The organism is Azorhizobium oxalatiphilum, assembly GCF_014635325.1.
Lineage (GTDB): Bacteria > Pseudomonadota > Alphaproteobacteria > Rhizobiales > Xanthobacteraceae > Azorhizobium > Azorhizobium oxalatiphilum.
Map to the genome: position 1 here is coordinate 115,344 of NZ_BMCT01000008.1, position 113,030 is coordinate 228,373.

Annotated in this window: 100 protein-coding genes and 1 other RNA gene (2 of these 101 cut by a window edge); 51 read left to right on the forward strand and 50 right to left on the reverse strand. The window is 67.0% G+C overall.

Features of this window, described 5'->3' with window-relative positions; all coding sequences use genetic code 11:
• From IEW24_RS22420 to IEW24_RS22440, 5 genes are all read left to right on the forward strand, one after another.
• Positions 1-1,174: the 3' portion of a glycosyltransferase family 4 protein gene (locus IEW24_RS22420; protein WP_188582865.1), read on the forward strand. The gene continues 413 nt to the left of window position 1, outside the view; only the last 1,174 of its 1,587 coding nucleotides appear in the window; its start codon lies beyond the left edge, outside the window; the stop codon is at positions 1,172-1,174.
• Entirely contained in the window at positions 1,174-2,376 is a 1,203-nt protein-coding gene (locus tag IEW24_RS22425; protein WP_188582867.1) for a glycosyltransferase, read from the forward strand. The genes IEW24_RS22420 and IEW24_RS22425 overlap by 1 nt, the downstream gene beginning before the upstream one ends.
• Positions 2,373-3,563, forward strand: a complete 1,191-nt coding sequence (locus tag IEW24_RS22430) for a tetratricopeptide repeat protein (protein ID WP_188582868.1) — start codon at positions 2,373-2,375, stop codon at positions 3,561-3,563. The genes IEW24_RS22425 and IEW24_RS22430 overlap by 4 nt, the downstream gene beginning before the upstream one ends.
• Positions 3,564-3,685: 122 nt before the next feature.
• On the forward strand, positions 3,686-4,669 hold the full coding sequence (gene gmd / locus IEW24_RS22435) for a GDP-mannose 4,6-dehydratase (protein ID WP_188582870.1): 984 nt from the start codon (positions 3,686-3,688) through the stop codon (positions 4,667-4,669).
• Positions 4,670-4,683: 14 nt separating this feature from the next.
• Positions 4,684-5,649 carry a GDP-mannose 4,6-dehydratase gene (locus IEW24_RS22440; protein WP_188582872.1) on the forward strand — a complete coding sequence of 322 codons (966 nt, stop codon included), beginning with the start codon at positions 4,684-4,686 and terminating at the stop codon, positions 5,647-5,649.
• 138 nt (positions 5,650-5,787) lie between these two features.
• On the opposite strand, the gene IEW24_RS22445 is transcribed toward IEW24_RS22440, so the two are convergent.
• The 4 genes from IEW24_RS22445 to IEW24_RS22460 form a co-directional block, all read right to left on the reverse strand.
• Positions 5,788-6,735, reverse strand: coding sequence for a class I SAM-dependent methyltransferase (locus IEW24_RS22445; RefSeq protein WP_244644611.1), 948 nt, complete (start codon positions 6,733-6,735; stop codon positions 5,788-5,790).
• 339 nt (positions 6,736-7,074) lie between these two features.
• Entirely contained in the window at positions 7,075-7,983 is a 909-nt protein-coding gene (locus tag IEW24_RS22450) for an FkbM family methyltransferase (RefSeq protein ID WP_188582873.1), read from the reverse strand.
• Positions 7,984-8,048: 65 nt separating this feature from the next.
• Positions 8,049-8,732, reverse strand: a complete 684-nt coding sequence (locus IEW24_RS22455) for a CDP-alcohol phosphatidyltransferase family protein (protein ID WP_188582876.1) — start codon at positions 8,730-8,732, stop codon at positions 8,049-8,051.
• 132 nt (positions 8,733-8,864) lie between these two features.
• Entirely contained in the window at positions 8,865-10,283 is a 1,419-nt protein-coding gene (locus IEW24_RS22460) for a glycosyltransferase (RefSeq protein ID WP_188582878.1), read from the reverse strand.
• Positions 10,284-10,781: 498 nt separating this feature from the next.
• On the opposite strand from IEW24_RS22460, the gene IEW24_RS22465 reads away from it, so the two are divergent.
• Together IEW24_RS22465 and IEW24_RS22470 are read left to right on the forward strand one after the other, a co-directional pair.
• Positions 10,782-12,107 carry a glycosyltransferase family 4 protein gene (locus IEW24_RS22465; RefSeq protein ID WP_244644612.1) on the forward strand — a complete coding sequence of 442 codons (1,326 nt, stop codon included), beginning with the start codon at positions 10,782-10,784 and terminating at the stop codon, positions 12,105-12,107.
• 95 nt (positions 12,108-12,202) lie between these two features.
• Entirely contained in the window at positions 12,203-13,219 is a 1,017-nt protein-coding gene (locus IEW24_RS22470; protein ID WP_188582880.1) for a class I SAM-dependent methyltransferase, read from the forward strand.
• Here the strand turns inward: IEW24_RS22470 and IEW24_RS22475 are convergent.
• The 8 genes from IEW24_RS22475 to IEW24_RS22510 form a co-directional block, all read right to left on the reverse strand.
• Positions 13,200-14,258: a hypothetical protein gene (locus IEW24_RS22475; protein ID WP_188582882.1), complete on the reverse strand. Its 1,059-nt coding sequence runs from the start codon at positions 14,256-14,258 to the stop codon at positions 13,200-13,202. The genes IEW24_RS22470 and IEW24_RS22475 overlap by 20 nt on opposite strands.
• Positions 14,259-14,297: 39 nt before the next feature.
• On the reverse strand, positions 14,298-15,014 hold the full coding sequence (locus IEW24_RS22480) for an ABC transporter ATP-binding protein (protein WP_244644613.1): 717 nt from the start codon (positions 15,012-15,014) through the stop codon (positions 14,298-14,300).
• Entirely contained in the window at positions 15,011-16,255 is a 1,245-nt protein-coding gene (locus tag IEW24_RS22485; RefSeq protein ID WP_188582884.1) for a KpsE/RkpR family capsule polysaccharide export protein, read from the reverse strand. The genes IEW24_RS22480 and IEW24_RS22485 overlap by 4 nt, the downstream gene beginning before the upstream one ends.
• Complete coding sequence (locus IEW24_RS22490) at positions 16,252-17,088, reverse strand: ABC transporter permease (protein WP_188582885.1); 837 nt, start codon at positions 17,086-17,088, stop codon at positions 16,252-16,254. The genes IEW24_RS22485 and IEW24_RS22490 overlap by 4 nt, the downstream gene beginning before the upstream one ends.
• Positions 17,085-18,290: a KpsE/RkpR family capsule polysaccharide export protein gene (locus IEW24_RS22495; RefSeq protein ID WP_188582887.1), complete on the reverse strand. Its 1,206-nt coding sequence runs from the start codon at positions 18,288-18,290 to the stop codon at positions 17,085-17,087. Before IEW24_RS22495 ends, IEW24_RS22490 begins: the two co-directional genes overlap by 4 nt.
• Positions 18,291-18,459: 169 nt before the next feature.
• Complete coding sequence (locus IEW24_RS22500; protein WP_188582889.1) at positions 18,460-19,236, reverse strand: SDR family NAD(P)-dependent oxidoreductase; 777 nt, start codon at positions 19,234-19,236, stop codon at positions 18,460-18,462.
• Positions 19,233-20,597, reverse strand: coding sequence for an aminotransferase class I/II-fold pyridoxal phosphate-dependent enzyme (locus IEW24_RS22505; protein ID WP_244644614.1), 1,365 nt, complete (start codon positions 20,595-20,597; stop codon positions 19,233-19,235). The genes IEW24_RS22500 and IEW24_RS22505 overlap by 4 nt, the downstream gene beginning before the upstream one ends.
• The gene (locus IEW24_RS22510; RefSeq protein WP_188582891.1) at positions 20,594-27,919 is read right to left on the reverse strand and encodes a type I polyketide synthase; all 7,326 of its coding nucleotides are present in this window, start codon (positions 27,917-27,919) and stop codon (positions 20,594-20,596) included. Before IEW24_RS22510 ends, IEW24_RS22505 begins: the two co-directional genes overlap by 4 nt.
• A gap of 481 nt (positions 27,920-28,400) precedes the next feature.
• Between IEW24_RS22510 and IEW24_RS22515 the strand changes: the two genes are divergently transcribed.
• Entirely contained in the window at positions 28,401-29,573 is a 1,173-nt protein-coding gene (locus tag IEW24_RS22515) for a polysaccharide biosynthesis/export family protein (protein ID WP_188582892.1), read from the forward strand.
• A 70-nt stretch (positions 29,574-29,643) separates the two neighbouring features.
• Here IEW24_RS22515 and croR read toward each other — a convergent pair whose 3' ends face one another.
• Together croR and IEW24_RS22525 are read right to left on the reverse strand one after the other, a co-directional pair.
• The gene (gene croR / locus IEW24_RS22520; protein ID WP_188582894.1) at positions 29,644-30,114 is read right to left on the reverse strand and encodes a 3-hydroxybutyryl-CoA dehydratase; all 471 of its coding nucleotides are present in this window, start codon (positions 30,112-30,114) and stop codon (positions 29,644-29,646) included.
• 105 nt (positions 30,115-30,219) lie between these two features.
• Positions 30,220-30,681 carry an Lrp/AsnC ligand binding domain-containing protein gene (locus IEW24_RS22525; RefSeq protein ID WP_188582896.1) on the reverse strand — a complete coding sequence of 154 codons (462 nt, stop codon included), beginning with the start codon at positions 30,679-30,681 and terminating at the stop codon, positions 30,220-30,222.
• Between the two features lie 111 nt (positions 30,682-30,792).
• Between IEW24_RS22525 and putA the strand changes: the two genes are divergently transcribed.
• The gene (gene putA, locus IEW24_RS22530) at positions 30,793-33,918 is read left to right on the forward strand and encodes a bifunctional proline dehydrogenase/L-glutamate gamma-semialdehyde dehydrogenase PutA (RefSeq protein ID WP_188582898.1); all 3,126 of its coding nucleotides are present in this window, start codon (positions 30,793-30,795) and stop codon (positions 33,916-33,918) included.
• Between the two features lie 232 nt (positions 33,919-34,150).
• On the opposite strand, the gene IEW24_RS22535 is transcribed toward putA, so the two are convergent.
• From IEW24_RS22535 to IEW24_RS22575, 9 genes are all read right to left on the reverse strand, one after another.
• Positions 34,151-34,726: a UbiX family flavin prenyltransferase gene (locus IEW24_RS22535; RefSeq protein WP_188582900.1), complete on the reverse strand. Its 576-nt coding sequence runs from the start codon at positions 34,724-34,726 to the stop codon at positions 34,151-34,153.
• A 57-nt stretch (positions 34,727-34,783) separates the two neighbouring features.
• Positions 34,784-35,320, reverse strand: coding sequence for a TIGR02444 family protein (locus IEW24_RS22540; protein ID WP_188582902.1), 537 nt, complete (start codon positions 35,318-35,320; stop codon positions 34,784-34,786).
• On the reverse strand, positions 35,317-36,129 hold the full coding sequence (locus tag IEW24_RS22545; RefSeq protein ID WP_188582904.1) for an ABC transporter ATP-binding protein: 813 nt from the start codon (positions 36,127-36,129) through the stop codon (positions 35,317-35,319). The genes IEW24_RS22540 and IEW24_RS22545 overlap by 4 nt, the downstream gene beginning before the upstream one ends.
• On the reverse strand, positions 36,120-36,920 hold the full coding sequence (locus IEW24_RS22550) for an ABC transporter permease (RefSeq protein ID WP_188582906.1): 801 nt from the start codon (positions 36,918-36,920) through the stop codon (positions 36,120-36,122). The genes IEW24_RS22545 and IEW24_RS22550 overlap by 10 nt, the downstream gene beginning before the upstream one ends.
• A 7-nt stretch (positions 36,921-36,927) precedes the next feature.
• Positions 36,928-37,896: an ABC transporter substrate-binding protein gene (locus IEW24_RS22555; protein WP_188582908.1), complete on the reverse strand. Its 969-nt coding sequence runs from the start codon at positions 37,894-37,896 to the stop codon at positions 36,928-36,930.
• 208 nt (positions 37,897-38,104) lie between these two features.
• Positions 38,105-39,706 (reverse strand): UbiD family decarboxylase, encoded by a 1,602-nt coding sequence (locus tag IEW24_RS22560; protein WP_188582910.1) that lies wholly within the window; start codon positions 39,704-39,706, stop codon positions 38,105-38,107.
• Between the two features lie 137 nt (positions 39,707-39,843).
• Positions 39,844-40,275: a PaaI family thioesterase gene (locus IEW24_RS22565; RefSeq protein WP_188582912.1), complete on the reverse strand. Its 432-nt coding sequence runs from the start codon at positions 40,273-40,275 to the stop codon at positions 39,844-39,846.
• 87 nt (positions 40,276-40,362) lie between these two features.
• Complete coding sequence (locus IEW24_RS22570; protein WP_188582914.1) at positions 40,363-41,370, reverse strand: SDR family NAD(P)-dependent oxidoreductase; 1,008 nt, start codon at positions 41,368-41,370, stop codon at positions 40,363-40,365.
• A 192-nt stretch (positions 41,371-41,562) separates the two neighbouring features.
• Positions 41,563-42,093 (reverse strand): MarR family winged helix-turn-helix transcriptional regulator, encoded by a 531-nt coding sequence (locus tag IEW24_RS22575; RefSeq protein ID WP_188582916.1) that lies wholly within the window; start codon positions 42,091-42,093, stop codon positions 41,563-41,565.
• Between the two features lie 244 nt (positions 42,094-42,337).
• Between IEW24_RS22575 and IEW24_RS22580 the strand changes: the two genes are divergently transcribed.
• From IEW24_RS22580 to IEW24_RS22595, 4 genes are all read left to right on the forward strand, one after another.
• A complete protein-coding gene (locus IEW24_RS22580; protein WP_373870115.1) occupies positions 42,338-43,492 on the forward strand; it encodes a PLP-dependent cysteine synthase family protein in 1,155 nt (384 codons plus the stop codon).
• 149 nt (positions 43,493-43,641) lie between these two features.
• Positions 43,642-44,670: an ABC transporter substrate-binding protein gene (locus tag IEW24_RS22585; RefSeq protein ID WP_188582920.1), complete on the forward strand. Its 1,029-nt coding sequence runs from the start codon at positions 43,642-43,644 to the stop codon at positions 44,668-44,670.
• 108 nt (positions 44,671-44,778) lie between these two features.
• Entirely contained in the window at positions 44,779-45,558 is a 780-nt protein-coding gene (locus tag IEW24_RS22590; RefSeq protein ID WP_188582922.1) for an ABC transporter ATP-binding protein, read from the forward strand.
• Complete coding sequence (locus IEW24_RS22595) at positions 45,555-46,325, forward strand: ABC transporter permease (protein ID WP_188582924.1); 771 nt, start codon at positions 45,555-45,557, stop codon at positions 46,323-46,325. The genes IEW24_RS22590 and IEW24_RS22595 overlap by 4 nt, the downstream gene beginning before the upstream one ends.
• A gap of 256 nt (positions 46,326-46,581) precedes the next feature.
• Here the strand turns inward: IEW24_RS22595 and IEW24_RS22600 are convergent, their stop codons facing one another.
• The 9 genes from IEW24_RS22600 to IEW24_RS22640 form a co-directional block, all read right to left on the reverse strand.
• Positions 46,582-47,469: a Pnap_2097 family protein gene (locus IEW24_RS22600; protein ID WP_188582926.1), complete on the reverse strand. Its 888-nt coding sequence runs from the start codon at positions 47,467-47,469 to the stop codon at positions 46,582-46,584.
• 2 nt (positions 47,470-47,471) lie between these two features.
• On the reverse strand, positions 47,472-48,746 hold the full coding sequence (locus IEW24_RS22605) for an MSMEG_0569 family flavin-dependent oxidoreductase (protein WP_188582927.1): 1,275 nt from the start codon (positions 48,744-48,746) through the stop codon (positions 47,472-47,474).
• 18 nt (positions 48,747-48,764) lie between these two features.
• On the reverse strand, positions 48,765-49,052 hold the full coding sequence (locus IEW24_RS22610; RefSeq protein WP_188582929.1) for an MSMEG_0570 family nitrogen starvation response protein: 288 nt from the start codon (positions 49,050-49,052) through the stop codon (positions 48,765-48,767).
• On the reverse strand, positions 49,045-50,190 hold the full coding sequence (locus tag IEW24_RS22615; RefSeq protein WP_188582931.1) for an MSMEG_0565 family glycosyltransferase: 1,146 nt from the start codon (positions 50,188-50,190) through the stop codon (positions 49,045-49,047). The genes IEW24_RS22610 and IEW24_RS22615 overlap by 8 nt, the downstream gene beginning before the upstream one ends.
• Positions 50,187-51,161 carry a sll0787 family AIR synthase-like protein gene (locus IEW24_RS22620; RefSeq protein ID WP_188582933.1) on the reverse strand — a complete coding sequence of 325 codons (975 nt, stop codon included), beginning with the start codon at positions 51,159-51,161 and terminating at the stop codon, positions 50,187-50,189. Before IEW24_RS22620 ends, IEW24_RS22615 begins: the two co-directional genes overlap by 4 nt.
• Complete coding sequence (locus IEW24_RS22625; protein WP_373870117.1) at positions 51,161-51,700, reverse strand: MSMEG_0567/Sll0786 family nitrogen starvation N-acetyltransferase; 540 nt, start codon at positions 51,698-51,700, stop codon at positions 51,161-51,163. Before IEW24_RS22625 ends, IEW24_RS22620 begins: the two co-directional genes overlap by 1 nt.
• Positions 51,700-52,836 carry an MSMEG_0568 family radical SAM protein gene (locus IEW24_RS22630; protein WP_188582935.1) on the reverse strand — a complete coding sequence of 379 codons (1,137 nt, stop codon included), beginning with the start codon at positions 52,834-52,836 and terminating at the stop codon, positions 51,700-51,702. The genes IEW24_RS22625 and IEW24_RS22630 overlap by 1 nt, the downstream gene beginning before the upstream one ends.
• A complete protein-coding gene (locus tag IEW24_RS22635) occupies positions 52,742-53,809 on the reverse strand; it encodes a Nit6803 family nitrilase (RefSeq protein WP_188582937.1) in 1,068 nt (355 codons plus the stop codon). The genes IEW24_RS22630 and IEW24_RS22635 overlap by 95 nt, the downstream gene beginning before the upstream one ends.
• Positions 53,810-53,936: 127 nt before the next feature.
• The gene (locus IEW24_RS22640) at positions 53,937-54,419 is read right to left on the reverse strand and encodes an MSMEG_0572/Sll0783 family nitrogen starvation response protein (RefSeq protein WP_188582939.1); all 483 of its coding nucleotides are present in this window, start codon (positions 54,417-54,419) and stop codon (positions 53,937-53,939) included.
• Positions 54,420-54,775: 356 nt separating this feature from the next.
• Between IEW24_RS22640 and IEW24_RS22645 the strand changes: the two genes are divergently transcribed.
• A complete protein-coding gene (locus IEW24_RS22645; protein ID WP_188582941.1) occupies positions 54,776-56,158 on the forward strand; it encodes an aminotransferase-like domain-containing protein in 1,383 nt (460 codons plus the stop codon).
• 106 nt (positions 56,159-56,264) lie between these two features.
• The gene (locus tag IEW24_RS22650; protein WP_188582943.1) at positions 56,265-56,714 is read left to right on the forward strand and encodes a hypothetical protein; all 450 of its coding nucleotides are present in this window, start codon (positions 56,265-56,267) and stop codon (positions 56,712-56,714) included.
• A gap of 27 nt (positions 56,715-56,741) precedes the next feature.
• Here the strand turns inward: IEW24_RS22650 and IEW24_RS22655 are convergent, their stop codons facing one another.
• A complete protein-coding gene (locus tag IEW24_RS22655) occupies positions 56,742-57,239 on the reverse strand; it encodes a peptide deformylase (protein WP_188582944.1) in 498 nt (165 codons plus the stop codon).
• Between the two features lie 171 nt (positions 57,240-57,410).
• On the opposite strand from IEW24_RS22655, the gene IEW24_RS22660 reads away from it, so the two are divergent.
• The 5 genes from IEW24_RS22660 (at position 57,411) to IEW24_RS22680 (ending at position 64,359) form a co-directional block, all read left to right on the forward strand.
• Positions 57,411-58,685 (forward strand): MFS transporter, encoded by a 1,275-nt coding sequence (locus IEW24_RS22660; RefSeq protein WP_188582947.1) that lies wholly within the window; start codon positions 57,411-57,413, stop codon positions 58,683-58,685.
• Between the two features lie 170 nt (positions 58,686-58,855).
• Positions 58,856-60,394, forward strand: coding sequence for a helicase HerA domain-containing protein (locus tag IEW24_RS22665; RefSeq protein WP_188582949.1), 1,539 nt, complete (start codon positions 58,856-58,858; stop codon positions 60,392-60,394).
• A gap of 102 nt (positions 60,395-60,496) precedes the next feature.
• Complete coding sequence (locus tag IEW24_RS22670) at positions 60,497-61,609, forward strand: S-(hydroxymethyl)glutathione dehydrogenase/class III alcohol dehydrogenase (protein ID WP_188582951.1); 1,113 nt, start codon at positions 60,497-60,499, stop codon at positions 61,607-61,609.
• Positions 61,609-62,445, forward strand: coding sequence for an S-formylglutathione hydrolase (fghA, locus tag IEW24_RS22675; RefSeq protein WP_188582953.1), 837 nt, complete (start codon positions 61,609-61,611; stop codon positions 62,443-62,445). Before IEW24_RS22670 ends, fghA begins: the two co-directional genes overlap by 1 nt.
• A gap of 189 nt (positions 62,446-62,634) precedes the next feature.
• Positions 62,635-64,359 (forward strand): hypothetical protein, encoded by a 1,725-nt coding sequence (locus tag IEW24_RS22680; RefSeq protein ID WP_188582955.1) that lies wholly within the window; start codon positions 62,635-62,637, stop codon positions 64,357-64,359.
• Positions 64,360-64,405: 46 nt separating this feature from the next.
• Here IEW24_RS22680 and IEW24_RS22685 read toward each other — a convergent pair whose 3' ends face one another.
• A complete protein-coding gene (locus IEW24_RS22685) occupies positions 64,406-66,775 on the reverse strand; it encodes a Tex family protein (protein ID WP_188582957.1) in 2,370 nt (789 codons plus the stop codon).
• Positions 66,776-66,962: 187 nt separating this feature from the next.
• Here IEW24_RS22685 and murD point away from each other — a divergent pair, with 187 nt between their 5' ends.
• The 8 genes from murD (at position 66,963) to IEW24_RS22725 (ending at position 76,936) form a co-directional block, all read left to right on the forward strand.
• Positions 66,963-68,354: a UDP-N-acetylmuramoyl-L-alanine--D-glutamate ligase gene (murD, locus tag IEW24_RS22690; RefSeq protein ID WP_188582959.1), complete on the forward strand. Its 1,392-nt coding sequence runs from the start codon at positions 66,963-66,965 to the stop codon at positions 68,352-68,354.
• Between the two features lie 116 nt (positions 68,355-68,470).
• Positions 68,471-69,340, forward strand: a complete 870-nt coding sequence (locus IEW24_RS22695; protein WP_188582961.1) for a TIGR01459 family HAD-type hydrolase — start codon at positions 68,471-68,473, stop codon at positions 69,338-69,340.
• Positions 69,341-69,442: 102 nt separating this feature from the next.
• A complete protein-coding gene (locus IEW24_RS22700; protein WP_188582963.1) occupies positions 69,443-70,384 on the forward strand; it encodes a bifunctional riboflavin kinase/FAD synthetase in 942 nt (313 codons plus the stop codon).
• 201 nt (positions 70,385-70,585) lie between these two features.
• Entirely contained in the window at positions 70,586-71,794 is a 1,209-nt protein-coding gene (locus IEW24_RS22705; protein WP_188582965.1) for an aminotransferase class I/II-fold pyridoxal phosphate-dependent enzyme, read from the forward strand.
• Between the two features lie 70 nt (positions 71,795-71,864).
• Entirely contained in the window at positions 71,865-74,279 is a 2,415-nt protein-coding gene (locus IEW24_RS22710) for a DNA translocase FtsK (RefSeq protein ID WP_244644631.1), read from the forward strand.
• Between the two features lie 351 nt (positions 74,280-74,630).
• The gene (locus IEW24_RS22715; RefSeq protein WP_244644616.1) at positions 74,631-75,578 is read left to right on the forward strand and encodes a LolA family protein; all 948 of its coding nucleotides are present in this window, start codon (positions 74,631-74,633) and stop codon (positions 75,576-75,578) included.
• A gap of 46 nt (positions 75,579-75,624) precedes the next feature.
• Positions 75,625-76,020, forward strand: a complete 396-nt coding sequence (locus IEW24_RS22720; protein ID WP_188582968.1) for a GFA family protein — start codon at positions 75,625-75,627, stop codon at positions 76,018-76,020.
• Positions 76,021-76,111: 91 nt separating this feature from the next.
• Entirely contained in the window at positions 76,112-76,936 is an 825-nt protein-coding gene (locus IEW24_RS22725) for an exodeoxyribonuclease III (RefSeq protein WP_188582970.1), read from the forward strand.
• A 7-nt stretch (positions 76,937-76,943) separates the two neighbouring features.
• Here IEW24_RS22725 and IEW24_RS22730 read toward each other — a convergent pair whose 3' ends face one another.
• Genes IEW24_RS22730 through IEW24_RS22740 form a run of 3 tightly spaced genes read right to left on the reverse strand, consistent with a single transcriptional unit; the run spans position 76,944 to position 78,594 of the window.
• Positions 76,944-77,369, reverse strand: coding sequence for a DUF2267 domain-containing protein (locus IEW24_RS22730; protein WP_188583291.1), 426 nt, complete (start codon positions 77,367-77,369; stop codon positions 76,944-76,946).
• Positions 77,370-77,396: 27 nt separating this feature from the next.
• Positions 77,397-77,879, reverse strand: coding sequence for a cyclic nucleotide-binding domain-containing protein (locus IEW24_RS22735; protein ID WP_188582972.1), 483 nt, complete (start codon positions 77,877-77,879; stop codon positions 77,397-77,399).
• A gap of 28 nt (positions 77,880-77,907) precedes the next feature.
• On the reverse strand, positions 77,908-78,594 hold the full coding sequence (locus IEW24_RS22740; protein ID WP_188582994.1) for a response regulator transcription factor: 687 nt from the start codon (positions 78,592-78,594) through the stop codon (positions 77,908-77,910).
• 129 nt (positions 78,595-78,723) lie between these two features.
• Between IEW24_RS22740 and IEW24_RS22745 the strand changes: the two genes are divergently transcribed.
• The 6 genes from IEW24_RS22745 to IEW24_RS22770 all read left to right on the forward strand — a co-directional run bounded on the left by IEW24_RS22745 (position 78,724) and on the right by IEW24_RS22770 (position 84,078).
• Complete coding sequence (locus IEW24_RS22745) at positions 78,724-79,263, forward strand: L,D-transpeptidase family protein (protein ID WP_244644617.1); 540 nt, start codon at positions 78,724-78,726, stop codon at positions 79,261-79,263.
• A 199-nt stretch (positions 79,264-79,462) separates the two neighbouring features.
• On the forward strand, positions 79,463-80,260 hold the full coding sequence (locus IEW24_RS22750; protein ID WP_188582997.1) for a (Fe-S)-binding protein: 798 nt from the start codon (positions 79,463-79,465) through the stop codon (positions 80,258-80,260).
• Positions 80,257-81,684 carry a LutB/LldF family L-lactate oxidation iron-sulfur protein gene (locus IEW24_RS22755; RefSeq protein ID WP_188582999.1) on the forward strand — a complete coding sequence of 476 codons (1,428 nt, stop codon included), beginning with the start codon at positions 80,257-80,259 and terminating at the stop codon, positions 81,682-81,684. Before IEW24_RS22750 ends, IEW24_RS22755 begins: the two co-directional genes overlap by 4 nt.
• Positions 81,685-81,848: 164 nt before the next feature.
• Positions 81,849-82,529, forward strand: a complete 681-nt coding sequence (locus IEW24_RS22760) for a LutC/YkgG family protein (protein WP_188583001.1) — start codon at positions 81,849-81,851, stop codon at positions 82,527-82,529.
• A complete protein-coding gene (locus IEW24_RS22765; protein ID WP_188583003.1) occupies positions 82,526-83,161 on the forward strand; it encodes a hypothetical protein in 636 nt (211 codons plus the stop codon). The genes IEW24_RS22760 and IEW24_RS22765 overlap by 4 nt, the downstream gene beginning before the upstream one ends.
• 143 nt (positions 83,162-83,304) lie before the next feature.
• Positions 83,305-84,078, forward strand: a complete 774-nt coding sequence (locus IEW24_RS22770; RefSeq protein WP_188583005.1) for an alpha/beta hydrolase family protein — start codon at positions 83,305-83,307, stop codon at positions 84,076-84,078.
• 6 nt (positions 84,079-84,084) lie between these two features.
• Here IEW24_RS22770 and IEW24_RS22775 read toward each other — a convergent pair whose 3' ends face one another.
• From IEW24_RS22775 to IEW24_RS22785, 3 genes are all read right to left on the reverse strand, one after another.
• On the reverse strand, positions 84,085-84,390 hold the full coding sequence (locus tag IEW24_RS22775) for an AzlD family protein (protein WP_188583007.1): 306 nt from the start codon (positions 84,388-84,390) through the stop codon (positions 84,085-84,087).
• The gene (locus IEW24_RS22780; RefSeq protein ID WP_188583008.1) at positions 84,383-85,090 is read right to left on the reverse strand and encodes an AzlC family ABC transporter permease; all 708 of its coding nucleotides are present in this window, start codon (positions 85,088-85,090) and stop codon (positions 84,383-84,385) included. The genes IEW24_RS22775 and IEW24_RS22780 overlap by 8 nt, the downstream gene beginning before the upstream one ends.
• 137 nt (positions 85,091-85,227) lie before the next feature.
• Positions 85,228-86,160, reverse strand: coding sequence for a LysR family transcriptional regulator (locus IEW24_RS22785; RefSeq protein WP_188583293.1), 933 nt, complete (start codon positions 86,158-86,160; stop codon positions 85,228-85,230).
• Between the two features lie 165 nt (positions 86,161-86,325).
• Here IEW24_RS22785 and IEW24_RS22790 point away from each other — a divergent pair, with 165 nt between their 5' ends.
• From IEW24_RS22790 to IEW24_RS22820, 7 genes are all read left to right on the forward strand, one after another.
• The gene (locus tag IEW24_RS22790; protein WP_188583010.1) at positions 86,326-87,819 is read left to right on the forward strand and encodes an FAD-linked oxidase C-terminal domain-containing protein; all 1,494 of its coding nucleotides are present in this window, start codon (positions 86,326-86,328) and stop codon (positions 87,817-87,819) included.
• A 15-nt stretch (positions 87,820-87,834) separates the two neighbouring features.
• A complete protein-coding gene (gene glcE, locus IEW24_RS22795; protein WP_188583012.1) occupies positions 87,835-89,046 on the forward strand; it encodes a glycolate oxidase subunit GlcE in 1,212 nt (403 codons plus the stop codon).
• Positions 89,047-89,170: 124 nt separating this feature from the next.
• Positions 89,171-89,722, forward strand: coding sequence for an endonuclease domain-containing protein (locus tag IEW24_RS22800; RefSeq protein ID WP_244644618.1), 552 nt, complete (start codon positions 89,171-89,173; stop codon positions 89,720-89,722).
• Positions 89,722-91,047: a glycolate oxidase subunit GlcF gene (gene glcF, locus IEW24_RS22805; RefSeq protein ID WP_188583014.1), complete on the forward strand. Its 1,326-nt coding sequence runs from the start codon at positions 89,722-89,724 to the stop codon at positions 91,045-91,047. Before IEW24_RS22800 ends, glcF begins: the two co-directional genes overlap by 1 nt.
• A gap of 129 nt (positions 91,048-91,176) precedes the next feature.
• Complete coding sequence (gene thiE / locus IEW24_RS22810; RefSeq protein ID WP_188583015.1) at positions 91,177-91,818, forward strand: thiamine phosphate synthase; 642 nt, start codon at positions 91,177-91,179, stop codon at positions 91,816-91,818.
• 90 nt (positions 91,819-91,908) lie between these two features.
• On the forward strand, positions 91,909-93,507 hold the full coding sequence (aceB, locus tag IEW24_RS22815; RefSeq protein ID WP_188583017.1) for a malate synthase A: 1,599 nt from the start codon (positions 91,909-91,911) through the stop codon (positions 93,505-93,507).
• A 241-nt stretch (positions 93,508-93,748) separates the two neighbouring features.
• Positions 93,749-94,531 (forward strand): DUF2076 domain-containing protein, encoded by a 783-nt coding sequence (locus IEW24_RS22820; protein WP_188583019.1) that lies wholly within the window; start codon positions 93,749-93,751, stop codon positions 94,529-94,531.
• A 72-nt stretch (positions 94,532-94,603) separates the two neighbouring features.
• On the opposite strand, the gene pdeM is transcribed toward IEW24_RS22820, so the two are convergent.
• Positions 94,604-95,305 (reverse strand): ligase-associated DNA damage response endonuclease PdeM, encoded by a 702-nt coding sequence (gene pdeM, locus IEW24_RS22825; RefSeq protein ID WP_188583021.1) that lies wholly within the window; start codon positions 95,303-95,305, stop codon positions 94,604-94,606.
• Between the two features lie 78 nt (positions 95,306-95,383).
• Positions 95,384-96,487 (reverse strand): NADH:flavin oxidoreductase/NADH oxidase, encoded by a 1,104-nt coding sequence (locus IEW24_RS22830; protein ID WP_188583023.1) that lies wholly within the window; start codon positions 96,485-96,487, stop codon positions 95,384-95,386.
• Positions 96,488-96,670: 183 nt separating this feature from the next.
• Between IEW24_RS22830 and IEW24_RS22835 the strand changes: the two genes are divergently transcribed.
• Together IEW24_RS22835 and IEW24_RS22840 are read left to right on the forward strand one after the other, a co-directional pair.
• Positions 96,671-97,102, forward strand: coding sequence for a VOC family protein (locus IEW24_RS22835; protein ID WP_188583025.1), 432 nt, complete (start codon positions 96,671-96,673; stop codon positions 97,100-97,102).
• Between the two features lie 31 nt (positions 97,103-97,133).
• On the forward strand, positions 97,134-97,592 hold the full coding sequence (locus IEW24_RS22840; RefSeq protein WP_188583026.1) for a VOC family protein: 459 nt from the start codon (positions 97,134-97,136) through the stop codon (positions 97,590-97,592).
• Positions 97,593-97,753: 161 nt separating this feature from the next.
• On the opposite strand, the gene IEW24_RS22845 is transcribed toward IEW24_RS22840, so the two are convergent.
• The 5 genes from IEW24_RS22845 to IEW24_RS22865 form a co-directional block, all read right to left on the reverse strand.
• Positions 97,754-98,536 (reverse strand): alpha/beta hydrolase, encoded by a 783-nt coding sequence (locus IEW24_RS22845; protein ID WP_188583028.1) that lies wholly within the window; start codon positions 98,534-98,536, stop codon positions 97,754-97,756.
• Positions 98,537-98,707: 171 nt separating this feature from the next.
• An RNA gene (rnpB, locus tag IEW24_RS22850) (RNase P RNA component class A) lies at positions 98,708-99,084 on the reverse strand.
• 53 nt (positions 99,085-99,137) lie between these two features.
• Positions 99,138-99,503 carry a hypothetical protein gene (locus IEW24_RS22855; RefSeq protein WP_188583030.1) on the reverse strand — a complete coding sequence of 122 codons (366 nt, stop codon included), beginning with the start codon at positions 99,501-99,503 and terminating at the stop codon, positions 99,138-99,140.
• A 114-nt stretch (positions 99,504-99,617) separates the two neighbouring features.
• Entirely contained in the window at positions 99,618-100,460 is an 843-nt protein-coding gene (locus IEW24_RS22860; protein ID WP_188583297.1) for an N-acetylmuramoyl-L-alanine amidase, read from the reverse strand.
• 35 nt (positions 100,461-100,495) lie between these two features.
• Entirely contained in the window at positions 100,496-101,203 is a 708-nt protein-coding gene (locus IEW24_RS22865; RefSeq protein ID WP_308469034.1) for a molecular chaperone DjiA, read from the reverse strand.
• 595 nt (positions 101,204-101,798) lie between these two features.
• Between IEW24_RS22865 and IEW24_RS22870 the strand changes: the two genes are divergently transcribed.
• The 7 genes from IEW24_RS22870 to mraY all read left to right on the forward strand — a co-directional run bounded on the left by IEW24_RS22870 (position 101,799) and on the right by mraY (position 109,935).
• Positions 101,799-102,275, forward strand: coding sequence for a division/cell wall cluster transcriptional repressor MraZ (locus tag IEW24_RS22870; RefSeq protein WP_188583032.1), 477 nt, complete (start codon positions 101,799-101,801; stop codon positions 102,273-102,275).
• The gene (rsmH, locus tag IEW24_RS22875; RefSeq protein WP_188583034.1) at positions 102,272-103,309 is read left to right on the forward strand and encodes a 16S rRNA (cytosine(1402)-N(4))-methyltransferase RsmH; all 1,038 of its coding nucleotides are present in this window, start codon (positions 102,272-102,274) and stop codon (positions 103,307-103,309) included. The genes IEW24_RS22870 and rsmH overlap by 4 nt, the downstream gene beginning before the upstream one ends.
• Positions 103,310-103,312: 3 nt before the next feature.
• Positions 103,313-103,957, forward strand: a complete 645-nt coding sequence (gene ftsL, locus IEW24_RS22880) for a cell division protein FtsL (protein WP_188583036.1) — start codon at positions 103,313-103,315, stop codon at positions 103,955-103,957.
• Positions 103,958-104,160: 203 nt separating this feature from the next.
• Complete coding sequence (locus tag IEW24_RS22885) at positions 104,161-105,909, forward strand: peptidoglycan D,D-transpeptidase FtsI family protein (protein WP_188583301.1); 1,749 nt, start codon at positions 104,161-104,163, stop codon at positions 105,907-105,909.
• A 67-nt stretch (positions 105,910-105,976) separates the two neighbouring features.
• Entirely contained in the window at positions 105,977-107,446 is a 1,470-nt protein-coding gene (locus tag IEW24_RS22890; RefSeq protein ID WP_188583038.1) for a UDP-N-acetylmuramoyl-L-alanyl-D-glutamate--2,6-diaminopimelate ligase, read from the forward strand.
• A complete protein-coding gene (locus IEW24_RS22895) occupies positions 107,415-108,845 on the forward strand; it encodes a UDP-N-acetylmuramoylalanyl-D-glutamyl-2,6-diaminopimelate--D-alanyl-D-alanine ligase (protein WP_188583040.1) in 1,431 nt (476 codons plus the stop codon). Before IEW24_RS22890 ends, IEW24_RS22895 begins: the two co-directional genes overlap by 32 nt.
• 4 nt (positions 108,846-108,849) lie before the next feature.
• Positions 108,850-109,935, forward strand: a complete 1,086-nt coding sequence (gene mraY / locus IEW24_RS22900) for a phospho-N-acetylmuramoyl-pentapeptide-transferase (protein WP_188583042.1) — start codon at positions 108,850-108,852, stop codon at positions 109,933-109,935.
• A 6-nt stretch (positions 109,936-109,941) separates the two neighbouring features.
• Here mraY and IEW24_RS22905 read toward each other — a convergent pair whose 3' ends face one another.
• A complete protein-coding gene (locus IEW24_RS22905) occupies positions 109,942-110,355 on the reverse strand; it encodes an AprI/Inh family metalloprotease inhibitor (protein ID WP_188583044.1) in 414 nt (137 codons plus the stop codon).
• A 148-nt stretch (positions 110,356-110,503) separates the two neighbouring features.
• Between IEW24_RS22905 and IEW24_RS22910 the strand changes: the two genes are divergently transcribed.
• Positions 110,504-111,682 carry an amidase gene (locus IEW24_RS22910; RefSeq protein WP_188583046.1) on the forward strand — a complete coding sequence of 393 codons (1,179 nt, stop codon included), beginning with the start codon at positions 110,504-110,506 and terminating at the stop codon, positions 111,680-111,682.
• Between the two features lie 46 nt (positions 111,683-111,728).
• Here IEW24_RS22910 and IEW24_RS22915 read toward each other — a convergent pair whose 3' ends face one another.
• Together IEW24_RS22915 and IEW24_RS22920 are read right to left on the reverse strand one after the other, a co-directional pair.
• Positions 111,729-112,649 (reverse strand): polysaccharide deacetylase family protein, encoded by a 921-nt coding sequence (locus IEW24_RS22915; protein ID WP_188583048.1) that lies wholly within the window; start codon positions 112,647-112,649, stop codon positions 111,729-111,731.
• On the reverse strand, positions 112,646-113,030 hold the end of the coding sequence (locus IEW24_RS22920; protein ID WP_188583050.1) for an ABC transporter permease. The gene runs 416 nt beyond the window's last position; 385 of the gene's 801 nt are visible here — the last part of the coding sequence; its start codon lies beyond the right edge, outside the window — the gene reads right to left on this strand; it ends in the stop codon at positions 112,646-112,648. The genes IEW24_RS22915 and IEW24_RS22920 overlap by 4 nt, the downstream gene beginning before the upstream one ends.

The following is a 113,030-nucleotide window of genomic DNA, read 5'->3' on the forward strand; positions in this document are numbered from 1 at the left end:
GACCGTCACGATTGAATCGGCCACGCGGACCAGCCGGGTGGCGGGTACGGACAGGCGTCTGCAATCCGGTTTCCTCTCCGGTGCCGGCCGGGGGTGGACCGACGGTGCGGGCTTTATTCCGCTCGAGGTCTTCGCCGGTCACACGGGGGATGTCACCCTCACGATCGTTTACGAGGCGCTCAGTGGTTACGCCTTGGATCCAGGTCCCGGTGCAAATATGCTGGTGCACTTGCGCCGGCTGCGTCTCTCCGCCGAACGGCACGCACTTGTTTCCGATCTGGCGTTGCGCCTCAAAGAAGCCGGCTGCCATGCCTATATGGCCAACCATTTCACACCGTTGATCATGCCTGAAATGGTAAATGTGGCGTGGGGGTACGATATGATTCCCGTGCTGTTCCCGCACTATTTCAATCCCGACGCCCGCATTAATTTCCAGAACAACATCAAAGTCTTTTCCGCTGCGGATCGCATCTATGCGATTTCCGACTGCACCCGTGCGGACATGATCGAGCATGGGAAGCTCGAGCCCGATCAGGTGATCTCATCCGGCATATCGGTATCTCCCGGCATATCTGCGCGGAGCAGCGCCGAGGTGGACGAGGTTATCGTGCCGTTGGGCTTGCGCCGCAAAGGCTACATCATCGCTGTTGCCACGGTCGAACCGCGGAAAAATCACCTGCGACTGCTGAGAGCTTATCGGCAAATGCGGTCGCAGATGGCTGATTGTCCGGATCTCGTCATCGTCGGTAAAATGGGGTGGGGCTTTGATCGAGTCTTGTCCTACCGGCACGAGAACGGCATGGAGGATTGTGTAAAAGTACTTTCCGATCGTACGGAACATGAACTGTCCTGCCTCTATAGTGGGGCGTTGTTCAGCGCTTACGTCAGTGTTTACGAAGGTTTCGGGTTGCCGATACTGGAGTCGATGGTGTGCGGATGTCCGGTCTTGACCTCGGATCGGTCCAGTATGGTGGAAGTCGCAGGCGGCGCTGCAAGGTTGGTTGATCCCTATGACGTGCAGTCAATCGCTCTGGCTCTACAGGAGATGAGCCAGAACGCCGAACTTCGGGGCGATTTGATCGCTCTTTCCCGAGCACGGACCCATAGTTATTCATGGCAGAGATCGGCGGGAATCATCGTTGATGATCTCAGAATGCTAGCGGATCAGAGCTGATGCGCATCGCGGTATTCAGCACTTACGATATTTCACCTGCGGAGAACGGTGGAGAGACCCGTCTCGTCAACATATATTCTCGGCTCTCTCGGACCGAGGACATTCGTGTTCTGTCCTACGATATCCGGATGTCAGGCGGCTTGCGAAAGACGGCCCTGACTCCCAGCCTCCAGAATATTGTGGCGGGAATTTCGGACCGGGATCGCCGTCGTTATCAAGATAGCGCTGACAGCGTCGAGCTATATACGCATGACGTTATGTGTATTCAGACTTACGCTTTCACTGCGGAATTTCTGAATGAAGTTGATGATGCGATGAGTTGGGCCGACGTGGTGGTCCTTACTCACCCGTACATGGCTGACCTCGTGCTGCCTAAAAGAAGGCGAAATCAGCTTGTCATCTACGAAGCCCATAATGTGGATCGCCGTGTCAAGGCGGCATATTTCAAGGACGCGCGCGACCGTGTCCTGGGCAGTAGCTTCGTGGCAGAAACGGGCCGCTGCGAAGCGCGCTTGGTCCGTGAGGCGGATCTTATCCTTGTCGTCAGCGAAGACGACCTGAATGGTTTCATCAATGATTACGACGCGGACCCCGTAAAGCTCCATGTGATTCCAAACGGTGTGACGGTTGGCGCGTTTGATGCCATCCTTAAGGATGCGCGTCTTGCTTTCCGCGAGGCGGCCGGTCTTGTGGATGTCGACGTGGGCGTATTTCTGGGCAGCGCGTACGGCCCCAACATTGAAGCTTACCGCCTCGCACGGCAGTGGCTCAGCGACGGTGGCTTTTCCGGGGATATGCTCATCATCGGCCGGATCGCCGAAGCCTATAACGGGTCGTGGCCGAAAGTCGGCTTCCGGGAGCACTGGCTGGGATTCGTGACCGATGTGGCCAAACGACTCTATGTCTCCTCGGCCGATTTCGCGGTCCAGATCATGACCTCTGGCGGAGGCACAAATCTCAAGCTATTCGACTACATGGCGTCCGGTGTGCCGATCATCTCGAACTCCTTCGGAGCGCGGGGCGTGCGTGAGAATGATTGGTTCATAAAAGTTGAATCTGCCGCCGATATGAGAGACGTCCTCGCCCAGCGAGAATGGAGCCGTGAGAGCGCAAAAAAAGCAGCTGACACGGCATATCATATCGTGTCGCGGGACTTCGACTGGGATCAGATCGTGGCCAAATATCGGACCTTGCTCGGATGATGAGTAGTTTTTTCGAGCTGATCTCGTCGCGTGGCCGTAGGGCAGGGCAACTCCTTCTTGAGGCCGATCGGGCCCGAGACGCCCAACAGTGGCAGGACGCTTCGAAGGCATATGCCAAATATCTCTCCCTTCGGCCTGAGGCGTGGGCTATCCGGGTACAGTTGGGTCACGCCCTGAAGGAAAGCGGAGATTTCGAGGCCGCGGAGAATGCCTATAGCGCCGCTGCGACTGCCGCCCCTTTCAACGCCGACGTGTTGCTGCATCTGGCGCATGCGAAGCGCAGGGCCGGCCGGTGGAACGAAGCCGAGTTGTTGCTGCGCAATGCTGCGGCATCGCTGGCATCGCAGCCGGGCGGTGAAGAGCAGGCGCGTCTGAAAAGTGCTGTTGAGGCAGCGCTGGCCTCACATCACCGAGATCGGGGTGACCTGTCGCGCGATCGAGGTGATTGGGCCGACGCCGCGCGTGCATATCAGGCCCACCTGCTGGCATATCCGGAGGATCACGAAATATGGATCCAACTGGGAAATATGGCCCGCGAAGACGGCATGGTGGATCTTGCGCAGCATGCCTACGGCAGGGCGCTGGCGTTCGACGCGAGCCAGGCAGAGGCGGGTGTGCAGCTCGCCAAGATCGGGATCGGTTCCGCTCCGCGGGGTCGAACAAGGCAGGGCGTACAGCAGGAAAGCGTTGTTGGAGATGCCGGGGCGGCAGCGAGTGCGCCGCTGCCGGAGGCCGATGCGCCTCTACATATCGGTCTCGTGCCGGACGAGGTCCTCCTTACCGCCCCGCCTCTCCCGGCACCGTTGTCTTGCGAGCTGACTGAGGCCAAGGGCGATGCAGTGCTGGATCTCCTTCTGGCGGCTCAGACGGCGCGAGACCGGAGGGATTGGCCTCAGGCTTGCGCCTTGTACGAAACCTACGTCGCACGTAGTCCGGCGGACGCTAACGCCTGGGGCGAATACGCTCTGGTGCTGCTCGAGGTCGACCGCTTCAAGGATGCGTACGATGCATTGGTGCGTGCCGAGCCTGCTGGCGATCACCCCACGGCACGAGTCAGTGAGAAGGTAGGACTGCTGCGCCGTCTCGGTTATACGGCCGAAGCCGAACGTGTTGCGTTGAAATTTGCGATGCGTTACGGCCTAAGTCCTGCGCTGGCAGACCAAATGACCGGCGGCCGTCCGAAATGAGACATTTAATTTGACGCATTTGCGACCGGTGAGATGAAACTCCAGTTGGCGCTCCGCAGTAGTTGACGTCACCGTGATCTACGCTATGTCGGCACACCCGTTGGGAGCGGCTTAGAGGTAAAATGGCTAAACGCGCGTTGATTACCGGCATCACCGGACAGGATGGTGCCTATCTCTCGCAGTACCTGTTGGAGCAGGGATACGAGGTCTTTGGCGTCGTGCGCCGCTCCTCCCATTTCGGGGTGGCTGATCACCGTTTGCGCTGGCTTGGCGTCGACAAGAGCGTCCAGCTCCTCGATGGCAACCTTTCGGATCTGTCCAGCCTCATCCGGCTTATGGAGCAGGTGAAGCCGGACGAGGTCTACAACCTCGCCGCCCAGTCCTTCGTCGCCTCCTCCTGGCAGCAGCCTGTCCTCACCGCCAACATCACCGGCGTGGGTGTGACGAACGTGCTGGAAGCGGTGCGCCTCGTGGCGCCCACGGCACGCTTCTATCAGGCCTCCTCCTCGGAGATGTATGGCAAGATCCAGGAAGCGGCGCAGAGCGAGACCACGCCCTTCTACCCCCGCTCGCCCTATGCCGTGGCCAAGCTCTACGGCCACTGGATCACGGTGAACTATCGCGAGAGCTTCGGCCTCCACGCCTCGTCCGGCATCCTGTTCAACCATGAGAGCCCTCTGCGGGGGATCGAGTTCGTGACACGTAAGGTCACGGATGGCGTCGCGCGCATCAAGCTGGGCCTCGAGAAGGAACTGCGTCTCGGCAATATCGACGCCAAGCGCGACTGGGGCCATGCGAAGGACTATGTCCGCGCCATGTGGCTGATGCTCCAGCAGGACGTCGCGGACGATTATGTCGTCGCCACGGGTACCACCACGACAGTGCGCGACATGTGCCGCATCGCCTTCGCGCATGTGGGCCTTGAGATGGAGGGGCATCTGGTGATCGACCCCGCCTTCTTCCGGCCGGCCGAGGTGGACGTGCTGCTGGGCAATCCAGCCAAGGCCAAGGCCAAGCTGGGCTGGGTGCCGGAGATCTCACTGGAGACGATGATCCGTGAGATGGTGGATGCGGATCTGACGCGCCTCACCCGCCTATCAAGCTGAGCGGAGACCGGGATATGGCGCACGTGCCGACCTTGCTCCTGGCCGGGGGGAACGGGTTTGTGGGCGGGTACATGGCGCCCGCGTTGCGTGCCGCCTTTCCCGAACATCGGCTTGTGATGCTGAGCCGGGATGAAGGGCCGGCAGAAGACGGCTGGTCGCTCGAGAGGGCTGACCTGTTGGAGCCTGAAAGCGTCGAGGCGCTTGTCGAGCGGGTGCGGCCGGATATCGTTGTTCACTTGGCGGCGCAATCCTCCATCATGGAGGCGACGCGGGCGGCCGAGCTGACGTGGCGGGTTAATTTCGGCGGCACGTTTGCTCTCGCGTCGGCGGTGGCGCGGTATGCGCCGGGCGGGCTTTTTCTGTTCTCGTCGTCAGCGGAGGTCTATGGCGCCAGCTTCGTGCAGGGAACGGCGAAGGAAGACACGCCGCCACAGCCCGGCAACGCTTATGCCGCCTCCAAGCTGGCCGCCGAGCATGCATTGGCGCAGGTGCTGCCCGAAGACACCCGCCTGATCATCGCGCGTGCCTTCAATCACACGGGCCCCGGGCAGGACGAGCGCTTCGTCCTGCCGACGTTCGCGGCTCAGATTGCGCGGATTGAAGCCGGGCAGATGCCGCCTGTGGTGCGGGTGGGCGATCTTTCGGCACAGCGGGACTTCCTGCATGTAGCGGATGTTGTGCGCGCCTATATCGGCCTCTTGACCCATCCGGATCTGGCGCGCCGCACGCTGGTCAATGTGGCGTCCGGTAGCGGCCATCGCATTGGCGACCTGCTGGAGCAGCTGTGTGGATTGTCGCGCGCAGCTATCACCGTGGAGCAGGATCCGGCCAGAATGCGACCGTCGGGGGTGCCGGTGGCAATCGGTGATCCGGCGAAGCTACGGAAGATGACCGGCTGGCATCCAGAGCATGCGATCGACGGTATCCTGTCGGAGCTGCTGGACTGGTGGCGGGTCCGCGTGAGACAGCCTGGCGCCTGAAGCGGGGGGCAGGCCGGCTCCCTTTATTTTCGACTTTACTCTTCAACGCGAGATGTATTCTGACGCGTCATCTTTGCTGGCATTCCCCCGGCCTTCATCAAGCGAAGAGATCGCGTGTTGAAGACCGGGGGGCAACACTTAAACTCCTCTGCGGATGACCAGGCCAGCCGAAGTTGAGGCAAACGCACCAAGCTTTATCTTGAGGTGCGGCGAAGATAGATAGGGCGGCGTATCGACGTAGCCGTCGATCACAAGGCTATCGGGAGCTACACGAAAAGGCTCCACAGTATGCCCTCGATCCTCAAGCTCTCGAATTAGATCTTCAATATCGCGCAGACGATAAAGTACAGTTGGTCCAGATTCCAACGTGTCTACGTTTGAACTCAGATTGAATTCAGTCGTGTGGACGGCGATGCCGCCGATTTTAAGAGTTTTCTCGACGCTGTTGATGATAAAATCCATGCCGGCTCGCAAACCGCCCAAATGCTCCAAGCAGCACGACGACCAGCAAAAATCATAGTCGATAAACTCATCGGCGATCGCATTCATATCGCATTCTCGCCATTCGACGAGGCGCTCAAACTCCGGCCGACTTAGCGCGCAATTCGGCATCGCAGCCAAGCCTTGCGCGAATTCCCCGCTGCTCGTCCAACCGGCACCCTGGGCTATCGCCAAAGGCGCATCTGTGGCCGTGACCGAGGCGCCCAACGCGGCGAAGGCTGCAGGCAGAGTTTCCTGTCCGACCCCGAAAACCAGCCCCTTCTTACCCGGCTGGACTGCACCGGACGCGACAAGGTGGTGGGTAATGAAAACCCACTCCCAAATCTTCCGATGAAAACGTTCATCGACATGAATTTGCTTACAAATTTCCGAAAAGGTGCGATGAAAAAAATCACGAGACGAACAGGTGGAGTGCTCCATAAAGCCTGCGTCGGATTTGACTCTATAAATATCCGGAGATGGTATGAAAATGTTAGTGAGCCAAGGTTTTTGCTGAACGATGAAGTCCAGAATTCTCGGCTTGAGAGCTTCGAAGAGGCTGTCGAGGTTTTCCTGCGTAAGAGGCTGCCCCGCGAAATCTGTCATATTCCCCTCGCCAATGTTTCAGATGTTAGTATGTTCAGGGATGCAAGAAGGCAAAAGGACGCCATGTCATCGTGCTGGACACCCCTCTGCTTTGCATCAATCCCTGCTCTGCAGGCGGCTGTTGCGGAGTGAGTAGATATGGCTCACTGCAAGCCTTAAATCCGACGCCATGCCCAAAGCCGATTAGCTGAGCATGGAAATCACTGTGCAGTAGCCCAAACGCAGGACGGTGACTGCTCCGTCCAAGAAGGCGGATGGTCATGACGTCCTGCGCGAATGTGGCCGGTTGGCCTCCGATTGACGACAAGCCCTGTGTTCGTGGCTTGCCGTTGAGTGGGATTAGCTCTCCGTCTTTGCAAAACGGGGATTGCGCCACACCTGCGTGCCGTCGAACTGCGTCATCGCTTCAAGGCTGGCTGCGCCAGGCACAAAAGTGAAGCGTGTGGGCTTCTCATTCTCGAGAAGCCATCCGGCGCTATTGAACAGATCGAGTAAATCGCCATCGATCTTGCGCGAATGTGTGCCGACGACCACCCAGCGCGCCCGCTCGGAAAGGCGGTCTATCGCTGATCGGCAAATATCAAATTCCATGCCCTGCACGTCGATATGGATGAGATTCCATTCATCGCGTGCGAGAAGCAGGCGGTTAAGCGCAATTATTTCCACATCCAGATAGTCCGAGTGCTGACCGCCGGTATAGTCAGTTCCGTCTTCGGTTTGCGGCCTAAGCCCCCATACGTCAGCGCTATTATCGACCTTGGGCCAACGCGCCTTGCCATCTTCCGAGCCGACGGCCGCCTGCAGGAGCTGATGTTCGGCGGGATCGAAACCGTTGTCCCGATAATGATCCTGCATAGTGCGAAAATGCCCGGGATCCCCCTCGACGGCGAGCGCGAAGATATCGGTGATGCCGCGATTTCGGGCAGCGACGGCCGTGGCCACTGACCACGTGCCATAGCCTGCTCCGAGTTCCATAACCGCGAAGCGCTGGTTGGCGTTCCGCACAGCCTTGAGGGTGCCGATCCACTCGACCGCTTCCGAATGGAAGTCGGCCGGAATGGGCAAGCCGCATACGCTGTTGCCGTGCATCTGCGCTGCGGCGTTGTACACAGACGTGTTGCGCGTCCGCACGCCGATGAATTCCTTGATGAATCCGTGCTCCGGCAACTGATCAGGTACGGCGAACTCCCTGATGATATTGAGTTCTTCGTTGCTGTAACCAGGGTACATCTGGAGTTCGATGGACATTCGCGTTCCCGAAGGTTCGGAGGGGCGGTTGTATCGGCGTGTTCTATTTAAAGCGGAGTGAATTTCTATTCATTCTGCTGACGTAGAATTGCCGCTTCTTTCATTACAGAAAGCGTGAACATTATCGACAGAATGACAAACGTGCCCATGAGCACGCCATCGCACCAACTCATGGTCTGGCCGAAGAAGGTGAAGCTCGGCGTGCCGACGACCAGGATGGTCATGTTCATGACCAGTATGCCAATGCGCACCTCGGTGGGCCCGAACCCCATGACAGCCAGATGGAATTCGCGACGCACCACATTGCGCACGAACACATAGATCGATACCATATGGTATCCGGTTAGGGCAAGCAATGCCGTATCGAGGCGGGCGAACGGGGACAGGCCAATGCCGCCGGCAATCAGCAGATTGCCCACCACGTCCACATTCTGGTCGAGGAAATAGCCATAGCGGGGGCGGGCGATGTCACGCACGCGCGCCACGGTTCCATCAAGGGAATCGCCGAACCAGTGGATCAGCAGGCCGAGATTGGCGAGCCAGATGAAACTGATGGAGATGTGGCAGCCCAGATAGCCCAGCATAACCAGCAAGGCACCGAACATGCCGAAGCCGGTCAGGCGATCGGGAGTCACCCAGAGCGGCAGACGTTCGGCGATCCAGCGCAGGACACGGCGTTCCGGTTCGGCCAGGAAGCTTTCGTGAAATCGTTCGAACAGGCTCTCGGCCGGAGGGGTCACGACTGCCATGTCTCCAGTGTGTTGGGCCGGCGCGCGTCAATGCGCGCTCTCGGTCCCATGGTCGCGGGACATGCCATGCGGGCGAGACAAACCCGGATGGCTGCCGCGGGCAAGCCGTGTGCGATGCTGTTCACGGCGGTGTCAGACCGGGTCGGCCGATGAGTTTCCGGCGCGGGCAACCGCGGGAATGCCGGCATCGTCCTGGGTATCGGCCATGGGCCGCCGGGGGCGTGCCTTGATGTTGCTTGCGGCCAGTTCAGCCTGCCGCTTGGCGGAGCACTCGGACAGGAAGCGCTCGATGGCAGTGAAATAGGCCTCGCGCTCGTCCATGGCGTCCTGCATCGGCCGGGGCTGAGCCCTGGGGCGTTCGCCGTTCGTCCAGTGCCGGATGGCGGCATCCCAGGCGCGGGCATCCTGCGCGGGCAGCAGCAGGGCCTGATTGTCCACCACTTCCCGATGGGCCGGGATGTCGGACGCCATCACCGGGACGCCGAGGCGGGCGGCCTCGATCAGCGGCAGGCCGAAGCCTTCCGCGTGCGAGGGCATGAGCAGGCCGAGCGCGCCGGCAAGCAGGCGCTTCAGCGAGGGGCTCGACAGGCCGGAGACCACGTGCACCCGGCGGCGCAGGCTGGGACTGTCGTGCAACTGGCCGAGAATCTCTCCGCTGCGCCATGCGGGCGAGCCGATGATGACGAGGTGCGGCGCGTCTTCGCCCATGTCGGCGGTGAGCCCGCGCCAGACGTCCAGCAGCAGCGCATGATTCTTGCGGGGCTCGATGGCGCCGCAGATGACGAAATATTTGGTCCCCGCCAGCTCGGGATCCGGGTCACACGGCGTGTGAAACACGCGCGGCACGGGGAGCGGCTGGGCCAGCGTCATGATGTCGGTGCGGCCGAAGCGGGCGAGCGCATCGGTGACGGTGCGCTGGGCCGATTCGGTTGTGACCAGCAGGCCGGCGGCATGGCGCGCCGTGGAGGCCACCATGGTGGCATGGTGCCGGGCGGAGGAGCGCGAGACATAGTGCGGCGTGTCGAGCGGGATCACGTCGTGCAGCATGAAGACCGGCGTGACGTCGGGCCGCTTGTCGAGCCAGCGCAGGAAGAAGGGCATGGCAAGGCTGATGTGGCCGACGTTCACATAGACGGCGCGGTCCGGAACATGGGTGGCGGTGGAGCCGCCCAAGGTGAAGCCGGTGGCGCCCAGCATGGAGCCCATGCGCTTGACCCGCTGCCAATTGGAGAAGCGCGGGGGCAGGACCATGTCGGTATCGAGCGCGTTGCCGCCCTTCAGCTCCTCGACGAGGCCATGCCAGAGGGCGTCATCCTCGATGCTGCGCCGTTCCGCCCAGAGGCGCTGCAGCCGGACGAGGCCGCGCCGCACCAGATGCGGGCTGAAGACGCGCATGCCCCAGGCGGTGGGCATCACGCCCACGCAGGGTTGCGCGGTGTGGCGGAACAGGCGGGCGGCGAGGGCGAAATCCACGCGGTCGATCCCGCGCGGAGTACGGCTGAGCGGGCCGTAAAAGAGGCGCGTCACATCATACGCGATGGGAACGGTCACCTGTGAGCTCCGACACCGACACAGCGATCTTTCATGCACCCACCTTGGCTGAGCCAGGACGTCCGAGAAATAGAATTCGCTCGATCGCTCATGCGCCAGATGCACGCATGTGCCTTATTGGCAGCATCGGGGGGCAAGGGCAACCATTTCACTCCCAGTAAGGGCGAATTTCTTCTGCGTCGCTGGGGAAGCTCAGCCTGAGCGCACGCACGTACCGTTGATGAAGAATCTACATAGACTGTTATCAAAATACCCGGATAAGGCGGGCCTGACTTAAAGGCGTGTTCCGCTCGGATGGAGGCCGCAGTCCGATCAAGGCAGATCTTCTCCTTTGCAGAGGGGAAGGCCTGATCGCCGATCAGCCTGCTTCACCCTGATCGAAACAGGCTCCGCAGGCGGGAATTGCCCTTGGCCGGCGCGCAGAGTTGCCTCGCGGCCATTTTCATGGCGTCTTCCGCGTCCCTTCCCCCGCCGCGCTTTCCCCGAAGGACCCTGACCATGAACCCGGCCCGGCCGACTTCCATCATGATCGACGGCTACAATCTCGGCCTGGAGAAGGGGACGGGCGTCGCAACTTATGCGCGCAACCTGAGCTATGCGTGCCGGGATCTCGGGGCGCGGACGGAGATCCTCTACGGCGCCCCCTTCGGCCCCGGACGCTCCGATTTCCTGCGTGAGATTTCCTTCTTCGATCCGTTCCAGCCGCAGACGGCGTGGGACATCGCCCTGCGCGAGGCAGGACGTCTCGTGCCGCGTCCGTTCGGGGCGCGCGCCTTCGAGGTGCCGGTCACAGGCAGCGTCATCATCGAAAGCCAGAAATCGCGGCTGCCGTATTTCAACCGGATCTGGAACGCCACCGACCTGTTCGGCGCGGCGACGACGCAGTTCGCCATCACCAACGGCTTCATGCGCGTGCGGAACCTGCCGCCCGTGGACATCATGCACTGGACCTATCCGCTGCCGCTGACGCTGCCGGGGGCGAAGAACATCTACACGCTGCACGACCTCGTGCCGCTGCGCCTGCCCTACACTACGCTCGACCACAAGGGGCGCTACCTGCGCCTGTCGCAGAAGCTGGTGCAGCAGGCGGACCATATCGTCACAGTCTCGGAGACCTCGCGGCAGGACATCATCGACCTTCTGGGCTGCCCGCCGGAGAAGGTGACGAACACCTATCAGGCGGCGGAAATCCCGGCCAAATACCTGAATCGCTCCGAGGACGAGGTGCGGGCCGACATCGAGGGCGCATTCGGCCTGCCCTACAAGGGCTATTTCCTCTTCTTCGGCGCCATCGAGCCGAAGAAGAATGTGGGCCGGCTGATCGAGGCCTATCTGGGCACGCAGCTCGACACGCCGCTGGTGCTGCTTGGCACTTCCGCCTGGAAGTCGAAGGAGGAGCTGCGCCTCCTCAAGGACAATGCCCAGCAGTATGTGGAGCAGGTCGGCACGCGCACCTTCACCCGCGAGCGGGTGCGGCGATTGGAATATGCGCCCTTCTCCCTGCTCACCAGCGTCATCCGGGGCGCGAAGGCGACCGTGTTCCCTTCGCTCTACGAGGGCTTCGGCCTGCCGATCCTGGAGAGCATGCTGCTCGGTACCCCGGTGATCACTTCCAATCTCGGAGCCACCAAAGAGATCGCCGGGGATGCGGCGCTGCTGGTGGACCCCTATGACACGGGCAGCATCGCCCGCGCGCTGCGGGAGATCGACGACAACGAGACGCTGCGGGCAGATCTTGCCGCCCGCGGCCGGGTGCGGGCAGAGTTCTTTTCCATGGCCCGTTATGCGGAACGCATCGGTGCGCTGTATGAGGGGCTGGCGTGAGGGGAATGAAGACCTTCATAAGCCGTGCCTGGTCAGGGAAACGGGCCGCCGCAGCCAAGGGCAGCCGAGACGATTTTGGTGTTGGAGTTGGTGTGATGGACCATAATGAGTTGATGGCGCTGCTGCGGCTGACCAACGAAAGCGCGCAGCCCAACATCAATGCCCTCAGCTTCCGCCTGCGCAACCTCGATGCCATGGCGCTCAATCTCAAATTCTTCGGCTATGAGCTTGCCAAGGCGCTGGCCGCCGGCCTTCCGCATCGCCCCGATCTCGCACCGGCTCCCGTGGGCTTGAAGAGCAAGCCCTCGACCCAGGCGGACATGGAGAGCGACTGGGCCGCCTATTGGTGCGGGCAGCTCAACATCCCCGTGGTCTTCCATCGGAAGATATGGGAGTTCGCCTTCATGCTGCAGGCGCTGTGGGAGCGCGATCTGCTGAAGGAAGGCATGCGGGGCGTCGGCTTCGGGTGCGGCACCGAACCCATTCCGAGCTATCTCGCCTCGCGTGGGATCGACGTCACCGTGACCGACCTCGCCCCCGACGAGTCTGCGGGGCGCGGATGGTCGAACACCAACCAGCACACCGCCACTCTTGAGCATGCCTTCAAGAGCGATCTTGTCAGCCGTGAGCTGTTCGACCGCCATGTCCGGCTTGCCTATGTGGACATGAACGATATTCCGCCGGCCCTGCGGGACTATGATTTCTGCTGGTCCATCTGCGCGCTGGAGCACCTGGGTTCCATCGCCAAGGGGCTGGATTTCATCCAGAACTCACTGGATACGCTGAAGCCGGGCGGCGTTGCCGTTCACACCACCGAGTTCAATTTCCTGAACGATCAGGAAACCATCGACAACTGGCCCACGGTGCTGTTCCAGCGCCAGCACTTCCAGAGCATCGCGGAACGGCTGCGGATGCTCGGCCACGACGTGGCGGAGCTGGATTTCGCGATCGGCAACAAGCCGCTGGACCGCTTCATCGACGTCCCGCCGTGGGAGCACGACATGACGGACTATGTGCGGTCGAACTGGGGCGACGGCCACGTCCACCTGAAGCTGAGCATCGACGGATTTCCCAGCACCTGCTTCGGCCTGATCATTCGGAAGCGCGCCTGACGGAGGTCTCTTCGTCGGCCAGTACCACGGCGGATCTCACGTCCAGCAGTCCCTCGATGGCGCCCTCCCGCATGATGATGCGCAGCTGGATGGGCTCGCGGGGATCGCGCACGTCGAAATGCGCGGATAGCTGGAAGCGCCCCTGGACCGGGACGGCGAAATGCTCCAGGGCGATGACTTCGCCGTGGAAGATGTCGATGTCGAAATGGTTGCCCGAGAAATTCTCGCGGACCTCGATCTCCAGCGACACGGTCCATGATCCCATCGGCAGATTGAGATAGGGCCCGTAGCAGATGCAGCGGGCCGGCCCGAGCATTTCGATCGTGCCCAGCAGGATGTCGTTGGGCGGGTCGCCGGCAATGAACATTTCCTGCGGCCAGTCTATCTGCTCCAGCCTGCGCCCGGCCATGATCGGCTTGAGGCCGGCATTGACGGCGCGGATGACGTCCGCGTCCGGCCGGGACAGACCTTCGAGCGCCCGCTCGCTGGGGCGGGCATGCGGCCAGCGGGCCAGCAGCACCTCTTCGAGTGGCGAATCCAGCGTGAAGTCGCCGTCGAGATCCGCGCGCCGCATGATCGCCGCCAGCTGATGGTCGGAAATGTCCATCTGGAACTGGAGGGCGATGGCGCGGAAGAACTCGCCCAGCGTCAGCTCATATTCGCGGCGCAGGACCAGTAGATTGTCGCTGGCGATGAGGTCGCCGATGGCGATCAGGCACTGGTGGGTCAGGCGCACGGCCCAGGTCCACGCCATCCCGCGCTCGCGCACCACATATCCCGTGATGTCGTTCGGGCTTTCGAGAAAGGCGACGGACGGCGCCTGGAGCTTCATGAAGACCTCGACGAGCGCCCGTTCGGGGCAGTCGGCGAAGAAGAAGACGTGCGGTTGGCGGCGGTTGGCCCAGGCTTCCTTGAGCTGGGCCAGTTCGCCGGCCACCATGTAGTCGACCTCGCTCAGCATCTCGTCGGTGAGCTGGCGCATCAGGAAGACGCAGCACTGGGTAAAGCCCGAGGGCGGGCCGAAGGTGGTGATCAGCATGACCGGCCGGCTCCGGCAGGGCGGCCATCCGCCTGTTCGTCAGATGGTCTCATAGATGCGCAGGGCCAGTTCCAGATCCTCGAACACCCGTCCGCGTCCGTTCTTCAGCACCAGCGCCTTCTTGCAGTAATTGCGGATGATGTGCATGTCGTGGCTGACGAGGATCATGGCGCAATGGGCGCGTTTGACGAACATTTCGTCGTGGCATTTGCGCTGGAAGCGCTGGTCGCCCACCGAGATCATTTCGTCCACGAGGAAGCAGTCGAAGTCCACCGCCAGCGACAGGCCGAACATGAGACGGCTGCGCATGCCGGTCGAATAGGTCTTCACCGGCAGGCTCAGCAGCCGCCCCAGTTCCGCGAAATCATCGACGCGTGCCACGGCCTCGGTCTCGTCCACGCCATAGAGGCGCGCGATGAAGCGCACATTGTCGAGGCCGCTCATATTCACATCGAAGCCACCGGCGAACGCGATGGGCCACGACATGGACATGCCAAAGCTCATGGTGCCGTGGGTGGGATGCTCCACCCCGCCGATGATCTTCATGAGCGTGGATTTGCCGGCCCCGTTGCGGCCGAGGACGGCGATCTTCTCGCCTCTGCCGACGTCGAAGCTGATGCGATCCAGAACACGGCGCACCCCGATCGGGGTGTGATACTCCTTCACGATGCCATCGAGCCGGATGACGCCGTCCGTGATCGGCGGCACCAGGGGGGCTGGAAGCGCATGGTCGGGGCGTACCAGCACGTCCGTCACGCCTGATGTTCCATCGTATTGGAGATGATGCTGCGGGCGATCCAGTAGATGCAGAAGGCAAGAAAGGCGACGACGAGAATGCCCTGCATCCGCTTGGGCTGATCCGCCTGGTCCGGCAGGCTGGGTTCCGTGATCTTCTGCAGATAGATCCGCTGCGACTGGGCTTCCTGCCGGGCGCTTTCCAGAGAGGCCGTCGCAACCGCCATCGCACGGGCCGCGAGTTCGCGCTCGATGACCAGCAGTTCGTAGCCCTGCAACTTCGAGGCGATGGAATTCGCACCGCCCACCACATTCTTCTGCTGCTTCTGCATCTCCGCGCGATAGGCGACGATGCGTTCACGCAGCGGCGCGATGGCGGGGCTTTCCGGCGCCATGGCCATCTGCTGGGAGAGGGAGGCTTCCAGACGGGCGATCTCGGTGGTCATCCTGCCCAGGATGGCCAGAGAGGCGGTGGATTCCTTTTCCGGATCGACCACGAGCTGCGTGTTGCGATACGTGGCGAGGCGGGTTTCCACGTCGCTCAGGCGGACCTGCGCGTCCTTGACCATGGCCTCGGAGAACTTCACCGCATCCTCGTTGGAGCGCAGGTTCAGCTTATTCACGAATTGTTCGGCCGTCTGGATCAGGGCAGCGGCGAGAACCTCGGCATCCTCGGGACGATATGCGCGCGCGACCAGGGTCGAGATTCCGGTGGCGCCGTCGGTTTCAACGGAGACCAGACGCTTGTAGGCGCGGAAGAACTGGTCTTCGTTCTCCTTGCCGAAAAAGCTCGGGTAGCGGTTGAACATGTCGGCTTCGGAGCGCTGCATGATGTCCCGCAGGCCTGCGGTCTTGGCCAGCGCGGCCGCGGCGTCGCGGGAAATCATGTATTCCGAGACGGCATATGTCTCATCCGCCGCCCGCGCCATGCTCTCGCTCTGGATCATGGACGACAGGCTGGCACCGGTGCTGCGCGCGGACGAGCGCACCAGAAACTTGGCTTCGGAGAGATAGACGTCCGAGGCGATCAACCCGAAATAGACAATGGCCGAGAGCACAGGCAGCGCGAAGAGCACCGCAAACAGCCCGTAGCGACGCCAGAGCGGCTTCGCGTGCGGATCTTCCCCGACCTGCGGGCCATCCGCGGGCTGTTGGGCCTGGATGGGAACCAGCTCGATGCGACGCCGCGCCGGAAGCTGCAGCGGCTGCTGATCGGCGATCCGGGCCTCGGGGCGGGTGGTGCCGGTGGCGGTCTCGTTCATGACAGGTGCACGCGTTTTGCGGCCGCCCGTACCAGGGCGAGGCCGAGCGCCATGTTCAGCGTGCATACGATCAGCATGTATCCAATGTCGAACTGCGCGTGAACGGAGGGGCCGAAGAGCCCGCCGCGGAACATCTCGAAGGGCGCGACGAGCGGCGACCAGGCCAGAACCTTCTGGGCCTTCTCGGGCATCCAGGAGAGCATGTAGAAGGCGCCCGTCGCCGGAATGGTGATGTACATCATCGGCGGAATGAAACGGCCGACAGCCTCACTCAATTCCGCCAGGCCCGCGATACACATGCCGAAACCGAAGCCGAGCCAGGCGATGAAGAACCAGCCGCTGATCAGCAGCAGCGGATCGTGGATCGCGGGTATCACATCGGCCAGATAGAGCGGGATGTAGGCAATGAAGAACGCCGCGAGGCCACCGAGAACCTCCAGCACCACCTGTCCGCTCAGGATGTCCACCATGCGCACGTTGCGGTGAAACATGAGGCCGGCATTCTGGGCGATGGCGTGCCCCATGTGCATGACGATGTGACGCCAGGTCGTCAGCATGGTGTAGCCGGTCAGCACGAAGGGGACGAGGCCGATGCCGTGGCCATGGTCCATGCCGGCCATCGACCACATGATCATGACGGACACAGTCATGAGCAGCGGTTCGCCCATGATCCAGAAAAAGCCGAGGTTCTCGTGCCCGTAGCGCGAGAGCGCGCCGCGCAGCATGAGCGCGACCTGCACGCGGAGCTGGACTTTCAGCGCCTCCGGAAAGGAGCGCCTGCCTTCGACGGGGGGCAGCTCCGCGAAGCGCAGGGCGCGATCGAGAAGCCTCATTGGCTATGCTCCCCATAGCCGACGGTGAGGATCCAGATGACCGCGAAAATGGCGAAGCCAAAGACCAGAATGGTCATGACCGATCGAAAGCGGCGCGGTTCCGTGGATTCGTCCGGCAGGTTGGGCCTGACCACCTCTTCCACGTAAATGTGCTGGCGGCGCGCCTCCTGGCGCGCGACGTCGAGCGCATTCATGGCCGAGGTCAGGCTCTTGTCCGCGAGGTCACGGCGCAGGGCGAGCTGCTCGTAGGTGGCGATCTTGCTGGCGAGGGAATCGTCGCCGCCGGCCATCTTGGAGCGCTCCACCCGCACCCGCTCCTCCAGCGCCGCGATCTTGGCCCGCAGGCCGGGGATGGCCGGGCTGTTGGGAGAGGACGTCTGCGTTTCCTTCAGCTCCGCCTGGGCGAAGGAGAGGTCGGTGGTCAGGCTGCCGATGGTTTCGATCAGCGACAGGCTGGATTTGGACGGATCGACGATGATCTCCTTGTTGCGGAAGGAGGTGAGCGCGGCCTGTGCCTGTATTGTCGTGTCCATGGCGAGGCTCACCTCGCGCTGGGCCGATCCCATGGCATCATGCTGGGCGCGTTCGTTCATCCGGTTGACCATGCCTTCCGCCAGCGTCACCAGTGTCTTCGCCAGCAGCAGCGAATCCTCGGGGCGGAAGGTGATCACCTGTAGTTCCAGAATGCCTTTCGTGCTGTCCTCCAGCACCGAGACATGGCTGATGAAATAGTCGTAGAGCGACTCGTTGGTGTCGCGGCGCCAGAAATAGGGATAGCTGGACCACCAGTCGGCTTCGGGGCGCTGGAATATGGCCTTCACGTCGACGCCGGCGTCGATCACGCCCTGCAGCGCGTCCCGCGATTCAAGATATTGCTGGACCACGTTGGCATCATCCACGGCCTTGGCGATGCCGAAGGTGCGGAACAGCATGTCCAGCCCGGTGACGCGCTGGGTGGAGACGCTGCGGACGATGAACTTCACTTCCGACGTATAGCGCGGAGCCGCCAGCAGCCCGTAAAAGAGCGTCGCGATGATGGTCGGCGCGAGCACCAGCACCACGAACAAAATGCGGGTGAGATTCTTGCGGAAATTGAGCGCGGTGACATAGGCCTCCGCGGCGCGGCCGAGCCCCGGTGGCGGCTTGGCGCCGGACAGGAGATTGCTCACGATGGCCGGCAGGGATCGGTCAGTCACGCTCATCCTTCACCCTGTCTCCAACGCCCCGTCTTTCCGTCATCGGTTGGTGCTGCGCCAGCCTAGCAGATCGTCGCTTCGCCCGCACCCGAACGGCGGCAATGCCCGATCTCACGAGAATGCGGCAATCTTGAAGACGAAAGATTTACGTTTCGGAAACCCTGATTGCGCGCGCTCATCCGCCCACACGAAAGCGCAGGCCCTTCATGCCGAGCCGGCGGATGAAGGCCGGTACCAGCAGCGAGAGCCGCGAGCCCCAGTAGAGGGAGAAAGGGAAGCCGGAGAGGGCGCGATCCCCATCGAGCGCGCTCAATATGCGCCGGGCGGCGTCTTCGGCCGCAATCTCGCCGGGCCGGTGGCCGAGATGCCGGGCGCTCATGGCGCTGGTGACATAGCCGGGACAGGCGACGCACACGGAGATGCCCTCCTCGCGCAGCGCTTCACGCAAAGCGAGGCCGTAGGACAGAAGGCCGGCCTTGGCGGCCGAATAGGCGGGCGCGTCCGGCAGCGGCGCGAAGGCGGCCAGCGAGGAGATGAGCAGCAGGCGGCCTTCGCGCCGCGCGCGCATGCCCGGCAGCACCAGATGCAAAGCGGAGATGGTGGAGATGAGGTTGGTGTCGAGCACCCGTTCCGCCGCCTCGTAGCTCTCCACGGTTTCGCCGTCGCGCCGGCCGTCGAGAATGCCGGCATTGGCGATGAAAAGGCCGATGGGGGCGGCGCTCTCGATGCCCGCGAGCACGTCCTGCAAGGCGGTCCGGTTGCGAATGTCCACGCTGTGGGTGGTGCACGGTACGCCTGCCGCCCGGCAGCGCTCCGCCACGGCCTCCAGCCGCTCCGCATTGCGGCCGAGCAAGGCGAGGCGGTGCCCTTTTCGCGCCAGCTCTTCCGCCAGCGCCGCGCCGATGCCGCTGGAGGCGCCGGTGATGACCGTGATGCCGGTTCCGGCGGTCATTTCATCAGGTCCGCGACCTTGCCCACGGAGATGCCTTCCTCTTCCAGCCGCGCCAGTTCCTCGGCCACGGCAGTCACCGCCGTGTCGATATCCTCCGGCGTGTGTGACGCGGAGATGAAGAAGCGCAGGCGGGCGGACTTTTCCGGCACGCCGGGCGGGATGATGGGGAAGGCGTTGATGCCACGCTCCAGTAGCCGCCCCGCCAGCATCACCGTGCGCAGGCTGTCGCCGATGATGATGGGCGTTACCGCATAGCCCCAGCTCTCGCCCACATCGAGCCCGGCGGCGCGGGCCTTTTCCAGGAAGCGATGGCCGTTGGCCTTGAGCTGCGCCACCCGCTCCGGCTCGCGCTGCATGATCCGGAGCGCGGTCAGCGAGCCGATGGTGAGCGTCGCCGGCAGGCCCACGGAATAGACCATGCCGGGGGCGTGGAACTTCAGGAAGGTGACGAGGTCGGCGGAGCCGGCGATATAGCCGCCACACCCCACCAGAGTCTTGGAGAGCGTCCCCATCCAGATATCGACGCCGGACGGGTCCACGCCCTGAAGCTCGAAGATGCCGCGCCCGGTCGCGCCGAGCACGCCCAGCGAATGGGCCTCGTCCACCATCAGCCACGCACCCCAGCGGGTCTTGATCTCGATGAGCCGGGCGAGGTCCGGCCCGTCGCCATCCATGGAGAACAGGCCCTCGGTGACGATCAGGCAGCGCTCGTGCTTGTCGCGGGAGGCGGCGAGGATGGCTTCCAGCGCATCGAGGTCGTTGTGCGGGAAGATGCGGCGGCTGGCCTTGGACAGCTCGGCGCCGACCACGATGGAATTGTGGGCCAGCGCGTCATGGATCACCAGATCCTTCGGGCTGAGCAGGGCCGCGATGGTGGAGATGTTGGTGGCGTGCCCGCCCACGAACACCAGCGCGTCCTCGGTGCCATAGACTCCGGCCAGCGCCTGTTCGAACTCCTGATGGAACGGGCGCTCCCCGGCCGTGAGGCGGCTGGCGGACACCGAGGTGCCCCAGGTGCCGGCGGCATCAGCCACGGCGGCGGTGATCTCGGGATGGCCGTTGAGGCCGAGATAATCGTAGGAGGCGAAGTTCGCGACCGGCTTCTGGTCGATCACCGAGCGCGCGCCCGCCCGTGCGGTGTGCGTCTGGTAGAAGGGATTGGCGAGGCCGAGCATGTCGGCCGCCGCGCGCTGGGTCTTCAGCATGCGGAAGCCGGGCAGAGTCTCGAACGACACGTCGCGCGTCGGCGCCGCCACCGCAGTTGCGCGGGGCGCGGCGGGGGCGGCGGTCTTGCGCATGGAGGTGAGGAAGTCCGCGCGCTCGCTGCCCGTCAGCCGGCCCGCATCGGTTTTCTTGCTCACATCACCCTCGTGACTTGGTCGCGCCGGTTGGCGAGGGCATCGCCCACGGTGTCGAAATCGGCCACGTCGCCGCCGTGCATGGCAATCAGGCGGTGGTCGCCCGCATCCACGGTGGGGCCGGTGTCCGGTGTGCGCAGGGATTGCAGCAGGCGCCGGCTCAGTTCCCGCACATTGGGCACCGAGGTGATGGCCACCAGCGGCAGGGCGACGCCGAATTCGTGCTCGATGCTCATGCTGAGTTCAAGCGCCATCAGCGAGTCCATGCCCATTTCCGCGAACGGCCGGTCGAGGTCGATCTCCTGCGCGGACAGGCGCAGGATGCGGGCGATGCGCCCGGCCACCAGTTCGCCGAGGATGGCGAGGGCTTCGGTATCGCTCTTGCCCTCCAGCAGGGCGGCAAGGTCCAGCTCGGCCGCGTCCTTCGCCCCGCCATCCTCCGCGAACACCGCCGCGAAGGCGGGGGTGGCGAGGATGGGCAGGTCGCGCATGAGGCCGGTGCGCTGCCAGCGGGCGCAATAGACCACGGGCTCTGCGAGATCCGTGGCCAGCAGCCGCTCCAGCCGGGAGAGGGCGTCGGCAGCGGTCATGCCGGTCATGCCGGTGACGCGCTCCAGCTGCTCGGCGGTGGAGGTGTCGCGGGCCAGCACGCCCGCATCCGAGATGGCGCCCCAGCCGATGGCGAGCGCCGGCAGGCCCTCGGTGGCACGGCGGCGGGCGATGCCTTCCAGATAGGCGTTGGCGGCCACATAGGCGCCCTGTCCGGGATTGCCGATCAGCGCCGAGACCGAGGAGAACAGCACGAAGTGCTTCACCGGCTGGTCGCGCGTGGCGCGATCGAGATGGCGGGCACCGTCCACCTTGGGGGCGAGCACGCGCGCGAGCGCATCGGTCTCCAGCGTGCGGATGAGCCCGTCGTGGAGCACCATGGCGGTGTGGTAGACGCCGCCGATGGGGCCGTGGGTGTCCGCTACGCGGGCCACCAGCGCCGTGACCGAGGCTTCCGCGCTCACGTCCACCTGCTCCACCGCGAAGGTGATGCCGGCCGCCTTCAGTGCGTCGATGCGCGGCTGATCCGCCGCGTCCACCGCGCCGCGCCGGGAGGCGACGACGATGGTGCGCGCGCCCTTGGCCGCCAGCCACAGCGCCGTTTCAAGGCCGAAGCCGCCCGCGCCGCCGACCACGAGCTGGACGCCCTCGGGCACGAAGCCGTCTGCGGCCACGCGGGGCAGGCGGATGTCGCCGGCGGCAGGCGGGCGCACGACGATCTTGCCCACATGTGCGGCCGACTGCATGAGGCGGAAGGCTTCGCCGATGCCGTCCGCACCGAAGGTCCGGCAGGGCAAAGCGGTGTAGACGCCCTTGTCGAAGCCGGCGGCCAGATCCTTCAGGCCCTTGGCGACGAGACGCGGGTCGTGGGCCAGCAACTGGTCGAGGTCCACGCCGAAATAGGTGAGGTTGCGCCGGAAGGGGCGCAGGCCCAGCTCGGTATTGGCCACATAGTCGCGCTTGCCCAGCTCCACGAAGCGCCCGAACGGCTTCAGGCACTTGAAGCTGGCACGCATGGCCTCGCCGGAGAGGCTGTTCAGCACCACGTCCACGCCGCCATGGCTGTGGCGGATGGTGTCAGCAAAGGCGAGCGATCGCGAATCGTAGATCGCATCCGCGCCCATGAGCGAGACGAGGGCGCGCTTGTCTGCCGTGGAGACGGTGGCGATGACCTTCGCGCCCCGCGCCTTGGCGATCTGGATGGCGGCAAGGCCGACGCCGCCGGCCGCGCCATGGATGAGCACGCTCTCGCCGCGCTTGAGCTTTGCCAGCTCAACAAGGCCGTACCAGGCGGTGAGGAAGGCGACGGGGATGCTGGCCGCGCTGTCCGGCGTGGTGCCGGCGGGCAGGGGCATGAACACCCGGCGCGGCGCGGTGACATGGGTGGAGAAGGCATTCTTGGCGAAGCCCACCACCACGTCACCCACCGCAAGGTCGGTGACTTTTTCGCCCACGCGCGTCACGCGGCCCGCGCATTCGAAGCCGAACACGGCGCCGGCCATGCCGTCATCCAGCACATCGTCGTCGAGCAGGCCCATGGCCAGCATAACGTCGCGGAAATTCAGGCCGGCGGCCAGCACCTCGATTTCCACGTCGCCTTTGCCCGGCGCGGTGCGGACCTTCTTGGCCCACGCGAAATGATCGAGCGCGCCACGGCGGGGGAATTCGAGGGTGAGGGCGGCCTCCGGATCGGCGGCACCGGGCATGGCAGGCACGCCCTTGAGCACGCGCGTCACTTGCGCGCCACGCGCATCGAGCACGGTTTCGCGCTCTACGCCCGGCCCGACGAGGAGGGCGGCGAGGCGCGCGACAGCTTCGGCCTCGGGGAGGCCGGGAGCGATGTCCACGAGGTGGAGGCCGGCATCGGCCACTTCATTGAGCGCCACACGGCCGAAGCCCCACAACGCATCGGCCACGGGATCGAGCTGCGTTGTCTGCGCGCCGCGCACCACCAGCCACAGGCGGCTCTTGGGTGCGTCAGTGGGGCGGCTGTTGAGCAGAGTGGCGAGGCGCAGCACCTGCGCTTCGACACGCGGCTGATCGGCACCCGTCGTGCCATCGGCGAGCACGATCACATCCGCATCCGCCGCATCCTCGGGAGCCAGCAGGCCGGCGGCGGCGAGATGGGCGGTGAGCGGGCCGGCCAGCGGGCTCGCCGCATCGGCGACGAGGCGCACCGGGCGTGCGGCGGTGGCCGGCGGCAGAGTGGCGGGCGCGCGGGCCACGAGGCAGGCGCCGCCCTCGGCGATTTCCAGCGTGCGGATGTCGCGGCAGCCGGCGGCGGCCAGCGCCGCGCGGGTTTCGTCCGCGGAGGGCATGAGACCCACGGGGAAGGCGGGATCGGCCGAGCGGGCGAACCAGTCGGGATCGCTGCCGAGGATGAAGTCCACCACCGCATCGGGGGCGGGCTGGGCGGCCACCAGCGCACCGGTCGGCACGAGGCTGCGGGCCAGCCCGGATACCAGCGCCGCGCCCTCCTCGCCGGTCAGCCGCCATGTGGAGATGAGTGCGAGGTCGTGCGTGGCGGTCGGCGTCTGGTCGTCCAGCTTCAGGAAGCTCACGGCCAGATTGGCGGGCAGCCGCCGCTCCAGCCGCTCCAGCCGGGCGGTGTCGCGACCGGCGACGGTGAGGCGGATGCGGCCGGCCCGCACCTCCGGCAGCAGGGCCGCGATGACGGCCCGGCCGTCTGGCTCCGCCACAAGCACGCGCGGCGGCGCGTCACCCTGTTTGTGTTGGGCCGCAGCAATGGCTGCGAGAAGGGCGATGCGTGCCGGGGCGAACAAGACTCCTTCGCCGGCAAACTGTTCGAGGATTTCCGCGCGATGGGCGATGGCGGCTCCGGTGCGCAGCGTCTCGTCCATCTCCGCGATGGTGCGGGCCACCAGCAGCAGATCGGCAGCCGCCTCGGGATAGTCGGCGGCGAAGGTGCGCAGGATGCGGTCCGGCTCCGGCAGTCCGCTGTCGGCGGCGATGACGAGCGCCTCGCCATCCCGCGTGGCGAGGTCCGCCATCACCAGCTCCTCGCCCAGCAGCGCGGCGAAGGCGCGCGCCTCGGGCGCGATCCGGCCGGTGGCGGCGAGCAGGTCGAGGTCGAGACGGCCCGCTTCGTCCGCCAGTGCGATCAGCGTGCGATGGGCGGCGGCGCGCATGGCGGCGCGCAGCATCAGCCAGCCGTCGGTGGGCTCGGCCTCGGGCAGGGCACTGAGATGGGCGAGGATAGGCGCGGCAAGATCGGTTGCATCGGTGGCGGCGCCGGTGCGGGCGCGACCCAGATACAGGAAGCCGTCATCGGGATCGGTGCGTGAGAACACCACGGACTTGAGGAGGGCCTCCTCCACCTCGGCCACCACCGTGCCCTCGGCATCCTTCAGCGCGATGGAAACCTTGAGCGAATGCGCGGTGTGGCGCTCCACGCCGATGGTGGCAGCGGTGACGACCGGGTGGTCGCGGAACAGCGACATGCGTCCCAGCCGGATCGGCAGATAGGTGCGCCGGACGCCCGGCTCCATGTCGATGAGCTGGAACAGGCCATGCAGCGCGGCATCGAGGCTCGCCGGATGCAGCAGTTGCGGCCGGGTAAACGCGCCGGTGCCGGCCTCGGCCGGGGTCAGCGCCACCTCGATGGTCCTGGCATCGCGCCGGATGGACTGGGCCAGCTGGAAAGCCGGGCCGTAATGGAGGCCGCAGGCTTGCGTGCGGGCATAGATCTCCGCCGCCGTGGTGCGGATGAGCTTGCCCTTGGGCTTGGCGGTGGGGCGCGGCGCATGCGCCACCTCCACCAGCCGGCCGCGGGCGTGCAGCGTCCATTCGTCGGTGCCGAAACGCGGGCGGCTGAACAGCTCCACGTCATTGGTGGCGGCCGCATGGCGCACGGAAATCTCGCGCATGCTCTGCCTGGAGAGCACCAGCGGCTGGAAGATGTCGCAATCCTCAAGGCCCAGCGGGCCCTCGGGCTTCAGCGCGCGGCCGACCGCCAGCACCATCTCCACGATGGCGGCGGCGGGCACCACGATCTCACCATCCACCACGTGGTCGGCGAGATAGGGCACGATCTCCGCATCAAGGAAGGTGCGCCATTCCGGCACGCCTTCCGCCAGCCGCCCGCCGATGAGCGGGTGCCGGGCATCGCCGCCGAACAGGTCGAGCGCGGCGGAGGTGCCCTGGAAATGGAAGGTGCTGCGCTGCCACGGGTAGGTCGGCAGGATCAGGCTGCGGTCCACGCTTGTGGCGGGCCGGGCGGGAGCCTCTGCTCCATGGGCGCGGGCATTCGCCACCACCCAGAGCACCGGGTCGCGACGGGGATCGCGGTCGTCCGCCTCGGTGAAGCTGGCGAGCACCGCGGCGCTGCTGCCGCGCTCCTTCAGCGTGTCGGTGATGGGCGAGGTGAGGATGGGGCGCGGCCCCAGCTCGATGAACAGCGTGGCCCCGGCTTCCGATGCCGCCTCAAGGGCGCTGCGGAACAGCACGGGGGCGCGCACATTGCGCCACCAATAGGCGGTGTCGAGCGGTTCGGTCGCCGGTGCGCCGGTGACGGTGGAGACGAGCGTCGTCGTCGCCGGCCGGGGGCGGATGTCGCCCAGCGCGGTCAGGAAGGCCGGGCGGGTGTCTTCCAGCAGATGGGAGTGGAAGGGGTAGGCCATCTCCAGCGTGCGGCTGGCGATGCGCTGGCGCCGGGCCTCGCGGGTGGCGAGCTTGATCGCCTCCGTGGAGCCGGAGAGGGTGAGGGAGTTCGGGCCGTTATCGGCGGCGATCTCGATGTCGTCGCGGCCGAAGCCGGCCAGAAACTCTTCCATGCGCGTCCGGCTGGCGGCGAACACCGCCATGAGGCCGCGCCCATGGGCGGCTTCCTGGCTGGTGGCGCGGGCATGGATGATGCGCACCGCCTGCGCGAGGTCGATGGCACCGGAAGCTTCCGCCGCCGCCACTTCGCCGATGCTATGGCCGATCAGGAAATCGGGCTTCAGCCCCTCGGCCACGAGGCCGGCGGTGAGCGCCGCCTGCACGGCGAACATGAGCGGCTGGATGACGGAGGCCTGCCCGATGCGATCGGCCAGCGCCGGATCGAACATGTCCTCCTTCACGCCCCGGCCTTCGAGCGCCTTGAAGGCGGTGTCGATTTCGTCGAAGCGGGCGCGGAAGGCGGGATTGCGCAGATAGGCGGTGCGGCCCATGCCCACCACCTGCGCGCCATTGCCCGAATAGACAAAGCACACCTTGCCGTCCGCGCGCCCGGCGGCGCCGGTGGCGATGGCTTTCGAGGCGCCGGTGTCGGCCAGTTCGCGGAAGCCGGCTTGAAGCGCATCCGGCTCGTCCAGCACGGCCACCGCGCGGTGGCGCATCAGCTCGCGCCCGCCAGCGAGGGCAGCGGCGAGCCGGGCCGGGGTCACGCCGCTATTGAGCGCGTCGGCGGTGGTGCCTGCCAGGGTGCGCAGGGCCTCGGCGGTCGCGGCGGAGACGGTAATGTGGCGCGGTGCGGAGGCGGCCGTTTCAGCGGGCTGTTGATCAGCCGGCGCGCTGGCAAGGATGATGTGGGCGTTGGTGCCGCCGAAGCCGAAGGAGGAGATGCCGGCGAACAGCGTCGCGGCGTCCTTATTGAGCGGCACCGCCTCGCGGGCCGGCAGCAGGTTCAGGTCGGCGAAATCGATGAGCGGGTTCAGTTCGTCCAGATGCAGCGAGCGGGGCAGCTCGCGCGTCTCCAGCGCGTTCACCGCCTTCAGGATGCCGGCGACACCGGACGCCGGCTCCAGATGGCCGATGTTCGACTTCACCGAGCCGATGGGCAGAGGAGCGGAACGGCCGCGCCCCAGCACGGAGCCGATGGCGGTGGCTTCCACCGGATCGCCGATTCGGGTGCCGGTGCCGTGGGCCTCCACGAAGGCCACCTGATCCGGCGTGATGCCGGTCTCGCCATAGAGCCGCTCAATAAGCGCCCTCTGGCCCTCCACGCCCGGCAAGGCGATGCCCGAGGTGCGCCCATCCGAATTCACCGCGCCGGCAATGGCCAGCGCGCGGATGGAGCCGGGCAGCGCGAGGTCGCGGCGACGAAGCACGAAAGCCACCGCGCCTTCCGAGCGCACATAGCCATCGCCCGCCGCCGAGAACGGCCGGCACAGGCCGGTGGGCGAAAGCATGGAGGCGCGGGAGAAGCCGATATAGGAGGCGGGCGTCAGCAGCATGTTGACGCCGGCCACCACGGCAGTGTCGATGCGCCCCGTCTTCAGGTCGGTGAGGGCCTGCGAGAAGGCCACCAGCGAGGACGAGCAGGCGGTATCCACCGTGAAGCTCGGCCCGTGCCAGTCGAAGGCGTAGGACAGGCGGTTGGAGACGACCGACAGCGTGTTGCCGGTCATGAAATGGCTCTCGATGGCCGCCGGGTCCGAGGCCAGCAGGTTGCCGTGGTCGAGGCTGGAGGCGCCCACATAGACGCCGACCTCATGGCCGGCGAGGCTGGAGGGGGCGATGCGCGCGTCTTCCAGCGCCTCCCACACCACTTCCATCAGCAGGCGTTGCTGCGGGTCCACCTGCGCCGCCTCGCGGGGCGACATGCCGAACACGGTGGGATCGAAGTCGAACGGCGCGTCCAGATAGCCGCCCGCGAAGGAATAGCTGAAGCCGGGCTCGGTGGCGCGGGGATGCAGGAAGCGCTCGACGCTCCAGCGGCCGGTGGGGAAGGGGCGGATGGCGCAGGTGCCGTCCGTCAGCATCTGCCGGAACCGTGCTTCGTCGGGTGCGCCGGGCAGGCGGCACGCAGCTCCAACGATGGCGGTTTCGTTCACATCGGCGACGCCGTCTCCAAGAGGCCCCTTAAACCGCAATGTATCCACCCGTACTCTGGAAGTATCCGCCGCACCTGCGCGCCGGACGTTCGCCTGCTTTCAAGGCGGCACGCCCCCGGCGCGAGCATTCTGAATCGCGGCGCGGCGCAGTTTTTTCGTGCGGGCACGAGAACCGGCAGCCTATCGCGAAACAATCGCTGTGTGGACCCTGTTTAGCCGCAGCACAAGGCATGCGCGAGCGGCCGCAACGTCAGGTGTGGCGCCGCCGCGCGGGCAGCTTGGGCTGGGCAGATCCATATGCCGCAGCGTCATGTGGCTGTCCCGGGGGTTGCCTCCCGTTAACGATGCGCCGGTTTTCAGGCCTTCTGCGGGTGTGGCAATCGGGAAACATGTCTATGAGGAGTGCTAGGCTTGGGCGTTGGCAGGGTTGGTCCCCGGGGACCGCCATGCTATCTGCGAACGGAATCGGGACGGAGCTTTCATGCGGAAGGTATCGAGTTGGCCGCTGCTGCTTTCGGGCGTGGCCCTTGCGCTTTCCGGATGCGCCGAGACCCTGCCGCAGGTGGGGCCGAACGCCCGCGAGGTTGTCTCCCAGTCGGTTGAGGACAACGTCCAGCGCTACGAAGTCGTGGATATCGACAATGTGGTGCTCGATATCGCCCGCCAGCGCGCGCCCGACACCTTCTATACCAGCTTCGGCAAGTCCGGCCCTTCCCGCACCCCTGTGGTGGGCATCGGCGACACCGTCGCCGTAACCATCTGGGAAGCCGGCGCCGGCGGCCTGTTCTCGTCCGCCGTGGTGGCTGGCAGCTTCACCACCGGCTCCAAGACCGCCACCATCCCCGAGCAGGTGGTCAAGTCCTCGGGCACCATCTCCATTCCCTATGCCGGCGAAGTGCAGGCGGCGGGCCGGACCACGGGCGCGATCCAGGACGACATCGTCAAGGCGCTGACCGGCAAGGCCATCCAGCCGCAGGTGCTCGTCACCGTCAGCCGTCCGGTCAGCAACACCGTCACCGTCTCGGGCGAGGTGGTGCAGGGCGCCCGCGTGCCGCTGACCGTGAAGGGGGACCGCCTGCTGGACGTGATCGCCACCGCCGGCGGCGTCCGCGCGCCGGTGAGCGAGACCTTCGTGCAGCTCTCCCGTGGCACCCACACCGTGCGTGTGGCCATGGAGCGCGTGGTCTCCGACCCGCGCGAGAACGTCTATATGCAGCCCGGCGACGTGTTGACGCTGGTGCGCGAGCCGCAGGTGTTCCTCGCCTATGGCGCGACGGGCGCGAATGCGGAAATCCCGTTCAACGCCTCGGGCATCACGCTGGCCACCGCGCTGGTGAAGGCCGGCGGCCTGCAGGACAACCGCTCCGATCCGTCGGGCGTGTTCATCGTCCGCTACGAGCCGGAATTCATCGCCCGCAAGCTGCGTCCCGGCAGCCCGCTGGTGGTGCCGGGCGGCCTGACGCCGGTGGTCTACCGCCTGAACCTTCGCGACACGAACTCGCTGTTCGTGGCCCAGCACTTCCCGATCTTCAATCGCGACGTGGTCTATGTGACCAACGCCCCGATCACCGACATCCAGAAGGCCATGCAGATCTTCCTGATGGTCTCCTCGCCGGTGACGACGGGTGCGTCGATCTACAGCGGCGTGAGATAGTCCCCGGACATTTTGCCGGAACGCGTTACGGGAGCCAGCGGGCTCCCGTTTTCGTTTCGGCCCGGCGTTTTCAGCCGGCCGCGCCGCGGGCGAGGGGCGACTTCTCGGTCTCGCTGCGCGGCGGTACCTTCACCCAGGCTTCGCCATCCAGCACCACCTCCTCGCCCACCTTGCAGGTGCAGGCGAGGCGCGCGCGGCGACGTTCCGGGATCAGTTCGGCCACCTCCACGATCACATGCACCGTGTCGCCGATCTTGACCGGAGCGCGGAAGTTGAGGGTCTGGGAGATATAGACGGCCCCCGGCCCCGGCAGGCGGGTGCCCAGCACGGCCGAGATCAGGCTCGCCGTATAGAGGCCGTGGGCGATGCGGGTGCCGAACGGCGTGCGTGCGGCGAAATGCTCGGACAGGTGGATGGGGTTCCGGTCGCCGGTCACTTCGGCAAACCCCACCACATCGGAAGATGCGATGGTCTTCACCAGCGTCTCGCTCAGGCCGACGGTGAGATCCTCGAAACACAGAAGGCGCAACTCGGGAAACATCTTTTCTCCCTTTCCTGTTGGTGCCCCGCCGTCTTCGCGCGGCTTGGGGGCGGCATTAGGCGTCAGGATGAAGCACGCGGGAAGCCGGACTTTCGTTCCGCCTCGTCACACCGGCAGCGGCGCATCGCTCTTCACCTCCTCCATCACCGCATAGGAGCGCGTCTCGCGTACGCCGGGAAAGCCCAGCAGCACCGTGCCGAGGAAGCGCCGGTAGGCGGCCATGTCCGCGAGGCGGACCTTCAGCAGATAATCGAAGCCGCCCGCCACCATGTGGCATTCCAGAACCTCCGGCGCGGCCCGCACGGCTTTCGCGAAGCGCTCGAAGGCATCCGGCGTGGTCTTGTCGAGCTGGATCTCGATGAAGACGAGGAAGCTCAGGCCCAGCCGTTGCGGGTCGAGGCGCGCCCCGAATCCGGCCACATAGCCGTCCCGCTGAAGGCGCTTCACCCGCTCTCCGGCGGAGGTAGCGGACAGCCCGACCTGCTCTGCCAATTCCACGCCGGAAATACGCCCATCCCTTTGAAGGATCGCGAGAATACGACGGTCGGTACGGTCGAGGCTGCTCATGTTATCCGGTTCGCCGAGGGTTGCGCCGGATAATCTAAGGCCAAATGCTGAAAATGACCATCGAAGTAAGGCGGGAGAGGGATTATCGAAGGACGTTCGCCGGAGATTTCCATGCCTAGCCCCGTTTCCACCGCTTCCGCCCCGTTCCAGCCGGTGGTCCCGCTGTTCAACGCCCCCTTCGCGCCCGATGACACGGCGTTCGCCACCCAGCTTCTCGCGCAGGGCCTGCTGTCCGGCCAGGGCGAGGCGCGCATCGATGCGCTGGCCTCCCGCCTCATCGGCGCCATCCGCAAGGGCGGTGGCAAGGGCAGCAGCGTCGGCGGCATCGAAGAGGTGATGCGCGAATATTCCCTCTCCACCAAGGAGGGGCTGGCGCTGATGACGCTCGCCGAGGCGCTGCTGCGCGTGCCGGACCCGGTGACGGCCGATCGCCTGATCGAGGACAAGCTGGCACAGGGCGACTTCCTGAACCACGCCTCCAAGTCGGATGCCCTGCTGGTGAACGCGTCCTCCTGGGCGCTGGGCATCACCGCGCGGGTGATCCAGCCGGGCGAGACGCCGGAAGGCGTGCTGGGCCGCATGACCAAGCGCCTCGGCATGCCCGCCGTGCGCGCCGCCACCCGGCAGGCCATGAAGATCCTCGGCAATCACTTCGTGCTCGGCCAGACCATTCATGCCGCGCTCGACCGCGCGGAATCCTCCAGCGGCCGGGCCTATCGCTATTCCTTCGACATGCTGGGCGAAGGCGCCCGCACGGTGGCGGACGCCAAGCGCTATTTCGACAGCTATGCCGGGGCCATCGACGACATCGGCCGCCGTGGCGGCAACCGGGCGCTGCCGGATCGTCCGGGCATCTCGGTGAAGCTCTCGGCGCTGCATCCGCGCTATGACGCCACGAACCGTGACCGCGTGCTGGCGGAACTGGTGCCGCAGGTGGTGGATCTGGCCCGGCGGGCCAAGAGCTACGATCTCAACTTCACCATCGACGCGGAGGAGGCCGACCGCCTCGAACTCTCGCTCGATGTGATCGACGCCGTGCTGGCCGATCCGAGCCTTGCCGGCTGGGACGGCTTCGGCCTTGCCATCCAGGCCTATCAGAAGCGCTGCGCGCAGGTGATCGACCACATGGCGGCGCTGGCGGAGAAGCTGGACCGCCGGCTGATGCTGCGCCTCGTGAAGGGCGCCTATTGGGACACCGAGGTGAAGCGCGCGCAGGAGCGCGGCCTTGCCGACTATCCCGTCTTCACCCGCAAGGCGATGACGGACCTGAATTACATGGCCTGCGCCCGCAAGTTGCTGGCGCTGCGTCCGCGCATCTTCCCGCAGTTCGCCACCCACAACGCGCTGACCATCGCCACCATCGTCGAGCTGTCCGGCGGCACGGGCGGCTTCGAATTCCAGCGCCTGCACGGCATGGGCGAGGCGGTGCATGGCGAGCGCCTCGCAGCCAACCCCGAAGTGGGCTGCCGCACCTATGCGCCCGTGGGCGGTCATCGCGACCTGCTCGCCTATCTGGTGCGCCGCCTGCTGGAGAATGGCGCGAACTCCTCCTTCGTGTCGGTGGCGGGCGATCCCGCCGTGCCGGTCTCGGATCTCCTGCGCCGCCCGGCGACCATCATCGGTTCGCCCGATGCCGCCCGGAACAGCCACATTCCCTTGCCGCCTGATCTCTACGGCCCTGCCCGTAAGAATTCGCGCGGTGTCGAACTCGGATGCCGTGACATGCTCGCCTCCACCCTCAAGGACATCGCCGCCGGCCGCCGGGAGGTGACTGCCGCCTCCATCGTGGACGGCGCGGTGCGCACAGGCACCGCCCGCACCATGGCGAGCCCCATCGACGGCGGCGTCATCGGCAAGGTGATCGAGGCTGACGCCGCCACGGCCGATGCCGCCATCGCCACCGCCCGAAAGGGTTTTGCCGCATGGGACCAGACGCCTGCCACGCAGCGCGCCGCCATCCTTGAGAAGGCCGCCGACCTGCTGGAAGCCCGCATGGAGAGCTTCCTTGCCCTGCTTCAGGACGAGGCGGGCAAGACCATGGACGACGGCATCTCCGAAGTGCGCGAGGCCGTGGACTTCCTGCGCTATTACGCCGGCGAGGCCCGTCGCCTGTGCGGCGCGGGTGAGACGCTGCCCGGCCCCACGGGTGAGAGCAACGTGCTGCGCCTGCGCGGCCGTGGCGTGTTCGTCGCCATCTCTCCCTGGAATTTCCCGCTGGCCATCTTCCTCGGGCAAGTCTCCGCCGCGCTGGCCGCCGGCAATACGGTGGTGGCCAAGCCCGCCGAGCAGACCCCGCTCGTCGCCTTCGAGGCGGTGAAGCTGCTGCATGAGGCGGGCATTCCGGGTTCCGTGCTCCAGTTCGTCACCGGTGACGGCGCCATCGGCGCGCGCCTCGTTGAGGCCCCGAAGGTGGCCGGCGTGGTGTTCACGGGCTCGACGGAAGTGGCGCGCATCATCAACCGCACGCTCGCCGGCAAGGACGGCCCCATCGTGCCGCTGATTGCCGAGACCGGCGGCATCAACGCCATGATCGTGGACGCCACCGCTCTGCCCGAGCAGGTGTCGGACGATGTGGTGACGTCCGCCTTCCGTTCCGCCGGCCAGCGCTGCTCGGCGCTCCGCCTGCTGTTCGTGCAGGAAGACGTGGCGGACAAGATGATCGAGATGATCGTGGGCGCGGCCGATGCCCTGCGCCTCGGCGATCCGCGTGATGCGTCCGTGCATGTGGGCCCGGTGATCGACGCCGAGGCCAAGGGCAAGCTCGACGCCTATACGAAGAAGCTCTCGGCTTCCGCCCGCGTGCATTATGCCGGCGCGGCGCCGGCCACCGGCACCTATGTGGCGCCGCATGTGTTCGAGCTGAACCGCGCGGAAGACCTCCAGGAAGAGGTGTTCGGCCCCGTGCTGCATGTGGTGCGCTTCAAGGCGGGCGGCATCGACGGCGTGCTCGATGCCATCGACGGCACCGGCTATGGCCTGACGCTGGGCGTCCACACCCGCATCGACGGGCTGGTGGAGAAGGTCACGGAGCGCCTGTCGGTGGGCAATGTGTATGTGAACCGCAACATCATCGGCGCGGTGGTGGGCGTGCAGCCTTTCGGCGGCCACGGCCTCTCCGGCACCGGCCCGAAGGCGGGCGGCCCGCACTATCTGCTGCGCTTCGCCAGCGAGCAGACGGTGACGATCAACACGTCGGCCGCCGGCGGCAATGCGGCGCTGATGACGCAGGGCGAGTGAGGTTTGCCGCCGCCTGTCCCGGATCGGGACGGGCGGGGGATGTCTTGAGAACAGGGCGGGACCAATCCGCGACCGAATCGGTTCGGCGGATAGGTTCCGCCTTTGTTTTTGGGTGGCCGGTTGAGGGAGGGGGTGTCCCGTTTCGGGACAGCGTGCCCCGCTGCCGTGAACACCCGCAGACCAAACCGCGTCCGAATCGCTGTCCGCCCCCGGTTCGCGTTTTCCCCTGCGCTCAGTCGCGCACGGCCTCTCCGGTCCAGCGCTTCACGATGGGCAGGGAGATGTCGAACAGGTCGAGGGCCCGCGCAACCGTCTGGTTCACCATGTCGTCCAGCGTCTTCGGCCGGTGATAGAAGGCGGGCACCGGGGGCATGATGATCGCCCCGTTGCGGGTGGCCTGCGCCATCAGCTCGATATGGCCGGCATGGAGCGGGGTCTCGCGCAGCAGAAGCACCACGCGGCGGCGCTCCTTCAGGCACACGTCGGCGGCGCGTACGGTGAGTTCGTCATTATAGCAATTGGCGATGCCGCTCAGCGTCTTGATGGAGCAGGGGGCCACCAGCATGCCCACCGTCTGGAACGAGCCGGAGGACAGCGCGGCGCCGATGTCCTTGGGATTGTAGAGCCTGTCCGCCAGCGCCTTCACTTCGTCGGGCTTGAAGTCGGTTTCCTCGACGATGGTGCGCAGGCCCGAGGGGGTGAGGATGACGTGGGTCTCCACATCCTCCACCTCCTTGAGAAGCTGAAGGGCGCGAATGCCGTAGATGGCTCCCGAGGCGCCGGTCACGGCGATGATGAGGCGTTTCATGTCCCGTTCCATTTATGGGCGCGGGAATGGTCCGAGCCCGGATGTTCTGATGAGGCTCTAGCCTGCGGCGCGCTCCGCCGCAGCCGCGATCTGCGCCAACGCCTGTTCCTCCTCCGCGCCGAGGTCCGCGCCCGCAACGATGCGAAGGGCGGCAAGGGCGCGGGCCTGCACGTCGCCTTGCGCTGACGCGCCATTGAGCGTGGCGGCCAGCGTCCCCAGCTCGGACAGCTCGATCAGCTCGGCCTCGATCTCGATGGCCTGCACCTTGGCGCGCAAAGCGTCGGTGGTCCGGTTGGGCGCAGGCGATGGGCCGGTCTTCAGCCCCTTGCGCACCGCGCGCAGACTGCGGACCACGTCGCGATGCCAGGGCGCGACGGCCGCATGCACGCGTTCCAGATCGGCAGCAGCCAGCGTGAGCCCCCGCACCGCGCCCACATAGGCCGCGAACAGCAGCACGTTGACGTCGAGCCCCCGGCGCTCCTGCAACAGCAGGCAGGCGGCGGAGACCCCCGCCTGCCCGTAGACCCTGAGCGCGAAGGCGGGCAGCGGCTCGCGGGCCAGAGGCCCCGCCATCACGTCGTCGATCAGGCTCATGCGGGCAACGCCAGATCGGACCAGATGGACTCGGTCAGATGCACGAAGGCCGGATCGCCGCGCATGGCCCGCAGATCGCGCGGGCGGGGCAGGTCCACGCGATAGTCGGCCACGATGCGGGCCGGGCGGGCGGAGAAGACGACCACGCGATCCGCCAGGGCCACCGCCTCCTCGATGTCATGGGTGACGAAGATGATGGCGCGCCGCTCCGCCTCCCAGATGCGCAGCAGCTCGCGGCCCATGACGATCTTGGTCTGGTAATCCAGGGCTCCGAACGGCTCGTCCATGAGCATGAGCGAGGGATTATAGGCCAGCAGCCGCCCCAGCGAGGCACGCTGGCGCATGCCGCCGGAGAGCTGCTTGGGGTAGGCGTCCTCGAAGCCATCCAGCCGCAGCAGGCGGATGAGGGCGGGGATGCGCGTCTCCTGCTCGGCCTTCGACATGCCGGAGAGTTCCGCGCCGACGCGGATGTTCTGCGTGACGGTGAGCCACGGCAGCAGCGCGTCCTTCTGGAACATGAAGCCCACCTCGGGCGGCGGATCGGACACCGGGCGTCCGTCCACGCGCACCTCGCCGCCCGCCGGCTTCAGGAGCCCGCAGATGGCCCGCAGGATGGTGGACTTGCCCGAGCCGCTCGGCCCCACCACGGCGACGAACTCGCCATCCGCCACATCCAGCGAGATGCCGGACAGCACCTCCAGCGGCGGCGCATCGGGGCGGGGGAAGGCGATGCGGAGATTCTCCACCCGCACGCGCGGTTCGGGCGTGGGGGCGGGCATGGGCTTTTCCGCCAATTGGCTCATCGCCATCTGATCGCCCTCCGTTCCACGAAACCGATGAGCTGGTTGGCCAGCATGGCGAGGATCATCAGCACCACGAGGCCGGTGAAGACGCCGGTGGTGTCGAGCTGGCCGCCGGACTTTTCCACGTACCAGCCCAGCCCCCGGTTCGCGCCGATCAGCTCGCCCACCACCGCACCGATGAGCGAGAGGCCAACGCCGATGCGGAAGGAGGCCAGAATCCACGGCGTCACCGCCGGCAGCAGCACCTTGCGCGCCAGATAGAAGCGGCCCGCCCGCATGGAGCGCATCAGGTCCAGATGATCCGGGTCGATGGTGCGGATGCCCTCCATCACATTCAGCATGAAGATGAAGACCACCATGGTGAAGGCCATCATGATCTTGGACATCAGGCCGATGCCGAACCACAGGATGAACAGCGGGGCGAGCGCCACGCGCGGCAGGCCGTAGAGGCCCATCACCACCGGCTCCACCACCTTGGCGACGCGGGGCGCGCGGGCGAGCGCGATACCCAGCGGCACGCCCACCACCGCGCCCAGCAGCAGGCCGGCACCGGCCTCCTGAAGGGTGATGGAGCAGTGGGTCCACAGTTCGCCGGAGAGCGCGAGGCGCCAGATGCGCTCGGCGATCAGCGAGGGGCGGCTGCTCCAGAACGGGTTGAACAGCGTGCGCCCGGCGATCTCCCAGAGGCCGAGCAACACGAGGATGAGAGCGGCCTGTGCGGCGCTGGTGCGCCACGCGGCCGAGCCCGCCGTCCCCGAACTGAGCGCGGGGGACGAGGCGGCGGCAGTGTCGGTCATCGCGCGCTCACTTCGGCAGATAGGTGAGGGCGACGATGTCGTCGTAGGGGATCTTCTTCAGATTGGGGTCGGCGACCAGCATCATCTCAAGAAGCGTCTTGTAGCTCTCCGGGTTCATCCTGCCGTCGGGCGAGAGATAGCCTGCGGCCACGTCGGCGGTGACGCGATCCACCAGCGCGGTGTCGAAGTTCGGGAACATCTCCACCACCGCCGCGCGCAGCACGGCGCGGTCGGACTGGATCAGCTTCAGCGCCTTGGTGACGGCATTCGCCACGGCCTTGGCTTCCTGCGGATGGTCCTTCAGCCAGCTGTCAGTGACCACCAGATCCTGCGCCGCATAGGGGACCTTGCGGAAATCCTCGACGATCTTGTAGACGCCCTCGCGCGCCTGATTGGCCTGGATGTCGGGGGTGGAGAACATGCCCGCCGCCACCGCGCCGCTCTCCACCGCCGCTCGCATGGGGCCGCCGGTGCCGATGGAGATCAGCTCGAAATCCGTATCGGGATTAAGGCCGAGCTTCTTGATGGCATAGCGCAGCGTGGTGTCGGTGAGGCTGCCGGCGGAGGTGATGCCGATCTTCTGGCCCTTGAGGTCGGCGAGGCTGGCGGGTTTCGCATTGCCCTGCGCCATCAGCGCGTAGCTGTGCTGGTCGGCGAGTGCCACCAGCACCTTGCCGCCGAGGCCGCGCTCCTGAAGGCGAAGCGCATGGTCTGCGGCGCAGATGCAGATGTCGATGCTGCCGGCGGCGAGCGCCTGCACGGCGGGCGCGCCACCCTTGAAGTCGATGCGCTCCATCTTGATGCCCTCGGCGGCGAACAGGCCCTTCTGCTGCGCGACGAGGAGGGGGAGCGAGCCGGCCGAGGTCTGGGCCGCGCCGAACTTCAGCGTGGTCTGGGCGAGGGCGGCGGGGGCATGGGCAATGGCGGCGACCGCGAGGCTACCGGCGAGCAACAGGGTTTTGAAGACGTGACGCATGTTTACCCTCGTCTGGATACGTGGAAACCGGTCTGTCCTGAAGGCGTTCGGCTGCGTCGTTCTTTGACGCGTCAGCCTTGTTCTTGAAATCTTGAGGTCCTGAAAACATTTACGCGGCGCCATCGCGCACGCGGCGCGACAGCTTAAGATGATCTGCCGTGGAGCAAAAGCTGCCGCTTCCGGCACGGGCTACGCGCCCGGAGGCAGATTACGCACCCGGAGGCTTGGCCGCGAAGGCGGAGCCCTTCAGGCACATGCGGCCGCGCGGGTCCTGCCACAGACGATCGGTGGCATGCAGATGGCCCAGCGCACGGGCGATCATGGGGAAGGCGAAGTTGGAGAACTGCTCCGCCAGATCCGTATAGAAGCGCGGCGCCTCGCCGATGGTCTCGGCGATGGCGTCCGCGAGGCGCACCACCTCGTCATCGCCTGCGACGGTGCCGGCCGGGTCGGTCTTGCCCGCCTGATAGTCGGCGATCTTGGCCGTGTCCGCATAGGCATAGGCGATGCGCTCGTAGCGCTCCTTCGGAATGCCCTCGGAGATGGTGGCGTCGATGCCGACCTTGGCGGTGGTGGGCACCACGCCGGGCGGGGTAGGCGGCAGGCTCGGGTCCAGCGGCTTTCCGCGCGCGCCGGTCACGACCATGATGTCCTTGTCGCCCTGCACGCGGGTGGCGATCGCCCATTCCACGTCGGTGGGATTGAAGACGTCGATGTCGTCGTCCACCACCACCACATGCTTCAGGTCCATCACCGAGAGCGCGGCGAGCAAGGCATTCTTGCCCTCGCCTGGCTGCTTCTTGATGGAGATGACCGCATGCCAGAAGGCGCAGCCGCCGAGCGTGACGTTGATGTCCTTGACCACCACGCCGGCTGTCTTCAGCGCCTGCCGGATCGCGGTGTAGCGCGTGGGGGCGGCGAGCCAGGTGTTCTCCCACGGCATGTGCAGCGCGTAATAGACCGCATCCCTGCGCATGGAGACGGATTTCACCCGCACCAGCGGGTTCCAGTGCAGCCCGCCCATGAGGCGGGTGAACTCGCCGAAGCGGCCTTCCGGATGGACCCAGCCGGTGGGCAGGATCTCCGCCTCCAGCACGATCTCGGCATCAGCGATATAGGGCACGTCGATGGTCTTGCAGGGGGCGAGTTCCACCGGACCGCCGCGCAGGCCGCCGGCGATGGCCATCTCGTCCACGCCGAGCGGGGCGCGGAAGCCGGAGCCCATGATCTCGTAAGGGTGCGTGCCGATGGAGATGGAGATGGGGCAGGGGCGCCCGGCCTCATAGGCGCGCTGGGCGAACAGACGCATGTTGTTGGGCGTGACGATGTCGATGCCCGTGAGGTTCTTTTCCTTCACGATGAAGCGGTAGATGCCCGAGTTGAGCCCATACTCAGGATCGCGCGCGATCACCACGCCGGCGGTGATCATCGGTCCGCCGTCATAGATGGAACTCATGGGGATGGGCAGCTTGTAGAGATCCACCTCGTCGCCGCTCATGGTCACGTCATGGGTGGGCGAGGAGTTGAGCATCTTCGGCGCGATGGGACGGTCGATGGCCGCCTTCAGCTTGGCCTCGATCTCCGGATAGGCGGTGCAGCCCAGCGACATGATGGCCCGCTTCTGCGAGCGGATGATGCCGGAGACCACCGGCACGTCGTAGCCGATGACATTGTGGAAGAAGAGCGCCTTGTCGGACTGGTCCACCAGGGTGGCGATGTGGCGGATGTCCACGCTCTGGTGCAGGTCGATCAACTCGCCGGCGTCGCGCAGCCGGTTCAGAAATCCTCGGAAGCTTTCGGTATCGTGCATCCCGGTCTCCGTACGCAGTAAAACAATCAGGACATGAAAGAAGATGCGTGTCAGATCTGACCAAGTTTTCCAATGGAATTGGTCAGCAAACGGTATGATCAAAAAAAAGGCCGGCGGGGATGCCGCCGGCCTTCGTCTTACTTGGTGGAGGTGGCGTAAGTGCCGCGCCCGGAGGCGAGCAGCTTGCCGCTTTCATCCTCCACATAGGCTTCCGCCGTGGTGAAGGTGGAGCCGAGGCGGATGACCTTGCCCCGGATCCGCAGCGTGCCCTTCATGGCCGGGCGGTGATAGTCCACCCGCATGTCCACCGTGGGGAAGGGGCGCCCGAGCTTTGTGGTGGCGATGGCCCAGTCGGCCACCAGATCCACCAGCGTGGCGAGGATGCCGCCGTGGGTGTAGCCCACGTCGGGGTTCACCACGATTTCCTCGCGCCAGGGCATCTCGACCACGATCTCGCCCTCGCTGGCCTCCACCACCGACAGGTCGAGCCAGCGGTGGAAGGGGGCGCGGCGAATGCGCTCGTTCAGTTCGGCGACTGTCGCCAGCGCCGGTGTTTCCGTATCGCTCATCTTGTTGTCTCCGCGAGCTTTAAAGCCATTCCCGCAGAAGCGCTCCCCGCTTCTGCGAAAGGCATGGCGTAAAAGCAAAGGTTCAGATCAGGGGGCGAGAATGACCTTGCCGATGACCTGACGCTCCTCGATGAGGCGCAGGGCCTCGGCGGACTGCTCCAGCGGCAGGACCTTGTCGATGACCGGCTTCAGCTTGCCCTCGGCGATGTAGCCGAGCAGGGCGCTGAGATCCTCGCGGGCCCAGGAGTTGGAGCCCAGGATCTTCAGCTCGAAGGTCCAGATGAAGCGCAGGTCTTCGGTGGGATCGAAGCCGGCGGTGGCGCCGCAGGTGAGCAGCTTGCCGCCACGCTTCAGTGCGCGCAGCGACTTCACCCAGGTATCGCCGCCGGTGAAGTTGACCACCACGTCCACGCCGCCTTCGTACTTGCGACGGTGCGGCTTGCCGAAGCGGGCATAGACTTCCTTGGCGAAGTCCACCTGCGTGTAGTCGATCACCTCGTCGGCGCCGATCTCCTTGAGCTTGGCCAGCTTTTCCTCGCTGGAGCCGCAGGCGATCACATGCGCGCCGGCAAGCTTGGCCAGCAGCACCGCGCCGGTGCCCACGCCGCCCGAGGCGCCGAGCACGAGCACCTTGTCGCCGGCCTTGATCTGGCCGTTGGTGAACATCATGCGGTAAGCGGTGCCATAGGCCACCGGCAGGGCCGCCGCCTGCTCATAGGTCACACCATCGGGGATGGGGACGAGCTGGTGCGCGCGCACCCTGGCGAATTCCTGCAGGCCGCCGTCCATGGTTTCGCCCATGAGGCCGCCTTCGACGCGGTTCAGCGGGTCCACCAGCACACGGTCGCCGACCTTCACGTCGGTGACACCGGCGCCAAGCTCCACCACTTCGCCGGCCAGGTCGAGGCCCGGAACCACCGGCAGCTCGAGCTTGATGCCCGGCATGCCGCGCCGGGTGAACACGTCATGATAATTCAGAGAGCTGGCCTTCACCCGGATGACGACGTCGCCCTCACCCGCTGTGGGACGCGCCCAATCGTCCACGAGGACGAGATTCTCCGGGCCACCATGGGCCTTGATGATTGCTGCCTTCACGTTTGTCCTCCCCATCAATCGCAAGCATAGCATCGGCAGCAGTTCTGTCTGCCGAAAACGTGCCGGAGCACGTTTGCATAGCTAGCTATTGATTTCCAGTGCCTGCAAGAGGTCAGACGCGAAAAATCCTCTCCCCGGAAGGCCGGGGAGAGGGGAATGCAGCAGGGGATACCTCTGATAGTGATCCAAGGCTCAGCGCCGCTTGGCGCCGTCGGCCTCGAGCTGCTCCACCATGGCGATGAGCCAGGCGCGCAGCTGCACCTGAGCGTTCTTGTCCAGCGGCTCAAGAGCGATGCGATTCACCTCGAACGCATTGACCACGGCATCCTGCGCCAGGGTCCGGCCACGCTCGGTGAGGTGGACGGTGGCCTGCCGACCGTCGTCGACGCAGGCGCGGCGCTCGATGATCTCGTCGCGCTCCATGCGCTTGAGCGTGTTGGCCATGGTGCTCTGTTCGATCTTGACGAACTCGCAGAGATCGCGCTGGGTCGGCCCGTCGGCCCGTAGCAATTCAAGAACAATGGGAAACTGTCCAGGCAGGATGCCGTCGGCGCCATTGCGCATCTTCAGCGACTGGGCCAGAAGGCGAGCCTGCAGGTTGATGAGGTATCCGAGCGTGACCCGCTGAAGCGGGTCGGCACCGAACGCCTGATCGCCATATTGCGTACTGGACGTATGGTCGGCGGCGCTATGCTCCGACACATGGTACGACTTGGAGTCCATCTTCACAGCCCCTCCCCTGAGGCGGTTTGGATCGGCAACAATCACTCTGGTTGCACGTATGCTCCCCGCACACGCGCAAGCATTATTGCGCGGAATGTGTCGTTTGCGAAATCATTTCTCCAAAAGGCCTCGAACCGGCACAGCTTGAGGGGGATGATTTCCGCGCCGGGAGGAGGATGATTGCTCCCTGGAGCTCCGCGCAAGCGGAGCAGTAGACCGGCTTCGACGCGCCAAAAGGCAGACCATGCAAATGGATAGCGCAATCCACGACCCCCTGTCCGTCCCGGACGCCCCCGCCTGCCCGCCGTGCTCGGGCCCCGAGGGTGGAGAGCGGTTCCGGCAGCGCAGATGGGCGGATCAGGCCCTCCAGGTTCTCGATCGCGATGCCCGCCGCTCGGCGGACACCCATCTGCTACGCTTCGAGGGGCATTGTCTGGAGGGGGTGGACATATACCTCAAGGACGAGTCCACGCACCCGACGGGCAGTCTCAAGCATCGTCTGGCGCGCTCGCTTTTCCTGTTCGGCATCTGCAACGGGCAGATCCGGGAAGGCGTTCCGCTTGTCGAGGCGTCTTCGGGATCGACGGCGGTCTCCGAAGCCTATTTCGCCCGTCTGCTGGGCCTGCCCTTCTATGCGGTGATGACGCGCACCACCTCCGCCGAGAAGATCGAGGACATCGAGCGTCAGGGCGGCCTGTGCCATTTCGTTGATGACAGCGGGCAGGTCTATGCGGAAGCCGCAGCGCTCGCCGAGCGCATCGGCGGCATCTATGTGGACCAGTTCACCAATGCCGAGCGCGTCACCGACTGGCGCGGCAACAACAATATCGCCGAATCCATCTTCCAGCAGATGCAGGGCGAGCCGCGCAACATTCCGGCCTGGATCGTCATGGGGGCCGGCACGGGCGGCACGTCTGCGACCATTGGGCGCTATCTGCGCTATCGCCATTACGCCACCCGGCTGTGCGTGGCCGATACCGAGCGCTCCGTCTTCTACGATGCCTTCATGACCGGTGATCGCAGCCTGACCCGCTGCGACGGCTCGCGCATCGAGGGCATCGGCCGCCCGCGCGTGGAACCCTCCTTCGTGCCGGACGTGATCGACCACATGGTCCGGGTGCCGGACGCCGCCTCCATCGGCACCATGCGCGTGCTTTCGCGCCGGCTCGGCCGGCGGGTGGGGCCGTCCACCGGCACCGGCTTCTATGCGCTCTGCCGGCTTGCCGCCTGCATGATGGAGCGGGGCGAGGAGGGCTCGCTGGTGACGCTGCTCTGCGATCGCGGGGAGCGCTATGGCAAGACCTATTATGACGACGCCTGGGTCAAGGCGCAGGGCTTCGACATCGCGCCGTTCGAGAAGAAGGTGGAGCGCTTTCTGGATCAAGGCGGCGCCCTCTGAGCGGATTGGGCTGAGGGCGCACGTGCGATGGGCGGTTGAGGTGCAATCTGCCCATTTCGGCGGCAGCTGACCTTTCGTTGTCCTTGGCCCGTCTGCCTCTCTCATTGGCATGTGCCTTGCCTCTTGTCAGGAGACAGGAGGATTACGCCATGAGGCATACCATTCGCGGTCTGGTCGGAGCGGGTCTCATTGGGTTGGGTCTGCTCGGCGCCGCCACCTTGCCGGCGCGTGCGGACACGGACATCAAGTTCGCCCTCGACTGGAAGTTCGAGGGTCCGTCCGCCCCCTATTTCGTCGCCATCGACAAGGGCTACTACAAGGCCGAGGGCCTGAACGTGACGGTGGACACCGGCCCCGGCTCGGTGGCGGGCATCGCGCGTGTGGCTGCGGGCACCTATCCGCTCGGCTTCTTCGACATCAACTCGCTGGTGAAGTTCCGCGACCAGAATCCGGACAAGGCCGTCAAGGCCGTGCTCATGGTCTATGACACCCCGCCCTTCGCCATCGTGACGCTTTCCAAGACCGGCATTGCCAAGCCCAAGGATCTGGAAGGCAAGATCCTCGGCGCGCCGGCCCCCGATGGCGCCTTCGCCCAGTGGAAGGCGTTCGTGAAGGAGAATGCCATCGACGCCGACAAGGTGAAGATCGAGAATGTCGGCTTCCCGGTGCGCGAGCCCATGCTGGCGGAAGGCAAGGTGGACGCCATCACCGGCTTCTCCTTCTCCTCCTACTTCAACCTGCTGCAGAAGGGCGTGAAGCCGGACGACATCAAGGTGATGCTGATGTCCGACCACGGGCTCGTGCTCTATGGCAACGCCGTCATCGTGAATCCGGACTTCGCCAAGGCGCATCCCAAGGAAGTGGCCGGCTTCGTGCGCGCCACCATCAAGGGTATCATCGAGACCGCCCGCGACCCCGAGGCTGCCATCAAGTCGGTCATGAAGCGCAACGAGACCGGCGACGAGAAGATCGAACTCGCCCGCCTCAAGATGGCGCTGAAGGACAATATGATCACCGCCTGGGTGACGAAGAACGGCGTTGGCGATGTGGACATGGACCGGCTCGGCAAATCCATCGAGCAGATCGCCGTGACCTATGACTTCAAGGCCAAGCCCACGGCCGTGGACATCTTCACCAGCGAGTATCTGCCGCCCGCCGCTGAGCGGATGGTCAAGTAACTCCCCCGGCGCCCTCCCTGGGCGCTCCTTCCCCTCACGGGAAGGGGCGAGCGGGGAGGGCGCACGCGCTGCACACTTCCAAAACCCATTCTCGAAGGACGCGACGGATTGATCCGGCTGGATGACGTGACGCTGTCCTACAAGGGCAGGACCGGGGAGGTGACGGCGCTGGCCCACACCTCCATCGACGTGAAGCGCGGCGAATTCGCCGCCGTGGTCGGCCCCTCGGGCTGCGGAAAATCCACGCTGATGAAGCTCGCCACCGGCCTCATCCGCCCCACGAAAGGCGCGGTGAGTCTGGAGGGGCAGCTTGTCACAGGCCCGGTGAAGATGGCCGGCATGGCGTTCCAGCACGCCAACCTGTTGCCGTGGCGCAGCGTGCTGGACAATGTGATGCTGCCGCTTGAGATCGTGGAGCCGCATCGCAGCCGGTTCCGTCGCGAGAAGGCGGCCTATCGCACCCGCGCGCTGGACTTGCTGGGCGTGGTCGGCCTGCGCGATTTCGCCGATCGTTATCCGTGGGAGATGTCGGGCGGCATGCAGCAGCGCGCCTCGCTGTGCCGCGCGCTGATCCACGAGCCGGCGCTGCTGATGCTGGACGAGCCCTTCGCCGCCCTCGACGCCTTCACCCGCGAGGAACTCTGGGTGGTGCTGCGCGATCTTTGGCAGCGGCTGGGCTTCACCGTCATCCTCGTGACCCATGACCTGCGCGAGGCGGCTTTCCTGGCCGACACCATCCATGTGATGAGCGCGCGCCCCGGCCGCATCGTGGAAACGCGCACCGTCGATTTCCCCCGCCCTCGTCCGCTGGAGGTCTGCTACGAGCCGGCCTTCACCGATCTCGTCCATCAGTTGCGCGGCAAGATCGCGGAGGTGCGGCAGGCATGAAGATCGCAGCCGAGGACATCACGCCCGTCGCCTTCACGGTGGCCCTGTTCGTCATCTGGGAAGCGGCCTGCCGCTTCTTCCGCATCGACGCCTTCATCCTGCCGCCACCCTCGGCGGTGTTCGCGGCCGCCGCCCAATATTGGTGGCCGCTGCTGAAGAACAGTTTCGTCACGCTCTGGACCACGGTGGCGGGCTTCCTGCTGGCCGTGGTGTTCGGCATCGCATTGGGGCTGCTGGTGGGCTGGTCGCGGGCCATCTATCGTGGCCTTTATCCGGTGATGATCGGCTTCAACTCCATCCCCAAAGTGGCGGTGGTGCCCATCCTCATCATGTGGTTCGGCATCGGCGAGATCCCGGCCATCCTCACCGCCTTCCTCATTTCCTTCTTCCCCATCGTGGTGAACGTGGCCACCGGCCTTGCCACCACCGAGCCGGAGCTGGAGGACGTGCTGCGCGCACTTGGCGCCTCCAAGCTCGACATCATGCGCAAGGTGGGCATTCCCCGCACCTCGCCCTATCTGTTCGGCTCGCTGAAGGTGGCCATTACCTTAGCCTTCGTGGGGGCGGTGGTGTCGGAGACCATCGGCGCCAATGCGGGCGTGGGGCACCTGATGGTGCAGGCAGGCTCCAACTTTCAGATGCCTCTTGTCTTCGCCGGCCTGCTGGCACTCGCGATCGAGGGCATCCTCATGTACGCGGTGTTCGCGGTTCTGGAGCGCCGCATGGCCGGCTGGGCCTTCCGCGCCTCCATGAGCGCCGCAGGCTGATCTGAGCGCGGCGGGGTGAGACGCGCCGCGGGGTGAGGGCGCCCTCCGACGGGCAGGGCGCGCCGCTCCTGTTGGAGCGCCGCCCTCTCCGATTTCACCCTCTCCGCTTGCGGGGGAGGGCAGGGAGGGGGAATGGCCTGCCATTTCCGAATGCGCGGCAGCAGCGATATGCCTCCCGCCGTGCCCCTCCCCATCCCTCCCCCGCAAGCGGGAGAGGGAGCCTGTCGCGCGGGTTGAGAGGGCCGTCCCTAAGTGATCAGACGGTCAGGGACGGCATCCGCCGCCGCGTGAAAATGTCGGCGAGGCGCTCGCCACCATCCGCCCGCTCCAGCCGCAGCCAGTGGGCCATCTCCGGCCCCTCCTGACGTGTATGCAGCAGGCGGACGCGCACCCGCTCCCCCGGCTCGATATTGCCGTGATAGAGAATGTCCCGCGCCACCGTATGCGTACCCGGCGGCGGGGCGAGCAACTCCCATTCCGCCCGATCCGCAAACGCCTGGAAGGCCGCGAAATAGAGGAAATGCGCGCCGTTGAAATCCTGCGACGGACAGGGATTCAGCACCATCTCCCCCATGTCGCCGGCAGCCGTACGGGAAAATCCCATATGCGTGTCCCAGCGCCCGCTGCGCAGCGCGGCGGCGAGTGCCGAGGTCTCGCTTGTCTCGCCCGGATCATGCGGCGGCAGGCCCTGTGGTCTGACACGGGCAACGGAACGGTTCCGCCCCGCCTCCTGCCGGCGGATGAAGACCGAAACCAGCTCGACTTCCGCGATCAGATCGCCCTCCAGCCGCACCCAATGGCGGCTACAGAATTGGGTGGCGGAGATGCGGGACAAAGCGGAGCCGATCTCCAGCGTGTCGTTCTCCGCCACGCGGTCCAGCCGGGCCTCGCGCAGGCTCGCGCCGCAGAAGGCGGCATAGACGGGCGCGCCGTCGGCATCCCGGAAGTCCGGCACGGCATCGCCCGCCGCCCCCGCCAGCAGGAACCAGTGGCGATGCCCGCATTCCTTCAGCAGCCAGCTTTCCGACAGGCCACCGAAAGCCAGATGCGGCATGCCCACCGTGAGGCGCGGCGCCAGCGCCGGTGTCGGCGCGGGCGACCGTGCGCGTGCGACCGCGCGGCGGGGGAAGACGAGGATGCTCATGCTCAGCTTGCCGCCTTGAGGCCTGGCGCGGTGCCGGCGGCAAGCTCCGTGATGCGCTCCGCCACATAACGCGCATCGCGATCGATGCCGGAAAAGCGCCCCGAACCCCAGGTGTGCAGCCACGGCAGGCCGAGGAAGTAGACTCCCGGCACCTGCGTGATGCCGCGATGATGCTGCGGATGGCCCGCCCCGTTGAACACCGGCGCATCAAGCCAGCGGAAATCCGGCTGGAAGCCGATGCACCAGATGATGGAGGTGATGCCGGCCGCCTCCAGATCCAGCGTCCTCGGCTCGTCCTCCGGCTCCCACACGGGTGCATAGACGGAGGGCGGCGGGGCGTCGATCCCGGTCTCGGCGATGTGCTTGTCGATGGCGGCGTTGATGCCGTTATAGACCCGGTCGGCTTCGTTCAATGCCGCCTTGAGCGTGGGCGAGAAGGTGAGCGTGGTGCCGTCCAGCGCATCCAGCAGGCCATAGAGGCGCATGCCCTCCAGCGCGAACCTGCGCAAATCGATGTCGCGGCCGCCGTCACGGCCGGTGACGTAATGATTGGTGTTGTCGCGCACGCCCTCGCGCAGGGGATGGCGCTCCACGGGCATATCGTAATAGCCCATTTCTGCCAGCCATGTGACCACGTCCTTGCCGCGATAGAAGCGGGCGCAGCGCGGCGCATCGCCTACCGCCAGATGAACCTTGCGGCCGGCCAGATGCAGGTCTTCCGCGATCTGCGCGCCGGACTGGCCGGAGCCCACCACCAGCACCTCGCCGGCGGGCAGGCTGTCGGCGTTGCGATACTGTTCCGAATGGATCTGCCGGATGCTCTTCGGCAGGCGCTCGGCGAAGCGGGGGATGATGGGGGTGTGATAGCCCCCCGATGTGGCCACCACCTGATCGGCCGTGATCGTGCCGGTGCTGGTGATCACCTCGAAGCCGCCGCCCGCGCGCGCCTTCACCCGCTTCACGGAAACGCCCTCGTGCAGGGGGGCCCCCACCTTGTGGCGGAAAGCTTCGAGATAGGTGATGATCTCGTCCTTCCGCATGAAGCCGTCCGGCTCCGGCCCGTCATAGGGATGGCCGGGGAGCTGGCATTGCCAGTTGGGCGTCACAAGGCAGAAGTTGTCCCAGCGCTGCTTGGTCCAGGCGCCCATGGCGGTGTCCTTTTCGAGCACCACATGGTCGAGCTTTTCGGCTTTCAGATAGTGGCTGATGGACAGGCCCGCCTGTCCGCCGCCGATGACGACGACGGCATGATGGGGAATGGTGTCATCTCCGGCCATGGTCTCTCTCCTGATCTGTCATTCATCAAAGGCGTCGATGCGGACGCGTGGATCCGGGGTTTCGGCATAAAGGCCAGCTGCCGCTTCGATGCGGGCAAGCTGGCCGAGGGCGCGGGAGCAGGGCATGCCGTACTTGGCCTCGACGCGGTTCGAGGCGATCATCAGCGCCGTGCGGCTGCGGGCGAGAAAGTCCGCCAGTGCATAGGTTTCGCCGGGGGCGAAATAGTCCTTGATCACCAGCGAGGGCGAATAGCAGGCCTCAGGCCGCCCATCGGGCCAGCGGATGTGAAAGCGCATCTCAGGCATAAGCGGGCTCCTTCAGGCGCGCATAGGCGGGCAAATGGGCGGCGGCGGTGGCCTGCCAGCCGTGCGCGAGGGCGACCCTTTCGCCGCGCGCGATGAAGCGGGCGCGGGCGGCGGGGGTGAGCGTCGCCAGCAGCGCATCGGCGATGGAATGGGCGGTCAGGGGATCGCACCACGCCACATCGTCCGGTCCGAGATATTCGGTGAAGGGTGCGATGGCTGGGGCGACCACAGGAATGCCGCTCGCCATGGCCTCCAGCACCACGAGGCCGAACCCTTCCTTCAGCGAGGGGAAGGCGAGCGTGTCGGCGATGCGATAGAGCGCGGGCATGTCGTCCTGCGGCAGCGGCCCGGTGATGATGACCGCGCCGGGTGGCAGGGGGCTGGCGCGCAAGGCGTGCTGGAAGGACTGGCGGTAGGCGTCGTGATCCAGAAGCGAGGCGCCCCCGGCGATGATCAGCTGCGCATTCGGATGCAGCGCCCGGAGCTGTATGAAGGCTTCGAGGATGCGCACCGTATTCTTGCGCTGCTCGATGCCGCCCACGGCAAGCACGACCGGCCCCGCGCCGAGGCCGAGGCGCGTGCGCAAGGCGCCCTCCCGGCCATCGGGCAGCGGGGAGAAGCGTGTCGTATCCACGCCATTGCCCACTGGTGTGGCGGTGCGACCGAACGTCTCCTCCAACCGCGCCTGCCATGCGCGGCTGACCACGAACAGTTCGTCCGCCTCCGCAATGGAGCGATGCTGAAGTTCGGCGAGGCGGGGATCGGCGAAGGCGTCCATATGATGGACGGTGCGAGCGAAGCCGGAGATGAGGCCGCGTTCTTTCAGGGTGGCCAGCGCATTGCCGGAAATGCCGTCCTGCGCGTGGAAGACATCGAAGCGCCGGTGCGTGGGGTCTTCGAAATGGCGCACGTAATCGGCGATGCGGGTTTCCACGAGCGCGGTCGTGTCGCCTGCGACGGGGCGGGCTGGCACACGCAGCGTGGCGCAGCTGGCGGGGCGGAAGAAGCCCCTGCCGCTTGCATCCGGCGCATGCACCGTGACCTTATGGCCGAGGCGGGTGAGTGCCTCGCCCAGTTCCAGCGCATGGACGACGCCGCCACGCGGATTGGTGGAATGGGCCAGCAGCGCGATGCTCATGCGGCCACCTCCGGCACGGCGCAGCCGAGCAGCGGCTGGCGCGCGAAATCCCAGATGGTCTCCTGCTCATTTTTCCGCGCGATAATCACCTGGCGGTTGGCCGTTACTGTGCCGATTGCGGCAGCGGAGATGCCGCGCGCGGTGAAACGGGCGATGAGCGCCGGTGTGTCGCCGGGATCGGCGGCCAGCAGATAGCCGAAGCTCGGGAAGGTGAGCAGCCAGCGGGCGAGGTCCACGCCCCCGGGTCGGGGCACGGCGTCGGGGTCGAGCCGCAGGCCCACGCGCGAACACTCCGCCAGCATGGCGGCGGTGCCGATGACGCCGCCCTGGCTGATGTCCTTCGCCGCGCGGGAGAGGCCGGCCTCGGCGATCTCCGGCAGCAGCTCCAGATCACCGCGCAGGCGGGCGGGAGGAGCGTCGGTGGCGGCCTCCCAGTTGGAGAAGGGCTCCCGATAGCGCCCGCGCAGGTCGATGGCCGCGATCAGCGTCTGGCCGGGCTGCGCGTCGAAGCTGGTGAGCAGGCGCTTGGCGCGGCCGAGAATGGCGACGGAGAGCTGGCTCTGGGCGTGGCGGATATTGGTGTGCCCGCCCACCACGGGAATGCCGAAGGCGGCGGAGGCGGCGGCCATGCCATCGAGCACGGGCTTCGCGCCCGCTTCGCCATCGGCCCACACCGCATCCACCACCGCCATGGGGCGCCCGCCCATGGCGGCGATGTCGGAGGCGTTCACCATCACCCCGCACCAGCCGGCGAACCACGGGTCGCCCGCCACGAAGGCGTTCATAAAGCCTTCGATGGCCAGCAGCAGATAGCCGTCGCCATCGGGAATGGCTGCGCAGTCATCGCCCACCGGCACCGCGCTCGCGCCGTTGAGGCCGAGACGGGCCGCAACGACGGAAATATCCGCCTTGCCGGCAAGGCCGGCGCTGGTGCGCAGCGTCTGCGCGAGGGTGGCGAGCGCCCGTTCCATCAGGCGGCCCGCCGGGGAAAGGCGAGGAAGCCGGTCTCGGCGGCAGCGAAGGGCGGGTAATAGGCAAGGTCCGCTTCCATCAGATGATGGGGCCGGCCCACCAGCTCGATTTCCTCCAGCGTGCGCCAGCGCAGGCGGCGGAACAGCAAGGCGTTCTGGCTCTGCACATGGGCAAGGAAACGCCGGCAGCCGCGCGCATGGGCGGAGGAGACGGCCAGCCGGATGAGGGAGGCGCCCAGCGTGCCCACATGGCGATAGTCCTCCGCCACCGCGAGGCGCGAGCCCCACCACGTGCCGGGCTCGGCCTCGTGGATGCGCACCGTGCCCACCACGCCATCCGCCGCCACGCCCCACAGCGAGAGGGCGACGATGGGAATGGCATGGGTGTCGATGGCATCGCGGTCATCGCCAGCGAACAGGCCCTGCTCGCCGCAGAAAACGGTGCGGCGCAAAGCGGCGGCGCCATCGCGCTCCCACGCCTCGGTGGCGAACTTCACCTGGAATTCGGCGGCCGTGAATGGCTTGAAGGGATCGAACATCAGCCGATCCCCTTCTCGTAAGTTGAGAGGGCAGAGCAGGCGCCGCACTTGCCGCAGCCGGCCTTGATGTCGGTGGCGCGCAGGCCTGCCGCGCGCACCATCTCCGCCAACGGCTGGAGCACGGATTTCATGAAGGCGGGGTTGGGGCCGGGGTGATGCTCCAGCGGCGTGCCGGAAATGGGCACGAAGGGCACCACGAACGGATAGACGCCCCTGTTGAGCAATTGCTCGCACATGGCGAGGATGGCCTCGCGCGTGTCGCCCAGACCCGCGAGGATATAGGTGGAGACCTGGCCCTTGCCGAACACAGGCACGGCGGCCTCGAAGGCGGACATGTAGCGCGAGATCGGCACCTGCGCCTTGCCGGGCATGATGCGCGCGCGCACCTCGGGCGTCACCGCCTCCAGATGCATGCCGAGCGAATCCGCGCCGGCATCGCGCATGCGGGTGAACCAGATGTCGTCGTCCGGCGGCTCGCACTGTACCTGAATGGCGAGGTCCACGGCGGCCTTCACCGCAGCCGTGCTCTCCATCAGCACCGAGCAGCCGCGATCCTTGCCGGGCGGGGTGCCGGTGGTCATCACCATGTGAGTCACGTGGTCCAGCTCAACAGCGGCTTTCGCGACTTCCGCCAGTTGTTCCGGCGTCTTGCGGGCGATGGTGCGCCCGGCCGCCAGCGACTGGCCGATGGCGCAGAACTGGCAGGTCTTGGCGCGGCTCTGGTAGCGCACGCACTCCTGCAGGACGGTGGTGGCGAGCACGTCACGCCCGTGCAGGGTGGCGAGCTTCCAGTAGGGCACGCCCTCGGCGGTGGTCAGGTCGTAGAAGCGCGGGCGGCGGGGGAAGGAGACTTCCGCCAGCGGCAGGCCGTCGCGCAGGATGCGGGTGGCGCCGGTGGCCGTGCGCGTGATCTCGTAGGGGCTCTGCGCCGCCGGGGCGGTGTGGACGGGGACCATGATGGTCATGCCGTCCAGCGTCATGGCCTTGTGGTCGGAAGGTCCGGCGCCGCCGCGGCGGCTTTGCGCACCCGCGCCGTCGGGATCAGCGAGGCGTACTCCGTAGGACTGCAACTCGGTCATCAGCTCCGCTGTCGGCAGCGGCAGGATGGGGGCGGCGGTCGGATGGGTCTGCTTCATCGCGGGCACTCCCGAATGAGGGCTGGGGCGGAACGGAGGCCGGCCGCATGGGCACGGCGGGGCGGTCGTTGATTTCGAGGCTCAGCAGCTCGGGCCGGGCGTAATGGCCGACGCTGTCCATCATGCGCTTGCGCTTGGTGATGAGGGCCATGTCGAGATCGGCCACCAGCATCCCCTCGCCGGAGGTGAGCGGCGGCACAAGATGACTGCCCTCGGGGTTCACGATGGCGGTCATGCACCCGCCGGTGAGCGCCCTGCGCAGCTTTTCGTCCGGCGAGATGCGGGCGATCTGTTCTTCGGTGAGCCAGCCTGTGGCGTTGACCACGAAGCAGCCGCTCTCCAGCGCATGGTGGCGGATGGTCACTTCCATCTGCTCGGCGAAGATGGGGCCGACCATGGAGCCGGGGAATTGCGCGGCGTGGATTTCCTCGTGCTGCGCCATCAGGGCGTAGCGGGCGAGGGGATTGTAATGCTCCCAGCAGGCCAGCGCGCCGACGCGGCCCACTTGCGTATCCACCACCTGAAGCCCTGCGCCGTCACCCTGGCCCCAGATCATGCGCTCGTGGAAGGTGGGCGTGATCTTGCGGCGCTTGAGCTTCAGCGATCCATCGGCGTCGAAGATCAGCTGGGCATTGTAAAGCGAGCCGTGGTCGCGCTCGTTGATGCCGAGCACGATGACCATGCCGTGGCGGCGGGCGGCGGCGGCGATGGCCTCCGTCACCGGGCCGGGCACGCTGACCGCATGCTCATAAAGCCGCATGTGTTCGGCACCCGTGAGCACCGGCGGGGCGATGAAGGAGAAATAGGGATACCAGGGCAGGAAGGTCTCGGGGAAGACGATGACCTCCACGCCCTTGCCCGCTGCTTCACCGATGGCGTTGAGCACGCGCTCCAGCGTGCCCATGCCGTCGTCGAGATCGGGCGCGATCTGCACGGCGGCGGCGCGCACCATGCGCTTGTCGGGTGTCTGCATGCCTGTCCTCCGTTGATGGCGGGGTGGGAGGGGGGCGCCGAAGGCGCGTTGCGGTCCGCCTGGCCCTGCCCCCTCCCTGGCCCTCCCCCGCAAGCGGGAGAGGGGCCCTGCTGCTCGGTCTGCCCGCTCAGAGCGTCCAGGTGTCGAGGATGAAGGCGTTGTCGCGCCGGTGGAGCAGCACGAGGTCGAGCACATCAAGCGGGCTGATGGGGATGATGCCGGGGATGAGCGAGGGCTCACCATGGCCATAGAGCGCCTGCAGGGCGAAGCGGCAGGCATAGACCTTGCCGCCTTCCTCCATGAACTTGGTGATCTGGTTGTTGAAGTTCATGTGGCCGGGGAAGGCCTCGTCGCCGATCTTCGGGAAGCCGCGCTGCACGCCGAGCGTGACGCCGGGGCCGTAGAGCAGGATGGAGGTCTCGAAGCCCTTGCGCTTGAGGCGGGTGGCCTGGAGCAGGTTCACGAAGCCGATGGAGCCCTCGAAAGCCACCGTATGGAAGGTGACGAGGGCCTTTTCGCCCGGCTGGGCTTTTACGTCCTCGAACTTCTTCTCCTCATAGTCGACGAAGAAATCACCCTTCTGATGGGCGGGGGCAGTCACGGCGGGCATTGCGCTCTCCTGTTGCAGCCGCGTCCGGTTTGGGGTGCCGGGCGGTCAACAGGGGTTTTGCAATCAATGTGCCAAGATTGTCAGATGTGCATGCAGGTATTGAATCAAAATGATTGCATTCAATTTTGCATTCAATAAAATGCCGTGACGGCAGTCATGCGTGCTGCCGACCATATGAGCGAATGCCCGATCCGGCGCCGGGTGATTGCATAGAGTCTAATCAATTGACGGGGCGCCATACGCAAACGGGCGCGGTATGAGGGTCAGCGAAAACGTGACAGAGCTGACCTGCAACACTATACAGTCAATCCCGCCTTTGGGGAAAGGTTCCTTGAGGCTCAGAGACGAAGTCAGGCATGCTCGACTGGACCCCGGACCTTACCCGCAGTGACAAGCCCCGCTATCTGGCCATCGCCGATCTGATCGCCGAGGACATCAGGGTGGGGCGGCTGTCCGTGGGCGACCGGCTGCCGCCGCAGCGCAAGCTGGCGGATCGGCTCGAGATCGACTTCACCACCGTCGCCCGCGGCTATGTGGAGGCGCAGAAGCGCGGCCTCGTGGAAAGCCGGGTGGGGCAGGGCACGTTCGTGCGCGGCCTGCCGCGCGCCGAGCCGCGCTCGCGCACCACGCGGCCCGATCTCGTGGACCTGTCCATGAACCTGCCGCCGGAGCCGGATGATCCGGAACTGATCGCGCGCATGCAGGACGGTCTGGCCGAGATCAGCCGCGATCTGGTGGCGCTGCTGCGTTACCAGAGCTTCGGCGGCGCTCCGGCGGACAAGGATGCCGCCTCCGCGTGGCTTGGCCGCCGGGCGCTGGTGCCGGCGCAGGAGCGCGTGTTCGTCACCCCCGGCGCCCATGCGGCGCTGGTTGGCATATTCTCACTGCTGGCCAAGCCCGGCGACGTCATCCTGTGCGAGGCGCTCACCTATCCCGGTGCCCGTTCCATCGCTGCCCAGCTCGGCATCCAGCTGGTCGGCCTGCCCATGGATCGCGACGGCATCGACCCCGATGCGCTGGCCGATGCTGTGAAGCGCTTTGCGCCAAAGGCGCTCTATCTCAATCCCACGCTCCAGAACCCGACGACCCTCACCATTCCCGAGGCGCGCCGTGCGGCCATCGTGGCGGTGGCCCGGCGCAACGGCCTGAAGATCGTGGAAGATGATGCCTATGGCTTCATCCCGTCGCACGGCCTGCCGCCGCTGGCCGCCATGGCGCCGGATCTCACCTGGCATGTGGCGGGCCTTGCCAAGTGCATCGGTGCCGGCCTGCGCGCGGCTTATGTGATCGCGCCCGAGGCGCGGGCGGGCTGGCCGTTCGCGGCAGCGATGCGTGCGGCCAATGTCATGGCCTCGCCGCTGACGGTGGCGCTCGCCACCCGCTGGATCGAGGATGGCACCGCCGACACCATCCTGCGCTTCATCCGTGCCGAGACCGCCGCCCGGCAGGAGATGGCCGCCGCGATCCTGCCCGAGGGCAGCTTCCGGGCCGATCCCTTGAGCTTCAATCTCTGGGTGGAACTGCCCGAGCCGTGGACGCGCTCGGCCTTCGTGGGGCACATGCAGTCCACGGGCATCGGGATTGTGGCGAGCGATGCCTTCTCCACCGATGGCAACCCGCCCGAGGCCGCCCGCGTCTGCCTCGGCGGTCCGGTCAGCCGGGATAAGGTGCGCGGTGCGCTGGAATATATGGCGCACGCGCTGAGCCATTCGCCGGCGGTGGCCTCAACGGTGCTGTGAGGCCATAGCTGGCACGGGTGGTTTCTTGAGTGATCATTTTTGACAGATGCTGCATGCGAAGCCCGCCCAACTGCGCGGGCTTCGTGTTTTTGTCCGGGATGCTTCAATGCGACTGTTGCTTGCGGCTGCAGGTCTTTTGATCAGCCAGATTGCCCATGCCGACCCGATCGCGGATGCTTCGTCGCCTGCCGCTCCTGTGGGGCTCATCGACGGTTCCGCTTATGATCACAACGGCAGCACCGTGATGGTGCATCCCGAGAACGGTCTTATCATCTACCAAAGCCCCAAGCCCTCCATGGAGGACGTCGCTCCGGAAGGAACCGTCCTCTTCCGTGGGCCGGTTTTTTCCTATTCGGGCGCGATTTCGGGCACGGCGTATGCGTTCAAGAAGGGATGCGCGCCGGCTCCCTATGCGGTGAGCGGAGGCTATTCGGCTGACAACGCGACCATCACGCTTCGCGGGGCCAGCCCCGCGTGGAAGGGATGCGATGTGGTGGGCTACCGAAAGGATAGCCCGAATGCTGTTCTGCGGTTCAAGAGCATGATGAGCCCGTAGACCTGCGTATCTCTTTCGCCGCGGTGTTCATACCGCCCGCAAAAGCTTCTCGTATTTCTTCACCACCCGCTCGCGCTTGAGGCGGGAGAGGCGCTGGATCCAGAAGATGCCGTCGAGCTGGTCGATCTCATGCTGGAGGCAGACGGAGAGCAGGCCATCCGCCTCCACCTCGTGGGTGGCGCCGTCGAGCGCCTGATAGGTGACGCGTACCCGCGCGGGCCGCTCCACCTCTTCCGCGACGCCGGGCATGGAGACGCTGCCCTCCGTGTGACGGGCCAGCTCCGGCGAAGCCCAGAGCACCTGCGGGTTCACATAGAAAGCGGGTTCGCTGTCAGGCAGATCCAGCGCCACGAGGCGGATCATCAGCCCGGCGTGCGGGCCGGTGATGCCGATGCCGGGCGCGGCACGCATGGTGTCCAGAAGGTCCTGCGCCTGCCGGGCCAGCATATCGTCGAACGCCGTCACCGGGGCGGCGGGCGTGCGCAGGCGCGGGTCGGGAAAGCGCACGAGATCGAGGACGGCCATGGGGGCTCCGGTCGGAGGCGAGGGATGAGCGGCACACAAGCATGAGGCAAGCCGCCACGTCTACGCCTCGGCCTCGCCGACAACCCGCTGGCGGGTCGAAAACAGTAGTTGCGTCATCCCGTTAGGGCTCTACCTTGGCCGGGAATTTCGCGGGAGCAGGGGAACAGAAGCATGGCCGCGACGAGATACCGTTGGTTCGTCATTTTCCTGCTCTTCACCATCACCGTGGTGAACTATATCGACCGGGCGGCGATCTCCTACGCCATCACCGATATCGAGCAGACCTTCGGCCTGTCGAAGGGCGCGTCCGGCGCCATCCTCGGCGCCTTCGGCGTCGGCTATGCGGTGACGACGCTCATCGGCGGCTTCGCGGTGGATCGCTATGGCGCGCGCCTCATCCTCACCATCGCCGCCGTGCTGTGGAGCATCTCCATCGGCGCCACGGCACTGGCCGGCGGCTTTCTCTCGCTCATGTTCGCCCGCGTGCTGCTGGGCGTGTCGGAGGGGCCGAACTTTCCGGCGCTGACCGGCGCGGTGAAGCACTGGCTGGCCCCGCATGAGCGTGTCGCCGCCTTCGGCTATGCGCTGGTAGCGGTACCCATCGCGCTCGCCATCGGCGGCCCCATCGTCACGCATCTGCTGGCATGGTTCGAATGGCGCGCCACCTTCGCCATCCTGTTCCTCGCTTCCGTGGTCTGGGTGCCGCTGTGGTGGATTTTCTTCCGCAACGATCCCAGCCAGTCGCGCTTCGTCAATGAGGCGGAACTTGCCCATATCCGCACACCGGATGCGGCGCCGGCCAAGCCGACGCTGTCCAAGCGGGAGGGGCTGGGCAAGGCGCTCATCACCAATCCGACCCTGCTGGCCAATTACTGGGCCTTCTTCGTGTTCGGCTATTTCCTGTTCTTCTTCATGACCTGGCTGCCCTCGTATCTGAAGATCGAGGGCGGCGGCGTGTACGGCCTCAATCTGGAGGACGTGGGCCTGTTCACCGTTGCGCCCTGGCTTTGCGCTGCCGTCTCGCTCTGGGCCATGAGCCACTGGTCGGACTATCTGCTGAAGAAGACCGGCCGGCTGCGCGTGGCGCGGTCCTATCTGATCGCGGGCTCGCAGCTCATCGCGGCGCTGGCGGTGATCCCCGTGGCCTTCACCCACGATCTGTGGATGGGCATCTTCTGGATTTCCATCGCGGTGGCCGCGTCCATGGGGCCGAACGCCGCTTTCTATGCGGTGAATGTGGATGTGGCCCCGCAGCGGGCTGCGTCCGCTCTGGGCATCATGGATTTCGCCTTCGCGATCTCCGGCTTCCTCGCCCCGACGCTGACCGGCTGGGTGCTGGATATTCGCGGCTCCTTCACCGATGCCTTCCTGCTCATGGCCGGGCTCTCGCTGTCGTCTGTGGTTGTGGTGTTGCTGTTCCACCACCCCGACCGGCATCGCACCTGATCGTGCTGTATGCGGTTCCGCCATGCACCGGCGTCGGTTGAAACGCGGGGGCGAATCGCTATGACTGGACCCTCGCGTCTCCAGAGCCGGATCGGATTTATCCGATCCGTGAATCCGTCTCTGCAACGTTTTCCAGGAAGGACCGCTGCGGCGGGTGAGGATCAAGGCCGATGAAGGTTTCTATCGATCTTGGTCTGGCCAGTCAGGGCGCGCCGGCCCCGGTCCCCATGGACCTTGAGGAGCTTCTGGCGACCCGCCTGCTCGTGCAGGGCAATTCCGGCTCCGGCAAGTCCCACCTCCTGCGCCGCCTGCTGGAGCAGAGCGCGCCGTGGGTGCAGCAGGCGGTCATCGACCCGGAAGGCGATTTTGTCTCGCTGGCCGAGAAGTATGGCCATGTGGTCGTGGACGCCGCCCGCAACGAGGCCGACCTCCACCGGGTGGCGAGCCGCGTGCGCCAGCATCGCGTTTCCGTGGTCCTCGACATGGAGGGCCTCGACAGCGAGCAGCAGATGCGCGCCGCCGCCGCCTTCCTCGGCGGCCTGTTCGATGCCGACCGCGACCATTGGTATCCCATGCTGGTGGTGGTGGACGAGGCGCAGCTCTTCGCCCCCGCCGTCGGCGGCGAGGTGTCGGATGACACCCGCAAGGCGTCGCTGGGTGCCATGACCAATCTCATGTGCCGCGGCCGCAAGCGTGGCCTTGCCGGCATCATCGCCACCCAGCGCCTCGCCAAGCTGGCGAAGAACGTGGCGGCGGAAGCGTCCAACTTCCTCATGGGCCGCACCTTCCTCGACATCGACATGGCCCGCGCGGCCGATCTGCTGGGCATGGAACGCCGGCAGGCGGAGATGTTCCGCGATCTGCAGGCCGGCCATTTCGTCGCCCTCGGCCCGGCCGTCTCGCGCCGGCCCTTGCCGGTGAAGATCGGTTCGGTGGAGACCGGCGCCCGCTCGGTGACGCCCAAGCTGATGCCGCTGCCCGAGGCGGTGACGCCGGAAGACATGCAGGACCTCATCTTCACCGCCGCGCCGGATGAAGAGACGCGCCTGCCGCCGCCCCCGCGCCGCACGCCGGCCCCGGTGCCCACCGAGAACATCCTGTCCCAGCTCGCCCGCGCCACCCGCGAGCCGCCGCGCGAGACCGGCCCCGCCGTCCCGGCCATGAGCCCGGAGGAGCGGCAGGAGGCCATCGACAATGCGCTGAAGGAAATCCTCACCGATCCCGAGGCGGGGTTCCGCACGGCGGCGGTGCTCTATCAGGATTTCCTCGTCCGCTGCCGCATCCGCCGCATCACCGGCGAGCCGCTCAGCCTGCGGGCCTTCCGCCGCCGCCTCGCCATCGCCCATGCGGGCATCGACAGCGGCGAGCTGGAGAAGGAAGATTCGCCCTGGGGCGAGGTCATCACCATGGCCGGCCAACTGCCCGAGGACATGCAGAGCGTGTTCCTGGTGCTGGCCCGCGCTGCCCATGACGGCAAGCCTTGCCCGTCCGATGCCGGCGTCGCCCATGCCTATGGCAGCCGCTCGGCCGGCCGCGCCCGGCGCCTGCTCGCCTATATGGAAGAGCAGGGGGCGATCGTCAGTCGCACCGATGGGCGGGGCAAGCGCATCATCGCCATTCCGGGGCTGGCGTGGGAAACCGCGCCCGGCGATCCGAATGCGCCGCCGGCCTCCAATTCTCCCATTCCGCAAGGCGAAGCGGCGGAATAGTCTGCCCTCGCCCGTTATCTGTCTGACAGTCACGGCCCCCGCCGTGGACGAGCCAATTTTCTACGCCATGGCCCCGGCCGTGGCCGAGCCATGAGGTCTGCCATGAAATCGCGTGCCGCCGTCGCTTGGGAAGCCAAGAAGCCGCTGACCATCGAGACCATCGAGATCGGCGGCCCGAAGGCCGGCGAGGTGCTGGTGGAAATCATGGCCACCGGCGTCTGCCACACGGATGCCTATACGCTGGATGGTTTGGATTCCGAGGGCAAGTTCCCGGCGATCCTCGGCCATGAGGGCGCGGGCATCGTGCGCGAAGTGGGGCCGGGCGTGACCTCGCTGAAGGTCGGCGACCACGTGATCCCGCTCTACACGCCCGAGTGCCGGCAGTGCAAAACCTGCCTGTCGCAGCGCTCGAACCTGTGCACCTCGATCCGCGCCACGCAGGGCCAGGGCCTGATGCCCGACCGCACCACGCGCTTCTCGTGCGATGGCGGCGAGATCTTCCACTACATGGGCTGCTCGACCTTCTCGAACTTCACCGTGCTGCCGGAGATCGCGCTGGCGAAGGTGCGCGAGGACGCTCCCTTCGACAAGATTTGCTACATCGGCTGCGGCGTCACCACGGGCATCGGCGCCGTGGTCTACACCGGCAAGGTGTGGCCAGGCGCGAACGTGGTGGTGTTCGGCCTCGGCGGCATCGGCCTCAACGTGCTGCAGGGCGCCCGCATGGTGGGCGCGGACAAGATCATCGGCGTCGATATCAATCCGGCCCGTCAGGAGATCGCCCGCAAGTTCGGCATGACCGACTTCATCAATCCGCTGGAGGTGGGCTCCGACAAGGTGGTGCAGGCGATCCAGGATCTGACCGATGGCGGCGCCGACTTCACCTTCGACTGCACCGGCAACGTCAACGTGATGCGGCAGGCGCTGGAATCCTGCCATCGCGGCTGGGGCACCTCCATCGTCATCGGCGTGGCGCCGGCGGGCGCGGAGATCTCCACCCGTCCGTTCCAGCTCGTCACCGGCCGCAACTGGCGCGGCACCGCCTTCGGTGGCGCGCGCGGCCGCACCGACGTGCCGAAGATCGTGGACTGGTACATGGAGGGCAAGATCAACATCGATGATCTGATCACCCACACCATGCCGCTCGACGAGATCAACACCGCCTTCGACCTGATGCACGAGGGCAAGTCCATCCGCTCTGTGGTGATCTACTGATGGAAACGCTCTCCACGGCCAAATCCCACGGCGGTGTGCAGGGCGTCTACCGCCACCTGTCCGAAGCCACGAAGACGCAGATGACCTTTGCCGTCTTCGTGCCGCCGCAGGCGGAGCGCGGGCCGGTGCCCGTGCTCTGGTATCTGTCCGGCCTCACCTGCACCCATGCGAACGTCATGGAGAAGGGCGAGTACCGGGCGGCGGCTGCCGAGCACGGCGTCATGATCGTCTGCCCCGACACCTCGCCGCGCGGCCCCGACGTGCCGGACGAGCCGGACAACTGGCAGTTCGGCTGCGGTGCCGGCTTCTATGTGGATGCCACGCAGGAGCCCTATGCCGCCAACTATCAGATGGCGACCTATGTGCGGGACGAACTGCCGGCGCTGGTGGCGAAGAACTTCCGCGCCGACATGAGCCGGCAGTCCATCTTCGGTCATTCCATGGGTGGCCACGGGGCGCTTACGCTGGCGCTGAAGAACCCCGGCCGCTTCAAGAGCTGCTCGGCCTTCGCGCCCATCGTCCAGCCCTCCACGGCGGGTTGGTCGAAGCCGGCGTTCGAGAAGTATCTGGGGCCGGACGAGGCGACGTGGCGGGCCTATGACGCCACCAGCCTGATCGCGGACGGTGCCCGCTTCCCCGAATTCCTGGTGGATCAGGGCTCGGCCGATCCCTTCCTGACCACGGGCCTGCGCCCGGGTCTGCTGGAAGAGGCCTGCAAAGCGGCGGGCATCCCCCTCACGCTCACCCTGCGCGAGGGCTATGACCATTCCTACTTCTTCATCTCCAGCTACATGGCGGAGCATGTCGCCTGGCATGCAGCGCGGTTGAGGGCCTGATGCGTGCCCGGCGGCACGCCGCCGGGCCTCCGTGCCTTTCGAGCCCGAAATACCTCACGGAGACGTGATATGGAGTAAGCGGTTGATACCCGGTGCGCTTCGCGGGTCGCTCTGCGTTGCGTCATTCTCGCGTGAAAGCGCACAGGGTCTCACGGGGCGCTCGGGTAGAAGAAAAGGCGGGGATTGCGCATGGTGGGGAAACCGGAAGCCGGCGGGGAGCGAAGCACAAGCGGACAGAGCCTCATACAGCAGGCGGCACGGGATCTGGCGCTGAACGAGCGCGGCCTGCTGCGGGCTGCGGAGGTGAACCCGCTGCCCGTCGCGGTGCCCGACCTTGCACCGATCTTCCTTGTGTCCAGCTTCCGCACCTCCAGCACCTGGCTGTGGCAGAAGTTCCGGCAGGCGCCGAGCGTGGTCGCCTATTACGAGATCTTCAACGAGCATCTCGGCTATCTGAACTCCGCTTCGGCGGCGAATGTGAATTATACGAGCTGGGATGCACGCCATCCGGTCTCGGCACCCTATTTCATCGAATTCCTGCCGCTGCTGAAGGCGGAAAACGGCGTGCGTGGCTACAGCCACAGCATGGCCTTCGACAGCCTGATGCCGCGCGATGGCGTGCTGACGCAGGATGAGCGCGATTATGTGGACCTGCTGATCGGCGCCGGCCGCGCCATGGGCAAGGTGCCGCTCCTGAGCTGCACCCGCATGCTCGGCCGCGCGGCGGCGCTGAAGGCGGAATTCGGCGGCCGCAGCGTGCTCTGCGTCCGCAATCTGTTCCACCAGTGGGGCTCCTATGGCGGGCAGGCGGCGGCCGGCAATCTCTATTTCATGCAGACCGTGGACTGGACCCTCAAGGCATCGCGGCACGATCCCTTCCTGGCGCTGGTGGATGATTTCACCAGCGAGCGGACGTTCGCGCCGGACGATGCGCGCATGTTCCAGGCCTTCCTGCTGCTGCACCTTCATCTCTATGCCTGCGCCTACGAGGCCTCCGACTTCGTGCTCGACACCAGCCTGCTGGCGGCGGATGCGAACGCACGGCATGAAGCCGAGCATGTGCTCAGCCGCTGGACCGGGGCGCCCATGGACCTCTCCGATGTGAAGGAGAGTTTCGATTATGTGGCGTTGAAGGCCTCGGACCGGCGGGAGGTCTGCGATGCGATGGCGCAGTTCACCAAGATGATCCGGGCGGGCTGCGGTTCGCGGGCGGGCGCGGATTTCGTCGAGGGGCTGACGGATGCGGCGCTGGCGGAATGGGAGCGCCACGATTTCTACACCGGCCGCGCCCGTAGCGTTCACGGCAAGGCGCTGGACGCCCTGCGCGGTCAGGCGGAAGCAGCCGAGCAGGGGCGTGTCGCGGTGACGGCCGAGCGTGATGCGCAGGCGCAGGCTATCGCCCAGCTTCATAGCGAGAAGAATGATTTTGCCGTGCGGGTGCATCAACTGGCCGGGGTCTCGGCCGAGCGCGATGCGTTGGCCACCCAGCTCGCCGCCGCGCAGGCAGAGGCCGCACGCATGGAAGCACAGGTGGCGGCCGCCGCCGCCGAAGCCGAAGCGCGGGCCGCGCGGGAGGCCGAGCTGACGCAGGCCGTGGCCGCGGCCGAGGCGCAGGCGGCCGAGGCGCGCGATGCCGCAACGGCCCATCTGGGGCAGCTCGATGCGGAGCGTGCCGCTGCCGCCGCCGGGCAGGCGGCGCAGGCGCGTGAAATCGAAGAGCTACGCGCGGCGCAGGCATCCGCCGAAGCCGAAGCCCGAAGGGCGGCGGAAGCGGTGCAGGCGGATCTCACCCGCCGGATTGCCGAAGGTGCGCACGAACGGGATGCGCTCGCCGCGCAATTGCGTGAGGCGCAGGCACGGCCGACTGGTCTGATCGAAACCGCGCTGGCCGGGCTGCGCCGCCGCAAAGGCTGAACTGGACAAAGGGAACGGAGAGGGCTGTGCCCTCTCCGCTCCGGCCTCAGTTGCCCCTGCGCTTCATGGCTTCCGCCAGCGCGGCTGCGAGCGCGCCACCGGCATCACCACCGCCCGCGCCGCCCTTGCCCGGAGGCGGGGCGCGCCGGTCATTGTTCGGCTTCTGCGCGAAATTGCCCTGGGGCCGGCCGGCGGGTGCGCCCTGCGGGCGACCACCGCCGCCACCGGCGGGGCGAGCCTCGCCGCCATCCTTGCGCATGGACAAAGCGATGCGCTTCCTCTGCACATCCACCTCCACCACGCGCACCTTCACGATGTCGCCGGCTTTGACCACCTCGTGCGGGTCCTTCACGAAGCGATCCGCCAGCGCGGAGACATGCACCAGCCCGTCCTGATGCACGCCCACGTCCACGAAGGCACCGAAGGCGGCCACGTTCGTGACCGTGCCTTCCAGCAGCATGCCGGGTTTGAGATCCGAGAGCGTGTTCACGCCCTCCATGAAGGTGGCGGTCTTGAATTCCGGGCGCGGATCGCGGGCCGGCTTCTCCAGTTCCGAGAGAATGTCGCGCACGGTGGGCAGGCCGAAGCGCTCGTCCACGAAGGTGGCCGGGTTCAGGCCCTTGAGCGTGGCGCTGTCGCCCATGAGGCTGCGGATGTCGCGGCCGCAGGCGGAGATGATCTTTTTCGCCAGCCCATAAGCTTCCGGATGCACGCTGGAGGCATCCAGCGGCTCCGAGCCGCCGGTGATGCGCAGGAAGCCGGCGCACAGCTCATAGGTACGCGGGCCGAGGCGGGCGACCTTCAGCAACTCCTTGCGGTTGGCGAAGGCGCCGACCGTGTTGCGATGGGTGACGATGGCGTCCGCCAGCGACGGGCCAAGACCGGAGATGCGCGAGAGCAGGGGCGCGGAGGCGGTGTTGAGGTCCACGCCCACCGCATTCACTGCGTCTTCCACCACCGCATCGAGGCTTTTCGCGAGGCGACCCTGATCCACGTCGTGCTGATACTGGCCGACGCCGATGGATTTGGGCTCGATCTTCACCAGTTCCGCCAGCGGGTCCTGCAGGCGGCGGGCGATGGAGACGGCGCCGCGTAGCGACACGTCGAGGTCCGGCATTTCCGCCGCCGCAAGTGCGGAGGCGGAATAGACCGAGGCGCCGGCCTCGCTCACCACCACCGTGCGCGGCTTCGGGCCGGTGAGGCGGGCGATCACGTCGGCGGCCAGCTTCTCGGTCTCGCGGCTGGCGGTGCCGTTGCCGATGGCGATCAGGTCCGCCTTGTGCTTGCCGATGAGGTGGGCCAGTTCCGCGCTCGCGCCGGCCAGATCATTGCGCGGCTGGAAGGGGTAGATGGTGGAGGTTTCCAGCACCTTGCCGGTGCCGTCCACCACCGCCACCTTCACGCCGGTGCGGATGCCGGGATCGAGGCCGATGGTGTTGCGCGAGCCGGCAGGCGCGGCCAGCAGCAGGTCCTTGAGATTGCGGGCGAAGACGCGGATGGCTTCCTCTTCCGCCTTCTCGGTCATGGCGGTCATGAGGTCGATGGTCAGGTGCAGCGAGAGCTTCACCCGCCATGCCCAGCGGGCCACGTCGCGCAGGAAGGCATCGCCCGGGCCGCCGCCGGCGGGGCCGACATTGACGGAAGCGGCGATCATCCGCTCCACCGGCTTCACGGGGGAGGTGTCATCCCAGTCCACCTCGATGTCGAGGCTGAGGATTTCCTCGTTGCGCCCGCGCAGCATGGCCAGCGCGCGATGGCTGGGCACGTTGGCCCATTTCTCCCAATGGTCGAAATAGTCGCGGAACTTGGCGCCGGCCTCTTCCTTGCCCGCCACCAGCTTGGCGACGATGCGGGCATTGGCGCGCAGATGGCCGCGCAGCCGGCCCACGAGGTCGGCATTCTCGGCGAACATTTCGACAAGGATGTCGCGGGCGCCGTCGAGCGCCGTCTTCACGTCCGGCACCTCGTCCTTGAGGTAGCTCTGGGCGAGGGCGGAGGGCTCCTTGGCGCGGTCGGCGAGGATGGCATCCGCCAGCGGCCCGAGGCCGCGCTCGCGGGCGATCTCGGCCTTGGTGCGGCGCTTGGGCTTGAAGGGGAGGTACAGGTCTTCCAGCTCGGCTTTCGTGGAGGCCGCGCGCAGCTTGGCGGCCAGCTCATCGGTGAGCTTGCCCTGGCTGTCGATGGACTGGGTGACGCTGGCGCGGCGGGCTTCCAGCTCGCGCAGGTAGCCGAGCCGTTCTTCCAGCGTGCGCAGCTGGGTGTCATCGAGGCCGCCAGTCACTTCCTTGCGGTAGCGGGCGATGAAGGGAACGGTGGCGCCTTCGTCCAGCAGACCCACAGCCGCCGTGACCTGCGCGGGCTTCGCGGCGATCTCGCCGGCGATGATGTGGGCAATTGCTGCGGACATGTCGGCCATGGGGTTTCCCTGAACTTTTGGTCTCGGCGGCTGCAATGCCGCGATTCTCACCTGCCTGCCAAATGCGACCGGCGCATGGTGGGGAGAGCGTCATCCTCGCAACTCGACGGCGGCGCGCAAGAGTCTATGCTCCGGCCGCTTCGCGCCGGAAGCGGCGCGGCCTGAAATCAAGTGGATGTTCGGTCTCATGATCCCCGTCAGCACGTTCAAGGGCCGCAAGGTTGCGGTGTTCGGCCTCGGAGGCTCCGGCCTCGCCACGGCGCAGGCTCTGGTGGCGGGCGGGGCCGAGGTGGTGGCGTGGGATGACGGCGAGGCGGGACGGGCCAAGGCTGAGGCCGCCGGCATCGCCGTGCGGGATTTGCGCGCGGAAGACTGGAGCGGGTTCGCCGCGCTGGTGCTGGCGCCGGGCGTGCCGCTGACCCATCCCAAGCCCAATTGGACGGTGGAGCTTGCCAAGGCAGCGAACGTCGAGATCATCGGCGACATCGAGCTGTTCTGCCGCGAGCGCAGGGCGCACATGCCCGGCTCGGCCTTCGTCGCCATCACCGGCACCAACGGCAAGTCCACCACCACGGCGCTGATCGCCCATCTGATGAAGGTGGGCGGGCGCGATGTGCAGATGGGCGGCAATATCGGCACCGCCATCCTGTCGCTGGAGCCCCCCAAGACCGGGCGGGTGCATGTGGTGGAATGCTCCTCCTACCAGATCGACCTCGCGCCCGGCCTCGACCCGGCGGTGGGCGTGCATCTCAACATCACCCCCGACCATCTCGACCGCCACGGCACCATCGAGAACTATGCCGCCATCAAGGAGCGCCTGATCGCGGGCGTACAGCCCGGTGGCACGGCGGTGGTGGGCGTGGACGACGATTTCTCCGCCGCCATGGCCGACCGCGCCGAACAGCGCGGCCAGCATGTGATCCGCATCTCGGTGAAGCGCCCACTGGCGGACGGCATCTGGCTGGATGGCGACACGCTGGTGGTCAGCGAGGGCGCCGCCGAGGTGTTCCGCCTGTCGCTGAAGGGCATCGGCTCCCTGCGCGGCACCCACAATGCGCAGAACGCCGCCGCCGCGCTCGCCTCCGCCCATGCGCTGGGCCTCGCCTATGAGGTGATCGCGGTGGGCATGGGCAAGTTCCCCGGCCTCGCCCATCGCATGGAGCAGGTGGGCACGCGCGGCAAGGTGCTGTTCGTCAACGACAGCAAGGCCACCAATGCGGATGCCGCCGAGCGCGCGCTGGCAAGCTTCGAGCATGTGTTCTGGATCGCCGGTGGTGTGCCCAAGGCCGGTGGCATCAATCCGCTCAAGCCTTTCTTCCCGCGTGTGCGGAAGGCCTATCTGATCGGGCAGGCGGCGGCGGATTTCGCCGTCACGTTAGGCGATCAGGTACCCTATGAGATGTCGGTCACGCTGGATCAGGCCGTCGCCACCGCAGCACGGGATGCGGCGGCGGCCGGCGTGGAGCACCCGGTAGTGCTGCTGTCGCCGGCCTGCGCCAGCTTCGACCAGTATCCGAACTTCGAGGTGCGCGGAAACGCCTTCCGTGACCTCGTGACGGCGCTGCCGGAAAAACCCTGAGCCGGGTAAGTGCGCGTGCCGCGCGGGGCCGCTGCCCGCCTTTGGCCCTTGTGGCGGAAGGCGGGGCGTGGCACCTGACGGCCGATCATCACGTGCCCCCGTAACCGGAGTTGTTCATGGCCGTCGCCCCGCCGCTCTTGTCCGGCCTCTCTGAGATCGTGTCCGACTACGATCTCATCCTGTGCGACGTCTGGGGCGTGATCCATAACGGCATCTCCGCCTTTCCGGCCACCGGCGACGCGCTGACCCGCGCCCGGGACGCGGGCCTCACCGTGCTGCTGGTCTCCAACGCCCCGCGCCCCAACGCCTTCGTGGCCAAGATGCTGGACGGCATGGGCGTGCCGCGCACCGCCTATGACGGCATCGTCACCTCGGGAGACGTCACCCGCGCCGTGCTCGCCGCCCGGCCGGGCGCGCGCATCTTCCATCTCGGCCCGTCGCGGGATCTGGGCACCTATGACGGGCTGGACGTGACCGTCACCGACCTGCCGGAGGCGGACCTCGTGGTCTGCACCGGCCTGCTCAATGACGAGGTGGAGACCCCGGAAGACTATCGCGACATGCTCACCGGCATGCGCGCCCGCGACCTGCCCTTCATCTGTGCCAATCCCGACCTGGTGGTCGAGCGTGGCGACCGGCTGATCTACTGCGCCGGCGCGCTGGCGCAGCTCTATGACGAGCTGGGCGGATCGAGTGTCTATTGCGGCAAGCCGCACGCGCCGGTCTATGCGGAGGCGCTCAAGCGCCTGGAGGCCATGGGCCGCCCGGTGCCGGCGCCGAAGCGCGTGCTCGCCATCGGCGATGCGCTGCGCACCGACATCATCGGCGCGGCGGGCGCGGGCTTCGACGGCCTGTTCATCTCCAGCGGCATCCATGCGGTGGAGCTTGCCTCCGAGCATGGCGCGCCGCCCGACATGGATGCGGTGGCGAAGCTGTTCGCTGACGGTCCCTCGCCGCGCGCGGTGATGCCGCGCCTCTCCTGGTAACGTAAGGCGCGCCACCCCGTCCGGCCCGCGCCCGTGCTTGACGGGGGCGGCGGGCCGGGGCAAGTGTGACGCACCTCATCCTGTGCCGGCCCCTCACTGCCGATGTCCTCCTCTTCCTTCACGATCGTCAATGGCGTCACCGCGCTGCCGGAAGCTCTGGCGCGTCCGGTGCTGGCCATCGGCAATTTCGACGGCGTGCATCGCGGCCATCAGGCGGTGCTGGCCGCCGGCCTCGCGCTCGGCAAGGAACTGGGACGGCCGACGCTGGCGCTCACCTTCGAGCCGCACCCGCGCTCCTTCTTCCAGCCGGACGTGGCCCTGTTCCGTCTCACGCCCGAGCCGGGCAAGCTGGCGGCGCTTCGGGCGGCGGGTCTCGACGGGGCCATCGTGCTGCCGTTCGACGGCGCGCTGGCGGCGCTGACGGCGGAAGCCTTCGTGGCCGACATTCTCGTGGGCGCGTTCGGTATCGCCGGGGCGGCGGTGGGCTTCGACTTCCATTTCGGCAAGGCGCGTTCCGGCTCGCCGGAGTTTCTCAAAAGCCAGGGCGTGCAGCACGGCTTCCCCGTCCGCGTGGTCGAGGCCATGCTGGAGGCGGGCGACACCATCTCCTCCACCGCCATCCGCAAGGCGCTGGAAGCGGGGCAGGTGGGCCATGCCGCCCATATGCTCGGCCGGCCGTGGAGCCTGTCCGCCACTGTCATCCATGGCGACAAGCGCGGACGTGATCTGGGCTATCCCACCGCCAATCTGGCGCTGGCACCGGAGATCAAGCTGGCCTTCGGCATCTATGCCGTGAAGCTCACGGTGGATGGCGTCACCCATGACGCGGTGGCGAGCTATGGCCGCCGCCCTACCTTCGACAATGGCCGGGCGCTGCTGGAAGTCCATGTGTTCGACTTCTCCGGCGATCTGTACGGCAAGGAGGTGGAAGTGTCCTTCCACGGCTACCTGCGGCCGGAGCTGAAATTCGACGGCATCGAAGACCTGATCCGCCAGATGGATGCGGACAGCCGCGCCGCGCGCGCCATCCTCGCCGGCGCCTGAGGGCTGCCGGACCTTTTGTCCGCTCTATTCCCTAGATTGCTTTCCGCTTTCCTTCGACGCGCGGGAGGCGATCCAAGTTTCTGTTTTGACGCAACTCTTTCCGCAAAACCGCTTCGGGCTTCTGCGGGAATGGCTTTAACGCGTGCACGCCGGGGTTAGGCAGGCCTTAACCTTGTGTGCCGCAGTGTCTGGTCTGATCCGATGACTCACACCGTGCCGACATCCGTGCCTCCTTCCTCTGACGACCGCCGGTCGCCCTTCGTTCGCCTCGCCGACCTGCTCGCCGGGATCGCCCCCGGCCGCCCGGCGCTCAGCGCCGCCGTGGGTGAGCCGCAGCATGCCCAGCCCGATTTCGTCGGGCCGGTGCTGGCCGGTGCGCTTGCCGGCTTCGGCAAGTATCCGCGCATGGAAGGCACGCCGGAATTCCGCGCGGCGGTCGCCGGCTGGCTCGGCCGCCGCTACCAGCTCGCCCGTCCGGTGGATGCCGAGCGCGAGGTGCTGGCGCTGAACGGCTCCCGCGAGGGGTTGGTCAATGCCGCCTTCATCGCCGCCCGTCGGGTGAAGGCCCGCGCCGGCAAGCCGGTGATGCTGGTGCCCAATCCGCTTTATGCCGCCTATCGCGCGGGCGCCGAAGTGGCCGGCTGCGAGCTGGTGGCCATGCCCACGACGCTGAAGAGCGGCTGGCTCCCGGACCTCGACGCGCTGGACGACGCGCTGCTGGCGCGCACGGTGGCAGTGTTCCTCGCATCGCCCGCCAATCCGCAGGGGGCGGTGGCCTCGCGCGCCTATCTCAGCCGCCTGCTGGAGATGACGCGGGCGCACGGCGCCTATCTGTTCGCGGATGAATGCTATTCCGAGATCTATCTCGGTGACGAGAAGCCCACGGGCATCCTCGAAGTGGCGCAGGGCGACTATTCCGGCGTGCTGAGCTTCAATTCCCTGTCCAAGCGCTCGTCCTTGCCGGGCCTGCGCTGCGGCTTCGTGGCCGGTGATGCGGACTTCCTGAAGGACTTTCTGGCCTTCCGCGGCATCGCCGCGCCGCAGGTGCCCGAGCCGCTTCAGGCGGTGGCCGTGGCCGCGCTGGGCGACGAAGCGCACGTGGATGCCTCGCGCGACCTCTACAAGGCCAAGTTCGACATCGCCGACCGCATGCTGGGCAACCGCTTCGGCTATCGCAGGCCGCAGGGTGGCTTCTTCCTGTGGCTGGACGTCGCGGAACTGGGCGGCGGCGAAGCGGCTGCGCTCCGGCTCTGGAAGGAGCAGGGGCTGCGCACCGTGCCCGGCGGCTATCTGTCGTCCCGCGATGCCGACGGCACCAATCCCGGCGACCCCTATCTGCGGGTCGCCATGGTCCATGATCTCGCCACCAGCGAAGAGGTGCTGAACCGCCTCGTCGCCGGTCTGACCTGAGGAGAGCACGCTCATGCCCGCCCGTCGTCGTTCCGCATCCGCTGCGGCCGTGCGTGCGCATGGCGGGACCATGGACTTCATCCCGGAGGCCGTGCGCGCCGCCATCCGGCGCCGCTCGTCCGAAATCTGCGGCGTGGTCGTGCTGGGCGCGGCGCTGTTCGCGCTGACCGCCCTCATCACCTGGTCGGCGGGCGATCCCAGCCTGTCCAACGCCACCAACGCCAAGGTCAACAACCTGCTCGGCCGGCCCGGTGCGGTGGTGGCCGACCTGCTGATGCAGCTGTTCGGCCTCGCCTCGCTCGCCATCGTGCTGCCCATGGCGGTGTGGGGCTGGCGGCTCGTCACCCACCGGCGCCTGCGCCGCGAGCAATTGCGCGTGGCCGCGCTCACGCTGGGTGCGCTCGGCACCAGTGCCGTGCTCGGCGTCTTCCCCACCTTCGGCTCCTGGCCCATGCCCACGGGCCTCGGCGGCGTGATGGGCGATCTGGTGCCGCGCCTGCTGGTGCTGCTCACCGGCGGCTTCAATGCGTTTCTGGAATCCGTGGTGGTGGGGGCCATCGGCCTCGCCTGCGCCGTGGGCGGCCTCTATGTGGCCTGCCGCAGCACGACGGTGGAAGAGGAGCCGGTCGAGGAAGATCAGCCCTATGACGCCATGGACGAGGAGGTCGAGCGTGGCGCGCTGGTCTCGCTCGGTGCGCTGACCCACACCTTCCTGTCCTTGCGTGCCCGCCTGTTCGGCCACCGCACCCCGCGTGGAAAACCCATGGCGCGGGAGGCGTTCGAGCCGGCCCGTGGCGCCTCGGGCCGCGTTGAGCCGCGCCTCGGCGGTGGCCGGGCGGAAGCCCCGCCCATGTCCGCCCGCCGCGAAATGGACGATTACGAGGACGACGATGTGCCGGCGGAGGCCCCGCCGCCGCGCGCCAAGCCGGCCCAGAGCCGCCGCGTGGCTGTCGCCCGTCCCGGCCGTCGTGGCGTTTACCAGCATCCCGAACTGACCCTGCTTGGCGCACCGCCGCCGGCCAAGGGCCCGACCATGAGCGCCGAGGCGCTGCAGGAGACCGCCAAGCTGCTGGAAAGCACGCTGGAGGATTTCGGCGTGCGCGGCGAAATCGTGCAGGTCCGTCCCGGTCCGGTGGTCACGCTCTATGAGCTGGAGCCGGCGCCGGGCATCAAGTCGTCCCGCGTCATCGGCCTTGCCGATGATATCGCCCGCTCCATGAGCGCCATCTCGGCCCGCGTGGCCGTGGTGCCGGGCCGCAACGCCATCGGCATCGAGCTGCCCAACCAGCGGCGCGACAAGGTGCTGCTGCGCGAACTGCTGGCCACCAAGGATTTCGCCGACAGCGGCCAAAAGCTCGCCATCGGCCTCGGCAAGACCATCGGCGGCGAGCCGGTGATCGTCGATCTCGCCCGCATGCCGCATCTGCTGGTGGCGGGCACCACCGGCTCGGGCAAGTCGGTGGCCATCAACACCATGATCCTGTCGCTGCTCTACCGGCTGACCCCGGACCAGTGCCGCCTGATCATGGTGGACCCGAAGATGCTGGAACTGTCCGTCTATGACGGCATCCCGCATCTGCTCGCGCCCGTCGTCACCGATCCGAAGAAGGCGGTGGTGGCGCTGAAGTGGGCGGTCCGGGAGATGGAGGACCGCTACAAGAAGATGTCCAAGCTCGGCGTGCGCAACATCGACGGCTTCAACGCCCGTGTCGCCGACGCCAACAAGCGCGGGGAATCGCTGGCCCGCACCGTGCAGACCGGCTTCGACCACGAGACCGGCGAGGCCATCTATGAGCGCGAGGAGATGGAGCTGGGGCCGCTGCCCTACATCGTCGTCATCGTGGACGAGATGGCAGACCTCATGCTCACCGCCGGCAAGGACATCGAAGGCGCCATCCAGCGTCTTGCCCAGATGGCGCGTGCCGCCGGCATCCATCTGGTGATGGCGACGCAGCGTCCGTCCGTGGACGTGATCACCGGCACCATCAAGGCCAATTTCCCCACCCGCATCTCCTTCCAGGTCACGTCCAAGATCGACAGCCGCACCATTCTCGGCGAGATGGGCGCGGAGCAGCTGCTGGGGCAGGGCGACATGCTCTACATGGCCGGCGGCGGCCGCATCAGCCGCGTGCACGGCCCCTTCGTCTCCGACGAGGAGGTGGAGCGCGTGGTGATGCACCTGAAGGCGCAGGGCGTGCCCGATTACGTGGACGCCGTCACCGCCGACATGGACGAGGACGGCGAGGACGGCGCGGTGTTCGACAAGGGCTCCTTCGGCGAGGAGGGGGGCGACCTCTACTCGCAGGCGGTGGCCGTGGTGATGCGCGATCGCAAGTGCTCCACCTCCTACATCCAGCGCCGCCTGCAGATCGGCTACAACCGCGCCGCCACCCTCGTGGAGCGCATGGAGAAGGAAGGCGTCGTCGGCGCCCCGAACCATGCAGGCAAGCGCGAGATCCTGCTGGCGGACGAAGCGGCCGAGTGAGGCAGCATCGCTCCGTGGTCACGGCCGCGTGCGGTGCGGCAGGCGGACACAGGATCGCCATAGGGAAACGCTACAGCCGCTTGGTTCGGCTTGCATTTGCGGGCCGGACAGTGAAGCCTGCCATGCAGGGTCGCGGGGGTGTCGGCGCCGGGCAGGTCCGGCATGCGCGCCTCCTGCCGATCCTGCCTGAGCGTATCGCAACCGGATTGCCCGGCCCCGCGAGGCGTTCATGATCCAAGCACTGGAGATGGATGTGCCGGGCAGTCCGCCTGTCCGGAACCATCTCCGGAAAGCGACGTATAAGCGGGGATGCGCGAAACGCGTGATTCGCGCTGCTGCCGGAAGTCACTGATGCCCCGCCGCCTTGTTCTCTCGCTTGCCCTTCTCCTCGGCACGGCCGCCGCGCCGGGGGCGATGGCGCAGGGCATCCTGCTGCCGCCGGGCGAAGTGCCGGGCAATTCGGGCAGCACCTCGTCCGGCTCGCTCCTGTTCTCGCCGCAGCCCATGGTGCCCATGGCACCGCGCGCCGTGCAGCCCGCCCAGCAGGCGCCCGCCGCCGCGCCACAGGCGCCGGTTGCGCCCACCGCCGTTGCGCCTGCCGCAGCGCCCGCTCCTGCGGCGCCGGTGCAGGCGGCCGTGCCGCTGCCCGTCCAGCGTCCGGCTTCCGCCGACCAGCCCCGTCCGCTTGCTCCGCCGGCACAGGCGGCGGCGCCCCGTCCGCCGGCCGCTGCCCCCGCTCAGCAGGCTCAGGGCGCGGCCGGACCGGCCTCCGCGGAGACCGTGGACAAGCTCTCCGCCTACTGGAATTCGGTGCAGACGCTGGTGGGCACTTTCGTGCAGGTGGATGCGGACGGCACCCGCAAGACCGGCGATTTCTACATGCAGAAGCCGGGCCGGGTGCGGTTCGAATACAATGCGCCGGCGACCATCGAGCTTGTCTCCAACGGCCAGTCGGTGGCGGTGCGCGACCGCAAGCTGAACACGCAGGACATCACGCCCTTGTCGCAGACGCCGCTGCGTTTCCTGCTGGCCGACCGCATCGACCTTGCGAACAATCCGAACGTGAACGCGGTCTATCAGGACAATCTGTACATCTCGGTGGTGATGCAGGAGCAGGTGCCGATGATGGGCACCTACAAGCTGCTGATCCTGTTCGACGCCAAGGACATGCAACTCCGGCAGTGGATCGTGACCGATCCGCAGGGCTATGACACGTCGGTCGCGGTTTCGCGCCTCAACTATACCCAGCGCCCCGACCCGCGCCTGTTCAACATCAATTTCGAGCGGATGCTCCAGTAGGAGCAGTTGGGTTCTGCGGCCGCTGCCGCTTGTGCGGGAGGATGCCATGGGCTTTCTGGGAAGCTGCCAGTGCAAGGCCGTGCGCTACGAAGTGGACAGGCTCCACAGCGACATCATCCAGTGCCATTGCCAGACCTGCCGCAAGACGCACGCGTCCGACCACATCTCCACGGCGCGTGTCCTGCGCGAGGATTTCCGCTGGCTGAGCGGCGAGGACAAGCTCTCCGGCTATGAATCCACGCCGGGCAAGATCCGCCATTTCTGCTCGGTCTGCGGCTCCCATCTCATGGCCCACTGGCCCGACCAACCCTTCGTGATGGTGCGCGTCGGCACGCTGGATGAGGACCCCGGAGCGCGGGCCGTCCGGCATATCTGGGCCTCGCACCGCGTACCGTGGTTGGCGGATGGCGAGGACGCGCCTTATTATGAAACAGTGCCTTAGAGGCGGCCGTCCGGCAGGGTGATTCTCGCGCCCTCGGGCTGGCTGCCCGGCGCTCCCCGCCCTTTGCCCCCTCCCGTCCCCGGGTTCTGCCTTGTCCCTCACCGTCTGCACCTGGAACATCAATTCCGTCCGCATCCGCCTCGATATCGTCAAGGAGACGGTGGAACGCCTGAAACCGGATGTCCTGTGTTTGCAGGAGACCAAGTGCCAGGACGACAAGTTCCCGCTGGCCGCCATCCGCGAGATGGGCTTTCCGCACATCGCGCTCAACGGCCAGAAGGGCTGGCACGGGGTCGCCACCTTCTCCAAACGCCCGTTCGAGGCCATCGAGAAGCAGGAATTCTGCGGCAAGGGCGACGCCCGCCACATCGCGGTGACGCTGGGCGCGCAGGCCAAGCTCAAGACCCCGGTGACGATCCATAATTTCTACATCCCGGCCGGCGGCGACGAGCCAGACCCGGAGATCAATCCGAAGTTCGCCCACAAGCTCGCCTTCCTCGATGAGGCCATCGCCTGGGAGAAGCTGACCGAGGCGGGCCGGCCCGAGGGCGCGCACGCCATTCTGGTGGGCGACCTCAACATCGCGCCGCTGGAAGCCGACGTCTGGAACCACCGCCAGCTGCTCAACGTGGTCAGCCATACGCCGGTGGAGACGGACCTGCTTACCCGCTTTCAGGCGGCCGGGCCGTGGGTGGACGTGATGCGCAATTTCGTGCCGCCGTCCGAGAAACTGTTCACCTGGTGGAGCTACCGCTCGCCCGACTACACGGTGAATGACCGCGGCCGCCGCCTCGACCATGTGTGGTCGAGCCGCAGTCTCGCACCCAAGGCCAAGTCCATGACGGTGCTGAAGGAAGCCCGCTCGTGGGAGAAGCCCTCCGACCACGTGCCCGTGGCGGTGACGTTCGACATCTGAGCGGCGTTCAGGTCCGCTCCGGGTCGGTCACGTGCCAGAAGGCGAGCGCTCCCGGCGGGAGGGTTGCGAGGACCGCGTCGAATGCCGTCCGATCCACATGCCGGAGCAGGGCGGTCGCGACGTCCGTGATGGCGGTTCCGGACGCGAAATTGTGGTGCTGGCGCAGTGCACGCACCTCGTCCGTCATCGTTTCCCGGTCGGTGAAGGGCACAGGCGCGGCGGTCGTGTCCCAGTCGGCGACGAAGATCGCCCGTAACACGGGCGGCAGCACCTGGGCGAAGCGGATGGCCTCATGCACGTCGAGCCGCCGCCGGAAGGTGCGCAGTACGCCTTCCACCACCGTATAGGTCTGGTTGCGGGTCCCGAGGCCAGACGTGTCGCGCGCGTCAGCAAGGAAGCTCTCGAACGCATCCGAGGTGTGCTGAAACTCCATCGGGATCGTCACGGGAGCCTCTTCGCGTCAGCGCTTCCGGCGGGGCGGCAGAACCGGCGTCTCCAGCTTGTCGCGCACGGTGTCGAGCGACCCGAGGAGGCTCTCGACCCGCTGGGCGAAGGCCCGGCGCACCTCCAGGGCGGCGTCGGGATAGCTCTCCAGCATGCGCAGGAAGGTGGCGCGGGGAATGCGCAGCACCACGGCCGCATCCAGCGCGGCGGCAGTGGCCGGTCTTGGCCGATCGAGGATCAGGGCCGTCTCGCCGATGAGCCCCCCCGGCAGCACATCGCAGCCGGCGCGGCGCTTGCCGCCGCTTTCCGCATAGACTTCCATGCGGCCCGAAACCACCACATAGGCGCCGTCCGCCTTGTCACCCGTGCGGAACAGCAGCTCGCCGGGGGCGAGCTTGCGCTGTTCCGCGCTCACCGCCAGGACGCGCAGGGCCTCGGGTGCCAGTGCCCGGAAGGTGGGCACGCCCCGCAGCAGCGCCACATCCTGTTCGAGACTCACGCGCGGCTCCTGAGGGTGAAAGACGGGTTCACGGGACGAGCTTGTAGCCCCCGGCCTGGGTCGCGAGCAGGGTGGGGTTGGAGGGATCGGGCTCGATCTTCTGCCGCAGACGGTAAATGTGGGTTTCCAGCGTGTGGGTGGTCACGCCGGAATTGTAGCCCCACACTTCCTGCAGCAGCGTCTCGCGCGCCACCGGGCTTTTGCCGGCGCGGTAGAGATAGCGCAGGATCGCGGTTTCCTTCTCCGTCAGGCGGATCTTGGAGCCGCGCTCGGTCAGCAGCATCTTCGCGCCGGGGCGGAAGCTGTACGGGCCGATGGCGAACACCGCGTCCTCGCTGGCCTCGTGGCTGCGCATCTGGGCGCGCAGGCGGGCCAGCAGCACCGCGAAGCGGAAGGGCTTGGCGATATAATCGTTCGCCCCCGCCTCGAGGCCGAGGATGGTGTCGCTGTCCGTGTCATGCCCGGTGAGCATGATGATGGGCGCCTTGAAGCCGTTCTTGCGCATCTGGCGCACGGCATCGCGGCCGTCCATGTCGGGCAGGCCCACGTCCATGATCACGAGATCCACCGCCCCGTTCTGGGCAGCATCCATCGCCTCCTGCGCAGTGCCGGCAGGGATGGCTTCAAATTCGTCCTGGAGCGCGAGCTGCTCGATCAGCGCGTCGCGCAGCTCCGGGTCGTCCTCGACCACCAGGATCTTCCACGCATTCGCCATGAAAACCTCCGTTACCCTGGTCGTTCCTTGCGGAACTTGCGGGCACGCGAATCGCGCAAGTACATCACGCTCGGGGATTCGCGCAAATTTGCCCAGCGAAACTGGACGTGAGGGGGTATGATAGTAAAGATGACCCGGCAACTTCCTGTGGGGATCTCGAAGATCGCGGTGCGCCGCCTGCCGAACAGCCGCCATCAGGGCGTGCTGCACGTTGAAGGGCGCACCATCAGGGTGGCGCTGGGCCGTTCGGGAATCTACTTCGACAAGAGGGAAGGGGATGGTCGCACGCCGGCCGGCGTCTGGCATCCGCTGCGCGTGCTGTACCGGGCCGACCGTGTGGTGCGGCCGGTGACGCGCCTGCCCGTGGCGTCCATCCGCGAGACGGATGGCTGGTGCGACGATCGGTCCGATCGGCGCTACAATCGCCCGGTGGCCTTGCCGGTTGCGGCGTCCCATGAACGCCTGTGGCGAGATGATCGGCTGTATGACCTCCTGCTCGTGATCGACCACAACACGCGCCCCCGCGTGGCGGGGCGGGGCTCGGCGGTGTTCATCCATCTGGCGCGGCCGGGATACCGGCCCACGGAGGGATGCGTCGCGCTCAAGCCTGCCGACCTGCGCCGCCTGCTTACCCGGCTTCATCGGCACACGCGCATCATCATTTCGTGACGGGGCGAGGTGTCCACCGTGTCGCTTTTCATTAGAGAAAGTCGAATGTTATAACCCGCACGCGCCGGCAAGGAACCCTCCGAAGAAGCGGCACCCGGCGCACACGCGCGGAATTCGGCCGTCCTGCCCGGTGGTGAACTGCCCCCTCAGGCAAGCGGGCTGCATCCCGCCTGTTCTGCCCCGGGATGAGGCGCGAGTGATGGCACCAAATGAGCAGCGTCCGGTTTCCGTCGGGCTTTTCGTCACCTGCCTCGTGGACACCCAGCGTCCCAGCGTCGGCTTTGCCGCCGTGCGCCTGCTGGAGGCCGCCGGCTGCACGGTGAGCGTGCCCCGCCAGACCTGCTGCGGGCAGCCCGCCTTCAATTCCGGCGACCGCACCACCACGCGGGCGCTGGCCGAGCAGATGATCGCCGCCTTCGAGACCTTCGATTACGTGGTGGCGCCTTCCGGCTCCTGCGCCGGCATGATCAGGACCCATTATCCCGAGCTGTTCGTGGGCGAGCCGGACTGGATGCCGCGCGTGGAGCGCTTCTGCGCCAAAGTGCACGAGCTGGTGTCCTTCCTCGCCGACGTGCGCGGCGTGACCCATGTGACCGCCGCCTATGACGGCACCGTCACCTATCACGACAGCTGCTCGGGCCTGCGGGAACTGGGCATCCAGGCCCAGCCGCGCCGGCTGCTGGCGAGCGTCGAGGGCCTCACCGTGGCGGAGATGCCGGACAGCGATGTGTGCTGCGGCTTCGGCGGCACCTTCTGCGTGAAGTATCCCGACGTCTCCAACGCCATCGTGGAGAAGAAGGCCGCCAACATCCTCGCCAGCGGGGCGGATACGCTACTGGCGGGTGATCTCGGCTGCCTCATGAACATGGCCGGAAAGCTCCAGCGCGAGGGCCGCACCATCCGCGTGCGCCATGTGGCCGAGGTGCTGGCAGGCATCGGCGACACGCCGCCCATCGGCCAGCCGAAGCCGCAAAGCGTGGAGGGGAGGAAGTCGTGAGCGTCCACATCACTTCTCCCCAGTTCAAGCAGAACGCCCGCGAGGCGCTGGCCGACCAGCCGCTGCAGAAGGCGCTGGCCAAGGTGGGGCCGGGCTTCATCGGCAAGCGCGCGGCGGCGGCCGAGAAGCTGCCGGAGTTCGAGGCCCTGCGCGACAGCGCGCGGGACATCAAGAACCACACGCTGGCCCATCTCGACCTCTACATGGAGCGCTTCGAGGAGAAGGCCCGCGCCGCCGGCGGCCATGTGCATTTCGCGGTGGATGCGGCCGAGGCGCGCAACATCATTCTCGGGATCTGCCGCGATCTCGGCGCGAAGACCGTGACCAAGGGGAAGAGCATGATCTCCGAGGAGATCGGGCTCAACGACCATCTGGAGGCCAACGGCATCCAGCCGGTGGAGACGGATCTGGGCGAGTATCTGATCCAGATCCGTGGCGAGGGGCCGTCCCACATCATCGCGCCCGCCATCCACCTCAACAAGGAGCAGGTGGAAGCCGATTTCCGCCGCGTGCATGCGGACCTGCCGCCGGAGCGCAATCTCTCCGAGCCCACCGCGCTCCTGGCCGAAGCGCGCGGAAAACTGCGCGAGAAGTTTCTGGCCGCCGACGTGGGCATCACCGGCGCGAACTTCCTGGTGGCGGAGACGGGCACGTCCATCATCGTCACCAATGAGGGCAATGGCGATCTCACCCAGACCTTGCCCAAGGCACACATCGTGCTGGCCTCCATCGAGAAGCTGGTGCCGACGCTGGAGGACGTGAGCCAGCTCCTGCGCGTGCTCGCCCGTTCGGCGACGGGGCAGGAGATGAGCGTCTACACCACCTTCTCCACCGGCCCCCGCCGCGCCGAGGATCCCGACGGGCCGGGTGATTATCACGTGGTCATTCTCGACAACGGTCGTTCCGGCATGCTGGCCGGGCAGTTGCGCGAGATGCTGCGCTGCATCCGCTGCGGCGCCTGCATGAACCATTGCCCGGTCTATCATGCGGTGGGCGGGCATGCGTATGGCTGGGTCTATCCCGGCCCCATGGGATCGGTGCTCACCCCCTCCCTCATCGGCGTGGAGAAGGGGCGGAACCTGCCCAACGCCTCCACCTTCTGCGGCCGCTGCGAGGAGGTGTGCCCGGTGCGCATCCCGCTGCCGAAGCTGATGCGGCACTGGCGGGAGAAGGAGTTCGAGCGGCATCTGATGCCTGCCACCCAGCGCACCGGACTGGCCGTCTGGTCCTTCTTGGCCCGGCGCGGCTGGCTCTACCGGCCGATGACGCGCATGGCCATGGCCATGCTCGCGCTGGTTGGAAAGTCGAAGGGACGCTTTTCAAAGCTTCCTTTGGCGGGCGGATGGACGCAATATCGGGACTTTCCGGCGCCCGAGGGCGATACCTTCCAGGCCCAGTGGGCCGCACGGAAGAACGTCCGCTAAGGCCAGACCGGCAGAAGCGTTCGTCGCTTCTGCGTCGGGAATGGCAATAGACAGGAGGCCGGAGCCGTTCCGCGCAGTGCGGAAAGGGTCCGGGAAGCGCCCCAAAACATAACAAGAGCGCCTGCTCAGCAGGCGCGTCAGCAGATTTTCGGAGACACCGCCAAGTGACCTCCTCCCGTGACGTCCTTTTCGCCTCGATTCGCACGGCCCTTGGGGTCAGTGGCGCCGAGGCGCCCCGCCGGCAGGCGGTGGCAGACCGCATCTCCGGTCATCCGCGTGGCGTCATCCCCGCCCGCGCCGAGCTTCCGCCCGCAGGGCAGATCGCGCTGTTCAAGGAGATGGTGGAGGCGGCCGCCGCCACGCTGGTCCATCTTCCTGATGCGTCCGCCGTGCCGGCCGCGATCGCCGCCTATCTGCGCGCGCGCAACCTGCCGCTCAGCATCCTGCGCGGCGCCGATGCCCGCCTCGCCAACCTGCCTTGGCAGAGCGAGCCCGCGCTCGACGTCTGGATCGGTCCCTCCGACGGACGGCAGCTGGCCGGCCTGTCCCATGCGTTCGGCGGCATCGCCGAGTCGGGCACGGTGGTGATGCTGTCCGGACCCGACAATCCGAGCACGCTGAACCTCCTGCCGGACCATCACCTCGTGGTGGTGAACGCCGCCGACGTCACCGGCACCTATGAGGAGGTGTGGGATCGCATCCGCACCCTCTACGGGCCGGGCACGCTGCCGCGCACGGTGAACTGGATCACCGGCCCCTCACGTTCCGCCGATATCGAGCAGACCCTGCTGCTGGGTGCCCATGGGCCGCGCAGCCTCCACGTCCTGCTCGTGGGTGACGCGTGAACGCCCCCGTCGGTCCCCTGCGCAACAGGGTCGATCCCTTCGGCGACATCGCCGCCCATCCCGCCCGCGGCCTGCTCATGGGCAATCGCGGCGGGCGCATCCACGATCCGCGCACCCGCACGCTCACCGGGCGGGCCTGGGTCTCGCGGCAGTGGATCTGCTGCGCGCTCACCTTCCGCGACCGCCGCCGGGCGGTGATGGGGGAGGGCTATACGGAACTGTTCTTCCTCGACGAGGTGGTGGCCTTCGCCGCCGGCCACCGGCCGTGCTTCCAGTGCCGCCGCGCCGCCGCCGATGCCTTCGCCGCCGCATGGGCGAAGGGGGCCGGCACCCTGTCGCCGGGAGCGGGCGAGATGGACCGGCGGCTGCATGCCGAGCGGCTCATCGGCACCCGCCGCCGCCGTCATCCGCTGCGGCTCGGCACCTTGCCGGACGGCGCGGTGTTCGTGGGCGAGGAGGGGCCGGTGGCGGTGAAGGACGGCCGGCTGCTGCGCTGGAGCTTCAATGGCTGGAACGAGATGTCCAGCGGCCCCGGCCTGGAGGAAACCGTGCAGGTGCTCACTCCGCCCTCCATCCTCGGTGCGCTCGTGGGCGGCTACCAGCCGCTATGGCACCCGAGCGCGATGGTATAACCACGCGTCAGTGATGCGCGGCGGCAACGCTGCCGTGGAAAAACACACCTGAATGGTGGATGCGTGGGACCGCAGGTGTCGGTTCTGCGTTGCTCCCTGTTGCAAATGCCGTCAAAAAACGACGGACACATGACGGTGAGCCCATGACGTTCCGCGCTTGTTTCTCGTTCCGCCCACGTTTCGCGTTTCCGCGTTTTCTCGTCCTGGCCTTCTCGGCCCTTCTCCTGTCCATCGCCATTCAGGGCAGCGCGTCCGCGCAGACAGGCCCGCGCGTCTATCTGATGCGCGGCCTCGCCAATGTCTTCTCGACGGGCATGGACACGCTGGCCGGGCAACTGCAGGCCAAGGGCATCCGCGCGGAAGTGTATGAATATGGCCAGTGGCAGGAACTGGCCAATGATGCCGTGGCCTGGTCGCGCGCCAACCGCCGCGCGCCGGTGGTGATCGTCGGGCATTCGCTGGGCGCGGATGCGGCGATCCAGATGGCCGAGCGCATGACCGCCATGGGCATTGCGCCCCGCCTCGTGGTCACGTTCGATCCGGTGGGCGTCACCACGGTGGGCCGTTCCGGCGGACGGTTCGTCAACATCTACCAGTCGAACAACGGCTTCGGTAAGGCCCTGACCAAGGGCCCCGGCTTCACCGGCACGCTGGTGAACCGCAACGAGAATGCCGCCTCCGCGCAGGGCATCGATCATTTCAACATCGAGAAGGCGGAGGCCTTCCACCAGCAGGTGATCGCCATGGTGCGGGCGCTGTCGGCACGGCCCAAGCCCCGCCCGCAGCCGGCTCCGGTGGCCGATCCCGCCGCGCCGTCCGCGAGCCTAGGGGCCACCCCGGCCACGGCTTCGGCCGCTGGCCCGGCCGCCGAAAAGATCAGCGCCACGCCCGCCGCCACGCCGGCGACGGCGCACTGAGCCTGTTCAGAGAACCGCCCGCAGCCCCGCCGCCACGGCGACGGCTGCGAGCACGGCGAAGAAGTCGCTCTTCGTCAGCTTGGTGATCACGAAGGCCACCAGCAGTCCTGCCGCCATGGCGATGTCGCCATGGGCGGCGGTGGGGGCGATGAGAGCCACCAGCACCGCGCCGGGAATGCAGTCGAGGATCTTCCGCACGCGCGGCGTCAGCGGGACGAGGCGCATCAGGAAGAAGCCGCTGACGCGGTTGAACATGGTGGTGGCCGTCATCACCAGAATGGCGATGAGGGTCTGAGGGTCGATCTCAGTCATCGGCGTAACCGCCAGCCACCGCCCCGGCCAGCGCGCCGATGACGATGAACCACCAGCCCGGCACCACATAGGACGCGCCCACGGAAACAACGGCCGCCACGCCCCAGCTCACCGCCTGCCGCCGGCCCTTCCAGTTGGGCACCAGCATGGCGACGAAGAAGGCCGGCACCACGAGGTCGATGGCAAAGACCTTCGGATCCGGAAGGCCGCCGCCGATCACCTGACCCGCAGCGCTCGCGACCACCCACAGCAGCCAGGTGACGATGCCCGAGCCGATGAAGAAGCCCACGTCGCTGCCGCCCTCGGAGCGATAGCGCATGGCGGCGGCCCAGTTGTTGTCCGCCATCAGCGTCAGCGAGAGATAGGCCTGCCAGCCGGGCAGTTGCCCGAGCCACGGCCGCATGGATGCCGACATGAGGAAATGGCGCATGTTGACCGCGAAGGTCAGCAGCGCCAACGCCAGCAGCGAGGCCGGGGTCCAGGTCTTGGTCCATCCTTCCAGCGCCACCATCTGCGCGAGGCCGGCGAAGACCAGCCCGCTGGAGAGGATGGTTTCGCCCAGCGAGAAGCCCTTCTGCGCCGCTGCCGCGCCGAAGGCCATGGCGAAGATGGCGAGGCCCGGCAGCAGCGGGACCATCACGCGCGCGCCCTCCATGAGGCCGGCGGTGCTGATGTAGGCGCGGGAGGTGGGCTGTGTCATGGCCTGGATATCATGGCCTGCGTGTCATGCGTCGCCGACGGGAGGGCTGTTTCGCTTATGCCCGAGCGTCAGGGAAGCGCCAACCCGATTTCGCGCATGGGCGCGCGGGCAGTTATGGCGTTTGCGCCGGGTGTCGCTCAGGCTCCCGGCGGCGGCTCGAACAGATGCTCCAGCCCCGCATCCCACGGCGGCACCGAGCCATAGAGCGCGGCCAGATGATCGATGAAGACGCGCACCTTCTGCGGCAGGAAGCGGCGCGAGGGATAGACCGCGAACACGCCCACCCGGTGCGAGGCGCGATAGGCCGGCAGCACCACCTGAAGCGCGCCGGAACTCAGCTCCGGCCCCACGTCCCAGGTTGAGCGCAACGCGATGCCGACGCCGGCCAGCACCGCCTCGCGCACCACCTCGTTGGAATTGGTGCGCAGCGTGCTGTGCACGCGCTGCGTCACCGGCCCGTCCGGCCCCTGCAGGCGCCACGGATCCTGGCTGTGGGTGGCGAGCAGAACGTGATCGGAGAGATCGGCAAAGGTCTTCGGCTCGCCTGCGCGGTCGAGATAGGCCGGGGTGGCGCACAGCACCCGGTGCACGGGCGCGAGGCGGCGGGCGACAAGGCTGGAATCGTTGAGGTCCGCGATGCGGACCGCGATGTCGAAGCCGTCGCCGACGATGTCCACGAAGGCATCAGACAGTTCGAGATCCACCGTCAGTTCCGGATTGGCATCCAGCAGCGAGCCCAGATGGGGCGCGATGTGCAGCCGCCCGAACGAGGTGGGGGCGGACACCCGCAGCAGGCCGCGCGCATCGGAGGTGCGGCGGGCGAGCTGGCTCTCGGCTTCCTCCACGGAGGCTAGGATGGCCACCACCCGGTCATAGAGGCCCTGACCGGCTTCCGTGAGCGTGACCTTGCGGGTGGTGCGCTGGAACAGGCGGGTGCCGAGGCGCTCCTCAAGCTTCTGAACGCGCTTGGAAACCACCGGCGGCGACAGCCCAAGCTCACGCCCGGCGGCGGACAATCCCCCCGCCGTGACAATGCGCGCGAAAATCTCCAGATCGGCGAGGTTGCCGATCAGGGGGCGCACCTCCCCGGTGGGGCGGCGGGAGGCAGGAGGATCGCGGCGGATTGTTTCCATGGCTGCATTTATTTTCGCCGCAGCGGCAATAATCAATCCCGGATTTTTGCATCAAACCGATTATAGTCGCCTCTAACGAGAAATGTTCTAGGGAAGACCGCCATGACGGGCCTCAGGCTGCCGGAAGCGGATGCGGGTGTATTGGCCCGCCGGGAGGAGATTGTCGCAGCCCTGCGCGGCATCGTGCCGGGCGAGGGGGTCATCGACCGCGAACGCGAGATGCGCCCGTATGAGTCCGACGGTCTGACCGCTTATCGGCAGCTGCCCCTCGTGGTGGTGCTGCCCTCCAACACCGAGCAGGTCTCGCAGGTTCTGCGCTATTGCCACGCGAACGGCATCCGGGTGGTGCCGCGCGGGGCGGGCACGTCCCTCTCCGGTGGTGCGCTGCCGCTCAGCGATGCGGTGCTGCTCGGCATGGGCAAGTTCAACCGCGTGCTGGACATCGATTTTCCCAACCGCTGCGCCGTGGCGCAGCCGGGCGTCACCAACCTCGGCATCACCAAAGCGGTGGAGCATGAGGGCTTCTATTACGCCCCCGACCCCTCCTCGCAGATCGCCTGCACCATCGGCGGCAATGTGGGCGAGAATTCCGGCGGCGTGCACTGCCTGAAATACGGGCTCACCACCAACAATGTGCTGGGTGTGGAGCTGGTGCTCATCACTGGCGAGGTGGTGCGGCTCGGCGGCAAGCATCTGGATGCGGGCGGGCTGGAGCTGCTCAGCGTCATCATCGGCTCCGAGGGGCTTCTGGGCGTGGTGACGGAAGTCACCGTGCGCCTCCTGAAGAAGCCGGACACCGCCCGCGCCGTGCTGGTGGGCTTCCCCACCTCCGAGGATGCGGGCGAGTGCGTGGCGCGCACCATCGGCGCGGGCATCATCCCGGCCGGCATCGAGATGATGGACAGGGACGCCATTGCCGCTGCCGAGGCATTCGTGAACGTCGGCTATCCGCTCGATGTTGAAGCCTTGCTCATCATCGAGCTGGATGGACCGGAGGCGGAATGCGCGCATCTGCTGGGCGAAGTCTCGGCGATCGCCCAGGGCTGCAACGCCACCACGCTGCGGGTGTCCAACAGCGAGGAGGAGCGGCTCGGCTTCTGGGCCGGGCGCAAGGCGGCCTTCCCGGCGGTGGGGCGCATCTCGCCGGACTATCTGTGCATGGACGGCACCATCCCGCGCAAGGCGCTGCCGCTGGTGCTCTCGCGCATGCGCGAACTCTCCGAGAAGCACGGTCTGCGCTGCGCCAACGTCTTCCATGCGGGCGACGGCAATCTGCACCCGCTCATCCTCTATGACGCCAACAAGGGCGAGATGGACGCGGCGGAGGAATTCGGCGCCGACATCCTGCGCCTGTGCGTGGAGGTGGGCGGCGTGCTCACCGGCGAGCACGGGGTGGGCGTCGAGAAGCGCGATCTCATGCCGGAGATGTTCGACGAGGTGGACCTCGCCCATCAGCAGCGTCTGAAATGCGCTTTCGATGCTGAGGGTCTGCTCAATCCCGGCAAGGTATTTCCGACCCTGCATCGCTGCGCCGAGCTTGGCCGCATGCATGTGAGCGGCGGCCAGTTGCCGTTCCCCGATCTTCCCCGTTTCTGAAGCATCAGGCGCGTTATGACCGACGTAGTGAAAGTGGCTGATGAGGCCGGTCTCGTCGAGGCGGTGCGGGCGGCGATCGAGGCCGGCAAGACGCTGGACGTGTGCGGGCGCGGCTCCAAGCGCGATCTCGGCCGGCCGGGCCAGACCGACTGGACGCTCGACCTGTCCGCGCTCGCGGGCGTCACCCTGTATGAGCCGGAAGAGCTGATCCTCTCCGCCAAAGGCGGCACGCCCGTCGCCGAGATCGAGGCCATGCTGAAGGAGCGCGGCCAGATGCTGGCTTTCGAACCGCTGGATTACGGCCCGCTGCTCGGCGGGGCGGAGGCCGCCGGCAGCATCGGCGGCGTCGTCGCCTGCAATCTCGCCGGCCCCCGCCGCATCAGCCATGGCGCGGCGCGCGACCATGCGCTGGGCGCGCGCGCGGTGTCCGGACGGGCGGAAGCCTTCAAGTCCGGCGGGCGGGTGGTGAAGAACGTCACCGGCTATGATCTGCCGCGCCTGCTGGCGGGCTCCTACGGCACGCTCGCGGTGTTGAGCGAATTTACATTGAAGGTGCTGCCCCGTCCGCCCATGGAGGAGACCGTGGTGCTGCCCGGCGTGTCGCCGGAGGCGGCGGCCAAGGCGCTGAGCGCCGCCATGGGCTCGTCCTGCGAGGTGTCCGGCGCGGCTTATCTGCCCGGCCCGGTCGCGGCGCGCATTCCGGAACTGAAGCTTGATGTGCCGGCCGTGGTGCTGCGGCTGGAAGGTTTCGAACCTTCCGTGCGTGCCCGCCGTGCCATGATGATCTCGGTGCTCATGCCCTTCGGCGGCGTGGAGGTGGTGGAGACGGCCGCCTCTCCCGGCCTCTGGGCGTCCATCCGCGACGTCCGCCCCTTCGTGGGCACCGGCGCGCGCGCCGTGTGGCGCCTCTCCACGGCGCCGGCCGCCGGTCCCGCTCTGGCGGCCCGGCTGGCGGAGCAGTTCAAGGGCGAGACGTTCTGTGACTGGGCCGGCGGCCTGATCTGGCTGCTGATGCCCGGCGAGGCGTCGGAGGCCGACAAGGTCCGCGCGGCCCTCGCGCCCCACGGCGGCCATGCCACGCTGGTGCGGGCCACTTCTGCCGAGCGCGCCGCCGTGCCGGTGTTCCAGCCCATGGAGCCGACGCTTGCCGCGCTGACCCAGCGCGTGAAGGCGAGCTTCGATCCCATGGGCGTGCTCAACCCCGGCCGCATGTATGCGGGCATGTGAGATGAGCGGATCTTCACCATCCTCGCGCACCCTGCCCCCTCCCCCCTTGCGGGGGAGGGTTGGGGAGGGGGGTAATGCCGCTTCCGTTAGCCTGCCCGCCCCCCTCGCGAGCAACGAGATGCCGATGTCCGACGGCAAGCGTCCGATGGCCCACGCGCCGGTCAGTCGGCGCATGAAGGGACATGTGAAGGCACTGCGTGCGCAGATGACGGATGCTGAAGGGGCACTCTGGAGTCATTTGCGAGGTCATCGCCTTGGAGCCTCCTTCCGTCGGCAAGTGCCAATGGGGCCATACATCGGAGATTTCGTCTGTCACGCGGCGCGGCTGATCGTCGAGGTCGATGGTGGTCAGCATAGCGAGGGGCGGGATGTTGCGCGCGATGCGTGGTTTATCGGGCGTGGATATCGGGTGGTCCGCTATTGGAATTCTGATGTCCTCGGCAATCTCGATGGTGTTCTGGAAGATCTGGCGATGCAGCTGGCGCTCGATGTCGCTTCAGCTGAGAGGGCATTACCCCCCTCCCCAACCCTCCCCCGCAAGGGGGGAGGGGGCTGGTTGCGCGGGGCGGAAAGCGGGACTTCGATTAGCGCGACATCCTCCGCCAAAGCACTGACCTCTACTGCACCAACTGAGCAAATTGACAACAAGACCGACGGCGCGGGAGGCCGCGAGTAATGCAGACCAATTTCTCCCTCGCGCAGCTCGCGGACCCGCATGTGGCGGCCTCCGAGAAGATCCTGCGCGCCTGCGTCCATTGCGGCTTCTGCACCGCCACCTGCCCCACCTACGTGCTGCTGGGCGACGAACTGGATAGTCCGCGCGGACGCATCTATCTCATCAAGGACATGCTGGAGAACGACCAGCCGGCGACGCCGGATGTGGTCAAGCATGTGGATCGCTGCCTCTCCTGCCTGTCCTGCATGACCACCTGTCCCTCGGGCGTGCACTACATGCACCTCGTGGACCACGCCCGCGCCCACATCGAGCAGACCTACAAGCGGCCTTTCCTCGATCGGCTGAACCGCGCGCTGCTCGCCGCCGTCATGCCCTATCCCGGCCGCTTCCGGCTGGCGCTCATGGGCGCGGCGCTGGCAAAGCCCTTCGCGCCGCTGCTGGATGCCATCGGGCCGCTGAAGCCCGTCGCCGCCATGCTGCGTCTCGCCCCCGGTTTCCCGCGCGGGCGCTCGGCCGATGAGGCGCCCGGCGTCCACAGCGCGAAGGGCCCCCGCCGCGCCCGCGTGGCGCTGCTGGGTGGCTGCGCCCAGCCGGTGCTGCGGCCGGATGCGGACGAGGCCGCCATTCGCCTGCTCAACAGGCTCGATGTGGAGGTGGTGCGGGTGGCTGAGGAGGGCTGCTGCGGCTCCCTCGTCCACCACATGGGCAAGGAGGAGCAGGCGCTGGCGCTTGCCCGCGCCAATATCGACGCCTGGTGCGCGGAGATGGAACGGGGCGGGCTGGATGCCATCCTCTCCACGGTGTCCGGCTGCGGCACCACCATCAAGGATTACGGCTACATGTTACGCCTCGATCCCGCCTATGCGGAGAAGGCGCAGCGCGTGTCAGCCATCGCCATGGACATCGCCGAATTCCTCGGCAAGCACGGCCTGCCCAAGGCGGAGAAGCCCATGGGCAGGAAGGTGGCCTATCACGCCGCCTGTTCGCTCCAGCACGGGCAGAAGATCAAGGGCACGCCCAATCAGCTGCTCAAGACCGTGGGCTTCGAGGTGGCGGAGCCGTTCGAGAGCCACATCTGCTGCGGCTCGGCGGGCACCTACAACATGCTCCAGAGCGAGATCGCGGTTGAGCTGCGCGACCGCAAGGTGGCCAATATCGAGCGCCTGGCGCCCGACATCATCGCCGCCAGCAACATCGGCTGCATGACGCAGCTCGGTTCGGGCACCGATATCCCCATCGTCCATACGGTGGAGCTTCTGGACTGGGCCACCGGGGGGCCCGTGCCGCCGGCGGTGGCTGCGGCAGGGCGTTCCGTCGCCGCCTGACATAATCCCAACGGGATTGTTGCCTAAAAGGCAAAAGTCTGTTGGCTTTGGGCGCGGTTTCGTCAAAAGCTGCGAGCCTCTATCTGCGCGTTGGCCGTTGCGGCCCGCGCCTTCAAGGCAGGATGGTTCATGTCCCACCCGTTCGACCTTACCCTCTATCTCGTCACCGATCCCCGCCAGACGGCGGCGCGCGGGCTTTCCGAGACCGTGGAGCAGGCGGTGGCAGGCGGCGCAACCATCGTCCAGCTGCGCGATCCCGACGCCAAGGGCCGGGCGCTGGCCGAGCAGGCGCGGGCGCTGCTGACGCTGCTGAAGCCGCACAACATTCCGCTCATCATCAACGACCGTGTGGATGTGGCCGCCGCCGTGGGCGCGCAGGGCGTGCATCTGGGGCAGGACGATCTCGCCCCCGCCGTTGCCCGCGCCATTCTGGGCCGCGAGGCCATCGTCGGCCTCTCCATCGGCTCGGTGGAAGAACTGGCGGCCTCCGATCTCGGCCCGGTGGACTATGTGGGCTGCGGCCCCGTGAACGCCACCGGCACCAAGGGCGATGCAGGCGGGGCCATCGGCGTCGCCGGCCTCAACGATTTGCGCGCGCGCATCCAGCTGCCCATGGTCGCCATCGGCGGTCTCAAGGGCGAGGATGTGCAAGGCGTGATGGAGGCGGGTGCCGATGGCATTGCCGTCGTCTCGGCGCTGTGCGCCGCCCCTGATGTGGCCGCCGCTGCCCGCGCCCTGAAAGCGTCCGTTCTTGAATTCCGTCGCCCCTGAATCCGTTGTCCGTGCGTTCCGCCGCTGAGCGGCACCCGCGTTTCGTGCTTTTGCGTATCTGAAGACAATCAACCACAGGAGACCGACATCATGTCGACCCCCGCCCTCCCGACCGGCGTTGCCATCACCGGCCCGATGAACCCGCGCTATGAGGAAATCCTCACCTCTGACGCGCTGGCCTTCATCGCCGAGCTGCACCGCACCTTCAACGCCACCCGCAAGGAACTGCTGGCCAGGCGCACCGCCCGTCAGGCCCGCTTCGATGCCGGCGAACTGCCCGATTTCCTGCCCGAGACCAAGAGCGTGCGCGATGCCGAATGGAGCATCGCCCCGCTGCCGGCCGATCTGCAGGACCGCCGCGTGGAGATCACCGGCCCGGTGGACCGCAAGATGATCGTCAACGCGCTGAACTCCGGCGCCAAGGTGTTCATGGCGGACTTCGAGGACGCCTCCGGCCCGCAGTGGCCGAACATGATCGACGGCCAGCTGAACCTGAAGGATCGCTGGGCCAACAAGATCGACTTCCACGACAATTCCAACGGCAAGGACTACAAGCTCGGCGCCAATCCCGCCGTGCTGATCATCCGCCCGCGCGGCTGGCACCTGCCGGAAGCCCATGTGACCGTGGACGGCGAGGAAGTGTCCGGCTCGCTGTTCGACTTCGGCCTCTATGCCTTCCACAATGCCAAGGCGGCGCTGGCGCAGGGCTCCGGCGCCTATTTCTATCTGCCGAAGACCGAGAGCCATCTGGAAGCGCGTCTGTGGAACGACGTCTTCACGCTGGCGGAAGCCCGCCTCGGCATCCCGGCCAAGGCCATCAAGGCGACGGTGCTCATCGAGACCCTGCCGGCGGTGTTCGAGATGGACGAGATCCTCTACGAGCTGCGCGACCATGTGGCCGGCCTCAACATCGGTCGCTGGGACTACATCTTCTCCTTCATCAAGCGCCTGGGTAAGAACGCCCGCTTCCTCACGCCCGACCGTGCCCGCATGGTCATGAGCGAGGCGTTCCTGAAGGCCTATGGCGCGCTGCTGGTGAAGACGTGCCACCGCCGCAAGGCCTTCGCCATGGGCGGCATGGCCGCGCAGATCCCGGTGAAGAACAACCCCGCCGCCAATGACGCCGCCTTCGCCAAGGTGCGCGCCGACAAGGAGCGCGAGGCCGGTGACGGCTGCGACGGCACCTGGGTGGCCCATCCCGACCTCGTGCCGGTGGCCATGGAGGTGTTCAACCGCCTGATGCCCACCCCGAACCAGCTCCAGAAGCTGCGGCAGGACGTGAACGTCGGCCGCGACGATCTGCTGGTGGTCCATCAGGGCGAGCGCACCGAGGGCGGCCTGCGCGAGAACATCCGCGTCGGCGTGCAGTATATCGAGGCGTGGCTGCGTGGCCGTGGCGCGGTGCCGCTGTACAACCTCATGGAGGATGCGGCCACCGCCGAGATCAGCCGCGCGCAGATCTGGCAGTGGATCCACCTCGGCGCCAAGCTGGAGGACGGCCGCACGGTGACGGGCGAGCTGTTCCAGTCTCTGCTCGACGACGAGATGGCCAAGCTGCGCGAAGTGCTGACCCCCGCCGTGTACGACAAGGGCCGCTTCCCGGAGGCGATCAAGCTGTTCGCCGACATGACGCTGGCCAAGGACTTCGAGGAATTCCTGACGCTTCCGGCCTACAAGCTGGTGGCCTGAGCGCCGGATCGGGCCAGATTGTTTCAATCTGGCCCGTGAATCCGCCGCTCAAACTTCGATAGACGCTTCCTATGCGGGGGCGGCCTCACCGCTCCCGCATAAGGAACGCATAAAGCGGGTTACAAAAAATTCATGCGCCGCCGCCCTTCCGGCGGCGCTTTTGCGTGCGCATATGCCGGTCGCACCGGGCGTGAATTCCCTAACGGAATGTCATGCCCCATTTCTTTGACCGGAGACGATCATGACCCCCGAAGAACGCGCCCTCCTTGATGGCCTGTTCGACCGCATGCGCGGCGTGGAAAACCAGCCGCGCGACGCCGAAGCCGAGGCCCTGATCGCCCGCCGTACGGCGGACGCCCCCCACGCCGCCTACACCCTCTCCCAGACCGTCCTCGTGCAGGAGCATGCGCTCCAGCAGGCGGCGGCCCGCATCCAGGAACTGGAGGCGCAGGCGCGCAACGCGCAGCAGGCGCAACCCCAGTCTTCGGGCAGCTTCCTCGGCGGCCTGTTCGGCGGTGGCAGCGCCCCGCGCGGCACCTCCGTGCCCACCTCCGGCGCGCGCAGCGAGGCGCCGATGGGCCTGCCGCAGGGCTACAATTCCGCGCAGCAGGGTGGTTTCGGCCAGCAGCCGGGCTATCCGCAGCAGCCGGCCGGTGGTCCCTGGGGCCAGCAGCCGCAGCAGTTCCAGCAGCGCCCCGGCATGTTCGGCGGCGGCGGTGGTGGCGGCGGCTTCCTGCAGGGCGCGCTCGCGACCGCTGCGGGCGTGGCCGGTGGCGCACTCCTGTTCCAGGGCATTCAGGGCCTGATGTCGCACGGCACCGGCCCCATCGCCGATCAGGCGTCGGCCGCCGTGGGTGATCTGGGCGCGCAGGCGCAGAACGCCCTTGGCGGCGCGCCGGATCAGATGGCGAGCAACGACATCTCGGGCTGGCAGAATGACAATGGCGACCAGCAGACCGCCAGCTATGACGATGGCGGCGATGACGGTGGAGATTTCGGCGGCGACGATTCCAGCTGGGGCTGATCCAGCCCCTTCCATCGCCTGACGCTTCGGCCCTCTCCCGCTCCGGGAGAGGGCTTTTTTGTGTGCGGGTGTTCAGTCGCCGAGGCAGGCGGTGCTGGCGATGCGGTAGGTCCGATCCGCGCCCAGCATGTGCGCCTCGAAGCCGCCCGCGAACAGGCCGGCCACCGCGCCATGGCGCACGTTGAGCCCGCCCGCATAGGCGCCGAGCGCCGGCAGTACGAGGCGATGCCCGTCGGTGGCGAAGCAGCGGCGGCGGATGGAGCGCCCGCGCACCACGAGGCGCGCAACCGGATGCAGATGGCCGGCGATTTCGCCGGGTTCGTGCGTCTCGCCGGGCTCGTGCCGCAGCACCAGCGGGCCGATGCGCAGCTCCCGCGCCCAGTCGCCTTGCAGATCGGCGTGCGGCTCGGGATCGTGATTGCCGGCGATCCAGATGAAGTTGCGCCCCGCCTGAAGCGCGCTCAGGCGCGAACGTGCATCGGGGGAAAGGCGTTCGGCGCCCCAGCGATCGTGAAAGCTGTCGCCCAGCGCGACGATGGTGCGCGGCTGGTGAGCGGCAACAAGGGCCTCCAGCCGCGCGAGCGTCTCGGTGGTGTCGTAGGGCGGCAGCATCTGGCCGCGCCGGGCGAAGGCCGAGCCCTTCTCCAGATGCAGGTCCGCCACCACCAGCAGGCCCTCGTCGGGCCACACCAGCGCGCCGCGCGGATCAAGCCGGATCGCGCAGCCATGGAGGGCCACGAACGGATCGGGAACAGAATCGGTGCGCGCGAGCATGTCCCTTGATGGCAAAAGCCCCGCCAACGAGCAAGCGCGGGCGGGGCCTTGGCACTCAGGCGTTAAGTGAGAGGCGTGTCAGCGGAAGAGCTGGCGCAGGCCGGAGGGCTGGCAACGCAGATATTGCGGGGCCGCCGTCATGGTGGCGCCCAGCTCCGCCGCCGCATGCCACGGCCAGCGCGGATCGTAGAGGATGCCACGGGCAATGCCGATGGCGTCCGCCTTGCCGGTCTGGAGAATGTCTTCCGCCGCCTTCGGATCGGTGATGAGGCCGACTGCGATGGTGGTCATGCCGGTGGCGGCCTTGACCGCCTCGGCGTGCGGCACCTGATAGCCGGGGCCGACAGGGATCTTCTGCAACGGCGAGAGGCCGCCGGTGGAGACATGCATGGCATCGCAGCCCCGCGCCTTGAGTGCCTGCGAGAAGGCGATGGTGCCCTCCACATCCCAGCCGCCATCCACCCAGTCGGTGGCGGACACGCGCATGATCACCGGGATATGCGCCGGCAGGGCCTCGCGCACGGCGTCATACACCTCCAGCGGGAAGCGCATGCGGTTCTCCAGCGAGCCGCCATACTGGTCGGTGCGGGCGTTGGAGAGGGGCGAGAGGAACTGATGCAGCAGATAGCCGTGGGCGCCGTGGAGCTCCACCGCATCGAAGCCGATGCGGGCGGCGCGGCGGGCGGCGTCCGCAAAGGCGGTGCGCACGCGGGCGAGGCCGGCGTCATCGAGCGCGATGGGCGCCACGTCCTCGTTGCGGAAGGGCAGGGCGGACGGGGCATAGGGCACCCAGCCGCCGTCGGCTTCGGCCACCTGATGGTTGCCTTCCCACGGCCGGGCCGTGGAGGCCTTGCGGCCCGCATGGCCGAGCTGAATGCCGTATTTCACATGGCCGCCGGCCGGCAGCTGGGCGCGCACGCGGGCGAGGGTGTCGGCGAGGGTCTTCTCCGTGGCATCGTCCCAGAGGCCGAGATCGGCGGGGGAGATGCGCCCTTCCGGCTCGACGCCGGTGGCCTCGACGATGACGAGGCCGGCGCCGGAGAGGCCGAGCGTGCCGAGATGCATCAGGTGCCAGTCGGTGGCATGGCCGTCCTTGGCCGAGTACTGGCACATGGGGGCGATGACGATGCGGTTCTCAAGCGTGAGCGCGCCGAGCTTCAGCGGATCGAACAACAGGGGCATGGGCTTATCCGGATTCGGAAACAGGAAGGTAGGCTCACTATAGATCCGCTTTCGCAGTGCGGTAGTGCGGAACGCATCACGGATGTGCGCATGACGCAGCGGCGGGAATGATATTTTCTGGGCGGGGATGTCGGGACGGGGCGACCAGCCGCGTCCTAGGAAAGCCAACAGCGGAGGACGTCCATGTCGAAGCTCATCTTCATCAACCTGCCCGTGTCCGATCTCGCCCGCGCCATTGCCTTCTACGAGGCGGTGGGGGCGAAGAAGAATCCGCAGTTCAGCGACGATACGGCCGCCTGCATGGTGGTGTCCGACATCATCCATGTGATGGTGCTGACCCATCCCAAGTTCAAAGGCTTCACGCCGCGCGAGATCGCCGATGCGCACAAGGTCAGCGAGGTGCTGATCTGCATCTCCGCAGGCAGCCGCGCCGAGGTGGACGAGACCATCGCCAATGCGGTGAAGGGCGGCGGCACGGCGGACCCCGGTCCGCTTCAGGAATACGGTGGCTTCATGTATGGCCGCAGTTTTTCGGATCCGGACGGCCACATCTGGGAAGTGATGTGGATGGACCCTGCCATGGCCAGCGGCGCGCCTGCCGAGGCCGGCGCCTGATCCCCATTGATCACGTCCGGAGGAAACCGAAATGGCGAAGATCTCTCCGTGCCTCTGGTTCAAGGGTGAGGCGGAGGAGGCGGCACGATTCTATGTCTCGCTGCTGCCGGACTCGCGTATCGACCATATCCAGAGAAACCACGTGGACACGCCCGGCGGTCCCGCGGGAAGTGTGATGGTGGTCACTTTCACGCTCGCGGGTCAGCCCTTCATGGCTATGAACGGTTGCACGACACCGGAATATACGGCCGCCGTGTCCTTCAAGGTGGATTGCGCCGACCAAGCCGAGATTGATCGCCTCTGGGCTGCACTCGGGGAGGGCGGCACGGAGCAGCAGTGCGGTTGGATAACGGACCGTTACGGCGTGCCGTGGCAGATCGTGCCCGAAATCCTGCCCCGCCTGCTCTCCGATGCGCAGCGCGCGCCACGGGTCATGTCGGCCCTGATGGGCATGGTGAAGCTGGACATGGCGGCGCTGGAGGCCGCTTAGGCCTCATCCGGCTTTGATTGCACCGGCAGCCGAAGCAGACTGTGACTTATCAAGCTTTTGTCGGACAATTCGGTCGAGGCACCGCCCTTGCTTCGGCTGGACAGGCGCCCGGTTGCCACCGCAACGGCGACCGGGCGCTGGTTCATCCGGCCCGCGGCCGGCTATTTGTCCAGGCTCGCCGTCCTGGTCAGCCAACCGGCGAAATCCTTCAGTTCCTGATCGCTGACGGTGTGGCCCATGCCCGGGTAGGCATGGAAGGTCAGGATCACCCGGTGGCTGTCGAGAACCGCCTTGGCCTTTTCCGCATAAGAGAAGGCGACGATCCGGTCCGCCTCGCCATGGCCGATGAAGAAGGGCGTCTGGGTCAGGCGCTTGGAGGGCACGATGCGCTTCTGCTGCGTGTCCAGCAGCGCCCCGCCGAAGGACGCCCCACCGATGAAGCGCTGGGGCTCCATCATCACCAGCTCATAGGCCATGACGCCGCCCTGGCTGAAGCCGGCGACGATCACTTCCTGCGGGGATGTCTTACAGGCTTTGACGATGGTCTCGATGGTGGTGAGCACCGCCTTGCGGCTGGCCAGAAGCTGGGCGTCGTCGGCGGTGAAGCCATCGGCCGTCTGCCGGTTCACATACCAGCGATAGCCACCGTCCGGGGTGGTGAGCGGCGCGCGCAGCGAGACCACGAGGAAGCGGCCCGGCACCGCGTCCGCAATGCCGATCATGTCCTTTTCGTCTGCCGCATAGCCATGCAGCAGTACGAGCATGGGCGGCCTGTCACCGGGCGTGCGCGGTTGCCGCAGCTCATAGGCGAGGGGTGCCGCGCGGGTGGCGGCGGCCGACTGGGGACACGCGGCGGGCTGCGCCGCGGCCTGGGCGGAAGCCGGGAGCGGGGCGAGGGCCAGCGCGAGAGAGAGACTGGCGGCCGACAGCAGGGCACGGATCACGGATCGCCTCCGGGAAGGTGGTGTCAGAGTGCTTGATAGAGAATGTCTTTCGGCTTCGATTGCGAAGCAGGCAAAGCCGGACATGCTCAGGCGTCCCTGGCATCGCCATGTGACGGGAATGGGTCCGCGCGGGCATATGCACGGCCGAAACTGGGGAGGGATAAGGGGAGAGGTACCAGCCGGCCTATAAGCCGGGTTCTGTACGGCGGGATCGCTCCCGCGTGGCGGCCATTCCTCTAGGACGCCGATTGCTCGGCGCCTCTGGCAGTCAACCCGGACGGCGTTCCGAAGACCGGAGTGAGCGGCTTGCGCCGCCCGTGCCATCCCTATTCGACCTTGCTCCCGGTGGGGTTTGCCGTGCCGCTTCCGTTGCCGGTCGCGCGGTGGGCTCTTACCCCACCGTTTCACCCTTACCCATGCGCGCATGGGCGGTCTGATTTCTGTGGCACTTTCCCTGGGGTCGCCCCCGCCGGACGTTATCCGGCACCGTGTCTCCGTGGAGCCCGGACTTTCCTCGATGCGAACATCGCGGCCGCCCGGCCGGCTGGTGGCCTCCCAATGGGGGTTTCAGGGCCGGGCGTCAAGCTCCGCGGCAAGCGGTTCAGAGGCAAGTGGTTGGATAATAAGTCAAGTTTTTGCAATCTTTGGTGTTTTTCTTTCCAAAGACGTGACAGGCGTAGCTGCCGTTGAAGACCGTCACATGGGTGTCGCTGCTGGCGCAGGGCGGCTCCATCCCGCCGGGATGGGGGCCATCGATCCATCTGCAGGTCCCGCTGGCATAGGCATCACGCAATTTTTGGTCGGCCGAATTCGCGACACGGCTGGGCCAGGGCTTCTTGACCGTGACGCCATAGGGATTGGTGCATCCCGCCGCCGCCGGTGCGGCGCTCAGTGTCAGTACGGCCAAAGCCACAGCAGCGAAGCTGGCGTTGCGGTGGCGGAAAGGAGAAAGGTTGAGTGCCGTCATGGAAGTCCCCACGTTGGCCTGTCGCAGGCTGCGGCAGGCGATGACGGGGCGATGCTATGAAGGGGGCACCGCACGGGCTGTAACCAAAGTCACGGCTGCCCGCCGGTCCTTCTCTCAGCCGTGCGTGCAGCCGCCGTGCGGATGGTCGTGATCATGGTCATGATCATGATCATGATCATGATCGTGGGGATGATCATGCTCCGCCCCGTCCTCCGGCCGCGCGCCGATGAGGTTGCGCAGGGTGAGGATGGTGGAGCCGTCCGCGACCCCGTCCACCTGCGAGCGGCGGAAATGGCGCTGGAAGGCCGTGACCACGTCGTGGGTGGCCTCGTCATAGACGCCCGTCACCGGCAGGCCGTAGCCATAGAGCGCCAGCATGGCCTGCAGGGCCGCCACGGGCTGGCCGCTGTCGCCCATCATGAAGAAGCGCCCACCGCCCTTGGGGGCCTCGTGGACATGATGGCCGACGCCCGCATGGTGCAGGAACTCCCAGGGGAATTTCTCCCCCGGATCCTGCTTGCGGCCGGGAGCGACGTCCGAATGGGCGAGCACGCGGTCGGCGCGGATGTGATGGCGGGTAACGATGTCCCGGCAGAGTGCCGCCACCGAGCGCAACTGGCGCTCGGGAAAATCGGGATAGCCGGCATCGTGGCCGGGATTGACGATCTCGATGCCGATGGAGCGGGAATTGGTGTCGTCGCGCCCCTCCCAGCTGGAGACGCCCGCATGCCAGGCGCGTCGGGCCTCGGGCACCATCTGCACGATACTGCCGTCCTCGAGCACCACATAATGGCAGGAGACTTCGGCCACCGGGTTGCGCAGCAGGGCGATGGCGGCCTCGGCGCTGGTCATGCCGGTATAGTGCAGCACCAGCATGTCGATGGCGGATTTGCGCTCGCCATGGTTGGGCGAGGGGGCGAGGGCGCTGACGAGATCGCTGTCGGGCGTGAAGGGCAGGGGGGCGTTGTCCTGCCTGTTGTCGGGCTCGAAACTCACCGTGTCTCCCGGAGCTGCTGGATGCGGGCGTAGGCCGCATTTACCGCAGCCACCCGGTCGTTGGCGAGCCTGATCGCCGCCGGGGGCAGGCCGCGGGCCTGCAGGCGGTCGGGATGATGCTCGCTCACCAGCTGGCGCCAGCGCAGCTTGATCTGGGCATCGGTGGCATCGTTGGGCAGGTCCAGCACCGCATAGGGATCGCCGGGCCGGCGCACGTGGCGGGCCTCGATGCGCTCATAGGCGGCGTCGTCGAAACCCATGAGGCCGGCGACCTTGTGCATGAAGATGAGTTCGCTGGGGTGCAGCGCATGGTCCGCCTTGGCCACGTGGAACAGGGCGTCGAGCAGGTCCTCGCGCGTGTCCGGCTCGTCGGCGAACAGATCGCCGATCTGGCGGGCATAGGCTTCGAAGCCTGCGGTATCTCGGCTGGCAAGATCAAACACGCGAGCCACTCCTGCGAGTTCCTCGGGAGGAATATCCAAGACTTCCCGGAACGCAGCCACTTCCACCGGGACCACCACGCCATCGGCTTTCGCCATCTTGGCGCAGAGGGCGATCAGCGCGATGGAGAAAGCTGCCGGGCGCGGGGCGGGGGCGAGCAGGCGTTGCAGGGCATGGGCGGCGAGTCCGCCGAGCAATGCACCGAGCGGGCCTCCGAGCACAAAGCCCATGCCGGCCCCACCAATCATCCCCACCAGCGCCACGAGCTCTCCTTCACGCCGACGCAAACCGCATGAGAAGCACCGCGTCACCGAATGACAATACGCACCATTACGCAGAAAGGATGTCCGGCCGGCGTTCGGATCATGCCGAAACCCTGCCATGGCAAGGGTCGATCACCGGAAATCCCGGAGCCGCGCCGCACTGCCACACCCCCCGGAGCCGGATCCTGCCGGATGGTAACGCCATCCCTCCGGAACCTGCTCCCGACCGCTCCCGAACCGGGCGCTGGCCACGGTCAAGTTAAGTCCCCATTAGGGTTAATGCCGGGTTAAGCTTGCGTGAGCGTCGGTCCTCGCCTCCCCGCCATCCACATTTCGTCCCTCCGGCTGCCCGGTGTCCGCCGGTGTCGCGCACCCGCGCCGTTTTGCCGGGCGCGACAGCCTGTGCGTGGCGGTCTGTCCCGCCCGAATCCATTGACGCCCATGCCAGCCCATGTTAACCCAAATCCACCCAATCAATGGTGCCGCAAGGCGCCGACGCGTCCCGCAGCCGGTCCGGCCGCGTGAGGTGGCGGCCCGTCAGCCGGTCTCCGCAGATTGGGGTGTTCCGTTTAGCGCTGGGGGTTCCACGGGCGTCATGGACCGCTTCGTGTCCACCTACACGATGCGCCTGGACGCCAAGGGCCGGGTTTCCATTCCCGCGCCTTATCGCACCGTCCTGACCAAGGATGGGGCGGACCTCCTGCATTGCCATCCCAGCCTCGCCGAGCAACCGGCGCTGGATGCGGGCGGCAGTGCCCTGATGGCCGAGATCGAGGCCCTGATTTCCCGCTATCCGCCCTATTCGGAAGCGCGGGAGGACTTCGCGGCGGCGCTCTACGGCACGACCGAGATGTTGCGGATCGACCCGGAAGGCCGGGTGGTCCTGACCGAAAGCCTGAAGACCCACGCCGAAATCGCCGATCAGGTGACGTTCGTGGGCCTCGGGCACAAGTTCCGGATCTGGGAACCGGAGCGCTTCCGCGCCCATCTCGCAGAGGCCCGCGAGAAGGTGCGCGCTTTGAGGCGCTCGCTGGGATCCGGACAGGAGAACGAGGGGAGTATCAAGGGATGACGACGGGTCGCGGGGTCGGACCCACCGACGCCGCTGGCGGACCGACCCGTCATTTTCCGGTGATGCTCCCCGAAGTTCTCGCGCACCTCGCGCCGAAGGATGCCGCACTTTACGTGGACGGCACCTTCGGCGCGGGAGGTTATACCGGCGCCATTCTCAACGCCGCCGACTGCCGCGTCATCGCCTTCGATCGCGACCCCACCGCCATCACCGGCGGCGCGGAGCTGGTCGCCGCATCGGGCGGGCGCCTCACCCTCGTGCAGGATCGTTTCTCCGAACTCGGCAACGTGGTCGAGCAGATGGGCCTTGCCCCGCTCGATGGCGTGGTGCTGGACATCGGCGTCTCCTCCATGCAGCTCGATCAGGCCGAGCGCGGCTTCTCCTTCCGCCGCGACGGGCCGCTCGACATGCGCATGGCCGATACCGGCCCCTCCGCCGCCGACCTCGTGGCGGACCTGGAGGAGACGGAACTCGCCCACATCATCTGGACGCTGGGCGAGGAGCGATTCTCCCGCCAGATCGCCCGCGCTATAGTTACCGCGCGGACCGAGAACCCCATCACGCGCACGCTCCAGCTGGCCGACATCGTCGCGAAAGTGGTGTGGGCGAAGCCCGGTGAAGTGCATCCCGCGACCCGCACCTTCCAGGCGTTGCGCATAGCGGTGAATGAGGAATTGAAAGAGCTTGTGGGGGCTCTGGCCGCCGCCGAGCGGGTGCTGAAACCCGGCGGGCGGCTCGTGGTCGTGACGTTCCACTCGCTTGAGGACAGGATCGTTAAGAATTTTCTGTCACACCGAAGCAAGGCACCATCCGCCTCGCGTCACATGCCGCAAGCGGAGGGGCCGGCCCCCTCCTTCCGGCTCGTGGCCAAGGGAATGGTGGAGGCCAGCTCCGACGAAGTGGCAGGCAATCCGCGCTCAAGGTCCGCGAAGCTTCGCGCGGCCGAACGCACGGACGCCCCGGCGCATCCGGACGGTGATCTGGCGGGCCTGCTGCCCGCCGACCTGTCGCAACGCCGAGGGCGGAGACGCTGATACATGTTCCGCATCGCCAACCTGGTGATGGTTCTGGCGCTGCTCGCAACGGCCGCAGTGGTTTATCAGGTGAAGTACGCGTCCACGGCGGAGGCGGAACGCCTTGCCCATCTGCGTGCCGCAATCCGCAGCGAGCGTGACCAGATTGCCGTGATGCGCGCCGAATGGGCGCGCCGGACCGCCCCGCTCTATGTGCAGGGGTTGGTGCAGCGCCATCTCGATTTGCAGCCGCTCGATCTCGACCACATGTCCAGCCTCGACGACCTGCCCGCCAAGCCCGCCGCCGGCGGCGACGGCATCGGCGGCATGATCGAGGCGCTGGTGGATGCGCCCCTCACCACCTCCTCCACCGGCGGCAGCGCCGGTGCCGCCAAGCCCGCCACGCCGTCCGAGCGTGCCACGTCGGGCTCTTCGGCCCCGCCTGCGGCATCCGCGCTGCGTCCCGCCGGCACGCCGGTGAAGCCGCCCGCGCCCCGGGCCGTGCCCAGCGTGTCGCGCACCGCCCCGCCGGTGGCGGCGGTGGCCCCGCGCGATCTGCCGCCCCCGCAGCAGCTGGCGCCGCAGCCCCAGCAGCCGGCGGCCCCCGCCAATCCCTTCGCCGCACTGGGCGCGCTCCTGCCGCCCGGCCTGCTCGGCGGCCAGCGTTGACGAGGCCAGTACCCATGACCCCCTCGTTCACTGTTCCCGCTCCGGTCGCCAAGGTTGGCCGCTTCCTCGGCCGCATGAGCGCCGCCGCCGGCCTGTTCGTGCTGAACCTGCTGTGCCGCATCGTGCGCGGCATCGGCATGGTGCTCTATGGCATCGGCCGCTGGATCGTGATGCGCATCTACCGGCTGTGCCGCTGGTTCGTGATGAAGGCGGTCGGCCTCGTCGTCTTCACCTACCGGGCCTCCATCTTCCTGTTCCGTGGCCTGCTGGGCCTTGATCGGGTGGATCAGGAGACAGTGGCGCGCGCGCGGCTCAAGCTCATCATCCTCGCCTTCTCGCTGGTGTTCGTGGCCATCGGCGGCCGTCTCGCCATCCTTGCGCTGACCTCCGATCCCAACGGCGGGCGCGGCGGCGGCACCGATGCGGTGGCCTCCGCCCGTCCCGACATCGTGGACCGCAACGGCGACGTCGTCGCCATCGACGTGCGCTCGCCCTCGCTGTTCGCCGAGCCCAAGCGCCTTATCGATCCCGACGAGACGCTGGAAGGCCTGCTGAAGGTTCTGCCCGATCTCGACGTGAACGAGGTCCGCGCCCGTCTCAATTCCGGCAAGGGCTTCGCCTGGCTGAAGCGCGAGATCACGCCGGCCCAGCAGCGCGCCATCTACCGCCTCGGCTTTCCGGGCATCGGCTTCGTGCGTGAGAACCGCCGCATCTATCCCGACGGCCCCACCTTCTCCCACGCCATCGGCAATGTGAACGTGGACAATCAGGGCATCGCCGGCCTTGAGAAGTACATCGACAATCGCGGCCTTGCGGACCTGCATCTGGCGGGCCTCGCCACCGATCGTCAGCAGGAGCCGGTGCAACTGGCCATGGACTCCCGCGTGCAGCACGCGGTGCGCGACGAACTGCTGAAGGCCCGCGAGAAGTTCAAGGCCATCGCGGCCATGGGTCTTGTCGTCAACGTGCGGACCGGCGAGATCGTCTCCATGGTCTCGTTGCCGGATTTCGATCCCAACATGTCCAACGATCCGCGCGACAATGCGCATCTGAACCGCCTCACCACCGGCGTGTTCGAGATGGGCTCCACCTTCAAGTCGCTGTCCTTCGCCATGGCGCTGGACTCGGGCAAGATCAACCTCTCCAGCACCTTCGATGCGCGCGGCGCCCTCTCCTTCGGCCGCTTCGCCATCCATGACTTCCACGCCGAGAACCGCGTGCTGACCGTGCCGGAGATCTTCCTCGTCTCGTCCAACGTGGGCACCGCCAAGATGGTGCTGTCGCTGGGCGTGGAGGCGCACAAGGCGTTCCTGAAGAAGATGGGCCAGATGGACCGGCTGCGCACCGAGCTGCCGGAAAGCGCCGAACCCATCGTGCCGCGCCGCTGGGGCGAGGTGAATTCGGCCACCATCGCCTTCGGCCACGGCATCGCGGTGGCTCCGCTGCAGGCGGTGATGGCGGTGAATTCCATGGTGAACGGCGGCTATCTCATTCCGCCCACCTTCATGAAGCGCTCCGAGGCGGAAGCCATGCAGGTGGCGACCCGCGTGCTGAAGCCGGAAACCTCCGACAAGATGCGCTACCTGCTGCGCCTCAACGTGGAGAAGGGCTCCGGCAAGAAGGCGGACATCCCCGGCTATTCGGTGGGCGCCAAGACCGGCACCGCCGAGAAGGTGGTCAACGGCCGCTATTCCAAGAACAAGCTGCTCACCTCGTTCACCGCGGTCTTCCCCATGGATAAGCCGGAATTCCTGGTTCTGGTGATGCTGGACGAGCCGCAGGCGACCTCGGAAACCTATGGCTACGCCACCTCCGGCTGGAACGCGGCACCCACCGCCGGCAAGATCGTGGAGCGCATCGCGCCCATGCTGAACGTGGCGCCGCGCCAGAATGCGCCGATGGCGGAACAGATCCTGCGCGACATGCAGCAGAAGGTGGCGGAACGCCGCTGACCGCATCCCGTCCGTCCGGTGGCGGAGGGGATGTCCGGTCCACAGGAAGGGCAGCACGGGACACGTCATGGCCGATTTCGCCGCACTGATCGCCGGTCATGCCCGTCTGGAGCGGGGCGAAGCGCCTGCGGGCGCCCTCACCGGCATCACCAGCGACAGCCGCAAGGTGAAGCCGGGCATGCTGTTCGTCGCCGTGCCGGGCGTGAAGGTCGATGGCGCGCGCTTCGTGCCGGATGCGGTGGCCAAGGGCGCCGCCGCCGTGCTCATGGAGCCCACCGGCACGCCGCCGGATGTGGACGTGCCCCTCGTCTTCTCGCTGGATGTGCGGCGCTCACTGGCGCTGATGGCGGCGCGCTCCCATGCCCGCCAGCCGGGGCAGGTGGTGGCCGTCACCGGCACCGCGGGCAAGACGTCCGTTGCCGAATTCCTGCGCCAGATCTGGACCCATCTGGGCTTCAAGGCAGCCTATCTCGGCACCCTCGGCCTCATCGCGCCGGGCGAGACCACCTATGGCGGCCTCACCTCGCCCGATCCCGTGGACCTGCACGCCATGCTGGATCACCTCGCGGGCACGGGCATCACCCATATGGCGCTGGAGGCCTCATCGCACGGCCTCGACCAGCGGCGGCTCGACGGGGTGAAACTGACGGCCGGCGGCTTCACCAATCTCGGCCGCGATCATCTCGATTACCACCCGACGGTGGCGGACTATTACCACGCCAAGCTGCGCCTCTTCACCGAGCTGATGCCGCCGTACGCCACCGCCATCGCCGCGCTGGATGCGCCCTATGGTGCGACGACGCTCGCTTATGCCCGCACGCGCGGCCTGCCCACTTTCGCCATCGGCGCCGCCGGTGATCTGAAGGTGACGGAGGTTCTGGCGGAAGGTACCTCCCAGCGCATCCGCTTCGCCGACCGGCCCGACCTCGTGATCCCGCTGGTGGGCCGCTTTCAGGCCGACAATGCGCTCCTCGCCGCCAGCCTCGTGGCGGCGGGCGGGGTGCCGCTGGACGATGCGCTGGCGGCGCTCGCGCATCTGAAGGGCGTGCCGGGGCGGCTGGAGAAGGTTGGCACCGATCCCACCCGTCCGGTGTTCGTGGACTATGCCCACAAGCCCGAAGCACTGGAGACGGTGCTCGACACGCTGCGCGCCGCCACCCCTGGCCGGCTCATGGTGGTGTTTGGCTGCGGCGGCGACCGCGACCGGGGCAAGCGCCCGCTGATGGGCGATATCGCCGCGCGCAAGGCGGATGTGGTGATCGTCACCGACGACAATCCCCGCAGCGAAGACCCGGCCGCCATTCGCGCCGAAATCCTGGCCGCTGCCCCCGGCGCGCGGGAAATCGGCGCCCGCGATGAAGCAATAAATACCGCCGTCGCCATGATGGGCGCTGGGGATGTTCTCGTTGTTGCCGGCAAAGGCCACGAAACGGGCCAAATCATAGGCGACCGGACATATCCGTTCTCGGACACTGCGGCCGTTCTCGCCGCCTTGGGGGAGCCGCATGACGACACGCGCACTGTTCACGCCGGCTGAGGTCCTCGCCGCGACGGGCGGCGTTGCGCGCGGCACGCCGGCCGACGCCTCCGGCATTTCCATCGACACCCGCACGCTGGCGCCCGGTGACGCCTTCTTCGCCATCACCGGCGAGAACAGCGACGGTCACGCTTATGTGGAGCGCGCCTTCGCCTCCGACGCCGCCTTCGCCTTGGTGGCGGCCGACCGTGCCGACAGCCTGCCCGAGGGCCCCATGGTGGTGGTGCCCGACGTGCTCGCCGCCATGACCGATCTCGGCAAGGCCGCCCGCGCGCGGTCCAAGGCCGGCATCGTCGCGGTGACGGGCTCGGTGGGCAAGACCACCACCAAGGAAGCCCTGCGCGTGGCGCTGTCCGCCGAAGGGCCGACCCATGCCTCGGCGGCCTCCTACAACAATCACTGGGGCGTGCCGCTTTCGCTCGCCCGCATGCCCCGCGATGCCCGCTTCGGCGTGTTCGAGATCGGCATGAACCATCCCGGCGAGATCACCCCGCTGGTGCGCCTCGTGCGCCCGCAGGTGGCGATCATCACCACGGTGGAAGCGGCCCATATGGAGGCTTTCTCCTCAATCGAGGAGATCGCCGACGCCAAGGCCGAGATCTTCGACGGGCTGGAGCCGGGCGGCGCGGCGGTGCTGAACCGCGACAATCCCTTGTTCGACCGCCTTGTGGCGAGCGCGAAGGCCAAGGGCGTGGAGCGCATCGTCTCCTTCGGCGCCGATGCCTTGAGCGACGTGCGCCTCACCGACGTGGCGCTGCATCCGCGCTGCTCCATCGCCGTGGTGGATGTCATGGGCACGCCCGTGACCTTCAAGATCGGCATGCCCGGTCGCCACATCGTGCAGAACGCCCTCGCGGTTCTGGCCGCCGTGCGCCTGATCGGCGCGGATCTGGCGCTGGCCGCCGTGTCGCTGGCCCAGATGCGCCCGCCGCCGGGCCGGGGTGTGCCGCTGGAGCTGGCGCTGGCGGGCGGCACCGCCACGCTGCTGGACGAAAGCTACAACGCCAATCCCGCCTCCATGCGCGCCGCCATCGACGTGCTGAGCCGCGCCCCCGTGGGGCCGCGTGGCCGCCGCATCGCGGTTCTGGGCGACATGCTGGAGCTGGGCCCCGAGGGGGCTGCCCTGCATCGCGGCCTCGCCGAGGCGCTGGATGAGGCGAAGATCGACAGCGTGTTCTGCTCAGGTCCGCTCATGCATGCGCTGTGGGAGGCATTGCCTTCCTCGCGCCGGGGCGGCTATGCGGTCCACGCCGCCCATCTCGAATCGATGATCGCCGCTGCCATCCGGGCCGGCGACACGCTGATGGTGAAGGGTTCGAACGGCAGCCGCATGGGGCCGCTGGTGAAGGCACTTGCCGAGCGCTTCCGGGTCTCCGGCGACGCGCTGCTCGAAGGATAAACCGATGCTCCAGTGGCTCTCGCAGCTGCACGATACGTTCCCGGCCTTCAACGTCTTCCGCTACATCACCTTCCGCACCGGGGGCGCCGTCGTCACCGCCGTGCTGTTCGTGTTCCTGTTCGGGCCGGCCATCATCTCGACGCTGCGACTGAAGCAGGGCAAGGGCCAGCCGATCCGCGCCGACGGGCCGCAGTCGCACCTTCTGACCAAGAAGGGCACGCCCACCATGGGCGGGCTGATGATCTTCTCCGGCCTCATCGTCGCGACGCTGCTGTGGGCGAACCTGTCCAACCCCTATGTGTGGGTGGTGATCTTCGTCACCACCGGCTTCGGGCTGATCGGCTTCTATGACGACTATCTGAAGGTGACGCGCCAGAGCCATGCGGGCTTCTCCGGCAAGGCGCGCCTTATGATCGAGGCGCTGATCGCCGGCATCGCGGTCGTGGCCATCATCTCGGTGGGCCGCGCCGGTCTCTCCACCTCGGTGTCCTTCCCCTTCTTCAAGGGCCTGCTGCTGGACCTGTCCTGGTTCTTCGTGGTGTTCGGCGCCTTCGTCATCGTGGCGGCGGGCAATGCGGTGAACCTCACCGACGGCCTCGACGGCCTCGCCATCGTGCCCGTGATGATCGCCGCCGGCTCCTTCGGCGTGATCTCGTACCTGTCCGGCAACGTGGTGTTCGCGGACTATCTGCAGATCCACTATGTGGCTGGTGTGGGCGAACTGGCGGTGATCTGCGGCGCCATTATCGGCGCAGGCCTCGGCTTCCTGTGGTTCAACGCCCCCCCGGCGCAGATCTTCATGGGCGACACCGGCTCGCTGGCGCTGGGCGGCCTGCTCGGCACCATCGCGGTGGCCACCAAGCACGAGATCGTGCTGGCGGTGATCGGCGGCCTGTTCGTGCTGGAGGCGGTCTCGGTGATCGTGCAGGTGCTGTCGTTCCGGCTCACCGGCAAGCGCGTCTTCAGGATGGCGCCCATCCACCACCATTTCGAGCAGCTCGGCTGGACCGAGAGCCAGGTGGTGATCCGCTTCTGGATCGTCGCCGTGATGCTGGCCCTGCTCGGCCTCGCCACCCTGAAGCTGCGCTGAGATCCTTCAGCGCTTGCCCTGCTCGATGGTGAAGATGCCGTCGGTCTCCGGGTCGGCCACATAACGGTTGTCCGGGGTGAAGAAGCGGATGCGCGTCTTGCGCACCGCATCCACCAGCTGGATTTCCCAACCCTCCATCAGTCGCCAGGCGGCGATGTCGTCCATGACGGGGAACACCGCCTTGCACTTGGGGTCCACGGTGATCTGCATGCCGCCGATCATGGCCTCGCGCTTCAGCACCACACGGCACTGACGCTTGCCCTTCACGTCCTTGATGATCCAGGGGCCGAGAAAGTCCTTCACCTCTTTCGGGTCCAGCTCATCCAGATTGAGTGGCTGGGGGGACTGCGCCAGTGCAGGAGCGGCGAGAAGCTGCGCGGCGAGAAGCAGCAAGGCGGCGATCTGAAGCAGGTTGCGCATGGCATTTCCCCGGATGGTCGGGGCAGGATGCTACCCCAGCGCGTGCTCGGCGGGGAATGGACACGTACGCGAGGTTGTCAGCACGGCAGGATTGCGGCATTCGAAGCTATCTATCTTGCCACTCGTGCCTCGGAGCCGGGAGTTCCCCATGACCCGCCATGATCCGCTCAACGCTTATGTCGCCCATGGGGACGTGGAGCTCCAGCGCACCGCCGAGGGCCCGCTGGCGGACCGCACCTTCGCGCTGAAGGACTTTTTCGATCTCGCGGGCGTGCCCACCGGCGCGGGCAGCCCGCACTGGCTGGCCAGCCACGAGACGCCCACCGTCAGCACCCCCTGCGTGGACCTGCTGCTGGATGCCGGTGCCTATCTCAAGGGCAAGACCCATACCGACGAGATGGCCTGGAGCCTCAACGGCGAGAACCATCATTACGGCACGCCGGTGAACCCGGCCGCGCCGGGCCGCATTCCCGGCGGCTCCTCCTCCGGCTCGGCCGCCGTGGTGGCGGGGCGCGACGTGGATTTCGCCATCGGCTCCGACACCGGCGGCTCGGTGCGCCTGCCGGCCAGCTATTGCGGCATCATCGGCATCCGCACCACCCATGGCCGCATCCCGATCACCGGTGCGGTGCCGCTGGCGCCGAGCTATGACACGCTGGGCTGGTTCGCCCGTGATGCGGAGCTGTTCGCGCAGATCGGCGAGGTGCTGCTGGGGCCGCCGCCGCGCGGCCAGCTGCCCCGCCGCCTGATCTATGCCGAGGATCTGTTCTCGGCCGCCGGCCGGGAGGTGGGCGAGGCGCTGCACGAGGGGCTCGACCGCCTGTCCTCCTTCTATGCGCCTGCCGTCAAGGTGACGCTGGCGGCGGATGGCCTCGGCCCGTGGCGCAACGCCTTCCGGCTCATCCAGTCGGCGGAGGCCTGGGCGGCGCATGGCGAGTGGATCGCCAAGGTGCAGCCCGAATTCGGCCCCGGCGTGCGCGAGCGTTTCGCCGCCGCCGCCAAACTCGATCAGAACGAAGTGAACGCGGCGCTCGCCCTGCGCGAGGACATCCGCAAGCGCATGGACGATATTCTGGGTGACGACGGCCTGCTGGTTCTGCCCACCGGCCCCGGCATCGCGCCCCGGCTGGCGACGCCCGAGCCGGAGCTGGACGCCTTCCGCGCCCGCGCACTGGAGCTGCTGTGCCCGGCCGGCCATGCGGGCCTGCCGCAGATCTCGCTGCCGCTGGGCACGCTGGACGGCTGCCCCGTGGGCCTGTCCGTCATGGCCCCGCGTGGCCGGGACGAGGCGCTGCTGGAGCTGGCGAAGACGGTGATGGCGGACTGAGCGTCTGATCATTGAAAAAGGCGGAGCTTGGCTCCGCCTTTTTTGTTCAGGTGCGGGGAAACGTCGTTCGCCAGTGGCGGGCGATATCCGCGCGCGGCGCCACCCAGGCATGGCCCGAGCCGCAGATGTGCGCGAGGATGCGGTCCAGCGCGCCGATGCGGCCGGGGCGGCCGATCATGCGCAGGTGCAGGCCGATGGACAGCATCTTGGGGGCGCGCTCGCCCTCCCGCGCCAGCCAGTCGAACGCGTCGATCACATAATCGGCGAAGTCCGCGCCCCGGAAACGCTGGGTGTGCTGGAAGTGCATGTCGTTGGTGTCGAACGCATAGGGCAGCACCAGATGCGGGCGCCCGGCGACCTCCACATAATAGGGCAGGTCGTCATTATAGGCGTCGCTGTCATAGAGAAAGCCGCCGTCCTCCACGAGCAGGCGCCGGGTGTTGGCGGTCGAAGCCGAGCGGGTGTGCCAGCCCACGGGGCGCTGGCCGGTGGCGCGGGTGATGGCCTCCACCGTGCGGGCGATGCGCGCGCGCTCGGTGGCCTCGTCCAGCCCCGCGTGGCTCTCCCAGCGCCAGCCATGGGCGGACACTTCATGGCCGCGCGCCACCGCATCGCGGGCTAACTCCGGCGAGCGCTCCACGGCACGGCCGCAGGAGCTGACCGTTACCTTGGCGCCGTGGGCGTCCAGCAAATCCATGACGCGCCACCACGCGGCGCGGGTGCCATATTCGAAATGGCTCTCGATGCAGGGGTCCGGCCCTTCGAGGCGGTGGTCCACCTCATAGATGCCTTCGTTGACCGGATCGCCCTCGGAGACGGTGAACTCGGCGCCCTCCTCGAAATTCACCACGAAGGACACGGCGACCCGCGCCTTGCCCGGCCACTGCGGATCGGGCGGCGACCCGGCATAGCCCTTGAGGTCGCGCTCACGCGTGGGCGGGGTGGGCTTGAAGGGAATGGGGGTCATTGGCCGGTCCCCGCCATGCGGTGCAGGCCGACGAGGCGGTCGCTGGCGATCAGCAGAACAACAGTCGCCGCGAGGATGCAGGTGGAGAGCGCGGCGAGGGTGGGATCGGGGGCTTCTTCGATATATTGCAGCATCTTGATGGGCAGTGTCTTGGTCCTAACGTCGGTCAGGAAGATCGAGACCGGATAGTTGTCGAACGAGGCGAGGAAGGAGAACAGCCCCGCTGTGAGGAAGGAGGGGGCGAGCGCGGGCACCATCACCTTGAGGATGGCGCCGGGATAGGTGCAGCCCAGCGTGCGCGCCGCTTCCACCAGCGTGAAGTCGAAGCGCGACAGGCCGGCGATCATGGTGCGGGCCACATAGGGCAGCGTCACCACCAGA

What these genes read in the sequence shown, in the direction of transcription:
- IEW24_RS22425 (WP_188582867.1), top strand. Translation starts at nt 1,174, where the DNA reads ATGCGCATCGCGGTATTCAGCACTTACGATATTTCACCTGCGGAGAAC.
- IEW24_RS22430 (WP_188582868.1), top strand. Translation starts at nt 2,373, where the DNA reads ATGATGAGTAGTTTTTTCGAGCTGATCTCGTCGCGTGGCCGTAGGGCA.
- gmd (WP_188582870.1), top strand. Translation starts at nt 3,686, where the DNA reads ATGGCTAAACGCGCGTTGATTACCGGCATCACCGGACAGGATGGTGCC.
- IEW24_RS22440 (WP_188582872.1), top strand. Translation starts at nt 4,684, where the DNA reads ATGGCGCACGTGCCGACCTTGCTCCTGGCCGGGGGGAACGGGTTTGTG.
- IEW24_RS22445 (WP_244644611.1), bottom strand. Translation starts at nt 6,735, where the DNA reads ATGACAGATTTCGCGGGGCAGCCTCTTACGCAGGAAAACCTCGACAGC.
- IEW24_RS22450 (WP_188582873.1), bottom strand. Translation starts at nt 7,983, where the DNA reads ATGTCCATCGAACTCCAGATGTACCCTGGTTACAGCAACGAAGAACTC.
- IEW24_RS22455 (WP_188582876.1), bottom strand. Translation starts at nt 8,732, where the DNA reads ATGGCAGTCGTGACCCCTCCGGCCGAGAGCCTGTTCGAACGATTTCAC.
- IEW24_RS22465 (WP_244644612.1), top strand. Translation starts at nt 10,782, where the DNA reads ATGAACCCGGCCCGGCCGACTTCCATCATGATCGACGGCTACAATCTC.
- IEW24_RS22470 (WP_188582880.1), top strand. Translation starts at nt 12,203, where the DNA reads ATGGACCATAATGAGTTGATGGCGCTGCTGCGGCTGACCAACGAAAGC.
- IEW24_RS22475 (WP_188582882.1), bottom strand. Translation starts at nt 14,258, where the DNA reads ATGCTGATCACCACCTTCGGCCCGCCCTCGGGCTTTACCCAGTGCTGC.
- IEW24_RS22485 (WP_188582884.1), bottom strand. Translation starts at nt 16,255, where the DNA reads ATGAACGAGACCGCCACCGGCACCACCCGCCCCGAGGCCCGGATCGCC.
- IEW24_RS22490 (WP_188582885.1), bottom strand. Translation starts at nt 17,088, where the DNA reads ATGAGGCTTCTCGATCGCGCCCTGCGCTTCGCGGAGCTGCCCCCCGTC.
- IEW24_RS22495 (WP_188582887.1), bottom strand. Translation starts at nt 18,290, where the DNA reads ATGAGCGTGACTGACCGATCCCTGCCGGCCATCGTGAGCAATCTCCTG.
- IEW24_RS22500 (WP_188582889.1), bottom strand. Translation starts at nt 19,236, where the DNA reads ATGACCGCCGGAACCGGCATCACGGTCATCACCGGCGCCTCCAGCGGC.
- IEW24_RS22515 (WP_188582892.1), top strand. Translation starts at nt 28,401, where the DNA reads ATGCGGAAGGTATCGAGTTGGCCGCTGCTGCTTTCGGGCGTGGCCCTT.
- croR (WP_188582894.1), bottom strand. Translation starts at nt 30,114, where the DNA reads ATGTTTCCCGAGTTGCGCCTTCTGTGTTTCGAGGATCTCACCGTCGGC.
- IEW24_RS22525 (WP_188582896.1), bottom strand. Translation starts at nt 30,681, where the DNA reads ATGAGCAGCCTCGACCGTACCGACCGTCGTATTCTCGCGATCCTTCAA.
- putA (WP_188582898.1), top strand. Translation starts at nt 30,793, where the DNA reads ATGCCTAGCCCCGTTTCCACCGCTTCCGCCCCGTTCCAGCCGGTGGTC.
- IEW24_RS22535 (WP_188582900.1), bottom strand. Translation starts at nt 34,726, where the DNA reads ATGAAACGCCTCATCATCGCCGTGACCGGCGCCTCGGGAGCCATCTAC.
- IEW24_RS22540 (WP_188582902.1), bottom strand. Translation starts at nt 35,320, where the DNA reads ATGAGCCTGATCGACGACGTGATGGCGGGGCCTCTGGCCCGCGAGCCG.
- IEW24_RS22545 (WP_188582904.1), bottom strand. Translation starts at nt 36,129, where the DNA reads ATGGCGATGAGCCAATTGGCGGAAAAGCCCATGCCCGCCCCCACGCCC.
- IEW24_RS22550 (WP_188582906.1), bottom strand. Translation starts at nt 36,920, where the DNA reads ATGACCGACACTGCCGCCGCCTCGTCCCCCGCGCTCAGTTCGGGGACG.
- IEW24_RS22555 (WP_188582908.1), bottom strand. Translation starts at nt 37,896, where the DNA reads ATGCGTCACGTCTTCAAAACCCTGTTGCTCGCCGGTAGCCTCGCGGTC.
- IEW24_RS22560 (WP_188582910.1), bottom strand. Translation starts at nt 39,706, where the DNA reads ATGCACGATACCGAAAGCTTCCGAGGATTTCTGAACCGGCTGCGCGAC.
- IEW24_RS22565 (WP_188582912.1), bottom strand. Translation starts at nt 40,275, where the DNA reads ATGAGCGATACGGAAACACCGGCGCTGGCGACAGTCGCCGAACTGAAC.
- IEW24_RS22575 (WP_188582916.1), bottom strand. Translation starts at nt 42,093, where the DNA reads ATGGACTCCAAGTCGTACCATGTGTCGGAGCATAGCGCCGCCGACCAT.
- IEW24_RS22580 (WP_373870115.1), top strand. Translation starts at nt 42,338, where the DNA reads ATGCAAATGGATAGCGCAATCCACGACCCCCTGTCCGTCCCGGACGCC.
- IEW24_RS22585 (WP_188582920.1), top strand. Translation starts at nt 43,642, where the DNA reads ATGAGGCATACCATTCGCGGTCTGGTCGGAGCGGGTCTCATTGGGTTG.
- IEW24_RS22595 (WP_188582924.1), top strand. Translation starts at nt 45,555, where the DNA reads ATGAAGATCGCAGCCGAGGACATCACGCCCGTCGCCTTCACGGTGGCC.
- IEW24_RS22600 (WP_188582926.1), bottom strand. Translation starts at nt 47,469, where the DNA reads ATGAGCATCCTCGTCTTCCCCCGCCGCGCGGTCGCACGCGCACGGTCG.
- IEW24_RS22605 (WP_188582927.1), bottom strand. Translation starts at nt 48,746, where the DNA reads ATGGCCGGAGATGACACCATTCCCCATCATGCCGTCGTCGTCATCGGC.
- IEW24_RS22610 (WP_188582929.1), bottom strand. Translation starts at nt 49,052, where the DNA reads ATGCCTGAGATGCGCTTTCACATCCGCTGGCCCGATGGGCGGCCTGAG.
- IEW24_RS22615 (WP_188582931.1), bottom strand. Translation starts at nt 50,190, where the DNA reads ATGAGCATCGCGCTGCTGGCCCATTCCACCAATCCGCGTGGCGGCGTC.
- IEW24_RS22620 (WP_188582933.1), bottom strand. Translation starts at nt 51,161, where the DNA reads ATGGAACGGGCGCTCGCCACCCTCGCGCAGACGCTGCGCACCAGCGCC.
- IEW24_RS22625 (WP_373870117.1), bottom strand. Translation starts at nt 51,700, where the DNA reads ATGTTCGATCCCTTCAAGCCATTCACGGCCGCCGAATTCCAGGTGAAG.
- IEW24_RS22630 (WP_188582935.1), bottom strand. Translation starts at nt 52,836, where the DNA reads ATGAAGCAGACCCATCCGACCGCCGCCCCCATCCTGCCGCTGCCGACA.
- IEW24_RS22635 (WP_188582937.1), bottom strand. Translation starts at nt 53,809, where the DNA reads ATGCAGACACCCGACAAGCGCATGGTGCGCGCCGCCGCCGTGCAGATC.
- IEW24_RS22640 (WP_188582939.1), bottom strand. Translation starts at nt 54,419, where the DNA reads ATGCCCGCCGTGACTGCCCCCGCCCATCAGAAGGGTGATTTCTTCGTC.
- IEW24_RS22645 (WP_188582941.1), top strand. Translation starts at nt 54,776, where the DNA reads ATGCTCGACTGGACCCCGGACCTTACCCGCAGTGACAAGCCCCGCTAT.
- IEW24_RS22650 (WP_188582943.1), top strand. Translation starts at nt 56,265, where the DNA reads ATGCGACTGTTGCTTGCGGCTGCAGGTCTTTTGATCAGCCAGATTGCC.
- IEW24_RS22655 (WP_188582944.1), bottom strand. Translation starts at nt 57,239, where the DNA reads ATGGCCGTCCTCGATCTCGTGCGCTTTCCCGACCCGCGCCTGCGCACG.
- IEW24_RS22660 (WP_188582947.1), top strand. Translation starts at nt 57,411, where the DNA reads ATGGCCGCGACGAGATACCGTTGGTTCGTCATTTTCCTGCTCTTCACC.
- IEW24_RS22665 (WP_188582949.1), top strand. Translation starts at nt 58,856, where the DNA reads ATGAAGGTTTCTATCGATCTTGGTCTGGCCAGTCAGGGCGCGCCGGCC.
- IEW24_RS22670 (WP_188582951.1), top strand. Translation starts at nt 60,497, where the DNA reads ATGAAATCGCGTGCCGCCGTCGCTTGGGAAGCCAAGAAGCCGCTGACC.
- fghA (WP_188582953.1), top strand. Translation starts at nt 61,609, where the DNA reads ATGGAAACGCTCTCCACGGCCAAATCCCACGGCGGTGTGCAGGGCGTC.
- IEW24_RS22680 (WP_188582955.1), top strand. Translation starts at nt 62,635, where the DNA reads ATGGTGGGGAAACCGGAAGCCGGCGGGGAGCGAAGCACAAGCGGACAG.
- IEW24_RS22685 (WP_188582957.1), bottom strand. Translation starts at nt 66,775, where the DNA reads ATGGCCGACATGTCCGCAGCAATTGCCCACATCATCGCCGGCGAGATC.
- murD (WP_188582959.1), top strand. Translation starts at nt 66,963, where the DNA reads ATGATCCCCGTCAGCACGTTCAAGGGCCGCAAGGTTGCGGTGTTCGGC.
- IEW24_RS22695 (WP_188582961.1), top strand. Translation starts at nt 68,471, where the DNA reads ATGGCCGTCGCCCCGCCGCTCTTGTCCGGCCTCTCTGAGATCGTGTCC.
- IEW24_RS22700 (WP_188582963.1), top strand. Translation starts at nt 69,443, where the DNA reads ATGTCCTCCTCTTCCTTCACGATCGTCAATGGCGTCACCGCGCTGCCG.
- IEW24_RS22705 (WP_188582965.1), top strand. Translation starts at nt 70,586, where the DNA reads ATGACTCACACCGTGCCGACATCCGTGCCTCCTTCCTCTGACGACCGC.
- IEW24_RS22710 (WP_244644631.1), top strand. Translation starts at nt 71,865, where the DNA reads ATGGACTTCATCCCGGAGGCCGTGCGCGCCGCCATCCGGCGCCGCTCG.
- IEW24_RS22715 (WP_244644616.1), top strand. Translation starts at nt 74,631, where the DNA reads ATGCCCCGCCGCCTTGTTCTCTCGCTTGCCCTTCTCCTCGGCACGGCC.
- IEW24_RS22720 (WP_188582968.1), top strand. Translation starts at nt 75,625, where the DNA reads ATGGGCTTTCTGGGAAGCTGCCAGTGCAAGGCCGTGCGCTACGAAGTG.
- IEW24_RS22730 (WP_188583291.1), bottom strand. Translation starts at nt 77,369, where the DNA reads ATGGAGTTTCAGCACACCTCGGATGCGTTCGAGAGCTTCCTTGCTGAC.
- IEW24_RS22740 (WP_188582994.1), bottom strand. Translation starts at nt 78,594, where the DNA reads ATGGCGAATGCGTGGAAGATCCTGGTGGTCGAGGACGACCCGGAGCTG.
- IEW24_RS22745 (WP_244644617.1), top strand. Translation starts at nt 78,724, where the DNA reads ATGACCCGGCAACTTCCTGTGGGGATCTCGAAGATCGCGGTGCGCCGC.
- IEW24_RS22750 (WP_188582997.1), top strand. Translation starts at nt 79,463, where the DNA reads ATGGCACCAAATGAGCAGCGTCCGGTTTCCGTCGGGCTTTTCGTCACC.
- IEW24_RS22770 (WP_188583005.1), top strand. Translation starts at nt 83,305, where the DNA reads ATGACGTTCCGCGCTTGTTTCTCGTTCCGCCCACGTTTCGCGTTTCCG.
- IEW24_RS22775 (WP_188583007.1), bottom strand. Translation starts at nt 84,390, where the DNA reads ATGACTGAGATCGACCCTCAGACCCTCATCGCCATTCTGGTGATGACG.
- IEW24_RS22780 (WP_188583008.1), bottom strand. Translation starts at nt 85,090, where the DNA reads ATGACACAGCCCACCTCCCGCGCCTACATCAGCACCGCCGGCCTCATG.
- IEW24_RS22790 (WP_188583010.1), top strand. Translation starts at nt 86,326, where the DNA reads ATGACGGGCCTCAGGCTGCCGGAAGCGGATGCGGGTGTATTGGCCCGC.
- glcE (WP_188583012.1), top strand. Translation starts at nt 87,835, where the DNA reads ATGACCGACGTAGTGAAAGTGGCTGATGAGGCCGGTCTCGTCGAGGCG.
- IEW24_RS22800 (WP_244644618.1), top strand. Translation starts at nt 89,171, where the DNA reads ATGTCCGACGGCAAGCGTCCGATGGCCCACGCGCCGGTCAGTCGGCGC.
- glcF (WP_188583014.1), top strand. Translation starts at nt 89,722, where the DNA reads ATGCAGACCAATTTCTCCCTCGCGCAGCTCGCGGACCCGCATGTGGCG.
- thiE (WP_188583015.1), top strand. Translation starts at nt 91,177, where the DNA reads ATGTCCCACCCGTTCGACCTTACCCTCTATCTCGTCACCGATCCCCGC.
- aceB (WP_188583017.1), top strand. Translation starts at nt 91,909, where the DNA reads ATGTCGACCCCCGCCCTCCCGACCGGCGTTGCCATCACCGGCCCGATG.
- IEW24_RS22820 (WP_188583019.1), top strand. Translation starts at nt 93,749, where the DNA reads ATGACCCCCGAAGAACGCGCCCTCCTTGATGGCCTGTTCGACCGCATG.
- pdeM (WP_188583021.1), bottom strand. Translation starts at nt 95,305, where the DNA reads ATGCTCGCGCGCACCGATTCTGTTCCCGATCCGTTCGTGGCCCTCCAT.
- IEW24_RS22830 (WP_188583023.1), bottom strand. Translation starts at nt 96,487, where the DNA reads ATGCCCCTGTTGTTCGATCCGCTGAAGCTCGGCGCGCTCACGCTTGAG.
- IEW24_RS22835 (WP_188583025.1), top strand. Translation starts at nt 96,671, where the DNA reads ATGTCGAAGCTCATCTTCATCAACCTGCCCGTGTCCGATCTCGCCCGC.
- IEW24_RS22840 (WP_188583026.1), top strand. Translation starts at nt 97,134, where the DNA reads ATGGCGAAGATCTCTCCGTGCCTCTGGTTCAAGGGTGAGGCGGAGGAG.
- IEW24_RS22855 (WP_188583030.1), bottom strand. Translation starts at nt 99,503, where the DNA reads ATGACGGCACTCAACCTTTCTCCTTTCCGCCACCGCAACGCCAGCTTC.
- IEW24_RS22870 (WP_188583032.1), top strand. Translation starts at nt 101,799, where the DNA reads ATGGACCGCTTCGTGTCCACCTACACGATGCGCCTGGACGCCAAGGGC.
- rsmH (WP_188583034.1), top strand. Translation starts at nt 102,272, where the DNA reads ATGACGACGGGTCGCGGGGTCGGACCCACCGACGCCGCTGGCGGACCG.
- ftsL (WP_188583036.1), top strand. Translation starts at nt 103,313, where the DNA reads ATGTTCCGCATCGCCAACCTGGTGATGGTTCTGGCGCTGCTCGCAACG.
- IEW24_RS22885 (WP_188583301.1), top strand. Translation starts at nt 104,161, where the DNA reads ATGAAGGCGGTCGGCCTCGTCGTCTTCACCTACCGGGCCTCCATCTTC.
- IEW24_RS22890 (WP_188583038.1), top strand. Translation starts at nt 105,977, where the DNA reads ATGGCCGATTTCGCCGCACTGATCGCCGGTCATGCCCGTCTGGAGCGG.
- IEW24_RS22895 (WP_188583040.1), top strand. Translation starts at nt 107,415, where the DNA reads ATGACGACACGCGCACTGTTCACGCCGGCTGAGGTCCTCGCCGCGACG.
- mraY (WP_188583042.1), top strand. Translation starts at nt 108,850, where the DNA reads ATGCTCCAGTGGCTCTCGCAGCTGCACGATACGTTCCCGGCCTTCAAC.
- IEW24_RS22905 (WP_188583044.1), bottom strand. Translation starts at nt 110,355, where the DNA reads ATGCGCAACCTGCTTCAGATCGCCGCCTTGCTGCTTCTCGCCGCGCAG.
- IEW24_RS22910 (WP_188583046.1), top strand. Translation starts at nt 110,504, where the DNA reads ATGACCCGCCATGATCCGCTCAACGCTTATGTCGCCCATGGGGACGTG.
- IEW24_RS22915 (WP_188583048.1), bottom strand. Translation starts at nt 112,649, where the DNA reads ATGACCCCCATTCCCTTCAAGCCCACCCCGCCCACGCGTGAGCGCGAC.